A 115,343-nucleotide genomic window follows, 5' to 3' on the forward strand; every position below is an offset into this window, starting at 1 on the left:
TCATAAGCTCAATATCACTGTCTGTTACGAAAATACTATGGGCAGCGATCAGCCTGTCATTAAGTATTCCAACGGAATCCAGATACTCAACAGGCGTCATACCAAATTCTGATTGAAACCTGTCAAATTCTTCCTGAGTCTCCGCTACATGCATAGAGACTGGAACATCGTATTTCTCGGATAACTCGGCGATTTTCACCAAGTTGTCTTTTGTTACGGTATGTGGCGCGTGAGGGCCGTATCCCGGTGTGATCAGTTCGTCATCTTGGTACTTTTCTACAAGCACCGTTGCCAGCTCCAGCTTGGCGTTTCCATCCTCGCCGTCCGCGGTGGGATACTTGATAATATTCTGTGTCATTACGCCTCTAAGACCAATCTCCTTTACAGCGCGTGCGGCGCTGTCTTCGAATAAATACATATCCACCATCGTAGTAACGCCAGCCTTCGCCATCTCAATCGCAGCGTGAACGGCCCCGATATAGACCATTTCCTTGGTCACCATTTTGTTTTCCAGTGGGAATATGTACCTATTTAGCCGGTCAGGAACATCGTCTGCCAAACTTCTAAAGACACTCATGGATGCATGGGTATGTGTATTGATCATCCCTGGCATCACGATTCCGCCGTCGGCGTCGATTACATTGGCAGATGAATACTGGCCAAGGGTTTCGACGCCACCAACCTCTACGATTCTGTTTTCATCAACAACAACGACGCCATCGCTGAATACCTCTTTCTCAGCGTTCATCGTCAAGACCATTCCGTTCTTGATGATCAAATCGACTTCTTCAGCTTTGCTTGCCTGAACGTGCGTAAACACAAGAATCAGAGTGGCCATGCCCGTCAAGAACGTCCTATTCATCCTTTTTGCCATCCCTTTAATTTGATTTTGTTCCGACTTTCGAGTCTATCAGCTATTTTCCCATGCAATAACGAGGCGAGACTTAAACGGTCCGCCAAGGATTCCGTAACTAACCCCGCCCCACTAATTGAGGATGGGAGAGCATCCAATGAACACGCAACACAACCCCCCCGATATCTAAGGTATATCGGGCCGGAAAATTATTGAATAGCCTTTGTCAGTCAGCGGAGTTGCCGGGCACGTCGAAACAGAGACTAGCGATTGGTCTGATCAGCAACACGACGTCTGGTGTCCTGTATGGCTTGCTCAAGGGTGGGATGATTCTCTTTGTAATGCTCCTCCAGCCAGGCTTCCCCATAGTCGTTTGCAGGGTCGCGCATGATGCTGTGGTCGTGGTTCTCATCCTGACGATTGTATTCGATCAATAGTCGCGGACCGTGGACCCGGTAGTAAAACCTCCCTGCAACATCAACCGGGCCACGCCACGAAAACCACAGCTCGCCCCACCCTTCCCTTTCTATTAGCTCGAGTTGGGCGGTGGCGGCATCATAGTCGACGTTGCCCAAATATTCGCGGATGAGAAGACGCAGAAAATGCATTTGGCCATCAGTCATCTCGTCTGCCTTAAGCCCTTCGTATTTCGCCAGGCTCGCCCGCCGACCTGGGCCTTCAAATATGTCTCGGGCGACTCCCGGATCAATGGTGGCGGTTTGCAGTTGCGACTGGTTCAGCGACTGCATCAAATCGATTCCGCGTTGTCCTTCATGCGAAAGCACCATGCGGCCGGAGTAGCGACCGCTTTTGACAGCCATCGGGCTACTGCCAAGAAATGTCGGGGTGAAACCAATCTGATTACCGGAAATCGTGAAGTTCACGGCAAGGTGGTGCCCGGCGAGCTTCCAAGCCCAATCACCTTCGCCGGGATCACCGAATATGGCTATCGCATAGTTGCCGGAGTTCCTGGTGTCTGCCATCGCCTTGCGATACTGGTTGTTCGCTGCCCCCACGTCGTTGTCGATAGCGGTGTGTTCAATTTCCCCCAAGACGTCGTCGAGCCACATGACGCCGGCAACCTTGGCGTATCCCTGACTCGACATCGATGCGCGCAGGAGCGCGTGGGTAGCCTTGCGCTGTTCATCGTTCATATCTCGAATCAGCAAACCACTTGGTTCGAACATGAGCATAGGCAGATTAGACCAAGACGCACGTTCGTCAGTATCCAGGGGGAAGAGTGCAGAGCTCTTTTGCTTGTCACTAAGTGATTTAACAAACGTAACTGCCGCTTTCGCCATTTGATTGGCGCTATTGGATGTATGTGCATTCACACAGGGGATCGTGCCCCAATAAACCAGCAGTCCGAAAATAACGCCAAGCGACCGTCTGCTGATTGAACGTTGAAGATTCATGCTGCACCTGTTCAGGTTTATTTTCCTCATGCCATTGTTGTCGCAGATGTCCGCGGCGGGTCTTTGGCGAAATGCAATGATACCCCGAAAACAGCCGTTCGTGAGCGCCCAGTTAAGGGCGTAGCACGAATCTGGAACTCCGTACTCCTCTTCATTGGGCCGGATTAACGAACGCCTGTCCGGTAAATTTCGAGCTGACGTGTCACCCCGATCATGAGACCCTAGGATTGTGCACAATTGACGTCCGAGCCGAATTTTATTGAAGATCACTCTTGGTGATCGCTTACACGTGAACAACCTGAGACAAGAAGATATGCAACGTACTGACTCTTTCATTGAAGGGCTCCCAAAGGCCGAGCTGCATTTACACCTGGAGGGTAGCCTTGAGCCGGAGCAAATGTTCAATTTGGCCCGTCGAAACAAGATCAATATCCCTTTCCAAACGATCAATGAAGTTCGTGCCGCATACGACTTCGCAAACCTGCAGGATTTTCTCGACATCTATTACAAGGGGATGGACGTCCTCAGAACTGAGCAGGACTTCTACGACCTGACGATGGCCTATTGTCGCCGTGTGCAAGCTGATAATTGTCGACATGTTGAAGTGTTTTTTGATCCACAAGGCCATACCGAACGCGGCGTTCCTTTCCAGGTATTCATCACCGGTATTGCGGGTGCGCTTCGCGATGCAGAAAGCGAATTCGGAATGACGTCGAAATTGATTATGTGTTTTCTGCGCCATTTGTCGGAAGAATCAGCGACCGAAACGCTCGATCTTGCGGTACCGTATCTGGACCACATCGCAGGAGTGGGGCTTGATTCCAGCGAGATCGGGCACCCACCATCGAAATTCGCCAACGTTTTCAAACGCGCTGGAGACATGGGGCTCCTGCGCGTGGCTCATGCCGGAGAGGAAGGCCCACCGAGTTATGTTTGGGAAGCGATTGACCTGTTGAGAGTAGACAGGATTGATCACGGCAATCGGTCGTTGGAGGACTCGAAACTGGTTGCTCGGCTGGTAGCAGCAAACATGACACTGACTGTCTGCCCTCTCTCGAACACCAAGCTATGCGTTGTCAAAGACATGGCTGACCACCCGCTGAAGGAAATGCTAGACAGAGGCCTCCGCGCAACTATTAACTCGGATGATCCGGCGTATTTTGGCGGGTATTTGAATGACAACTACACAGCAGTCGCCGGCGCGTTGGCACTATCAAAGGAAGACCTGACAACTCTTGCGATCAATAGCTTTCTTGGCTCGTTTCTGAACCCAGACGAAAAGGCGGCACAAATAAAACGTGTAACAAACTATGCTGATGGTTTCACAGCCGCTGAATAAGTTTCGGCAGAAATTCTATAGTATAGAACTGTCTGCTGACAGGTCGTGGCAGGAAAGCCAATTGCCCAGGCCAATCACACGAAAAAGTGCCGGATAATCGACGGCCAATAACAAACATCGTAGCCCGACAAACTTACTGAGTTACAGCCCATGCCAGCACTGGAATCGTATTTTGAATTGAAAAAACACGGCTCGAATGTTCGAGTCGAGGCGCTCGGAGGGCTAACCACCTTTCTCGCGATGGCCTACATCACCGTAGTGAATCCTTCGATATTGTCGCAGGCCGGCATGGATTTTGGCGCCGTTTTTGTTGCCACCTGTATTGCTGCCGCCTTCGGTTCCATCCTGATGGGCTTGCTCGCCAATTTCCCCATTGCCCAAGCACCTGGCATGGGCCAGAACGCATTTTTCACTTTTAGTATTGTTCTCGGTATGGGCCACACTTGGCAGACCGCCCTTGGCGCCGTGTTTGTGTCCGGCGTGATATTTGTGGCGCTCAGCGTATTACCGGTGCGTGAATGGCTGGTCAACGCGATCCCCCGCAACCTGAAGTTGGGCATGGCCTCCGGAATCGGCTTGTTTCTTGGCTTCATCGCATTGAAAAACGCGGCCATCATTGTCGCTCATCCGGCGACGCTGCTTGCATTGGGCGATCTGTCCAGTTTTGAACCGGTTGCCTGCATACTCGGTTTTGTGACCATGGTGGCACTGTCAGCAAGAAAAGTTACCGGTGCTGTGCTCATCGGCATCCTGTTTGCCACCGTGCTGGGCTGGACCTTCGGTGGGACCGAATTCAAGGGTTTCGTTGCGCTACCCCCTTCGCCCGCACCTGTATTGCTGCAACTTGATATTGCCGGTGCATTGCAGCTCTCCATGATAACGCCAATTTTGTCGATGTTGATCGTCGACATATTCGATACGGCGGGCACTTTGGTAGGCGTCGCAACTCGCGCCAATCTCCTCAACGATGATGGCAAGCTGCCTCGATTGCGGCGTGCTCTGCTCTCGGATTCCGGAGCAACCGTGGTTGGCGCCCTGGCCGGCACGTCATCAACAACGAGCTATATCGAGAGTACAGCCGGTGTAGAGGCCGGTGGACGTACGGGTCTTACCGCCGTGGTTTGCGGCCTGCTGTTCCTCGCATGCCTTTTCTTTGCGCCGTTGGCACAGAGCGTTCCAGCATTCGCGACTGCGTCAGCGCTACTGTTCGTTGCCTGCCTGATGGCACGTAGTCTTGCCGATCTTGACTGGCAGGATGTGACGGAGAGTGCGCCAGCAATAGTCGCAGCAATCTCTATGCCATTGGCGTTCTCGATCGCAGAGGGTATCGGCCTGGGGTTCATCAGTTACGTGCTAATCAAGATTGTCAGCGGCAGAATTCGAGACTGCAGCGTCGCGTCATTCCTGATAGCGCTGATCTTCGGCCTCAAATATGCTTTCCTGTAAGAGTTCAGAGCTAGGCGCAATCAGTCCGGTTTTGCTGCATAGGGCACTTGCCACTTGATACTCAAGATATGCTTTTTTGCACAACGAGCACCCAGCTAACGCTCTAACCCACTTCTACGGGCTGTGCGATACGGTCGAGAATCTATCAGACCTTTGCTTCTTCGACTCTCGTCAGGCTGCTCTATTAACGTCAATAGCAGCAATTGACTTCAGTGACGCCGCCAGAGCTATCAAATCAAGTTCTGTTCGCCTATTGCACCTGTCACCAACGGCGCAGATGCAATAGGCGGTTGTCACAAAACGTTCAAGAAGATTAGTAATCTGGATTTCGACGTCTTTGTGTCGAATTACTCATGTCTCACACTACGAGCGAAATGTTTGCTCCATACTGCTAGTAGCGGTATATCGCGGAGAGCTGAATACGACTGAGTTTGCCATCGTCGCCGTTCTCATCTGTGCGTCGACCCCAAATGTACTCTGCGCCGAGACTCATGCGTTGGATTGGAGACCAGATCAAATTGGCATGCACACTCTCGATGGACTCCGGCAGGTCGAATCCGCTAAGCGCAGTATCATTGTCTGAATCAGAGAACGAGATACCTAGTGTCGAATGCATGTTGTCATCCCACACATGGCGGTAGGCTGCCAGCGCGCCGTATTGTGTGGTGAGATTGATCTTGCCGTTTACGTCCAACGCACCAACATTGTAGCTGTTCATGCCCATGTAACGACCCATCGCATCGCCGTAGTTGATCTGCCAACGGAAATCGTCCTGGTCACCAATCTTGAACCTCCCGGACAACGCGATTGCGCTACCAAATTCCGAGTCGTCGAATCCAGCGGTATCGATTCTGAGTTCACGCAACAGACCCGCCACGCTTAACGTGCCCCAGTTCCCAGCCCAGTTTCGCCGCACAATTACATCCGGAATTGCACTATCTTCGGCAACGATCCGGGAGCCGCCCCCGAACGGCGTGAGGGTCGTTACCGGGTTTTCCAGGGCGAAGACCCAACTGCCTTTATCTACGGGTAGCGTGTAGCGAATTTGGGCCTGACGAACATTCGCGACGCCGACCGGACCCAGATCATCCAAATAGTCGGGAACCGAGGCAGTATCTCCAAAGGTGCTCCAGGTCTGCCCAACGGTCCAGCGGCCTGTACTGATGTAGGCATGGCGCAAACGAGGTGAGTACGCATTTACTGTACGCTCATTCCCTTGCTCACTGGCCATAAAATCGATTTCAAAATAGGTATTGATGTCGCCGCGTTCGGTAGGGGTATTTGATTTCAACCAGAATCGGGTTTCCTTGGCGTGCAAATTGAGGTTCGGATCGCTAGGGACACCTGACGTGTTGATTGAGGCAGGAATAAAGAAGTCCTCACCAATTCCGCGTATCGGGGCTTTACTGTAATCACTGACTATTGCATCCAGTTTCGCAAAGCCGCCCACGCTGATGGTGGTTTTTTCGTAGATCGATAGCTGAGGCTGAGGATGTAGTACCGCATCGTCAACATTTTTGGCCTGCTCCACGCGTGAACACGTTGGGTCAGCTGCGCATGCCTGTTGCTCAAGCAACGCTTTGAGCTCCAACACCGTTTGCTCCAGCTCACGAATTCGAGCCTCATGCGTTGCCTCTTCAGCTGCAGCGTAAACAGAGCTTGCGGCGATAAGGTTCGCGCTAAGTACCGCCACTATCGCCACATGGTTTGTGAACTTCATGTTACTTCTCTCCATCTGTTACTTCTCTCCATCTGTTACTTCTCTCCATCTGTTACTTCTCTCCATTGTTCTATGCGCGTAGCGGTGTGATTACCGATATCTGTACTTCAACCATGCATTGAGAACCTTCGACACCCGTGAGTTGAGTGTCCTCGGTGGAGTGCAATGAGGTGGTCAACGTTGACTAGGTTGATCTCGCCGAGCAGGAATCAGCTGCTGTTTGCGCTGGCGCGTTGCGTAGTGGAAGCCCGCCGTTGCAGAACGCCGCATTCCACTCTTGGCCGACCAACGTTCCGTAGCTTGCGTACGCGACTTAGCTTTCGTTCAATTTTCCGCTCCAGAACTGCTGCCCGCTGCTGGTCAGCGAACTGCTTGCTTCGCAGGCGAAGAGATTCTCGCGGAAATGCGGCTCAATGGCTTGAGTAGCTCGCCGCCATTTGCAGCGACCGGATCATTCAGCCACCCAGTCCGACGCTGCCCCATGTTTCACTGAGTGCAATCCAGCTTCAATCAAGAGGGGCAAATCGCGTCTGGCGTAAGGCGCGACTTGCCCCCCGTTTTTCTCTTTGCTCTTTCCGCTTTTTCTGTTGCTGATGATCGATCAAGTTGTCGAGTACCAGCTCGATTCAGCTGAACACTCAGTGTTGACAGCCGTCGAAAATTTCTAACGGTTTAACTGGTTTCAGCTCTTACTGCTGTCCAAAGTTCTGAATGCGGACAGGCTGAGCTTTTTCCCATTCGTTCTGGTCGACGTTTCGAACCTTTTGAGTAAAGACAAAGGTCCCGTTCTTATTGCCGACCACTAAGTCGATCAGACCGTCGCCATTGATGTCGCCGCTTGCCAGTCGCCGTCCGATGCCAGCTTGGTCATCGATTTGATAAGGAACGAATTCTGCCTTGCCATCTTGGCGTGTCAGCCGGAAGTAATAGATCACCGGGGCGTCTCGGGAGCCTTCGTCGGCGAAGTCATGAGCCCGGTAGGTCTTGCCGGTCACTATGTCCTTCAGGCCATCGCCATCGACGTCGACAAGATCTACTGCGTGGAGCTGAGAAAACTGAACGCCGTAAGGGTTGTCTGTATTCGCCGCCTGCTTGCTCAGAATAACGTGCTCCTTGAAGTTGATCTTCTTGCCGGAGCGGCTCTGTTCAAACCATGACAAACCCCAACCATGAGCATCTAGGCTGGTGACGACATCGTTAAGACCGTCGCCATTCACGTCATAAGCGTACATCTGACCGCCGCCTGTTAGATCGGCGAATCGCTGGGCAGCCCCCCGATCAGCAAATGCGAAGGGGTGAAAAGTCCAATCTGGATCGTTTTGCAGAGAGCGGGGCTGTTGCAACCATCCGTCCCCGGTCAGTACGTCTGTGCGACCGTCGCCGTCAACATCGCCGTGGCCCATGCCGTGGGTGTAGTGATGAACTACCTTTTCGTGGGTCGAAATTTTGTGAAAGATCCAGGGAAGTGTCGGCGCTACAGGATTAGGCGCGGCATAGCCGTAATGGTTTCTGTACGCCATCAGTAGTTCAGGTACGCCGTCTCCGGTAATGTCTACAAAATTGGGGGATTCGTTGGCAACATGGTCTACGACAAAGTGCCGCTCCCAATGAACCGGCTGGTCGGTGGCCGGACCACTGAAAGACTTGCCCGGATTCTCATACCAATATGCTTCGGTATTGGGAAGTCCCACCGTCAGCACATCAGTCCAGCCGTCACCATTGAAGTCGTAGGCGAATGAAAAGAAATTGTCGTTAGAGTAGTACGAACGATCAGTTGGGTTCCGTCTGGTCGGGGCCACCGCCGGATAATATTCGTAAAAATCCTTGAATTCGGGTCCCAGGAAAATGTTCGGTCCACTGACGACATCCTGATGGCCATCTTTATTAAAATCGCCGAAATCGGCCCCTTCCGACCAATAGATCGGCGTCAGTTCCTGTTTTTCGAATTCATGAACAACGAGCTCGGCTGCCTGAGCCCCGACCGTCAAACATGAGTAAGTGCATATCAATGCTGCGACACGCTGAATTCTATTCATCTCAGTACCTCATTCCGGACTTCCCGGCTTTTAACTTTGGTGCCATCTTGCATGGACACCCCCCGGGTCTGCCTATGGTAGCGCTACCATCTTCACACGCAGGTAAGCACGACGCATCAATAAGGACCCCTTTAGACGTTCTATCACTATTCACCAATCAACGCCACCCTTGCCCACCCGGCCGCGGCTTATTAGACGCATCGATCAATTACGTCCTTTCAGTGAGAGGGCTGAATTCGGAAAACCCGCAACGAATTTCTGGGTATTGTTTGTCTGGCGTGAGCACAAATTTTTTTGCGCAAAGCTATTGTACAAGGATCCAAAAAGCAGACCGCCAAAGCAACCCGCTACACTTGAAGGACTCAAGGCACTTCGTCAACAAGCAACCGTAGCTTCCCGTCACCGAAGAAGCCGTCAGGTTCGACGTGGTTTCTACAATGGGAATGATCGCGTCGCTGGGTTGAACGTGTTCCGCACGCGTTACCTGCGCGTTGCATTCCAATCCGCCTGGCCGGTCGGCTCTGACGACATCGTTTGTTTTGGTGTCGCAGCACGGTCACTGTATAATCTGCCACCGGGCCTGGCGAGACGGACAAGGCGGTTGACAGTGAGCAAGAGCAGGCAGTCATCGGCTCGCCGCCATCACGCGCGGGTAACCATCATCGATGTTGCCGTCCGCGCCGGCGTTTCGCCGATGACTGTATCCCGCGTCATCAATAGCGAAGGCAATGTACGCGACAGCACTCGCGCGGCGGTTGATCTGGCCATCCACGAACTCGGCTATTCGCCCAACCGGGCTGCTCGCAGCCTGGCCAGTGGAAACCAGATTCAGGTCTGCCTGCTGTACGCCAACCCCAGTAGCACCTATTTGAGCGCGACGCTGCTTGGCGCGCTGGAGCAAGCTCGCGAGAACGATACGCAGTTAGTCGTCGCCGAGTGCGACGGCGAGGCGGATGCCGAGCAGATCATAAAGGAACAATTGAAAGGCGGAATCAGTGGTGTCCTGCTGGTACCGCCGCTCGCTGATTCGCTTGATCTGCTCAATCTACTCAAAAAGCGCGGCGTGCCGACGGTCACAATGGGCCCTCAGCTTGTTGGCGAACGTATTTCGTCAGTGATGATCGACGATAGAAGCGCGGCCCGCACTATGACCGAACACCTTATTAAACTCGGTCACCGACGCATTGGATTCATAACGGGCAACCCGAAGTACCTCGTTAGCGAAGTCCGCAAGAGCGGCTATCGCGACGCACTGGAAGCCGCGGGTATCGAATGGCGTCCGGAATTGGTTGCCACCGGCTACTTCTCGTATCGCTCCGGGTTGGACGCGGCAGACCGCTTGCTCGCGCTGCCTGAGATTCCGACGGCAATCGCTGCAAGCAACGACGAGATGGCCGCCGCAACGATTTCCGTCGCCCACCGCCACCACATCGATGTGCCCAATGAACTGACAGTGACCGGCTTTGACGACACGCTGCTGGCGACCACGGTTTGGCCGCAGATCACGACAATCCGCCAACCAATCAGCGACATGTCAAATGCCGCAATTGACCTGCTGACACGCAGTATTCGGGCCAGTCGCGCTGGAGGCGACACCGAATGCCAGCACTTGACTCTCGACTACAGCTTAATTGAACGTGAAAGCTCGGCACCACCGGCGCAGCGCAATCCCCGAAACCGTATCGCCTGATAATCAGCGCAGCGCAAATGTATCGATGTTGTAGTAGTCAGCTGCGAAAGGTCGGCTCTCTAGATTCCGTTCCGGTGTGCAATGGCGCTCAGTCGGCCGCTATGAACCGGAAGCGCGTCGTCTGCGAATAGCGCTCACCCGGTGCAAGACGCGTATCAGGAAACGCGGGTTGATTGGGTGTATCTGGGTAGTGCTGAGGCTCAAGGCACAGGCCGCGATTCGGCGAGAACGGCGGTCCAAGCATCTGCCCGCCGTATACCTGAAGCCCGGGACACGTTGTCGTCATCCGCATGCACAGGTCGCCGTTCGGGCTCTCAAGCTCTGCACGACCGCCGGATTCACCCAGAACATAATTGAAGTCCAATCCGCTGGCGCCAACGACGAGCGGATGTTGCGACGCGACGGCATCGCGCAGCGCCGTCGGCTGGCGCAAATCCAATCCGGAACCGGTCACATCGAGGTAGTCGCCGGTTGGCAGCAGTTCGTCGTTGACCTGCAAGATTTCGCGACTGGCAACTTGCAAACGATGTCCGAGCACATCGGCACCGCCAGCCGCGAGATTGAAGTAGGCGTGGTTGGTCATGTTTGCATGGGTCGGTCGATCGGTTTCCGCTTCCAGTTGGATCACGAGCTCACGGTCATCCGTCCAACGGTAGGTAACAGTCGCCTCAAGCGTTCCGGGGTAGCCCTGATCGCCGTCCGCTGACTGCAGCCGAAACCGCACGGTATCGTCCGGGACCGCCGTATCAATTGACCAATACCTCTGGTGAAAGCCACCTGCACCGCCGTGCAGGTGGTTCTCTCCTTCGTTTGCATCGAGCGGATAGTCAACACCATCGAGTTTAAAGTGCGCACCGGCTATCCGGTTACAAGTACGCCCGACGGTCGCGCCCATGAAGTAAGGGTCGGTCAGGTAATCCGCGCAATCTTCATAACCGACGATCACGTTGCGGATACCGTCCGGCAACTGCAATTCGATGCGTGTCAGTCGAGCGCCGAAATTTAGCAACGTGACACGGTCGCCGCGAGCATTTTGCAATACCCGCTCTGCCAAACTGTCCGGGCTTTGCCGCGTCATTGGAAGTACCTGTACAGACTGCTGCGCCCGCTCATAAGACGCTCAGGACTTAACGCGGAAGATATAGTCATTAATGACATTCTCGACCCATTCCTGCCGCCCGCTTAGCCTACGCGGCTCGCCCTGTTTCGCCGCATGATCGCGAAGATCCTCGAGGGATAACCGGCCTTCCGTGAATGCCTGACCCTGTCCGGTATCGAAACTCGCATAACGTTCGCGGCGAGAATCATTCAATGACGACTTCTCAAGGATCTCGTGGGCGATGAGCAGTCCGCGTGCATAGGAATCCATACCGCCAATATGCGCTATAAACAGGTCTTCCAGATCGGTCGACTCACGCCTCACTTTCGCGTCGAAATTCAGTCCGCCAGTCTTGAATCCACCGTCTTCGAGTACGATAAGCATCGCTTGTACAGTGTCGTAAAGGTCGGCCGGGAACTGGTCCGTATCCCATCCGTTCTGGGGATTGCCGCGATTAGCGTCGATCGATCCAAGCATGCCGGCATCCGTGCACATTCTTAGCTCGTGAGCGAATGAGTGGCCCGCCAGCGTGGCGTGATTAGCTTCGACGTTGACCTTGAAGTCATCGGCAAGTCCATATTGGCGAAGAAAGCCGATGACGGTCTGAGCATCAACGTCATACTGATGGTACATGGGTTCCATTGGCTTGGGCTCAATCAGGAACGCGCCTTTAAAGCCAATCGAGCGACCGTAGTCGCGCGCCATACCAAGGAACCGCGCCATGTTTTCGAGTTCGCGGCCGGTATCGGTGTTGAACAGCGTGGAGTATCCCTCTCGGCCACCCCAGAACACGTAATTCTGGCCGCCAAGTTCGACCGTCGCATCCAGCGCCGCTTTGACCTGGGCCCCTGCATGCGCAACGACATCGAAATTCGGGTTGGTTGACGCACCGTTCATGTAACGCGGATGCGAGAACATGTTTGCAGTGCCCCATAGCAACTTGATTCCGGTTGCCTTTTGTCGTGGTTTCACACGCTCGACCAAGTGCTGCAGATTTTTCTCACTTTCGGCAACGCTGTCGCCTTCTGGAGCCATGTCGCGATCATGAAAGCAAAAGTAAGGCACGGTCATCTTGCTGAAGAATTCGAACGCAGCGTCAAGCTTTTCTTCTGCCGCCGTGAGTCGGTCGGAACTTTCGCTCCATGGGTGCGGGCGTGTGCCGGGACCAAAGGGATCCGCGCCGTCAGCACAAAATGTGTGCCAGTAGCAAATAGCAAAACGCAGGTGCTCGGCCATGGTCTTGTTGCCCACCATGCGATCCGCATCGTAGGCTTTGAATGCCAGGGGGTTATCCGACTCCGGGCCTTCATACTCTATACGTGAAATGCCGGGGAAATACTCCCGGTTGCCAATCCAGGGTTGCGTACTCATGGTCTTGCTCCGTTTATTTCGAATAATGGTGCCACGCTCGCAACCGCGCGCCGGTAAGCCGCGTAGCCGTCAGCGTAACGATCGGATGTGGTTTCGTCGGGCGTACAGGTGAGATCCGGCCTGTGCTCGATGTGCTCGTTTGTTACGTCGCCGATACTGCGTTCGGAATCATGCTGGCGTTCCAGTACCCATAGTGCTTGCAGCGCCGCACCGAAAGAGGCCCCTTCATCCTGGGTGAGCCGAACGACGGGTAGCCGACAGATATCCGCCACAATCTGGCGCCAGACTTGGCTGTTGGCACCGCCTCCGGTCAGTACGATTTCCGATGACTCGATACCCAGTCGGCTCAGTTCATCGAGTCCAAAGCGCAGCCCGTAGGTTGCACCTTCAACTGTTGCGCGCAACAGGTGTCCCTTCTCGCAATTTTTAGAATTGAGCCCCAGCACGCTCGCACTCGCGCGCGGCAGGTTCGGTGTGCGTTCGCCAGTGAAAAACGGCAGCACAATCAGGCCGTCAGACGCAGCCGGTACCGCGCCGATGGCGGCGTCGAATCCCGCATTGTCGATGGCCAGCGGCTGCTTCATCAGCTCGGTGGCCAGCGTGCAGTTCATCGTGCAAAGAAGGGGCAGCCATCCGCCAGTCGAACTGCAAAACGACGCGATGTTGCCTTGAGTATCGACAATAGGTCGATCAGCGTAAGCAAACAGCGTTCCTGAAGTGCCAAGGCTCATGGTCAGCTTGCCCGGCACGACGTTGCCTGTGCCGATCGCTGCCATCATGTTGTCGCCGCCACCCGGTGCGACCGGGATATCGGCAGGCAGGCCGAACTCCTGTGAAAACCGAGCCGAGGTATTCCCTATGACTTCCCCGGCCTCAACCAGCTCTGGCAGGCAGTTAGTCAGGTCCCGCGACGAGTCGACCGCTCGCAGCAGCTCAGGGCTCCAGCGGCGATTTCGCACATCAAGCAACGCTGTTCCTGACGCGTCACCGTACTCCATCACCGCGCGGCCGGTAACGACAAAATTCAAGTAGTCGTGAGGCAGCAGTACCTGCGCCATATTCCGGTACTTACTCGGATGATGCTTCTGCAGCCAGCGAATCTTTGGCGCGGTGTAACCCGTCAGTACCGGGTTTCCGGCTAGTTCGATGCAACGCTCGAGACCGCCGCAAGCTTCCATGATCTCGTCCGCTTCCTGTTGCGTCGACGTATCGCACCAGAGTTTTACCGAGTGAAGGACTTCACCGCTGCCGTCTATGGGAACGAAACCATGCTGCTGCCCGGATACCGCAATCGCGCGCACCGACATACGCACGCTTGAGCTAACTTGCTGCAGTGCCTGCTTCAATGCTACCAGCCACCAGCTCGCTTCCTGTTCGGCCCGCCCGGTTGCATCGCGCATTACTTCGAGTGGAGCGGATGCCGATGCGACTATTTCTCGAGCTTTGTAGTCATAGAAAACAACTTTCAGGCTCTGTGTGCCTAAATCTATGCCTAGTGTCGTGTCCATCGTCGCCCTCTTGCTCCTGTTGCCGTACTAATACTGTGCGTTCGTTCGCTGATCATTGATCAGGCAACTGGCGAATCATCGGATTCCGAAATTCAACTCGGCTGTCTGAACCTACGGCCTCCAGACCGATCGTGCCACGGTATAGACGGGCGGGACCTTCAACACCCGCAGGTTCGGTGTACTCGTTGACTGTCTCGCCGTTCACTTTCACCGTCACTTTCTTGCCGTCAACCTTGATGTAATAGCTAAACCATTCGTTGTCCGCGTGCGGCGCAGTCTGTACCTCGGCTGCTCCAACTAAGCTGCCGGTCTTGCTCTCGCCCGATCGGCTGGCGTTAATCTGAGCTTCATAGCCAAACGTAGGAGTTCCTTCCTCTTTGTAACGAGTATGGAAATAGATGCCTGAAGCGGAACCAGGGTGGGTATAGACGTCAACTTTGAACTCGAAATTTTTGAAGTCACCACCGTCGACAGGCCCCGCATAGAACAGATTGCTCTGCGGCCCCTCGACAACAATGGTGTTTGAATCCACGTCGAGTAACTCCCCGTGTTTGGGCAAGCGCAACAAACGTGTTGCCTCATTGGGCATGAGTTTAAAAGACTGGGTACCCATGTTCTGTTTGGTGGGCCAGATATCCTCTCCTTCCCACCATTTCAATTCACCCCAGTTCGTTGTCTTGCTGGCACGCCAGCCGTTCAGGGTGCCTCCTTCCCAAAGGGCGTTCCAGCCTAACCCTCGCTTGCCTGAAAACCCTTCCGCCGGGCGCCCATCGTCGTCGAGCTTACCTGCAGCCCACAGAAGGCCGGCTGCGACCAAATTCAAATTAACGTCTGAGCCCATGGTCACATTGTGGTGACCCAGCGTGCTGCTGAAGACCCGAACCCCTTTGTATTCGTGAGTCCATGCTACGGGGAAAAATTCAGCGGCTTCCGCGGCGTAGGCACGTGCCAACGGGGTAGCGTTATCATTCAGCTCGATAGGCATATAAAGCTCACCTTCCGGAGTCCGCCAGGTCCCGGGGAAATTCGCCATAATCGGATGATTTGGTTCGAGCGCTTCTACAGTAAATGGAACTCGAACAACTTCATGCTGATGGGAGACCGCTCCGGTGAAGTCGTACCATTCCGGGGTGTTGGTCCGATGCAGGTGCATCGGGCAGTGGACCAGCACGGCAGGTACCTTGTATTCGGCATGGGCAGACATAATCCGTTTGACATGCTCAGAATCATTCACATCAAGATTGCAGTTGTTATACAAAACCAGATCAAACTTTCGCGCCCATTCATCGGATAGCTGGCTTTCAAATTTGAAATGCATGTCCTCTTTGGATTCACCTTCGTTATGATCAATGGTGAATTCAATGTTACCGATGCGATCCGTCAACCCCTTTTCGAGCTGAGTCTTTTGAGTGAAGTAGTCGTGAAAAGGGCCGCCACCGGTAATCATCAAGACTTTCAACGGATCAGTATTCGGCGAGGCAGCTATTGAGTAATCAGCCAAAAACCCCACAGAAATTAATGCCGCAAAAAATGCAAGCGATGACTTCCTACCTGTATGGGCGAACTTCTTCATAAACTGACCTTCTTTAGTTATTAATCCGACAATAGCCGAATCATCGGATTCCGAAAGTGCACACGGCTGTCAGAGCCTATGGACTCCAAGCCGATCGTGCCCATATCTAGGCGAGCCGGTCCATCGATGTCTGCAGGTTCGGTGAATTCGTTGACTGTCTTACCGTTCACTTTGACCGTTACTTTCTTGCCGTCAACTCTAATGTAGTAACTGAACCACTCGTTGTCAGCGTGCGCCGCAGTTGTCAGTTCGTTTGCGCCAACGAGACTGCCGGTCTTGCTTTCACCAACTCGGCTGGCGTTTATCTGAGCTTCATATCCAAAGGCAGGCGTTCCGTCCTCTTCGTAATGCGTATGAAAATAGATACCTGATGCAGACCCAGGATGTGTATAGACATCAACTTTGAATTCGAAGTTTTTGAAATAACCACCGGCGATTTCGCCGTCATAGAACAAAGTTCTTCGATCTCCCTCGACAACCAGCGTGTCGCCGTCAAGTCGGAAGGATTCTCCTGCCGTCGAATTATCCATAGTCGGCCAGATGAGCTTCGGTTTCCCCCGGGTACCCGACCAGGAAGCCGCCGACCAATCCGTAACGCCATCACTTTCAAGCCAACCATTCAGTGAATCACCCAAGAGTGAGATCCACCCAAGTCCACGTTCACCCTCATAACCCGCCGCTGGCGAACCATCGTCTTCAAGTTTTCCCGCCGCCCAGAGCAGGCCCGAAGCAACGAGATTCAAATTTACGTCCGAGCCCATCGAAACATTGTGGTGCCCGAGTGAACTGGTGAATACCCGAACGCCTTCGTATTCGTGCGTCCACGCAGTTTCGGTGTAGGCGCGTGTCTCGACCGAATAGGCGTGAGATAACGGCGTGGCATTATCGTGTAAATCAATGATCAGATATAACTCGCCTGCAGGCGTCCGCCAGGAACGAGGATAATTCTTCATGATCGGATGTTGCGGCCGCAGTACCTCGATCGTGTAGGGCGCGGTATTCGGGTGATTTTCTCTCTCGTGAACGACGGAAAACGCACCGGTAAAATCCCACCAGGCATCCGGGGCATCGCCTTCAGCATATTGATAGAGATGAATCGGGCAGTGAAGCATGACAGCAGGGACCTGATGCTTGACGTGCTCGGCGATTATTCCTTTTACATAGGCCGCATCTTTTACCCGCAGATTGCACTGGTTGTAGATTACTACGTCGAATTCTGCGGCCCAGTCATCTTTCAAATGACGGGAGAAAAAGAAATCTGTTGATTCAAAGGTACTCGTATCCGCACCTTCATAGTCAACTGTAATTTCAATGTTTGAAATACGCTCTAGCAGGCCGTCTTTAATCTGGTCCTTTTGCGTTGCGTAGTCGTGCCAAGGCCCTCCGCCTGTGATCATCAGGACCTTCAATGGGTCTGCACCTTGCGCTCCCACGTATAGCGGCAGGCTGCCAGAAAAAACAAGCACTAAAACGGAAATGGCTATTTTTCTGGAGATAATCATCAGTTGACCCTTCATTTTGATCTCTTAGATTGAGGCACGTTTGTGCTTCATTCAAAGGTTACAAATTACGCTGACCTGAACCGGAAATTTAGGAACAGGTCAACGTACATTTGATTCAGCGTGGCTCGAGACTCAGGATTCAAGCATCCCGCTGACTGCATTGAACGACCGCATTGGGCAGAGCAAGTACATCAAGCCGATTGCTACAGCCACAACAACGTATCGCAAGCTGTCAATCAGCCCGGGCATTCGGCAGCGTTCTACGAGCCCCCGTGTCGATGACTCAGGAATGCCCTCCGAGCGGAGCCGAGCACACACTGCTAATTCGGCAATAAACGAATCATTGGCTTGCGAAACTTGACAAGGCTGTCGGCGCCCGACGACTCAATACCGATCGTGCCGTGACGTAGCCTGGCTGGCCCTTCTACATTTGCCGGTTCGGTGTATTCATTGACCGTTTCACCATTCACTTTAACCGTGACTTTCTGGCCGTCGACTTTAATGTAGTAGGTGAACCACTCATTATCACCGTGTGCGGCGGTCTTCACCTCGTTTGCACCAACCAAGCTGCCGGTCTTGCTCTCTCCAGCCCGGCTGGCGTTAATCTGTGCTTCATAACCAAACGCGGGCGTTCCATCTTCTTCGTAGTGGGTATGAAAAAAGACGCCTGAAGCAGAGCCAGGAGTGGTATAGACATCAACCTTGAATTCGAAGTTCTTGAAGTAACCGCCGGCAATTGTGCCGTCATAGAACAGATTTCTTTGATCACCCTCGGCAATCAGAGTGTCGCCCTCAATTCGGAACGATTCTCTGGTCGTTGTATTATCGATGGTTGGAAAGGTCATCTTTCTTCCGTACCAGGAAGGAGCAGTCCAGTCCACGACACCGCCGCTTTCAATCCATCCGTTGAAGGTATCACCCAATAATGAGACCCACCCCAGTCCACGGTCGCCTTCAAAACCCGGAGCCGGCGAACCATCTTCCTGAAGCTTCCCTGCCGCCCAGAGCACGCCCGAGGCAACCAGATTCAAATTAACATCCGACCCCATAGAAACATTGTGATGACCTAATGAACTGGTAAAGACCCGAACACCTTCGTATTCGTGCGTCCAGGCTGTCTCTGTATAGGAGTTTGTCTCCACTGAATAGGCATGAGACAAAGGGGTGACGTTGTCGTGCAAATCCACAATCAGATACAACTCTCCCGCAGGCGTCCGCCAGGAGCGCGGATAGTTTTTCATGATCGGGTGTTGCGGCTCCAGAACCTCGATGGTGTACGGCGAGGTATTGGGATGATTCTCTTTCTCGTGAGCGTATGACACAGCGCCGGTAAAGTCCCACCATTCATCCGCCGCATCGCCTTCTGCATATTGATAGAGATGGATGGGGCAGTGAAGCATAACGGCAGGTACTTGATACTTGACGTGCTGAGCGATGATGCCTTTGACATAGGACTCATCTTTTACTTGCAGATTGCAGTGATTGTAGATTACGACATCGAAATCTTTCGCCCAGTCATCCTTCAAATGACGAGAGAAAAAGAAATCGGTCGACTCCATCGTATTCGTATCCCGACCTTCGAAATCAGTTGTAATCTCGATGTTCGAAAGTCGCTCAAGCAGTCCCTCACGAATCTGGTCTTTCTGCGTTGCATAGTCGTGCCAAGGGCCCCCACCGGTAGTTAACAAGATTTTCAATGGTTCTCCGTCTTGCGCTCCAGCGTATAGAGGCAGGCTGCCGGAGAGAATCAACACTAAAATGGAGAGGGAGATTTTTTTAAACGTATTCATCTATTGGACCCTTGAATTTAAGCTCGTAGATTGAGTCACATCTTCGTTTTGTTCAAAGTTTACAAAGTACGCTGAACTGGACCGGGAGACCCGGTGAACAGGTCAGCGTACTTTGTTTTGGCGCGGCCTAATATTTATTACTTAAGCATCGCGCTTACTTTCATTGAACCGTTGATTCTGGCAGAGCAAAGACATGAAGCCTCTTGCCAATAGGACCGGTTACAGGCGAACGATAACGACCGCCACCACCACCAGCTACGATCGCGACATACTGGCGTCCATCAATTTCATAGACCGTTGGACTCGAAAAGCCAGGTGCATCCATTTCGAACTCCCATAAGAGCTCGCCGTTGGTTTTGTTAAATGCTCTGAAGCGACTATCTTCTGTTGCACCTATGAAAATCAGTCCGCCTTTGGTCACTGCCATGCCACCGAAGTTCTCAGCGCCAGTATTTCGAATTCCCATTTTGACTAGTTCGGGATATTCACCGAGTGGGATTGACCACAAGATGTCACCTTTCGCTACGTCGACGGCAATGAGTTTGCCCCAGGGTGGTTGAATGGCGTGGTAGCCCATATGGTCTGTGAAATAATCCAATTGAGCAGCGTACTGCGGGGTAGAGGTGGACCAGGCAAGCTCGCCCTCTCCGCCGCTCCAAGTCAACGTCTCATCATTCAGATCAATGTCAGAGCTGGATCCGGTTTCGCCAGGCTTACTCTTAAGAAATGAGACCAAGTAATCCAACTCATCGTCTTCAAAGTACAGGAATGCAGGCATTGCATTTCTGCCTTTCGTGATGATTTCTTTCAGATCGGCATTGTTATACGCCAAGTTATCCAGCGGGAAGCCGATTCCACCTTGGCGTTCGGCACCGTGACAAACCGCACATTGCCCGTTATAGATTGTCTGGCCACGCTGCAGATCCGTCATAGCTGTAAATTGATCAGGTTGCATCGGGTCCAGCGTCAAAATAAACGGAAAGTCATTCACGTTTACGTAGGCGATGTTGGTGTCCGGATCAAAGGCCGGCCCGCCCCACTCGTTTCCGCCATGAATGCCCGGCTGTACGATGGTTCCTTCGATACTTGGAGGCGTGTACATCGGTCCAGCTTTGAGCTTTTTGAACTTCTCCAGGGCGGATGCACGTGACTCTGGTGTGATGTTCGTCAGATCTGACTCATAGAAAGACGTTCGTACAAGAGGATCCGGCTTTAACGGCCACGGCTGGGTTGGATATGGAACTTCACCCGGTGCTGCTTCAGTCGGAACAGGTTTCTCCACAATGGGGAACAGTGACTCGCCTGTATCCCTGTCAAATACGAAAAATGCTCCCTGCTTGCCTGTCTGAACAACCACATCTTGTTCTGTACCGTCTTCTAGCGTAATCGTCGCTAGCATCGGTGCTGGTGCGATGTCGTAGTCCCAAATATCGTGGTGAATGGTTTGAAAATGCCATTGCAACTCACCGGTCGTTGCATCAAGAGCAATTACAGAGTTTGAATAAAGATTCTTACCCGGTCTGGCTCCACCGTTGCCATGGATTCCGCCCGTAGCTGCGCCGGTCGCACCAAACACCCAGCCTCTCTTTTCATCTACAGTAAATCCGCCCCACGAGTTGGCGCCACCGTAGTTCATATTTTCTTCCCACTGCCATGTCTCGTAGCCGGGCTGGCCTCGCAGAGGAATGGTGTGAAATCTCCATCTAAATTCACCGGTTAAGGCGCTAAACGCGCGAACGTTACCCGGTGGCTCTTCTCGGTTCTCAAAGACATTGGAATCGACAATTAGGAAATCTTTGTAGGTTACTGGTGGCGAGTTGTTGGTCAGCTTGTTACGGACCAGTTCAGCAGGCCAAACATGGTTTTCCCATAAATCAAGACGCCCGTCTTTGCCAAACGATTTGATCAGCGTTCCGTCATCGGGGTTAACAGCCCATATCACGTCTTTTGCCAGATGAAAAATCCTGGCATTTTCGCCATTCTCATCTTCCCAATACACCTCTGCCCGTTGAATTCCTGCCGGCAGATCGTCGCCCCGGGCATCATGCTGAGACGGATCAAATATCCAAAGCTCTTTACCGGTTGCTGCATCCAGAGCCACCAGGTTTAACTCCGGGTCAGCAAAGTACATTACGCCTTTGATGACAATCGGATTCGATTCCATACCTGGACGGACAAGATTCTTTGCGTCATAGGTCCACACTTCTTCCAACGACTGAACATTTTCAACAGTAATTTGGTCTAAAGAAGAGTATGCAGAACCTTCCTGATCGCCACGGTAAGTAGCCCAATCGACAAAATTGTTCAGCCTGGTTTTCTTACCCGTTGCGTCTGGCTTGGCAGCGGTACTTTGCTGTGCGTTCGCACTTGCCTTAGCCTCGGTACTTGCTTGGCCCGATACGTCGTTGTTCCCGCCGCCACATGAAACCACGGCGACAAGGAATATCAGGGAAGAAAGCGTATTGAGTTGTTTTTTCATCGGTTCGTGGCCTCGATCCGTTTACATTTAAATAACAGATGATCTAATTTTTTTATGTTGTTGATAATGTGGTGTCCGGCAGGCATTTTAATAACTCCATTCATACTGAGTCTGGCCAGCACGAAGGAAGTAGGCGGCACCGCTCGTTAGCAATATTCGGCTCATGCTATTGTCCTCTGCCCTCGCCCACGAACTCATTCGGCTTGAATCCACCTTTCGATTGACAAAAAAGCGGAAGGCCGAGATAAGTCGAGAACATAGGAAATCCAATACCTTGTGCCGCAGCGCTACTTGCCGCAGCAGCAGCGACACACAGGCCCGAATCTCTATTTGCTTTTTTAGTAGCCGGTCGCACTGTCTTCTTTCCCAAGTTGAATGGCTTTGTAGCCTCCCTGCGCTCGGAAATAGAATATCAACAGCAAGAATCCGAACGACATGGCCAGCGGTACCAGAGCAGTCCACCTGAGAGCACTTTGGCCACCACGGACTGAGGCCTCCACAAGAATTGCGCGTTCTTCGGCTTCAGTAGCGGATAATTCGGCTGGGTTTCTTTCAAGAAGTGCGCCTACTTTGGCGCCGTCCAAGCCAGCGATTTCATTAAAGAAGAGAAACCCTTGCTTCCGCTCAGAAACATATTCTTGATGAAGAGCCGGATGTGTTTCATCTAAATATTCAGCCGCAAAATGGTCTTGTTTGTAGCCAATGCCAGGTCCGCCCAGAAGCCCGGCAGAGAGCATGCCAATGCCGCCAATAGCGCCGAGAGTCAGCGCGCCGCCGCTCGGGAAACGCTCAGATACCACAGCCAGCATTGTTGGCCAGAAGAACGTTTTTCCGATGCCGTATATTGTACCGGCTAGCATTATCGCCATACCCGTAGCAACGGAACCCAGCATGAACAGGCCAACTGTCGCCAATACGGCGCTGGTAAATAGCAGCCCGAGGGGATTGATACGGTGAACGATTGGACCGGCGAAGAATCTCAAGACAAACATGATTGACGAGGTATAAATAAACAGAAGGAATGCATCACCAGCGATGAGGTTTTGCATGATGTTGATGATCCAACTGTCAGTACCCAGTTCGACGTAGCCTATACAGGCATGTAGAAACAGGAGGAAGAGAAAAAGCGGTGCGGCAAATTCCTTCAACATACTCATATACGTGACGCCGGCTGCGCGTGCCTCAGAGAGAGGAAATTTCTGTCCGAATAGCATGTAGCCGTAAACGAATATTGGAATAAGGATCAAACCGACCAATATTTCCCAACTTACCTGAAATAGTTTCGCATCTGCACTGGCAAAAAAGTAAGCGATCAAGCCACCAAGGATAAGCCCCCCAGGCCAGCCGGCATGAAGAATATTCAAGTAGTGAGTTTTTTCGTCTGGATAAAGCGTCGCCGTCAAGGGATTGACAATGGCCTCGCACGTACCCCAGGCAAAGGCGAACATAAACATGCCAACGTACAACATCCAAAACACGGCTTCATTGCCAGCGGACCCATCACCGTATACAGCCGTTGCGGCGATCGTAATTAGTGCTGAAAGTATATGCAGTACAAAAGCTACCCATAGCAATATTGCATAGCCAACTTTCTCGGCTAAGGCACTCGCAATCAATACGACCACCCCAAAGCCAACAAAGCCACCACCTGTAATAGCTCCAAGCTCACTCTTGGTAAACCCAAATTGTGTGGCCCAGTCACCAAGAATACTGGCTCGCAAGCCGAAAAATAATCCGGCGACAAGTAAGGTTACAAAACTGGCGACGAATAACCGCTTTCTATTGTCGACCATCGTGATTTTTTCCTTGGGTAGGTGGTTGCTGTGAAAAGTAAATTTGTCGGCAGTGGTAACTCAAGATAAACAATCAGTATTTCTGAGCATCACTAGAACCCGTGACTGCGATTTGCGTACCGGTCATTTGTCACCACCAAGAGTGAATTCGGGCAACGCCATTTCTACGCCATTATTCATCGCCGACTCATGCGCCAGCACTCCGACACAAGTGATATTCGCTGACGCCCGTGGTCCGGGGTACGCTCGTGTGCCTGTTTCCAGCATGTTCACGAATTGGTGAGCCAGATGCGGGTGAGACCCGCCGTGCCCGCCGCCTTGCGTGAATGACAGATGCTCTTCTTCATCTTTGTTGTAAACACCGGCTTGAGTGAATGGTGCGATCGCATCAGGCAACAAGTGTGCGTAATCGGGACTGGCTACACGCTCAGGAATCTCTTCTTCTGACTTGCCCGCGGTATGCACCACAAGTTCTTCACCTTCAATTAACGGCCACTCAACCGACTTCTTGGAGCCGTAGACTTCAAATCCCTCACGATACTGCCGCGCAGTATCAAACAAAGATCGGTAAACATGGCCGACAACATTGGAATCGGCCCGCTTAATATGGCAAGACTCGATCGCAAATGGCGATCCGTAGTGCTCTTGCAATTCAGGTCTGATACGACCCGAACCCAAACAGGATACTGACAACGCATCTTTTTGATCGATCCCTAAGATCGGCCCGACGCAGTGCGTTGCATAGTGCATTGGCGGCAGACCCGGCCAGTAATCCGGCCAGCCTTCCATATCTTGCTGATGCGATGCTTTGAGAAATTGGATATCGCCAAGCTCACCTTTTTCGAAAAGCTCTTTCATGAAGAGAAATTCTCGGGAGTACACGACTGTCTCCATCATCATGTACTTGAGACCTGTCGACTCACAGAGACGCACAATCTCTTCGCACTCTTCAACTGTCGTTGCCATAGGCACGGTACAAGCAACGTGCTTCCCTGCCTTTAGGGCCTGAATCGACTGCTTACCGTGCATTGGAATAGGTGTGTTGATATGGACAGCATCAATGTCAGGGTCAGCCAACATTTGTTCATAACTGGTGTAGCGTTTTGGAATTGAGTATCGATTCGCACATTCATCAAGCGATGCCTGCGATCGTTGGCAAACAGCAACCAGCTCTGCAGACGGATGCGCTTGGTAAATAGGGATGAATTCCGCGCCGAAACCCAGGCCGACAATTCCGATTCTGATAGTCAATGTTTTTTTTCCTTCGGTCGGTGATTTTTTGCTCAGACCAATGTAGGCGCAACTCTCTCGGACGAGTAGTACCCACCGACATCGACATGTCGGTGGGTACTCAGATGCCCGCTTCTAGAATTGCCGATCTCGGCCTCTAGAATGTATACCGCGCACCCAACATCAGGCGTCGATCGCCTTCTATATAGGCCTGTACCATACCTTCTGTGCGGCCACGATAGATGATTGGCTCCTCCAGCATATTGATGCCTTCAAGAGTAACCGTCAGATTGTCGGTGGCCTGGAAGCCAACATTGAAGTCAAGCTGCTCGTACTCTTTAACATACCGAGGTATGCGGTCACCGACGTTAGTGTTCTCCAGGAACTCATCACGATGGTTGAACAGAATACGCGCACTCCACGTGTCGTTCTCGTAGAAGGCGATGAAATTCCACGAATCCGACAAACCCGTCAGCGCGAACTGATCCTCTGACTGAGGAAGCGAATTGTCGTATGAGACGTCGCCGTTGACAAAGGTCGCGTTAGCCTGGACACCGAAGCCGTTAAGACGACCGGTGAAGAAGTGCACCAAGGCGACTTCCCAGCCATCGATATTGGCATTTTCTGCGTTCGTGGGTTGTTGGACGAGAAAACTCATCAACGGATCGCCTGCCTGAGGGGGTATGTCATACGCCGTGGCTATATTCGATGACTGCGCGGCGCCTCCCGGCTGACTGGGGTCGATGAACTCAGCGGCACCACCTGGGAAATCCAGCGGATTAGCAAGGATAGCCGTCATCGTGAACAGGTTCGTCTCAGTCGCCTCCCAGCCTTGCGCCTGCAATGCCGCGAGAGCGTCACCCGAGACCGTGCCCGGCAGGCCGCTGGAGACGTCAGTCAGACCGAACAGGTTTGTAGTTACCTGCTCGTTGCCGATAAAGTTCGATATCGACTTGTCGAAGTAGGCGACAGTAACGGCACTACCTTCACCGAAGTAATACTCGAACGACAAATCGAGGTTATCGGACTCAAGCGGTACCAGCTGTGCGTTACCCCTGCTACCGCTGGCAACGCCACCCAGCGCCGTCGCCGTGGTCGGATTACCGGCACTGGTATCGACGAACATACTGGACAATTCCGGACGCGCTATGGTTTTGCTCATCGAGAAACGTAGTTTTATGTCGTCTGTGGGCTCCAACGAGATATCGAGACTCGGCAGAAGGTTGTCATAACTGAATTTCTGTGACACTGCCGATGCTTCAGAGCCAAATATCGTGACGAAGTCGTTGTCCGATGCCCAGGCCTTGGCAATCGGGATCGACTGAATCGATGTGGATTTGACGTTCGTGTCTTCATAGCGCAGCCCGGCCACAACCTGCAACGGCATGCCGCTGACTTCGCCATCGAGGACAATCTCGCCGTACAATGACGTAACATCTTCGTCGATCGTACGATTGTTTGAGCCTGTCACTTTGCGATTATTCATGTCGTAAACTGACCCGCCGCCGCTGGTGAAGCCGTCAAAGGCCTGGGCGAATGCTATCGGGTCGACATAGAACGCTTCCTGCCCCCCAACTCTGAGGCTGGCGCCCGGGGCTATTGTTCCGCCGGCGGCCGTGTAATCCGCGACCAGTTGCGCCTCCGACAGGATGAGATTGTCATTGTCGTTAAACTGGCAGGAGATGCAGATTGTTTCGATAGCATCCTCCCCCATTAACGCCACGACATCGCCAATGTAGCCCGTATTCCAGCCGCCAAGTTCCTCTGACGTATTACGAGTCTGCTGCTGAATCGAGTTATCGTAATAGCCCATACCGAAATTGGCTGTGACTGCGCCGCCATTGTCCCATGAGCCCTTTAATTGGAGCTGGTCGATGGTGCTTTTCTGGTCGCTGAAATTCTTAAAGATCCACTGAGAACCAAGATCTGACTTTTCCATGACGCCATTCGCATTGCCACCTGCAAAGTTAACCACCTGCCCATTGACCACCGTACTGGTCGGGCCGGAGCCGTCCGCGATGGCCTGGACGTATTGCGGGATGTCGGATCGGCCGTCAATAAATTGGAAGGCGACTGCCTGACCGCCAAGGGAATGCGAATCATAGATAGAGCCACCAGGGCCATTACCACCGGCCGTCGCTTCAGCATGTGACAAGTCAAGGTTCATCGACCACGAGTCATTGACCACAAAATCCATATTGGCGCCGATCGAAGACAACTCGTCTCTAATGTTGATGAGGCCGTTCCGGAACGGAAGCTCCTTACCCGCCTGGGTGAAGTCGCTGCCGCCACCCGCCACTAGCGGCTCGCCGAGCAAGTCAGGCATGCTGACAACAGGATCGTCGTCGAAACGGGCAAAATCAAACTGGCGAACAAAGAAAGCCATATCGCCAACCGTCTTTTCGCTCTTGTCGTTCCGCGCATACATCGCGTCCAGCGTGAAGGTCATGCGGTCATTGGGTGCGAATTGCGCGGTTATCGAAGTGTTTGTACGTTCGCGCTCACCTTCGGTGTACACCATAGCGGAATTTGGCCGAAAACCGGCCAGTTGATCGGGGTCCGGTGCATTGACGATGGTGGCGTTCGAAAAGGCGGGGGTAGTTGCATCGAAAGGCGTTTCCCAAACGAAGAAACCTTGCCCGATCGCCGTGCGATTCGAATATTCGCGCTCCTGGTAGGAAGCGAAGGCGCTCACTCCGAATGTACCTGCGTCATTCGTCCAGCTGCCCACACCACTAAGCTCTGGCGTAACGCTGTCGCCACCACCGTCGTCAACGGCTTTGGCGCCAAATGAAAGCTGATCACCCACTTCCAGCGGGCGGATGGTTTGAACATTGATTGTGCCGCCGATGCCACCGGACGGGACCCCGGCCCTGCCGGTTTTGTACACCTGCAAGCCCGATACGCCCTCGGACGCAATATTTGAAAAGTCAAATGAGCGCGAATCGCCGGAATTTGTGTTGACATTGGCGCCGAAGAACAGCGCCCGGGAATCGGCTGCGGGCATCTGCCGGCCGTTCAGGGTCACCAGGTTAAACTGGCCACCGAAACCGCGAATCGTGACCTCGGAACCCTCGCCCTCGACGCGGTTGACGGACACGCCGGTAATTCGTTGTAGCGATTCCGCCAAGTTGGTATCGGGAAACTTACCGATATCTTCCGCAGAAATGGCGTCCACCACGCCTGTAGATTCACGCTTGATATCCATGGCCGCCTGCAAACTGCCGCGGATACCGGTAACCACTACCTCTTCAATAGCATCGTCACTGCCCTGCTGAGCGCCCGCCGGGCTGGCGACAATAGACAGAGCAGCGGATATGGCCATAGCCAATTTCGTTCTTTTCATAGTTGTGTTGATCTCACCCATCTTCAGTACCTCATTCCGGTCATCCCGGCATTGCACTTTGGTGCCATCTCGCATGGACACCCCCCCGGGTCTGCCTATGGTAGCGCTACCATCCTGACCTGATGGAAAACGCGACGCATGAGTATGGAGCCCCTTTATTCGTTCTACCACTATTGGCCAAACGACGCCACTTTTTTTGGCCACCGATCAGTGGCGTTTAAGTCGCACCTTTCGTTACGACCTTCTCATAAAGGGGTTGGGCCTAGAAAACCCAAAAAGACTTTTTGATTCTGGTTCGATCACAGTGAGGATTCCTTCCTCATTTTTACGCAACGCTTTGGCTGCCTTCTCGAAGGGTCGAGAGCCAGCGAGACCCGGTTGGAACAGCGGCTCACGGCCCACTCGCCCCCCCCTCAAACTTCCGATCGTCGTCTGAGCCATTGCGCAGGCATCGTGCCTTACTTAAGTAACCTGCCTCTTGACGCTAGTTATTCCTAATTTCTCAGGAGGAATTAGTATGCCGCCATTGCTGACCATAATTCGCCATTCACAGCTCGTTGCCGCATCAACATATACCTCCCAATGTACAACGCCTACTTGTTAGTCCTACCAGTGGACGTACTTAAGACCGAAGATTCTCAGCTGAAAGCTGCACTTCATCCAGCAAGGCAAACGACGGAGAACGTCTTTTTCGAAAACTTCGGCAGAAAGCTCAGAGGGAACTGGCTCAAATTCAACTGGTTCGCCGTCATCAAGGGAGCCAGAGCCACTAACGAGGAATGGCGAACGTAATCCAACCAAGTTGGGCCGCGTCGATCACCGGGCAGACTTCCGCCCGCGGTTTTCGCCAAGGACGCCGACTGATATGTTCAAGCCCCGTATCGTGTGCGGTTAACTCTTTCAGGCAAAGTAAGGTCGACTATCAAATTTCGGTTTCGCCAAAAACGTAACAACGGATTGGCCTGAAGAATGTCTCGGATTTGCACGAATATAGGTAAATTGACGCCGCGCAAGCGGCGCGCAGTTGCAATATAACTTGAGTCGTTGACTCTCTGGAGAACCATTAATGCAGGAGAAAACTCGCGTAGTCGTCGCCGGTGGCGGAACAGCTGGTTGGTTGACAGCTTACAGTCTGGTCAAGCGGCTGGGTAACTTGCTCGACATCACCCTGATTGAATCCGATCAAATCGGAACCGTGGGTGTGGGCGAGACGACTATTCCCACCATGCGGAGATTTCACCAGTTTTTCGACATCGACGAACGTGAGTATATGCGCGCGACCCAGGCAATCTTCAAGCTTGGCATTGTCTTTGACAATTAGGGCGCGATTGGCGAGCGATACGTACACTCGTTCGGTGAGATCGGGCAAAGCAACTGGATGGTGGAATTCCACCAGTACTGGTTGGAGGCGCAAACCAATGGCTTTGGCGGCAACCTGGAGGACCATTGCCTCGAAGTGAAGGCGTTGCAGGCCGGTAAATTCGCTTTGAAAGTGGGTGAGACGCCGCTGACCTACGCCTTTCACCTGGACGCAACAGCTTATGCCGGATTTCTTCGGATAATAGGCGAATCTCTGGGTGTTCGGCGCATCGAAGGCATGATTAGCGAAGCAACCGTTGACCCGGTGACGGGTAAAATCCAAACGCTGGAGCTAGAGCGAGACAGACAGGTCACCGGTGATTTCATTATTGACTGCACCGGCTTCAGAGGCTTGCTGCTCGGCGACGCGTTGAATGTTGAATACGAGGACTGGAGCCATTGGCTAGCCGCCGACCGCGCTCTGGCAGTACAGTCGAAGAATATCAAACCGCCTTCCCCCTTTACACACGTCATTGCACATCCCTGCGGGTGGCAGTGGCGTGTCCCCCTGCAAACCCGTACCGGCAACGGCATTGTTTACAGCAGTCGGTTTTGTTCCGACGAAGAAGCCCGTACAACGTTGCTCGGCAATATCGATGAAGAGACCATCACTGAACCCCGCCTGCTCAGGTTTAAGACCGGTCGCCGAGTAAATCCATGGCACAAGAACTGTGTGGCCATCGGCTTGTCGAGCGGCTTTCTCGAGCCACTTGAATCAACCAGCATTCACTTGATTACCACTGCGCTGGTACGCCTGATGAAGCTCTTCCCGTTTGCGGGCGCCATGGCGCCGCTGGCCGAGCAGTTTAATCGTGAAAGCCAATTTGAATGGGAGGCGGTACGCGATTTCGTCATCCTTCACTACAAACAAACGCAACGGGATGACAGTGAACTCTGGAATTATTATCGCACCATGGATATTCCGGACAGCCTCGCTCACCGCATCGAAATATTTAAGGAAAACGGCTTTGTATCGCCTGACCTGGTGAACCTATTCCGCGGGCACTCCTGGGTTCAGGTGATGATTGGGCAAGGTTTTTTTCCAAAACATCGTCACGGTGCCGGTCGTATATTGCCACCGGAAGCATTGAAGCAGGAGCTTGAAAAGCTGAGTGCTTCTGTAAGGGCTAATCTTGCCAAGTTGCCAGATCACAATGACTTTGTAAGGCAGTATTGCCCGGCGCCGAACTGAGTAACGTTGAACGAAGATTACGAACTAAGGCAGATCGTACACAAGAAGCACAAGGTTAAGCGCGGGGCTGGCCTGGCACCTTCCCCCCGCGATTCCGGACACCCGGTCACGAATCGAATATAGATACTGATTCAAGACGAGGTGTCAGCTGACAAACGGAATTTGGAATCCACCGACGGGAGTTCAATTAACATGCGCCGGCTCAGGACCCGCCGGTGCAGGAGTTTCCACCGCCGAACCGAATGAGAAGCGGATAAGCGCAATCAGTTATATCTGCGCTGACGGGAGCTGACTGAATTTAGCTGTGGTGATGGACCTGTGCTTGGGCCCCATCGTCAGATTATGAATGGAACGCCGCACCTGATCCTGATTGGCCGACGAATCAAAAAATCTGTCGAAGAAAAAAGGGTTAACCGAGAAGATCGGTTAACCCTTTTCTTGTATGGCGCGCCCGGAGAGATTCGAACTCCCGACCGCCTGGTTCGTAGCCAGGTACTCTATCCAGCTGAGCTACGGGCGCGTTGTTTGCTTTTTGCAGTCCCGAGGACTGCTGCGGGACGGCGATTATAGGGACATGGGACCCCAATTACTACGTTTTGCCACCGCAAAATATGGCGGAGAGAGAGGGATTCGAACCCTCGAAGGGCTTTTAACCCTTACTCCCTTAGCAGGGGAGCGCTTTCGACCACTCAGCCATCTCTCCGAATTGGGTTTTTCTTGCAAGGCTTCTGACCCGAACTGACTTGACGCCAGAGCAGCGGGCCTGCCTGCCGGCAGCGGACCCGCATCTTACTGATCCGGGTACAGGAGGTAAAGGTACTCAGGGCCTAAATATCCGCCGATGGCGTGGTATCGCCGGTATCAGTATCCCCACTCTCTTTGTTGCTCTGCTCGTTTTTGATTCGCTCGAATATCTCTTCCCGGTGTACAGCGACGTCCCGTGGGGCATTAATGCCGATGCGGACCTGATTCCCTTTGACGCCCAAGACGGTAATCGTGACATCGCTCCCGATCATGACCGTCTCGCCGGCGCGCCGCGTTAGTATCAGCATGACTTCCTACTCCTGCCCGATGGGCTCCTGCCCTTTATTATTATCTGCGCTTAAACGCTTGAATTACCGAATAATAGACGAATTCCCCCCGTCGTGCGCAAGCATCGTGCCAGAGTAGCCCGCCGACGCAGCCCGGAACTACCCAAGCTCTGCTGCTACCCAGTCCGCGACCGATGCCAGAGCGGCGTCCAGTTCGTCGGGGTTGCTCCCCCCTGCCTGAGCGAAATCCGGGCGACCGCCACCGCGTCCACCAATCATCTCGGCGACTGGTTTAATCACGTCTCCGGCCTTGATTCGGTCAAGGTTGTTCTTTGTTACGCCTGCTGCCAGCCGGACTTTGCCATCGTCAACAGAGCCCAGCACGACCACCGCGCTTTGCAGCTTGTCTTTAAAGCGATCGACGGCATCACGCAGTGTTTTCGCGTCGGCACCGTCCATACGTTTGGACAGCACCTTAATACCGGAAACTTCAGTGATGCTGTCATCCATGCTGGCTGCGCCACCGGACAATAACTGCTGCTTCGCCTCCGCAAGTTGCTTCTCAAGCTCCCGACTACGGCGCACTAGCTGCTCAACCTTGACTGCTGCCTGATCGCGCGTGCTCTTCACCAGGCCCGCCACGTCGTCGAGTGCATGCTGATTGCGATCAATCCATTCCAGCGCACCCTTGCCGGTTACAGCCTCAATACGTCGCACACCGGACGCCACGCCACCCTCGGAGGTGATTTTGAACACGCCGATGTCACCGGAACGCGCGACGTGCGTACCGCCACAAAGCTCGACAGAAAAATCACCGAGCCGGAGAACGCGTACTACGTCATCGTACTTTTCGCCGAACAATGCCATGGCACCCGAGGCTACCGCTTCGTCGTAGCCCATCAGATTCACTTCCGCTGCTGTGTTGCGTCGAATCTCTTCATTGACCATGGCTTCGATACGCTCGAGCTGTTCTCGGGTCATCGGCTCGTAGTGCGAGAAATCGAACCGCAAACGATCCGGGGCAACCAGTGAACCTTTCTGCGTGACGTGTTCACCAAGCACTTTGCGTAACGCCGCATGCATCAAGTGCGTTGCCGAATGATTCAACACAATTGCGCGACGGCGCTCTTCGTCGACGTCTGCGTGCAACTCGTCGCCTACACTAAGCACACCGTTGGTCACGACGCCAACGTGCAGGTTGGCTTTACCACTCTTCTGAGTCCCACTTACAGCAAAACCGGCAGCATCGTTCTTCAATGTGCCTGTATCACCCACCTGACCACCGGACTCTGCGTAGAACGGCGTATTGTCCAGCACGACGATACCGGACTGCCCTTCGGTCAGCGTCTCAACCGGTTGTGAATCCAGAAACAGCGCACTGACTCTACCCTTGTCAGTTAAACCGTCGTAACCACTGAACGCACTTTCGACATCCGTGCGCACGTTGCCACCGTCACCTGCCGCAAACTTGCTCGCTGCACGAGCGCGGTCTCGCTGCTCACCCATTTCCGTTTCGAAACCCTCGGTATCAACGGTCAGGTCGCGCTCGCGCGCGATGTCTGCAGTGAGATCAACGGGAAAGCCGTAGGTATCGTAGAGCTTGAAAACCACATCGCCTGGGATTTCCTTGCCCTGCAGGTCAGCAATGGCAGTCTCAAGTATCTCCATGCCCTGATCGAGGGTTTCAGCGAAACGTTCTTCCTCTTTACGCAGCACTTTCTCAACGTGCGCCTGTGCCTTCGCCAATTCCGGGTAAGCTTCGCCCATTTCATCAATCAGCGGCTTTGCCAGCTTCCAGAAGAACGCACCGTCGGCACCCAGTTTTTTGCCATGACGAACCGCGCGGCGAATGATGCGCCGCAAGACGTAACCGCGCCCTTCATTGCCCGGTAACACTCCATCGACAATCAGGAACGAACAGGCACGAATGTGATCGGCGATGACATTCAGCGAGCTGGAGCCATCGTTCTTCACACCAACAATTTTCGCCGCAGCATTGATTAGATTGGCAAACAAATCGATCTGGTAGTTGCTGTGCACGCCTTGCATCACAGCTGCTATTCGTTCGAGCCCCATGCCGGTATCGACGGATGGCTTCGGCAACGGGGTCAGCGTGCCATCGGCGGCACGCTCGAACTGCATGAAAACGAGGTTCCAAATTTCAACGTAACGATCGCCGTCTTCATCGGGCGAACCTGGCGGACCGCCTGGCACATCGGCACCGTGATCGTAAAAAATTTCGCTGCACGGGCCACACGGCCCGGTGTCGCCCATCGCCCAGAAATTATCTTTAGCGCCCAGGCGAGAGAAGCGGTGCTTGTCGACACCCATTTTCGTCAACCAGATATCGGCCGCGTCATCATCGTCTTCGTAGACGGTTACCCACAGCTTTTCTGGCGGCAGGCCCATGGTCTCGGTAAGAAACTCCCAGGCGTACTGAATAGCCTGTTCTTTGAAGTAATCGCCGAAGCTGAAGTTGCCAAGCATTTCGAAGAACGTGTGGTGGCGCGCAGTGTAGCCAACGTTCTCGAGGTCGTTGTGCTTACCACCGGCGCGCACGCAACGCTGCGAAGTAACGGCTCGCTGGTAGCTGCGCTGGTCGTCGCCCAGGAACACATCCTTGAACTGCACCATGCCCGCATTGGTAAACAGCAGCGTCGGGTCGTTGCCAGGCACGAGCGGCGAGCTCGCTACCACCTCGTGATCGCGGGCACGGAAAAATTCCAGGAATGCCTGGCGCAGTTCTTTACTGGTCATCTTGGTCATCGGTTGAGTATGAGGCTGAAGGCCCGCATTGCAAGAAGGCATCAGGTCGAGCAAGGGCGCGATTATTCCATAGAAACAGGGCTTTGATACAGCTTGGGGCGGTGCGGGTCAGACCTGTGGAGTCCGGTACTCCACATACCGGACGTCGCCGGCAGGATCGATCCGGCATGCTGGGGCGCAGCATCGCCAAGCTTCATTGGGGGCGTTACTGGCAGCAGAGCATTAGTCGTCGCCGCGACCAACCGCTGCCTGTACCTGCTCGGGTTCGAACCCCCGGTATTGCAGAAAACGCATCTGCCGCGCCTTTTCGGCGAAGTCAGCAGGCAGGCCGGCGCCGAACCGCTTGTGCCGCACTGATTTTGCCAGAGCCCGCCAATCTTCATCAGCTTCGTCAAGTACCTTATTGATGATGCCGCTGTCGATTCCGCGCTGGCTCAATTCCAGTTGAATCCGCAGTGGACCCTTGCCTTTACTGATACGCGATTGCATGAAGCTCTCAGCAAAGCGGAGGTCATCCTGCAGATTATCGGCCGTGAGCTGGTCCACCGCGCGCTCGGTCGCATCGCGGCTAAAGCCCGCACCCGCCAGCTTCTTCTTGAGTTCTGCCTGACCGTATTCACGCCGCGCGAGGTAGTCCATCGCCTTCTTGCGGGCTTCCTGCGGGCTCGCAAAACGCTCCTGATCCGCAGCGGCCTGCAGTTCACGAATCTCGTCGTTAAGTGGGGAGTTTTCTGGCATCACATTAAAAAAGGGGCAGCTACCTCCGGCAACTGCCCCTCGCGATAGTACTCGCGGCCTTAGGCTTCTTTAGCGACCGGCTTGTCGTCGTCCGCCTCTTTTGCCGCATCTTTCGGATCTACCTTCGGCGGCATCATCGCTGCGCGAATTTTCTTTTCGATTTCCGCAGCAATCTCCGGGTTGGTCTTGAGGTACTCACGGACGTTTTCCTTGCCCTGGCCAATACGGTCGGAACCATAGCTGTACCAGGAGCCGGCTTTGTCGATGATGTTCTGCGCAACACCGTGATCGATGATCTCGCCCTCTCGCGAGATACCTTCGCCGTAAAGAATTTCAAATTCGGCCTGCTTGAACGGCGGCGAAACTTTGTTTTTCACCACCTTCACGCGCGTCTGGTTGCCGATGACCTCATCGCCTTTCTTGATCGCGCCAATCCGGCGAATGTCGAGGCGTACCGACGCGTAGAACTTCAGTGCGTTACCGCCGGTCGTCGTCTCCGGACTTCCGAACATCACGCCGATCTTCATACGAATCTGGTTAATAAAGATGACCATCGCGTTAGAACGCTTGATGTTGCCGGTCAGCTTCCTGAGCGCCTGCGACATCAGCCGGGCCTGCAAGCCCATGTGCGAATCACCCATCTCGCCTTCGATTTCCGCTTTTGGCGTCAATGCGGCCACGGAGTCGACAACAATCACGTCAATGGCGCCGGAACGCACCAACATGTCCGTGATTTCGAGCGCTTGCTCGCCGGTGTCCGGCTGCGAGACCAGCAGGTCGTCAACGTTGACGCCCAGCTTTTCCGCGTAGCTCGGGTCGAGCGCGTGCTCCGCGTCGACAAAAGCTGCGGTTCCACCCAGTTTCTGGGCCTCGGCGATCACCTGCAGTGTCAGCGTGGTTTTACCCGATGATTCCGGGCCGTAGATTTCAACAACCCGGCCTTTGGGCAGGCCGCCTATGCCGAGTGCGGTATCGAGCCCTATAGAGCCGCTGGAAATGGCCTCAATGTCACGTGACGGTCCGCCGTCGCCGAGACGCATAACCGAGCCTTTACCAAACTGCTTTTCAATCTGGCCGAGGGCCGCTGCGAGTGCCTTTTTGCGATTGTCATCCATAGTATCGATTGCCATGCCGCTGTGAGTGAGGCTGGCAATTATTTCATAGATTGAGGTCGCTCACAGCCGCCCGACGGATGCAAAATCGGGCAATGTGTAAGGAAAGGCGTCGAACTCATTGAATAGCCGAGTAGTACTGCACACCGTGCGCCGTCGAGACCGACTCCATCAATTCGAAACCGGACCACTCCAGCATAACGGGCTGCGCAAGCGGCTCGGGCGGGAAGGAACGCGCATGCCGGGCGATGGTGATGTGTGGGCGGTAAGTCGACTTCTGACGCGGTTGGCCCACGCCATCGGCAAGCGCATCCAATTCCTGCACAAGCCGGCTCAATGCCGGTGGTACGGAGGAAGCAAGCAGGCAGGCAATTTCTGGTCCCGGCCAAAATTCAACGCGGTCAAACCGCAGCCGAAACGGTTCCGTTCGTAATTCATGCGCCGCGCTCCGTAAGGACGGAATGTCCACATCAGGAACTGCACCGAGAAACAGCAACGTGACATGCCAATTGCCACGAAACACTGGCTTTCCTTCAATGCTGCTACTTGCGATTTTGATCGGGTCTCGCAACTGCTCTCGCTGTCGCTCATTGGGCCACAGCGCGAAGAACAGGCGCTTGTCAGGCATATTGTCGAAGTCGTTCCAGCACGCCCTGTTGAGCGACAGCAACGCTCTGCGCACGGACCTGCTGACGATCGCCGTCGAGCTGGCGACATTCAGCGAAAACATCGCAGCCGGACTTGCCGCGCCGGGCCCAGGCAAACCAGACCATGCCCACCGGCTTTTCGGCGCTGCCACCACCCGGACCTGCAACACCGCTCATCGCGACGCTGAAATCAGCACCGCTGAGTTGCAAAACACCTTCGGCCATTTCTTTGACCACCGCTTCGCTGACCGCACCGTGCTCAGCGAGCGTGCCATTGTGCACGCCCAGCACCGATTCCTTTGCACCGTTGGAATAACTGACGATGCCGTAAGCAAAGACCCGTGAACTGCCAGGAATATCGGTCAGTGCTTTTGCCACCCAGCCGCCGGTGCACGACTCTGCCGTAGCGACACTCTTGCCAGCCGCAGCCAGTTCATTAACCAGTGTTTCTGCCAGGTTTTGAAGTTCCGCATCAGTCATTCAATATTGATCGATACAGTTCGATGTGGCTCGCCACCATCGCCTCTATCGAAAACTCCTTTTGCATGCGCGCGCGACCGTTAGCACCAAATTGCCGCCTTCGTTCACTGTCGTCAAGCAACTCTGTGATTCCTGCGGTTAATGCAGCAACATCGCCTGGCGGCACCAACAACCCGGTCTCATTGTGCACGACCGCCTCGCACAATCCCCCGGCCGCAAACGCCACTACCGGCACCCCGGCGGCGGCGGCTTTGAGCGCTGCAACCCCCAGACCTTCGGCCAACGCCGGATGCACGAGCAAGTCGGCACAGGCGAGATAGTCATCGAGGTCCTCGCGAAAACCGGCGAACTGCACCGAGTCTGCTAAACCGAGGCTTGCGCTCAGCGAACGCAACTCAGCTTCCAGCGGCCCTTTTCCAAACAGAAGCAATTGCAACCGCGGATAGTGCGGCAACAATTTGCTCATCGCCTCCAGCAGGTGACGATGACCTTTGCGGTCAATAAGCTGCGCTACGCAAAACAGCACAGGATCACCTGACCGCAGGCCGAATTCCTGGCGAAACGAGAGGCTGTCCGGCGGCTCGTCGTAGTAGCTCGCATCCACCGCACTGCGGATGACTTCCAACCTGCCGCTCTTAACGCACGAGCCGCGCAGCACCTCGGCGATGGCATCTGAGATAGCAACAATTTTCCGGTACGGCCTGTACCGCAGGCGTGCCAGCCAGCCCGGCTCCCGGTTATCGACGCGCCGCGAAACCACTGCAGGAATGCCGTTCGCCCGTGCCGCTCGGCCACCGAGAAAATCAGCACCTCGGCGACTGTGGCAATGCACCAGGTCTGGTTTCTGTTCGCGAAATACCGTGCGGAGGCGGCCCACGAAAGCGAAATCCAGATCGCCGCGGCAGCTCAGGTTGACAATATCGATGCCGGCATCATCGGCAGCTTCCGCCAACGCGGAGTCACTGGCACAAACCAGCACGTTGTGAATGCCATTGCGATTCAGGCCGTCGATCAGCCACAACACCTGCTGCCCGCCACCGTAGAGATGACGTCCGGTTTCAACGTGCACGACTTTCATTGGCGCAGGCCCGCTCCGGGATCGACTTGCCGAAGATCAGAGGCTAGCATGGTCCGCCCGCGGCGGCGCCGTCGTGCCGCACTCGCTTGCCAAAAGTACCGATGAACGCAAAAGCCAGTACCGCCCATACGCCGATGATGCAACAGTACCTCGGCATCAAACGTGAATACCCCAACATGCTGGTGTTTTATCGCATGGGTGACTTTTACGAGTTGTTTTTCGACGACGCGAAACGCGCCGCGCAGTTGCTCGACATCACGCTGACTGCCCGCGGCAAGTCCGGAGGCAACCCGATTCCGATGGCCGGTGTGCCTTATCACGCCGCCGAAGGCTATCTCGCGAAACTGGTGCGCAAAGGCGAGTCCGTTGCTATCTGCGAACAGATCGGTGATCCGGCGCTGGCCAAGGGCCCCGTCGAACGTAAGGTTGTACGAGTCGTTACGCCCGGCACACTGACCGATGAAGCCTTGCTCTCGGCTCATCGCGACAACCTGGTGGCCGCCGTGTACGAAGATGCGTCCTCCGCCACTGGCAGGAAGAATGCCGCAACGATCGGACTGGCATGGCTGGACTTGTCGGGCGGCCGCTTCCGCCTGACCGAACTGGCCGACCGCGGCGCCTTATCCGCTGAGCTCGAGCGCTTGCGTCCGGCCGAGCTGATCGCCAGTGAAGACACATCGCTTACCGGCATGTTGCGAGACAGCCTGCGAATCAGTACCCGGCCCACCTGGCATTTCGACGTCGACAGCGCTACTCGTTTGCTCTGCGATCAGTTCGGCACCAAGGATCTCAGCGGTTTTGACGCCGCCGATACCCCGCTAGGTATCGCCGCCGCAGGCGCTTTGCTGCAATACGTCAGCGACATGCAGAAAACGGCGCTACCTCACCTGAATTCCTTGACTGTCGAACGTAGCGGTGACGCCCTGGTCATGGACGGTCCGACGCGACGCAACCTCGAACTCGAACAATCGCTCACCGGGCACCACGAGCACACACTTGCCGGCGTCATGGACCATTGCCAGAGTGCGATGGGTAGCCGCTTGCTGCGACGCTGGATACAGCGGCCGCTGTGCAATCCGTCAATTCTACGCTCCCGCTATCACGCCATTGGCGCGCTGATAGAACACAGCGCGATCGAAACCCTGAACGAACAACTCGATGGCATCGGCGATGTCGAACGCATTTTATCGCGAGTCGCATTGCGTTCCGCGCGCCCCCGAGATTTGTCGCAACTCTGTGCCACGTTGCAGCGTTTGCCTGCATTGCGACAGGCTCTTGAACCACTGGGCTCGCCGTTACTCCAATCACTGCGCGAGCAAATCAGCGAACATGGTAAACATCGACAGTTGCTCGAACGCGCACTGGTAGACAACCCGCCGATGCTAATCCGGGACGGTGGTGTCATAGCCGATGGCTACGACGACGAACTGGATGAGCTGCGCAACATCGCGACCAATGCCGATCAGTACCTTATTGACCTTGAGACCCGCGAGCGCGAACGCACAGGCATCAACACACTGAAACTCGGCTACAACCGGGTACACGGTTACTTCATCGAGATATCGAAAGGTCAGGCAAGCAAAGCGCCTGACGACTACACGCGCCGACAAACCCTGAAGGGCGCAGAACGTTACATCACACCGGAACTGAAAGAGTTTGAAGACAAGGTTCTGAGCGCGCGCGAACGCGCAATGAACCGCGAGAAGATACTTTACGAAGCGTTGCTGGATGAATTGATCGAAGTGCTTGGCACTTTGCAGGAGACGGCACACGCGCTCGCGGAGCTTGACGTATTGTGCTGTTTCGCGGAACGCGCACTCTCACTCAATCTCACACAACCGGAGATAGTCAGCGAACCGTGCATCGAGATAAGCGGCGGGCGCCATCTTGTTGTTGAGCAGGTTATTGATATCCCGTTCGTCGCCAACGATCTGACGTTCTCCGAACGAACGCGTTTGCAGGTGATCACCGGGCCGAACATGGGCGGCAAATCGACCTATATGCGGCAAACGGCTCTGATTGCGATACTCGCGCACGTCGGCAGCTACGTGCCAGCCGATGCACTGCGTGTAGGCCCACTGGATCGCATTTACACCCGCATCGGCGCGTCCGACGACCTTGCCGGCGGCCGCTCCACGTTCATGGTCGAAATGACCGAGACCGCCACGATCCTCAACAACGCAACCGAACGCAGTCTCGTGTTGATGGATGAGATCGGACGCGGCACCAGCACGTTCGACGGCCTGTCACTTGCCTGGGCTGCAGCGCATTACATGGGCGAAAAAGTCCGCGCGTTTACGATGTTCGCTACCCACTATTTTGAACTTACCGCACTGGCGGCAGAGATTCCCGGCTGCATAAACGTGCATCTCGACGCCACCGAACACAAAGGCCAGCTGGTCTTCCTGCACACCGTGAAGAACGGTCCGGCCAATCAGAGTTACGGATTGCAGGTTGCCGCTCTTGCAGGCGTACCCGGCTCAGTGATTAAACGCGCGCGCGGCTACCTGGCGGCACTTGAATCGCAACAATTTCGCGCCGATGACGGCCCGCAGGCACAGTTACCGCTGGCAATGTCATCCCCCGCTGACGACGCCGATGAACTACGTGTGACCCTCGCTGAAGTCGACCCTGACAGTCTCTCTCCCCGAGAAGCGCTGGACATTCTTTACCGGCTGAAAACCCTCGCCGACAACGACTGACCGTTCACTGTACGACCAACTATTGCCTGACTACCTTGGTTCAAGGCACAGGATCGTATTCGCCTGATCCTGCATAAAGACTTCGAAGCTCTCCACCTGCTATTTCGGACGAGTACCGGGGATAGCGAACGAGGTCCCACTGTATACCGTCAACTCACTGCGCAGTGCCGTCCCGGTGAATTCCTCGCGAACGAATGGAATGCCTGAAACGCGCTAGTCGTGGAGCCGCATGACGAATCGGCATTGGCAAAATGCCTGAAACCGGGCTAGCGGGAAGAACACTTACGTTGCACTTCGGACAGTGCTTCTTTATTGGTCCAGGACCAGACAGCCGCAACGGCTTCGGCTATCGGCATCCAGCAGTAGGCTGAGTGCTCCTCGTAGTCGAGGCAAATTTCGAGCGGCTGATCGACACAGAAATGCCATTCGTATTCCGTATTGTGGGTAACACCCGGCGCATAGCGGTGGCGCCAGCGCGGGTCGATCTCGAATTCACGCTGGCGACCCGAATACACTAGGCGCTCATCCGCGCGGATACCGGTTTCTTCGGCAAGCTCGCGAGCCGCTGCATCGGCGTGCGACTCATTGGGTTCGAGACTCCCGGTTACCGACTGCCAGAACAACAAGGGCTTGCAGCGCCGCAAGAGCAGCGCGTCGCCTGTGTAGGCGTACACGACGATCAACACGGATTCAGGACGGCGGTATTGTTCAGCCACATTCATGCGGCGTGAGACTTGCGTGTGGCGACGCAACTTTCTGAGCATCGTAAGCAGAACCGGCCGACAACAACTGAGTGGACTGCCAGCGTAGCAGGCCCATCATGTCAGACCGGTTACACCACACCGAACTTATTGTTCGACGTGGGTCTTGCGCAAGCGAATGCCGGTCTCTTTCAATTGCTCGGCCGACACCTCGCCAGGTGCGTTAGTTAGCGGACAATGCGCTGATTGAGTCTTCGGGAAGGCAATCACGTCGCGAATGCTGTCGGCACCGGCCATCAGCATGACCAGACGATCCAGACCAAACGCAATGCCGCCGTGTGGCGGACAGCCGTAAGACAATGCGCGCAGCAGGAAGCCGAATTTCTCTTCGGCCTCTTCCTCACTGATCGACAACAACTCGAATACGGCTGCCTGCATTTGTTGATCGTGGATACGAATGGAACCACCGCCCACTTCCGAACCGTTCAAGACCATGTCGTAAGCGCGTGACAGTACTTTGCCCGGATTTGCTTTCAGCTCTTCCGGATCCAACGTTGACGGAGCTGTAAACGGATGGTGCAGCGATGTCCAGCGGCCGGACGTCTTGTCCTTCTCGAACATCGGAAAGTCCACGACCCAGAGTGGCGCCCAGCCTTCTTTGACCATGCCACGGTCCGTGCCGACTTTGACGCGCAGCGCACCGAGCGCATCGTTCACAACATTGGCTTTATCAGCGCCAAAGAAAATCAGGTCGCCGTCTCTTGCAGCCGTTCGTTGCAAGATGCCCTCGACAGCGTCGTCAGGCAGGAACTTCAGAATCGGCGACTGCAATCCGTCACGACCTTTCGCGACCTCGTTAACCTTGATGTATGCCAGACCTTTCGCACCGTAACGGCCGACGTACGCCGTGTAGTCGTCGATCTCTTTACGGCTCAGTGCCGCACCACCCGGGACGCACAAGGCGGCCACGCGTCCATCTTCGTCTTTGGCAGGGCCTGCGAATACCTTGAACTCAACCGAGCCCATCAAATCGGACACTTCGATCAACTCCAGATCGATACGCAAGTCCGGCTTGTCCGACCCGAAACGCTGCATCGCTTCCGAGTACGGCATACGCGGGAACGGCGCAGGCAATTCGATATCCATCGCCTTGCGGAACAGTTCGCGCACCAGCTCTTCCATGATGCCGGTAACGGCCGCCTCGTCGACGAAGCTCAGCTCGATATCGAGCTGGGTGAATTCCGGTTGACGGTCAGCCCGCAGGTCTTCGTCGCGGAAGCAGCGCACGATCTGGTAATAACGATCCAGCCCCGACATCATCAGCAGCTGCTTGAATATCTGCGGTGATTGCGGCAAGGCGAAGAACTTGCCGGGATGGGTCCGGCTTGGAACGATGTAATCGCGTGCGCCTTCCGGCGTGGCGCGGGTCAGCATCGGCGTTTCGACATCGATAAAGCCGTTGTCGTCCAGGAAGTTGCGCATGGCGCGGGTTACTTTGTGACGCAGGCGCAGATTGTTCAGCATCGGTTCGCGGCGCAGATCGAGGTAGCGGTGCTTCAACCTCAGTTCTTCGTTGGCCTGCTCATCGTGGTGGAACGGCGGCGTCGCGGCATCATTCAACGTCGTCAGCTCACGCGACAACAGCTCGATTTTGCCGGTGCGCATGTTCGGGTTCACGGTGCCTTCCGGTCGCGCACGCACAAGGCCTTTGACCTCCAGCACGAACTCGCCGCGGATCCGCTCGGCCTCGGCAAACATTTCTGCCGTATCCGGATCAAAAACGACCTGCAGCAGACCCTCGCGGTCGCGCAGGTCGACGAAAATAACGCCACCGTGGTCCCGGCGGCGGTGTACCCAGCCGGCTACCGTGACTTCCTGTCCGATGAGCGATTCGTCTACCTGTCCGCAATAATGGCTACGCATGGTTAATTCCGGGAAATCGCGCGTCAAGCGCGTAAAAAAGAGGCGGAATGGTACGGCCTGCCGCCCTACTCTGCAAGGCAGGCCGCGGCCGGAAACGGTCGAAAATCAGTCTTTTGCGGACGGCTCGCCCGCCGCTTGAGCCGGCCTGCTCAAGGGCAGCTCGGCCGACTGACCCGCCTGCCAGGTCGGTACGACGACGCCCAGCGAGATGATCATTTTCAATGCCTCATCGACCTGCATGTCCAGTTCAATCACGTCTTCTCTTGGCACGATAATAATGAAACCGGAGGTCGGGTTCGGCGTGGTTGGCACGAAGCAGGAGATCACTTCCTTGCCAGTGCGCGCTTCAATCTCACCCAACTGGGTGCCGGTCTGGAACGCCAGACTGTAGATGCCCTTGCGTGGGTACTCGAGCATCAGGACCTTCTTGAACGACTGCCCAGAGTCGGACAACACCACCTCGGCGAAACTCTTCGACGACATGTAGATCGAGCGCACGATGGGAATTCGCTGCAACACGGACTCCCACAGCCCGACCATACTGCGGCCAACGATGTTCGCCGCCAGCACACCGGTCAGTAACACCAGGCCCAAGGTCAGTAGCAGACCCAGACCGGGCACAGCGAACGGCAACCACTCCTCTGGCCGATAGGTCGGAGGCAACCATTGCAGCGTCTTGTCCATCACGCCAACCACGAAACGCAGCAGCAGGAAGGTCACGGCAATAGGCAACCACACCAGAAGACCAGCAACGAAATAGCGGCGCAGGTTCTTCATTGGTGCGTACCTCCGTTATCGGTACGGTTCAGTCGCTTGACGACGCGCTGCTCGACTTGCTGTCCGCTTTCGCGACCGCAGGTTTGCTGTCTGTTTTCGGCGCGCTTGTGGTTCCGCTCTCCGCGGTACTCTTAGTGGAGGAACTTGCGGATGAATCGTTCTCACTCTTGTGCACGTTGCGCTGCTTGTCGGTCTTGAAATCCGTTTCGTACCAACCGCCGCCCTTCAGGCGAAAATTTGGCGCGGAAATCAATTTCTTCAGTTCAGGCTGCCCGCACTCCGGGCAATCAAGCAAAGGCTCGTCACTCATTTTCTGCAACGCATCAAATGTATGCGCGCATTTTTGGCAGGCATACTCGTAAATCGGCATGCAATCATCTCCGAACGGGGTAAGACCGGCGCGGAACTGCGCCAGCGGTTGTGATTATAGAGTCATTAGGCCGCATTCTGGAACTCCAGCATTTGCCCGCCCTCGCCGCCCACGCCGACTTCGATCGTATCGCCGGGGCAAAAGACACCTTCAAGTATCTTCTGTGCCAACGGATTCTCGACCTGCTGCTGGATTGCGCGCTTCAGGGGCCGGGCACCGTAAACCGGGTCGAAGCCGGCATCCGCGAGCCTGTCCAGTGCGGCATCACTGAGCGTAATGCGCATATCCCTGTCAGCCAGCCGCTGGTGCAGATAGCTCAACTGAATATCAACGATCTTGCGAATATGCTCGCGACCCAGCGGATGGAATACCACCACGTCATCCACGCGATTGATGAATTCTGGCCGGAAGTGCTGGCCGACAACCTCCATCACCGCGTTTTTCATCGTTTCGTAGTTATCGTCGCCCGCCAGCTCCTGAATCATCTGCGAACCGAGGTTCGAGGTCATTACGATGACCGTGTTGCGGAAATCAACCGTCCGGCCCTGGCCATCGGTCAGGCGTCCGTCATCCAACACCTGCAGCAATACGTTGAATACATCCGGGTGAGCTTTCTCAACTTCGTCCAGCAGAATGACGGAGTACGGACGCCGGCGTACAGCTTCGGTCAGGTAGCCCCCTTCTTCGTAGCCAACGTAGCCGGGCGGCGCACCGATAAGGCGCGCGACCGAATGCCGTTCCATGAACTCCGACATGTCGATGCGCACCATGGCATCGTCAGTATCGAACAGGAAGTTCGCAAGCGCTTTGGTCAGCTCGGTTTTGCCCACGCCGGTGGGACCAAGAAACATGAAGGAACCAATCGGTCGATTGGGATCAGACAGCCCGGCTCGTGAGCGACGGATAGCGTTCGCAACGGCAGTTACCGCTTCTGCCTGACCAACGACCCGTTGCTGCACGACGGATTCCATCGACAGCAGTTTTTCCTTTTCGCCTGTCAGCATTTTCGATACCGGGATACCAGTCCAGCGCGACACAATCTCCGCAACTTCCTCTTCCGTCACGTTGTTCCGTAGCAAGGTGGTTTCACGGTCCTCGGCCTGCATGGCAGTCTTGAGCTGTTTCTCCAGCTCGGGGATCCGCCCGTACTGCAGTTCCGACATGCGCGCGAGATCACCGGCACGGTGCGCCGTCTCGAGTTCCAGACGCGCGCGCTCAATTTCTTCCTTGATATGCGTCGCACCCTGCATGGCCGCTTTTTCAGCTTTCCACACTTCCTCGAGATCCGAGTACTGCTTTTCGAAATCGGATAGTTGTGTCTCGATGTCGTCCAGTCGTTTACGCGATGCATCGTCCGACTCTTTCTTCAGCGCTTCGCGCTCGATCTTGAGCTGGATGATGCGACGCTCGAGGCGATCCATTGATTCCGGTTTGGAGTCGATCTCGATACGAATGCGTGATGCAGCTTCATCGATCAGATCGATAGCCTTGTCAGGCAACTGCCGGTCACTGATATAACGATGCGACAGGGTTGCCGCCGCCACGATCGCCGGGTCGGTGATCTCGACACCATGATGCACTTCATAGCGTTCTTTAAGGCCGCGCAGAATCGCAATCGCGTCCTCAACGTTCGGCTCCTCAACCAGCACTTTCTGAAAGCGCCGTTCCAACGCCGCGTCTTTCTCAATGTACTGGCGGTATTCATCCAGCGTGGTGGCACCAACGCAATGCAGTTCGCCGCGCGCCAGCGCTGGCTTCAGCATATTGCCCGCATCCATCGAACCTTCGGCTTTGCCCGCACCGACCATCGTGTGCAGCTCGTCGATGAAGAGAATGATCTGGCCTTCCTGCTTGGCCAAGTCACTCAGCACCGCTTTCAAACGCTCTTCAAATTCACCACGAAATTTGGCGCCGGCGATCAACGAACCCATGTCCAGCGACAGTATGCGTTTGTTGCGCAGGCCTTCAGGAATTTCGTTATTGACGATGCGTTGTGCGAGCCCTTCGATAATGGCGGTCTTGCCAACGCCGGGTTCACCGATCAACACCGGGTTGTTCTTGGTGCGGCGCTGCAATATCTGGATAGTGCGACGTATCTCTTCGTCGCGACCAATAATCGGATCCAACTTGCCCTGCTCCGCACGCTCAGTCAGGTCGATGGTGTACTTCTCCAGCGCCTGCCGGGTCTCTTCGGCGTTCGGGTCATTCACCTGCTGACCACCCCGCAGCTCGTCAATAGCCTGCTCAACAGCACCGCGAATCGCGCCCGCCTGCACCAACACCTTCGCAAGTGGTGATTTATCTTCAAGTGCGGCAAGCACAAACAGTTCGCTCGAAATGAACTGGTCTTTGCGCTTCTGTGCCAGTTTGTCGGTGACGTTCAGCATCTTCGTCAGCTCGTTGCCGATATGCACGTCGCCACCGGTTCCTTCCACTTTTGGCAGGCGGTCGAGGGCATCGCCGAGTTGCGAGCGCAGCAAGTTGACGTTGGCACCTGATTTGGTCAGAAGGCCGCGCACCGAACCGCCCTGCTGGTCGAGCAGCGCGATCATCACGTGCACCGGCTCGATATACTGATGGTCCTGGCCAACGGCCAGCGACTGGGCATCGGACAGCGCCATCTGAAACTTGCTGGTCAGTTTGTCCATTCGCATATGAAATTCCTGCGTTAGTAAATCCGGGTTCGCTACTAAATTGCGGCAGACCGGCGCATTTCAAGCGGCCGTGCCTTGCGGTAACTACTTATTCCGCACGGTAAACGAAGCTCGCCATGCGTCCGCACTGGCCGTCCCGGCGGTAGGAAAAAAACGCATTGGTTTCGGTGTAGGTGCAATGTTCGCCGCCATACACCGCCGTAACACCAACGCTGGCAAGCCGAACACGGGCAAGTCCGTACAGATCCGCCTGCCAGCGACCGCGCTCATTACGCTCGAAGAATGGCGCTGAATTCGCGCCGCGGGCAACAAAGGCCTCGCGAACTTCTGCACCGACCTCAAAAGCTTGTTGTGAAATCGCTGGCCCCAGCCACGCCAGAATCCCGGATCGAGCCGGCAGTTTGGCCACCGTTGCCTCGAGCACACCGTCGAGCAGCCCCCTCCAGCCAGCGTGCGCGGCCGCGACCGCGCTACCGTCTTTGCAGACGAACAATACGGGCAGGCAGTCGGCAGTCAGCACCGCGCAGACCACGCCACTCTCGGTCGTGAGTGCGGCATCCGCTTCCGGGTTCTCGACGGGATTCGGTAGAACGGCCGCGGTCGTGCCGTGTACCTGACGCAGCCATTGCGGCTCGGCGGGCAGGCCAATGTCGTGCCGCATGCGTCGGCGGTTCTCGAGCACACACTGAAACTGATCGTTGACATGGTCGCCGAGGTTCAACGATGCATAAGGGCCGTCACTGGCCCCACCCGTGCGCAACGTCGTGCCGGCACGGATGCCGGCCGGTGCAGGCCAATTAGCAGCGATCCAGTTAGTCATCCCCGGCCATCGACCTGGCATGGCGCCGGAGCGCGGTCAGCAGTCCCTCGAAGTCGTCCGGCAGCGGCACCTGGAATTCGAGTGGTTCGCCACTCAGCGGGTGCTTCAGTTCTAGACGAGTTGCGCACAGTGCCTGGCGACGGAAAGCCCGCAGAACATCGGCCAGTGCTTCATCACCACCCCGCGGCAGGGCCAGCCGGCCGCCATAGACCTGGTCGCCGATCAGCGGGTGACGACGGTGCGCCATGTGCACACGAATCTGGTGAGTTCGGCCGGTTTCGAGTTTCACGTTAATGTGGGTATGCGCGGCAAATCGTTCTTTGACGCGGTAATGGGTAACAGCCGGTTTGCCATCGGACTGCACGCTCATGCGTACACGATCCACCGGGTGCCGCTTGATAGGCGCATCGACCGTGCCGCCAGCCGTCAGCACGCCGTTGCAGACCGCTTCGTAGTGACGATCTATCTCGCGATCAGCCAGCATACGGGTCAGTGCGGTGTGCGCCGATATGGTTTTGCCAACCAGCAGCAAGCCGCTCGTATCCTTGTCCAGGCGGTGCACGATACCGGCCCGCGGCAACTCAACGAGGCCTGCCGAGTGATGCAGCAAGCCGTTCATCAGGGTTCCACGCAAATTGCCCGCGCCGGGATGCACCACAAGCCCGGCGGGCTTGTTGATAACCAGCAGGTCATCGTCTTCAAACACGACTTCCAGCGTCAACGGTTCCGGCTTGCTGGTTACCGCGGGCTCCGGGAGGGACGCCAGCGATACCGCCTCGCCGCCATTGACCGGGTCGCGCGGCCGCCGCGCCTCGCCATCGACAGTGATCTGGCCCTTTTTCAGCCATTGCGCCAGACGACTGCGGGAATACTCCGGAAACATCTGCGCCAGTGCCTGGTCCAAGCGCTTTCCAGCCAGTTCCAGAGGGATAATTTGGTTTTGGTTCTCACTCATTACAACAATCGCTGCCTTGGGGCCGGAAACCGGAGAGTTTACGGTATACTCGCCCGCTTTGAGTGCCCGTCGGCAGATTTCACGGGCCCGGCAACACAGGTTTTCGCATAGATGAGTCTCCGCAATACTTTCGCCGCAAGCCGCATCACCACGATGCCCGCAAGACGCCTGACATTGGCGCTGGGTGCGCTGCTGGCCAGCCTGGCCCTGTCTGCCTGTGCCGGCAAAGACGAACGCGACGATACGCTGATCAATAATATTACCCGCGCGTACGAAACTGCCCAGACTTCAATGAGCAATCAGAATTACCGGCGTGCGATTCAGATTTTTGAAACTCTGCAGGCGCGATTCCCGTTCAGTGATCTCTCGAAACAAATCCAGCTCGAACTGATGTACGCGTATTACAAGAGCAATCAGCAAGATCAGGCGATCGACGCTGCTGATCAGTTCATGCGCGAAAACCCGACGCACGCACGTTACGACTACGCGCTGTACATTAAGGCGCTCGCGTACTTCGAACGAGACCCGGGCATGCTGGAACGAGTTTTCAAGCGCGATGTTTCCCGTCGCCCGCCGCGCGACGGTGCACTGGCGTTCTCGCTGCTAAAGCGACTCGTTGACCGTTATCCGGCCAGTCCGTATGCGCCCGACGCTGAGCAACGGATGGTGTACCTGAAGAATCGGCTGTCCGCCTACGAGAACGGCGTCGCACGCTTCTATCTGAGTCAGGAAGCCTACGTTGCCGCGCTGAATCGTGCCAAGAATGCACTCGAAGAATACAACGGCGCAGACAGCACCAAAGAAACGCTCGACATAATGATCGAAGCCTACGAAGGTCTCGGCATGAACGAGCTTGCAGCGGACACGCGACGAGTACGCAACGCGAATTTCCCAAGCGGCAGCTAAACCGAAGCCTATTCCGGGAACGTGTAACGCGACGTTATCGGGTAACGCCAGTCGCGACCAAAAGCGCGTGCACTGATACGTATGCCGGGCGGCGCCTGACGCCGCTTGTATTCGTTGCGCTTGACCATTTCCAGCACGCGAATCACGACCTTCCGGTCAAACCCTCGTTCGCAGATTTCGTCCACCGATAAATCGTCGACGATAAATGCCTCAAGGATTGGATCGAGCACACTGTAATCAGGCAGTGAATCACTGTCTTTCTGATTGGGTCGCAGTTCCGCTGACGGCGGCCGCGTGATCACACGTTCAGGTATCGCCGCGCTGACGGTATTGCGGTAACGCGCCAATTGATACACCAGCGTCTTGCTGCAATCCTTGATCGGCGCAAAACCGCCATTCATGTCGCCGTACAACGTGGCATAGCCGACGGCCATTTCGCTCTTGTTGCCGGTTGTCAGCAACATGCTGCCAGTCTTGTTGGAAATGGCCATTAACAACAGGCCACGGCTACGCGCCTGAATGTTTTCTTCGGTGACATCCGGCTCCCGATCACCGAAAATTTTCTTCAGCTGGCCAACAGTCGCACCGTAAATAGGCTCAATCGGCAGTACGTCGTAACGAACGCCCAACAGTTTGGCCTGCGCTGCAGCATCTTCCTGACTCATGGTACTCGTATAGCGAAACGGCATCATGACCGCGCGAACGCGGTCAGCACCGAGTGCATCGCAAGCGATGGTCAGGATCAGTGCAGAATCAATGCCACCGGACAAGCCGACGACAACGCCTGGAAAGCCGTGCTTTTCAACGTAATCGCGAGTGCCGGTCACCAGTGCTTCATAGACACTTTGTTCCGCGCCGAGCATCGGAGACACCTCTGCGGCCACCGGTACCACACCGCTGGCATTCGCCCGCAGATCAACGGTGTACAGACCCTCTTTGAAAGCCGGTGCGCGAAAACGCACGTCGCCATCGGGCATCATCGTGAATGAACCGCCATCGAATACCAGTTCATCCTGGCCGCCCACCATATTCAGATACACGCAAGGAATGCCGGTTTCACTCAGCCGCTGGCGAACGACATCTTCGCGTTTTTGCTGACTATTGACTTCATAGGGTGAACCGTTGATCGCCAGTATCACTTCCGCGCCAGCCGAACGACTGCGGGCGGCGGGCTGTTTGCGCCACAGGTCTTCGCAAATATTCAGGCCGATACGAATGCCATTGATCTTGAATACGGCCGCTTCGCTGCCCGCCTCAAAGTACCGGGCCTCGTCAAAGACCCGGTAGTTAGGCAGCATTTGTTTACGGTAGCGCGCGACCACTTTGCCATCGCGGAACACGGCGCAGGCGTTGAAGATCACGCCATCGCGGTACTCAGGGAAACCGACCAGCACGTGAATGTCGCGCACCGTAGTTCGGATGCGCTCCATGGCGCTTTCGACACGGCGCCGCAGCCCGTTATGAAACAGCAGGTCCTCGGGCGGATAGCCGCAAATGCTGAGCTCGGGAAACGCCACAATGTCGGCACCCAGCTCTTCACGCGAACGCTCCGCATATTCGAGTATGCGGTCGGTATTGCCCGCCACATCACCGACCACGAGATCGAGCTGGGCGAGCGCTACCTTGACAGAATTGTTCATCGTCGGGCGAGACTCAAGCGAACGGAGGTTGTCGGCAGGCCGACAGCAATCAGCTGTTAATCAATTCCAGCATCTTGCTGCCAAGTTCCGCCGGCGAACGAACGGTTGCAACACCGGCGTTATCAAGCGCACGGTACTTGTCATCCGCTGTGCCTTTGCCGCCAGCAATAATTGCGCCGGCATGCCCCATACGCTTGCCCGGAGGTGCCGTAACACCGGCAATGTAGGCTACGACAGGCTTGCTAACTTCAGACTGAATGAATTCAGCTGCCGCTTCTTCGTCCGTACCGCCAATTTCGCCAACCATCACAACGCCGTAAGTGTCCGGGTCGTCCTGGAACAAGCGCAGGCAGTCGATAAAATCCATGCCCCGAACCGGGTCGCCGCCAATACCTACACAGGTGCTTTGGCCCAAACCATTGTTGGTGGTCTGATAGACGGCTTCGTAGGTGAGTGTGCCGGAACGCGAGACAACGCCGATGCGGCCTTTCTTGTGAATGAAACCCGGCATGATGCCGATCTTGCACTCGTCAGGAGTGATGATGCCTGGGCAGTTCGGGCCAATCAGACGGCAATCGTAATTGCGCAGTGCAGACTTCACCTTGACCATGTCCAGCACTGGAATTCCTTCCGTAATGCAGACCACCAAACCGACGCCCGACTCCGCCGCTTCAAGAATTGCATCGGCAGCAAACGGTGCCGGCACATAGATCATGCTGACATCTGCACCGGTTTCACTTACGGCTTCACGCATCGTGTTGAACACTGGTACGCCCAGCGTTTCTTCGCCACCACGGCCTGGCGTGACACCGCCAACAACCTTGGTACCGTAGTCGATGCATTGCTCTGTATGGAACTGACCTTGTGTGCCGGTGATGCCCTGACAAATGATCTTGCTGTTCTTGTTTACCAAAATACTCATGACTTCACCGCCGCAGCTACTGCTTTCTTGGCCGCATCGGTAAGGTCGTCCGCGGCAATAATATCGAGACCACTCTCTTTCAGGAGAGCACGGCCTTTTTCAACGTTTGTGCCTTCAAGGCGCGCAATCACGGGCACTTTCACACCCACTTCTTTCACTGCGCTGATAATGCCCTCGGCAATCAGATCGCAACGCACTATGCCGCCAAAAATATTGACGAGAATCGCGGTTACATTCTGGTTGGACAAAATAAGCTTGAACGCTTCCGCTACGCGTGCACTTGTTGCGCCGCCGCCCACGTCCAGAAAGTTTGCGGGATCGCCACCGTGCAGTTTAATCAGGTCCATGGTGGCCATGGCCAAACCAGCGCCGTTCACCATGCAAGCGATGTTGCCGTCCAGCGAAACGTAGTTGAGGTCGTGGGCCGCTGCTTCACGCTCTTTCTCGTCTTCCTGACTCGGGTCACGCAGCGCCGTCAGTGCTTTCTGGCGGTACAGGGCGTTGTCTTCAATGTCGATCTTGGCATCAAGAGACAGGACATCGCCGGCTTTGGTAATGATCAGTGGGTTTACTTCGACAAGGCTGGCGTCGCACTCGACGAACAATTTGTACATGCGGCCGACCAAATCGCCGAACTGCTTTTGCTGTGCTTTGTTCAGGTTCAGGCCAAACGCAAGCTGGCGTGCCTGGTACGGCATCAGACCCGCATCCGGCGCCACAGCAACGTTAAAAATCAACTCCGGCGTATCTTCGGCAACCTGCTCGATGTCCATGCCGCCCGCTTCAGAGGCAATGAATGATACCTGCTTGGCTTCCCGATCCACGACCATGCTGAGGTACAGCTCACGTTCGATATCAGATCCGGACTCCACATAGACCGTATTGACTGGCAGTCCTTCCGGGCCTGTCTGGTGAGTCACCAACGTCATACCGAGCATTTCTTTCGCGTAGGCGCGAACTTCGTCTTTCGAACGCGCAAGCTTTACGCCGCCCGCTTTGCCGCGACCGCCAGCGTGTACCTGAGCCTTCACGACCCATAGGCTGCCACCCAGTTTGTCAGCAGCAGCTGCTGCATCATCGGGATTGTCCACGGCGTGACCGCTGGGCACCGGAATGCCGAAGTCGGCAAATAGTTTTTTGGATTGGTATTCGTGAAGGTTCATGGTTTTAGGTGTCTTTGTGTTGGTGAGCTTTTCGAAGAGCAACTGACCGCCGTCGAGGACCCTCGAATCCGGCCAGGGCAAAAAATTCCGGCGTATTTTGGAGCAAAGCGGCCGCATACGCAAAGGCGCGCCACTATCGCACACTGCGAAGCCAGCGCACACCGTTGCCGCAGGCACCGCTGCGCTGTTTTGGTGCGCGGCACTATCGAGCCAGTCTGGCCATATTGCACTACAATCGGCAGCCATCGGCCGGATGGCCAGTGGCGGTAACCCATGCAACCAACAGCAGCCGAGCAAAAAAGCACCGAAGATCGCGGCAGACAGCTGCGCGATATCGAGCAATCCGACCTTACATGGCGCGCACTCAGCACACTGAACATATTCCGCCTGCTGGTGGCTGTGACGTTACTGATTCTGTTCTTCGCCAGCGGCGAACCGCGCTTTTTTGGCGATCGTTACCCTGCTTTGTTCTCCGCTACCGCTGCCGGGTATTTCGTGTTTGCGGCGCTTTCGGGCATCACGATCCGGATGCGCTGGGTTTCGGCGGCATTGCAGGTATTGACCCAGGTTACGGTCGATATCGCTGCGATCGTAATCCTGATGCACGCCAGTGGCGGCATCTCAAGCGGCCTCGGTGGATTGCTGGTGGTCTTTGTCGGTGCGGGCAGTCTGGTCCTGCCGCTGCAGGTCCCGGCCTTTTTCGCCGCCCTGGCGACACTGGCCATATTGGGCGAACAGCTTTTCTCGCAGTTGTTTGGCGCCCCGGGCAATAACGCCAATTACTCCGCGGCGGGCGTTCTCGGTGCGATTGTCTTCGCCATCGCGCTGGCAGCGAGGCCGCTCGCCAAACGCATACAGGCCAGTGAAGAACTCGCTCACCAGCGCGGTATTGACCTTGCCAACCTGTCGGAGCTGAACGAGTACATCGTCCAGCACTTGCGGGAAAGCATCGTCGTGATCGACCGCAACGACGGCATACGGCTGATCAACAGCTCCGCCGCCGCCCTGCTTGGCATCGATGCCGAGAAGCACAGAACCATGGAGGCTGCAGCACCGGACCTGGACCGCTTCCTCAAGTCCTGGCGATCGGACGAAAGCATCTCCGGCCACACCGATTTCACGCTGGTCAATGCGGATCATTCGGCGCGCATTTCGGTGCATCTCGCACCCCTGGGTCGCGGCATCGGCCGCAACGGTCCCGTATTGATGTTCCTTGAAGATGCCAGCCTCATGAACGCCCGGGTACAACAATCCAAGCTTGCGTCGCTCGGTCGCTTAAGCGCCAGCATTGCGCATGAGATCCGCAATCCGGTAGGCGCCATGAGCCACGCCGGGCAACTGCTCGCTGAATCGAAAGGCCTGACCAAAGAGGACCTTCGGCTGACCAGCATCATCCAGACCCACGCGGAACGGGTCAGCCACATCATCGACAACGTACTGCAGTTGTCGCGTCGCGAATCCGGGCAGGCCGAGGAACTGGAACTACGCCCGTGGCTGGAAGATTTCGCGGCCGAATTCACCAACACCCTGGAATTGCAGGAAGGCGAGCTCAGCGTTGCCAGTGCGGAAGACGGGCTCATTGTGCACATGGACCCGAGCCATTTGCGCCAGGTGATGTGGAATTTATGCGATAACGCCGTGAAATACGGCAGCGAAACGGGCGGCATCATGGTTGAATTGCGTGCCGGACAAGTTGCACGCAGTCGCCGACCATTCCTTGAAGTTCTAGACCGGGGTCACGGTATCGACGCGGCTACGGCCGATAAGATATTCGAGCCGTTCTTCACCAATCGCCAAGGTGGCACCGGTCTCGGCTTGTACATATCGCGGGAGCTGTGCGAGCTGAACCACGCTACGCTGGTGCACCAGCCTCGCGATGACGGCGGCAGTATTTTTCGTATCGTCTTTGCCGACGGCGGCCGCTGGCAGCGTCTCGGCGATTAAACTTCACTGGATCCATTGAACAGCATGAACAGACCGTTCGCCCTGGTAATTGATGACGAGCCCGACATCCGCGAGTTGCTCGCGCTGACACTCGGCCGTATGAATATCGAGGCAGCGCTCGCGGGCGACGTGGCTGAGGCGCAGGCAAAGCTCAATGAACACAGTTTTGATCTGTGCCTGACCGACATGCGCTTACCGGATGGCGACGGGCTCGATCTCGTCAAGTGGATGCAAACCAACAGCCCGGGCGTTCCCGTAGCCGTCATTACCGCGCATGGTAACGTCGAAACGGCGGTACAGGCGCTGAAACTCGGTGCATTCGACTTCATTTCGAAGCCGCTCGATCTGGCCAATCTGCGCAATGTCATAGAAAGCGCTCTAAAGCTCAGCGAGCCGGCACCGGCAGACGACAATCGTTTGTTAGGCAATTCTGAGCCCATGCGCGAGTTACGGGAACTGATCGACCGGGTCGCCCGTAGTCAGGCTCCGGTGCACATTTGCGGCGAGTCCGGCACCGGCAAGGAACTCGTCGCACGTTTGATTCACGACTCCGGGCCGCGTGTCGATGGGCCGTTCGTACCCGTTAACTGTGGCGCGATTCCCGCTGATTTGATGGAAAGCGAGTTCTTTGGTCACCGCAAAGGCGCCTTCACGGGCGCGGTGACGGACAAGGAAGGACTGGTACAAAGCGCGAATGGCGGCACCCTGTTTCTTGATGAAATCGCTGACTTGCCGCTGTCCATGCAGGTCAAGCTGCTACGCGTCATTCAGGAACAGACGGTCCGGCCAGTTGGTGCGGCGGCTGAACAGCAAGTCAATATTCGCATCCTGTCGGCCACTCACAGAAATCTCGCCGACATGGTCGCGAACAGTGAGTTTCGTGAAGACCTGTTCTACCGAATCAACGTCATCGAACTGCGTGTCCCACCACTGCGCGAACGCGGTGACGATGTCCTGTTGCTTGCCGACTACGTCATGCGACGACTCGGCAGTTCAACCGACATCCTGGATGCGGGTGCCCGCAACTTGCTCTGCAACTACCGTTTTCCCGGCAATGTTCGCGAACTGGAAAACATGCTGGAGCGAGCGGTCACGCTGTGCGTCAATGGCAGTATTTCCAGCTCGGACCTGCACGTTCGGGAAACACCACGCGCGGACGACGCTTTGCCATCGGGCAACAATGCCACCTCCAACCTCGGCGGGCATATAGAAGACGTCGAACGTCAGGCTATTGTCGAAGCACTGGAAAAAACCCGCTACAACAAGACCGCGGCAGCCAAACTACTGGGACTGTCATTTCGCCAGTTACGTTATCGAATCAAGAAACTCGACATTGAATAGCCGAGAGCGTCGGCAGACGCCGACGCCTTGTGACAAATATTGTCAGTTCCTGACAGCCAGTGACCGAACTTGCCCAACGTGACGAACGCCGCAACTGCGAAATCGGTCACATTTTAGTTTTTTTCTCCTTTATTTTCATTAGCTTACTACCGCACCCATAAAGCTGGCACGGGCCTTGCTTTATACCCGTTACAGGCGATTACGCCGTACGCTTTTCTACACGCAAGTTTATAAATTCATGGAGACTCCAATGAAGAAAGTTCAACAAGGTTTTACGCTTATCGAACTGATGATCGTTGTCGCGATCATCGGCATCCTGGCTGCCATCGCTATCCCGGCTTACCAGGACTACACGATTCGTGCACAGGTTTCTGAAGGCTTGAGCCTGTCAGGCGCTGCTAAAGCGGCTGTCACCGAGTACTACCAGGACCAGGGCGCCTACCCGGCCGACAACACTGAAGCTGGTCTTGAGGATGCTGCCAACATCAGCGGCAAATACGTTTCTCAGGTCGCTGTTGCTGCAAACGTCATTACGATTTCTTACTCGAACACGGCTCCGCAGTCAGCTAACGCCAATATTAACGGCGCGACCCTGACACTGACCGCACTCGACAATGGCGGCAGCGTGTCATGGACCTGTGCCGGTGGCGCTACGCTCGGTGGTGAGCCGAAGTGGCTGCCTGCCGCTTGCCGTCCGTAATCGGAAGCCCGCTAGCGTCGGCTTACCGACGCAATGACGACGATCAAGGAGAAAGCCCCGCTAGCCGGGGCTTTTTTCTTCCAAGAACCAATAGGCAAAGCACAGCAGGCTGATCGTCACCGCCCGGTGCGTGACCTGGCATCGCGCTTGATCGTTCCAGCCGCCGCCGCAATTATTGCCTGACAGCAAGTCACAGGCTTACGGGAGTCGTTCGATGAACACGTCCACACGACAAACAGGCTTCACGCTGATCGAACTCATGATAGTTGTGGCTATCATTGGCATCCTCGCCTCGCTGGCAGTCTCGGCCTATCAGACCTACGTCGTTCGGGCCCAGGTCGCTGAAGCACTGAACTTTGCCGCAAGCGCCAAAGTGGCCATTGTGGATGCTTTCACCAATGACGGACGCCCGCCGAGTGGGCGCCAGGATATCGGTTACACCGCTGCGCCAACAGATACGCAGGGCAGCTACATCAGCGCCATGAACATCACCAATGGCCGTATCGACATTACCTTTGGCAACAACGCGCATCCGGCAATTTTTGGTGAAACACTCTCCGTGACGCCGTATGCCGCAGCCGGCAGAGTCGCTATCGCCTGGCGCTGCGGTTACTCCCAGGCATTAAACGGCGCCCCACTCACTGGTGGTGGCGTATCGGCTGCCTACCAATCGGGCTCCATCGAAGAACGCTACCTGCCAACCAATTGCCGTAGCTAAGCACCAGTTACAGTCAGAAAATCGGCCTCCACAGGCTGCTAAACTTCGAGCTTTGACTAAATATGTTGCAATTGTGAACAACAGCACAAAATGCAGTTGATCCGAATGGGCTGATCAGTGAGACTGTTAAGTCCGCAAAATCCTTGGCAATCAGGCATCTGACGCACTCATGGCAGTAACGGCTTCTCAATCGACGCTTTCGGGCCTTCCACGGCGCCTGGTCCAGGATGGGATCATTGCTGAACAGGCCATCCTTGAAGCCGCGGAAGCGGCCAAGAAAGCCCACTTGCCGTTAGTCGCATACCTGGTTTCCAATGACCTCGCTGATTCGCGTGCCATTGCCGTAGCGGCATCACACGAGTTCGGTGTGCCACTGCTCGATCTGGATGCGGTTGAGGTGGATCTCGAGTGCCTGCGGGCGGTCGATCAGAAGCTCCTCAACAAGCACCGTGTTCTGCCATTGGTCAAACGTGGCCAACGGCTGTTTCTGGGCATCTCTGACCCAACCAATTTACAGGCTATCGACGAGGTCAAGTTTCAGACCAGCTTGCGTGTTGATCCGGTTGTTGTCGAACAGGCCAAACTGGAAGAACGCATCAGCAAGGCGCTGGAAGCAGTCGATACCACGATGTCCGGCCTGGATGATGACGACTTCGATCTTGAGAACCTTGATGTCACGAGCGGCGAAGACGAACAAGAAGATGGCATCACCCGTGACGACATCGAAGACGCGCCGGTTGTTCGGTTCGTCAACAAGGTTCTGCTCGATGCGATCAAACGCGGCGCATCGGATATTCACTTCGAGCCTTACGAGAAAATTTTCCGCGTACGCACGCGTCTCGACGGTGTGCTTTCCGGAGTGGCGCGGACCCACCGGTCGCATTGGCGAACAAGGTATGCGCCCGACTTAAAGTCATGTCACGTATGGACATTGCGGAACGCCGCGTGCCGCAGGACGGCCGCATTAAGATGCGTCTGTCCAAGAACCGTGCAATCGATTTTCGTGTAAACACCTGCCCTACGCTATTCGGTGAAAAAATCGTGCTGCGTATTCTCAGACGCCAGCGGACGCCAAACTTGGCATTGACGCGCTGGGCTACGACGAAACGCAGAAAGCGATGTACCTCAAACATCTCAACAAGCCGTACGGAATGATTCTGGTTACCGGGCCAACAGGTTCAGGTAAGACCGTTTCGCTCTATACCGGCCTGAACATTCTGAATACGGAAGACCGCAATATCTCGACCGCGGAAGACCCGGCGGAAATTAACCTGCCGGGCATTAACCAGGTCAACGTCAACCCCAAAGTCGGGCTGACGTTTGCCTCCTCGCTGAAAGCATTTCTGCGCCAGGATCCGGACGTGATCATGGTCGGTGAGATTCGAGATCTGGAAACAGCCGAGATCGCGATCAAGGCAGCACAAACAGGTCACCTTGTACTCTCCACACTACACACCAATGACGCCCCGAAAACACTGACGCGACTCGTCGACATGGGGGTCAAGCCTTACGCTATTGCGACATCAGTCAGTTTGATCATTGCGCAACGGCTTGCACGCAAGCTGTGTGACAACTGCAAAGAAGTACGGGACATACCGCACGAAGCCTTGTTAAAGGAAGGCTTCATGGAAGCCGATATCAAGTCAGGCCTATCGGTGTTCGGGCCCAAAGGCTGCAAGTTGTGCAACGAAGGTTACAAAGGTCGACTCGGTTTGTTTCAGGTCATGGAAGTATCCGAGACCATGGGGCGAATCATTATGGAAGGTGGTAACGCCATACAGATTGCCGATCAAGCAACCAAGGAAGGCGTCATCGACCTTAGAACGGCCGGACTGAACAAAGTCAAGGACGGGATCACAAGTCTTGAAGAGATCAACCGGGTTACAATTGAGTAGCTTCGGTCGCGGCATAAAGAGTTAGGGAACTAAAATGGCGGATACAGCGGTTGCTAATAGTACGCCTTTCCTTTGGGAAGGGACGGATCGTAAAGGCAACAAGATCAAAGGCAAGGCTATGGCCGCCAACGAGGCGGCAGTTCGTGCTGACTTGCGTCGTCAGGGCGTTGTGCCCAGTCGTATCAAGAAACAGAGCAAAGGCCTGTTCAGCGGCTCCGCCAAGATCACCATGGGCGATATCGCGATATTCAGTCGCCAGCTCGCCACCATGCTCGGCGCAGGTATTCCTTTGGTGCAAGCCTTCGAGATCGTTGGCAGTGGGCACGAAAATGCGTCCATGCAAAAACTGATCATGACAATCAAGGCGGATGTAGAAGGCGGTAGTGCGCTTGCTGAGGCACTCGGTAAACATCCCCTGTACTTCGACGACTTGTTCGTGAATCTCGTTGAAGCCGGTGAGCAAGCAGGTGCACTCGAAACCCTGCTGGACAAGATTGCGACGTACAAAGAAAAAACAGAAGCCATTAAGAAAAAGATCAAGAAAGCGCTCACTTACCCGGCAGCTGTTCTCGTCGTGGCATTTGTCGTTACGATCATCCTGCTCATTTTCGTAATTCCCGCGTTTGAAGACCTGTTCCAGGGCTTTGGCGCCGATCTGCCTGCGTTCACGCAGGTCGTAATCGACCTTTCCAAATTTGTGCGCGATCAGGGCTGGATTCTGGCAGTCGCCGGGTTCGCAGCGGTATCAACGTTCCTGTACTTCAAGAAGCGTTCACGGGCGATGCGGGAATTTCTCGATCGCGCCGCTCTGAAGACACCAATCATTGGCCCCATCATCCAGAAAGCAGCCATTGCGCGTTACGCTCGTACGCTGTCTACGATGTTCAGTGCCGGTGTGCCACTGGTTGAAGCTCTGGAGTCGGTAGCGGGCGCAACCGGCAACATCGTCTATGAACTGGGCGTCCTGCAGATGAAAGACGAAGTCTCCACTGGCCAGCGACTGCAGCAGGCCATGGAGAACACGGACCTGTTCCCCAACATGGTTATCCAGATGATTGCCGTTGGTGAAGAATCCGGCTCTCTCGATGAAATGTCCGCTAAAGTTGCCGACTTTTATGAAGAAGATGTGGACAACGCCGTCGATAACCTCAGCAGCCTCCTCGAGCCCATGATCATGGCGATTCTGGGTGTGCTCGTTGGTGGACTGGTTATCGCTATGTACCTGCCGATTTTCAAAATGGGCGCGGTCGTATAATCGCCCCGGCTCGTATCAATATTTTTACCTCCAGCGGCGCCGAATGGCGCCGCTCTTGTATCTGCAGTCTGAACCGGGAATCATTTGCTGATGATTGAAATTCTCTCTGCCCACCCTGTTGTTTTCCTGCTGGTCAGCGTCCTCTTCGCGTTGTTGATTGGCAGCTTCCTTAATGTGGTCATATACCGCATCCCGGTCATGATGCAGCGAGAATGGCGCAGTCAGTGCCAGGAGCTGCTGGCCGAACCAGCAGGCGATTTGCCTGAGGGTCGATTCGATCTGGTAGTACCCCGCTCGCGTTGCCCGTCCTGCTCTACACAAATCACCGCGCTGCAGAATGTTCCGGTTATCAGCTACCTGCTGCTGCGTGGCAAGTGCGGATATTGCAGCGCGCCCATTTCAGCGCGCTACCCGGCGATTGAGCTTCTGACCGCCGTGCTCACCGGTCTCACCGCATGGCGCTTTGGTTTTGGCTGGGAGGCACTCGCCGCAATTGGCCTGACCTGGACCCTGATCGCCATCACCTTCATCGACTTTGATCACCAGATCATTCCGGACTCCTTGTCACTGCCGTTGCTCTGGGCCGGCCTCAGCCTGAGCCTGTTCAACCCGATGTCCGGCGCTGATGTCTTGTTTATTACACCGAACTCGGCGATTGTCGGGGCACTGGCGGGCTATCTCAGCCTGTGGAGTGTCTATCATCTGTTCAAACTGGTAACCGGCAAAGAAGGCATGGGTTATGGCGACTTCAAACTTCTTGCTGCCCTCGGCGCGTGGCTGGGCTGGCAGGAATTACCGGTCATCATTATTTTATCGGCGCTGGTCGGAGCAATACTCGGCATAGGCCTGATGGCCGTGCGCGGCAGAGATCGCAACGTGCCGATGCCCTTCGGCCCCTTCCTCGCAGCCGCCGGCTGGCTGGCGATGCTGTACGGGCCGCAGATCCGCAGCTGGTGGGTTAGTGTTGTCACCTGAACCGGATTGCCCCGAATGCGCAAGCTCAAGAAATCAAAACCATTCCGCATAGGTTTGACCGGCGGCATAGCCAGCGGCAAGTCCCTCATTGCAGACTATTTTCATGACCTTGGCGTACCGGTCATCGATACCGACGTCATCGCACGCGAACTGGTTGAGCCGGGCAAGCCCGCTCTCGACGAAATTCGCCGAGCATTCGGTGACCGTGTAATCGCCGAGAGCGGCGGACTGGACCGCGCAGCACTACGGGCCATTGTTTTCGCCGACGATAATGAACGGCGCAAACTCGAGGCGATACTTCATCCGCTGATACGCCGCGAAACCCTGCGCCAATCGGCCAGTGCCGGGGGACCGTACCAAATCATCGTTGTTCCGCTACTGGCTGAATCGCCGATGCGCGACAACATGGACCGGGTGCTGGTGGTCGATGTGCCAAGAGCCGTGCAACTTGAGCGATTGCTCGCGCGGGACGCGGGCAGCAAGGCACAGGCTGAGCGCATAATTGCCTCACAGGCGAGCCGCGCCGAGCGCCTTTCGATCGCCGATGACATTATCAACAACGACAGCACTCTGGAATTCGCCCGGCAACAGGTGGAGGCACTCCACCAACGCTACGAGCAACTCGTTCTGCACGGCTAACTAATCCAGCTGTCGCCGTTTGAAGTCATTTGCGCACAGCGCCGAACGTGGCGCAGAATAGCGGAATGGTACGAGCCGTAATGACAGCAGAACAACACAGCGCCGGTCGGACGATGTGCGAATACGAACAGCCGCTCAATGAGCGGATGCGCACGTTCATGCGCCTGGAATTCCTGTACCAACAGCTTCTGTACAACACCGAGCAGGAAGCCGACTGGGCCACCCGGGCCGCAACGACGAGTTTGCTGGAGATTCTGGCTATCCTCAGTCGCGGCGATGTGCGCAGCGACGTACACAAAGAACTGGACCGGCAACTCGACGTATTGGAGCGCTACAAGTCGCAACCCGCCGTCGACGTTAAACGACTCTCCGCACTGATCTCCAACCTTGCGCATACGCGGGAAGAACTGCGCAGTATCGGCGCGCACTTTCTCCAGCCTTTGAAGGATTGCGAGTTTCTGAGCTCGATCAAACACCGCAGCGCCATTCCCGGCGGAACCTGCGAGTTCGATTTACCGGAATACAGCCATTGGTTGCGGCAACCATTCGAACGTCGTCAACAGGACATGCAAGCCTGGTTGCGTATCCTGCAGCCTGTCTGCGACGCCGTGATTGAAGTGTTGTGGCTGATTCGGGAGAGTGCGCAACCGCAGGAGCGCCGTGCAATCAACGGTATGTATCAACACAATATGCAGCGCGATGCACACTGCCAGATGCTGCGGGTAACGCTGCCGTTGAACAGCCCCCTGTTTCCGGAAATCAGTGGCAGCCAGCACCGCTTTACGGTGCGCTTTCTCGAATGGTCAGCGATTGGCTCACGGGCCGTGCAGACCGGGCACGACGTTAACTTTCATATCAGCATTTGCTGAGCGGCCTACACGGCTGATTTTTGCCGTTACCGTTTCCGGGCAAGCAATGCTTCAAGTACTGGCCCGTCTGCGGGCAATAATTCCGCGGCGGAAATATCGGCTGGCAAGCGCCACTCCATAGCCTGGCCGTCGCAAGCCCGTGGCTCGCGCTGCCAGTCATGAACAAGAAAAAATTCGAGCTCTACGCTGCGATCAGCGTACTCGTGCAGCAAGTGCATGAAGTGTTCGGACTCCCCCACTTCAATATCAAGCTCTTCACGCAGCTCACGAACCATGGCGTCCGAGGGTGTTTCACCGCTATGAATCTTCCCACCCGGAAATTCCCATAAGCCGGCAAACGGCGAATCACCCATCCGCTCAGTGATCAGCACGCGACCAGCGTCATCAATCAGCACACCGGCCGCAACGTGCAAGCGTCGCGTTGCAGTCACCTCAATCGATCAGCTCAAGCGGCCGTGGCATTGCTTGAACTTCTTGCCTGAACCACAAGGACAAGGCTCGTTACGACCAACCTTACGATCTTCACGGACGAATGGGGCTGACGACTCGGCCATCGGGCGTTGTAGCGGACCATCACCCTGACGTGCAGCGGCCGGCGCTTGCGGCGCCGACTGGCCCAACGTCGGCGCTTCAGCATGCTTGAATTCCATCGCCTGCGCTGCCCGGCGTTGCTCTTCCATGCGCTGAATATCTTCTTCGCTCTGGATCCGCACACGCGACAAAATCGTCGTTGTGTCGTGTTTGATCTGATCCAGCATTGCGCCGAACATTTCGAACGCTTCGCGCTTGTATTCCTGCTTCGGGTTTTTCTGCGCATAACCACGCAGGTGTATACCCTGGCGCAGGTAATCCATTGCGGCGAGATGTTCTTTCCAATGGTAGTCAAGTTGTTTCAACATGACTTCTTTCTCGACGCTGCGCATCAACTCGGAGCCGATGCTGTTTTCTTTCTCGAGATAGGCTTTCTGCAATTCCTCAACGACACGCTCGCGAATAGCTTCTTCGTTGAGCTTAGGATCATCGCGAACCCACTGTGAGACATTCACGCGAGCCATAAAATCGTGCTCGATAGCCTGGGTCAGGCCATCGGTATCCCACTGATCTTCAAGGCTGCCCGGCGGAATGTACTGTGCCACGACGTCTTCGACGACTTCGTCACGAATTGCCTTGACCGAATCCCCGATCTCGTCGGCCGCCATAAGTTCGCTGCGCTGGTGGTAGACAACCTTGCGCTGATCATTGGCTACGTCATCGTACTCGAGCAAATTCTTACGGATATCGAAGTTGTGCGCTTCGACCTTGCGTTGCGCCTTTTCGATTTGACGCGACAGAATCTTACTTTCGATCGCTTCGCCTTCGCGCATGCCTGCTCGAGACAATAACGCTTTGGTTCGATTCGGATCACCGAAGATGCGCATCAGGTTGTCTTCCATCGACAAATAGAAGCGACTGGAACCTGGATCGCCCTGGCGACCGGAACGGCCGCGCAACTGGTTATCAATACGTCGGGACTCGTGGCGCTCTGTACCGATGATATGCAGGCCACCCGCGTCGAGTACGATTTTCTGGCGCGCATCCCATTCGACTTTTACCGCTTCTTTGTCCGCAGCCTCGCCCGCATCGGCGTATGCCGCTTCGAGATTGCCGCCGAGCACGATATCGGTACCGCGACCGGCCATGTTCGTCGCGATCGTAATCGCACCCGGCCGACCGGCCTGCTGTACAACCGTCGCTTCGCGCTCGTGCTGTTTCGCATTCAACACTTCGTGCTGGACGTTCTGCTTTTTCAATAACGACGACAAGTACTCGGACGTTTCAATCGAGGTAGTACCGACTAACACCGGCTGCTGACGTTCGCGGCAGTCGATAATGTCTTCGATGATCGCTTCAAATTTGTCTTTCTGGGTCAGGTAGACAAGGTCTGCGTGGTCCTTGCGTACCATTGGCCGGTGCGTCGGAATAACGATGACTTCGAGCCCATAAATTGTTTGAAATTCAAAGGCTTCCGTATCCGCCGTGCCGGTCATGCCGGACAGGCTGTTATACAGCCGGAAGTAATTCTGAAAGGTGATTGAGGCAACCGTCTGGTTCTCTTGCTTGACGGCAACGCCTTCCTTCGCTTCGATCGCCTGGTGCAAACCGTCCGACCAGCGTCGCCCCGGCATGGTGCGACCGGTGAACTCGTCAACAATAACTATCTCGCCGTCATTGACGATGTATTCGACGTCTTTATTGAACATGACGTGAGCGCGCAGCGCAGCATTCAGGTGGTGCAGGAGACGAATATTGCCCGCATCGTAAAGACTGGCGCCTTCTTCAAGAAGCCCGGCCTGGGACATCAGCTGTTCAACGTACTGATGTCCATCTTCTGTGACGTGCACCTGCTTGGCTTTCTCATCGGTCGTGTAGTGGCCGCGTATCGCCAAACGGCAAAGCGGAATCTTGCCACTTTCGACCAATACAACATCCGCATCCTTCGACTCGGCCAGATCAATTGCAGCTGAGAGCGACATGACTTCTTCACCATCTTCAGATTTCAGAAGCTTGCCGTGTTCGTCCTTCAGCTTGATGGACTTTGCGTCGATGTTGAAATTGTTTGAGTCCGCCGTGTCCTCGTGCAGCCGCAGTTTCGGAATCAGCTTGTTGATCTTCTGGTACAGGTCCGTGTTTTCTTCGGTCGGGCCGGAGATGATCAGCGGCGTTCGCGCTTCGTCAATCAGGATCGAGTCGACCTCATCGACAATCGCAAAATTGAGCGGCCGCTGGACCTTATCGTCTGCGGAGAACGCGAGATTGTCGCGCAGGTAGTCGAACCCTAGTTCATTATTCGTCGCGTAAGTGATGTCGGCGTTGTAAGACTCTGCTTTTTGTTGATGGGTCTGCCCGCTACGGGTGACGCCGACCGTCAATCCCAGGAATTCGTACACTGGACGCATCCAGTCCGCATCACGTTGCGCGAGGTACTCATTGACCGTGACGATGTGCACGCCTTTACCGCTCAGAGCGTTCAGGTAAGCCGGCAAAGTAGCGACCAACGTCTTGCCTTCGCCAGTTCGCATCTCCGCAATGTTGCCCTGATGCAGAACCATGCCGCCGATTAGTTGCACATCAAAAGGGCGCATGCCCAGCGTTCGCCAGGCCGCTTCCCGCGCTACCGCGAATGCTTCTGGCAGCAGCTGGTCGAGTGTTGCCCCGTCCGCAAGGCGTTTCTTGAATTCTTCTGTCTTCGCAGCCAAGGCACCGTCATCCAGCGCTTTGACCCCCTCTTCCAAGTCGTTAATGCGTTTTACGACCTTGTACATCTGCCGTAACAGACGTTGATTTCGGCTACCAAAAAATCGAGTAAGAAAATTTGCCACTGAGGGCTCCTGCAAGAGGGTATTCAGCCGGAGGCGCTGCCGCCACGGCCACACACAAAGACCGGTATTTTACGTACTGACTGGAAATTTGCACCACGGATTACTCTGACTCAGACAAATTGCCGAACCGGGGTTCCGGCAACTACCGTCCAGAGCATCTGTTGTTATTGATTCAAGAAGGGGTTATGAGGCCAGAGGAGAAAATTCCAAGGGCCGTAAGGCTCAGCTGTCACACTTGGCATCGAGGACCTGTAAATGCCCGGAATACGGTGACTTACTCGGCGGAGCCCTTGCGAATGAACGACACGGGATTAACCCGTTGGCCGCGGTGCAGAACCTCAAAGTGCAAATTCGGCCCCGTTGCCCGACCGGTCTCGCCCATTAGAGCTACGGTCTGGCCTTTGCGGACTTCTTCACCCACAGCGACGAGGTTTTCCAAATTGTGCGCGTAGCGGGTCGCGTAGCCATTGCCGTGATTAATTTCAACTAACTGCCCATAGCCGTATCGTTTTGACGACCAGGTCACGACGCCGTCCGCAACCGCGACAATTTCCGCGCCTTCCTTGCCGGCGAAATCAACGCCGCGATGATTCGCCGTCTTGCCCGTGAACGGATCAGTACGGCGACCAAAATAGGAAGACATCCAGCCGGACTTGACCGGCATGCCATGCGGATAGACGCGGTCGTTCAGGTTCTGATTAAGTATCACCGACTCCAGAACGCCAAGCTGCGCCTCCCGGTTGTCGAGCTGCATAGCCAGGCCCTGCATGGCGGTCAATACTTCAGGTACCGCGACAGACGAACCGATGGAATCAGGTTCTTCGGGGCCGCCGAGGGCGGGGATGGCATCAAAATCAAATTCACCGTCGTCCAGGTCCGCCATTTCGGTCAGGCGGCGGCCGAGCGCATCCAGCCGGATCACGCGCGCATTCATCTGCCCAATGCGCAGCGCCAAAGCGTTCAGCGTATCTTCGGTTTCCTGCCGGGTTGTCAGAATGGCATCGCGTTGCAATTCAAGCTCGGCATTCAGAACAGCGGTGGTTTCCAGACTTACGCCGGAACCGTTCTGTACTGAGTAAAAATAGCCGCCAAGAAAAGCCGCTCCACAAAAACCACCAATTATCAGCGCTGCAAACAGCCCCGCGGTTGGGCCGGACAGGCTGATCTGTCGAGGTTTGCCAAACCCCTTGCCAAATATCACTACATTCATTAACTACGCCCCGGATGCGTATAGTCATAGGTACTTGCACTAACGAAACCACCGCAATCATGGCCCGGCTGCCAGTCGTGGCGCCGCGTCGTTTTTGTCAGCCTATGGTCGATGGTCACTTCGGTAGCCCCGCTGTCCTAGGACGAAGCGTCCCTTAGATCGGTGGTTTTGCGTCCCCGGCTTTCGGCGGGTATGCCCTTATCAAGGCGGTCAATATGCATAATGACGCTTTTCATTACAAGATCGCACGGCCAGAATGTCGAACCCGGTCACTTCTGGTCCGTTGAAAACGCCTAGCGCGTCACACTTCATGACTATTATTCGCCTCGATAAGCTGCTGAACTCATCGTCCTCTGGACGCCTCGACAAAATTATCCGTCGTGCGCGCCAGAATCAGGACCTCACGGACCTCATTAAATCGAGCCTGGACAAAGACTTAGCTGAAGTCGTGATATCAACCACCGTCCAGAAGGACGAACTGGTCGTGGTTGCCGCCAGCTCTGCGTGGGCGGCACGGCTGCGTTTCGAGACGGATGCGCTGTTGCGGGCCGCGCGCGCGCACGTGCCGGAAGTTGCGCGCTGTCAGGTTCGGGTGGCCCGACAGGAGTCGGGCACCTGACTCAGGCGTAGGCCGGAGTCGCGTAGGAGATAGGCGCTTTGGCCGCATCCTCGTAAGTGACCTCTTCCCAGGCCGTCGTATCAGCGAGCATGGCCCGCATCAGCTTGTTGTTCAGGTCGTGGCCCGACTTGTGCGCGGAGAATTCACCGATGACCGTGCGACCGAGCAGATAAATATCGCCAATCGCGTCCAGAATTTTGTGAATAACGAACTCATTCGCGTAACGCAGGCCGTCCTCGTTCAGGATGCGGTAGTCATCGAGCACGATAGCGTTGTCCATGCTGCCGCCGAGCGTCAGGTTTCGTTCGCGCAATGTTTCAACATCGCGCAGAAAGCAAAACGTGCGGGCCCGGCTGACTTCTTTTAAAAACGACGACGAGGAAAAATCGATCGAAGCGTGCTGACTGAGTTTATTGAAGACGGGGTGATTGAAGTCGATACCAAAATTGACTTTGAAGCCATTGAACGGCGTCAATTGCGCCCACTTGTCGCCTTCTTCAATGCGAATCTTGCGCTTGATGCGAACAAAGCGCTTCGCCGCGTTTTGCTCTTCAATACCGGCGGATTGCAGCAGGAATACAAACGGCGCCGCACTGCCATCCATGATGGGAACTTCCGGTGCCGACAAATCCACGTACACATTGTCGATGCCCAGACCCGCCAGTGCCGACATCAGGTGCTCAACGGTCGCGACTTTGACATCGCCTTTGACCAGGGTTGTGCCGAGCATGGTCTCGCCAACCAGCTTGGGATCTGCGGGAATATCCACCGGTTCGTCGAGGTCGACACGTCGAAAGGTAATGCCCGTGTTTTCCGCGGCCGGGCGCAAGGTCATGTAAACCTTCTCACCGGTATGCAGGCCCACGCCGGTGGCCCGAATGGCCGTTTTCAAAGTTCGTTGTCGCAACATTGCCACAAATTCTCGCTAAGCTGTCCGCGGCCGGTCCGTATCCATGTCGATCTCGAACGTCCGCTGGTTGTATGGGCTGCGTTGCAACCGTGGCTGCGGGCAGCAGAACACCGACTGGGTCAATTAGCCGGAAATGTCGTTCCCGTGTGGTTCATGTTGTAGAAACACCACTTATATTTCAATGGCTTACAGCCATTCTCTCATTCAAATTGGGCGAAAGATTAGCACACCGTCCATCAAGTTCAAGCCATTCACTCCGGTCGGCTACTCACAATCCAGCAAACAGGCTGCATCCGACTCCGAATATTGAACGTTGTTCCCCGTCAAAAGTGGCCGGCCCGATCATTCGGGCCGGCCACAGCGGAGGCACTGGCTCGTGCAGAGTGAGTGACACGAGCTTTATTGCGGCGACAGCTCTAGTCTGCCTGACGCCGTAAAAATGCCGGAATATCCAGCAAGTCGTCTTGCAATCCAGGCTCTTCCAGGCCATCACCTACCGCACGCTTGCGCTGTACGGTCGGCTTGTCCAGCGTGTGGTAGTTCGGCTCCGAAGACGGCGCCGGTGCCGGTGCCGGGGTCGGCGCGTCGTAACTGCGACGCACAACCCGCATTGGCGTATTTGCTTGCGCCATCTGCTTGCCGAGCCCGGTAGCTACAACCGTTACCCGAATCCGATCTCCCATGTCCGGGTCGATAACCGTGCCTACCACGACCGTCGCATCGTCCGATGCGAATTCCTTGATCGTGTTGCCCACTTCCTGGAATTCACCGATAGACAAATCCATTCCAGCAGTGACGTTAACCAAAATGCCGTTCGCACCGGCCAGATTAATGTCCTCAAGCAGCGGACTGGAAACCGCCATCTCAGCGGCTTCCCGTGCACGATCTTCGCCTGATGACGAACCCGAACCCATCATGGCCATGCCCATCTCCGCCATGACTGTCCGAACATCGGCAAAGTCGACGTTGATCAGACCGGGTCGCGTTATCAATTCGGCGATACCCTGCACAGCACCTTGCAGCACTTCATTTGCAGACCGGAACGCATCCAGCAAGGTCGTCTCGCCACCCAGTACCGACAACAACTTCTCGTTCGGAATGGTGATCAATGAATCAACGTACTTGCCGAGTTCGGCGATACCGTGATCGGCAATCATCATGCGTTTGCCGCCTTCCATGATGAAAGGCTTGGTCACGACGGCCACCGTCAAAATGCCCAGCTCTTTTGCCACCTGCGCGACGATCGGTGCCGCGCCTGTTCCTGTACCACCGCCCATACCGGCAGTGATGAACAGCATGTCAGCACCTTCGATGACTTCGGTAATACGATCACGGTCTTCCATCGCCGCTTGCCTGCCAACGTCCGGGTCAGCACCAGCACCAAGACCCTTGGTGATGTTGCAGCCGATCTGTAAGGCTGTGCGTACACGTGCACTGTTGAGTGCCTGTGCGTCTGTGTTGGCGCAGATAAAATCCACGCCTTCGATACCGGAATTAACCATGTGCGCGACGGCATTGCCGCCGCCACCGCCAACTCCGATGACCTTTATCACTGCGCTCTGGCTATGCGCATCCATTAATTCGAACATGAATCATCCCTCCGCTTAAGGATTTCCTAAACTTTTCAACTCTCACTCTTGCCCATGTCGCGCGCTCATCTGCGCAACGTATTTTTTGTGGTGTATGCCTGAACACGACATCGCCACTAAATCTGTCCCTGGAACCAGGAACGCATGCGCTCCCAAATATCCGCGAGACCACTGCCGACCGGCGTACTGCGTTTGCCGCGTCGTTTCAGGTCTTCGTAGCCGTACAACAACAAGCCAACGCCGGTTGCGTGAATGGGGTTACGCACCACCTCCAGCAGGCCTTCGACATACTGTGGCGAACCCAACCGAACCGGCGTGTGGAACACTTCTTCCGCCAGTTCAACTGCGCCTTCCATCTTCGCGCTGCCGCCGGTAATGATGACGCCCGCTGCGATCAGTTCCTCAAAGCCACTGCGGCGCAACTCATCACGCACGAGCCCGAACAACTCCTCGAAGCGCGGCTCAACGATTTCCGCAAGCGTCTGGCGAGCTAAGCGCCGCGGCGGCCGGTCGCCGACACTGGGCACCTCGATCGTTTCATCCGAATTCGCCAGTTGCGACAGTGCGCAGGCGTACTTGATCTTGATCTCTTCCGCGTATTGCGTGGGCGTGCGCATCGATACAGCGATATCGTTGGTAACCTGGTCACCGGCAATCGGGATCACTGCCGTGTGCTGGATTGCACCGCCAAGAAACACCGCGATATCAGTGGTTCCGCCGCCGATATCGACAAGGCACGCACCCAGTTCTTTCTCATCGTCGGTCAGCACCGCATAACTCGATGCGAGCTGCTCCAGGACGATATCGTCAACCTCCAGCCCACAACGTTGCACACATTTGACGATGTTTTGAGCAGCGCTTTCGGCACCCGTCACCATGTGTACTTTGGCTTCGAGCCGGACGCCCGACATCCCGATCGGTTCGCGTATACCTTCCTGATTATCGATCAGGAATTCCTGCGGCAGGATATGGAGAATTTTCTGATCTGCCGGGATTGCAACAGCGCGGGCCGCGTCGATAACACGATCAACATCGCCGGCACTCACTTCCTTGTCGCGTATCGCGACTATGCCGTGTGAGTTCAGGCTGCGGACATGACTGCCAGCAATGCCTGCGTACACGGAATGAATATCGCAACCCGCCATAAGCTCCGCTTCCTCGACAGCGCGCTGAATGGAGTGCACGGTCGATTCAATATTCACGACCACGCCTTTTTTCAGCCCACGGGAAGGATGCGAACCTATGCCGACCACTTCGATATTGCCGTCCTCCGTCACTTCGCCAACGATGGCGACAACTTTGGACGTACCTATATCGAGTCCTACAATCAGGTTTTTGTCTGCGCGCTTGCTCACTTAATACTGTCCTGTTTCAGAAGTGAGAATTTCATAGCGGTCATTCGCTACGCCCCGCCAGCATTTCCGGCGCCGATTCATTCGGCGCTGATATAGAGTCTGGCGCTTCACCATTCCAACCAATCGTAAAGCCGTTGCTGTACCGCAAATCCACGAAATCGATTTCTTTTGCACGACGTGTAATGACGTCAGCGACGACATCGAGGAACAATTGTGTACGCGTATCCACATCACGTCGGCCCAGCCGAATTTCAATACCGTTCTGCAAAGTCATGTCCCACGCGCCACGCGGATCCAGATGCAGGCGCCGAACGTCAAGCCCCCTGGGTATCAACTGCTCACGTATCTGCAGATAGCGTCTCGCCACGTCGTCCGAACGGCCTTCGGGACCGCTCAATCGCGGCAGCTCTGCCGGAATGTGCCGCGCATCTTCGACGAACAATTCTCCGCGGATATTCAGCAACCCACGTTCACCCCAGCAAGCTGCAGGAACCTGCTCACTGACACTGATCTCCAGCTGCCCAGGCCAGCGACGCACAACGTTCGCGCGATCTATCCAAGGCATGGCCATCAACTGCCCCTGTATGTCGTCGAGATCCGCTGACAAGAACCCGCGACGAAGTTCGGCGCTGATTGTTTCTTCAATCTGCAGTGCACTTACTCGCTGAAACGGGCCATCAATCGTGATTGCCGTGATCGGTCGGTCCAGCAAGTTTGCGCTGAGGCGATAACTCACGGTAATCACCAGCGCTGCCAATACCATTGCGCCGATGCGGGCGAATGGAATGCGCGGCAACTTGAACGCCGGACGTTCAGACTGTTTGCGTCGCTTGGCCTGTTTACGAGCCATGAGTTGCAACCTCCGCACCCTGATTTACTGCATCAACGCTCGTTTCCAGCACTCGCCAGCACAACTCCGCGAAGTCCATGCCAGCTTCTTTGGCAGCCATCGGTACCAGGCTGTGTGAGGTCATGCCGGGGACTGTGTTGACCTCCAGCACTAACGGAACACCGTCTTTTCCGGTCATAAAATCAACCCGACCCCAGCCGCTGCAGCCAAGCTCATTGAAAGCCGCCAATGCCAGGTCCAGGTACTCTTGTTCCTCGGCGACGTCACCGCTGCCCGGACAGGTGTAGCGGGTACGTTCCGATTCGTATTTGGCGCGATAGTCATAAAACACGCGCGGTGTTTCGATACGGATGCTTGGCAGTGCGACACCCTGTAACACAGCAACTGTAATTTCCTGACCGACGATGCAAGTCTCAACTAACGCGTTGGCATCAAAGCTCAGCGCGAGTTTGACTGCTGCTTCCAGCTCGCTCTTTTCAAACACTTTGCTCATGCCGACGCTCGAGCCTTCGCGCGACGGTTTCAGCACCAGGGGATAACCAAATTCATCGGCGGCCAGTCGTGCGTCTTCGACACTTGCGATCACGCGATAGTCCGGCGTTGCTATTCCTGCAGCCCGGAAAATGTGCTTGCTGCGTATCTTGTCCATCGCTATGGCCGATGCCATCACGCCGCTGCCGGTGTACGGCATATCCAGCCATTGCAAAGCACCCTGCAATGCGCCGTCTTCACCGCCTGGGCCGTGCAGAGCAATCCAGACCCGGTCGAAACCAGCCGCCGCAAACTGGCGGAAATCTTTTTTCGCCGGGTCCCAGGCGTGCGCGTCAACACCGCGTGACTGCAATGCTTTGAGCACCGCCCCACCGCTGGCGAGTGATACTTCGCGTTCGCTGGAGAACCCCCCGAGCATCACGGCTACCCGGCCAAAATCGGCCGCGTCACCAATCGCATGACGTTGCTCATGGCAGCTCATGACAGTGCCTCGCCAACGATTCGAACTTCGCAAATCAGCTCGATACCGTGTTGCTCGCGTACGGTATTTCGCACGTGCGTTATAACGGCTTCGATATCCGCGGCCGTTGCGTCATCACGGTTGATAATGAAGTTTGCGTGCTTGTCGGATACTTCGGCCCCGCCCACCCGATAGCCCTTCAACCCGCAGGCTTCGATCAGCCGTGCGGAATGGTCACCGGTCGGATTGCGAAACACTGAGCCACAACTGGGCAAACCAAGAGGCTGTGTTTCTTTGCGCTTGTCCAGCATGGCTTTCATCGCTTCCATGCTCGGCACGACACTGCTATCGAATACGAACGTGCCTTCGATGAACCACTCGTCGGCGGGGCCCTGAACACTCCGATAGCCGATTGAATAGTCATCGCCAGTACGCACGCGCACCGTTCCGGCACGGTCGATCGTGCGCACCGAGCGCACTCGTTCCCAGGTCTCTCCGCCGTGGGCACCGGCATTCATCGCCAGCGCGCCGCCGACGGTACCGGGAATACCGGCGAAAAACTCTGAAGGGCCAAGTCCCCAACGGATGCACTGGCGTGCGAGCAAGGTGCACGGGAGGCTGGCACCGGCTACGACGCTGTCGTCGTCTTGGCGCTCGATGTCCTTGAATATCCCGGCCGTCGCGACAACCGCACCGCGCAAACCGCCGTCACGAACCAGCAAGTTGCTGCCGAGGCCAAACCAGAAAACCGGCGTGTCCGTATCCAGACTCTGCAAGAACACAGCAAGGTCTTCTACGCTCGCGGGCTTGTAGAACAAATCAGCAGGTCCGCCAACACGCAGCGACGTGTGCTTGCTCATGGGCTCGTTGCGCCGCAGTTCGCCGGCGAGTGCAGCGCTGGAGTTCATCGTTGCCATCACGACGCTGCTCCTGCTGCAGGCATGGCTGCCAGCAGGGTCGGCAATCGAGCAGCGTAAGCGCCGACATCGCCTGCGCCCATGGTCAGGACCAGATCGTTATCAAGCAGCAACCCACCGAGCACGGACACCGCTTCGTCGAACGTTTCGACGAATACAGGCTCAACGCCGCCACGCCCGCGAACAGCCCGCGCCATGGCACGGCCATCAGCACCGGCAATCGGGTCCTCACCAGCAGCATAGACCTCGAGCAAAATCAGCACGTCGACGTCGGCCAGCACGCTGGCAAAATCATCAAGCAGGTCGCGGGTACGGCTGTAGCGGTGCGGTTGAAAAACCAGCACAACGCGCCGCTCAGGCCAGCCAGCACGCGCCGCCGCCACGGTTGCGGCGATTTCTGTTGGGTGGTGACCGTAGTCATCCACCAGCATGACGCGACCACGCGGCGTCTGCACTTCACCGTTATTCTGAAAACGCCGGTCTATGCCTTCGAACTGTTGCAACGCTGCGACCAGCGCGTCGTCTTCGATGTCCAGTTCACCCGCTACAGCTACTGCTGCCAACGCGTTCAATACATTGTGCAGGCCGGGCAATTTCAGGCGAATGGCCAGTGCGCCTGCAGTATCACGGCGCACTACTTCAAATTCTGTGTAACCTTCGTTGTAGCGTATGTTCTGCGCACGAATATCCGCTTCGTCGTTGATACCGTAGGTAACAACGGAGCGGCCAACGTTGGCAATGATATTCTGCACGCCCGCATCGTCAGAACACATAACCGCCAGCCCATAGAACGGCAGGTTATGCAGGAAATCTATGAAGCCCTGGTGCAGTCGATCGAGGTCACCTTTGTAGGTCGACATGTGATCGGCATCGATATTGGTTACCACCGCCAGCATCGGTTTCAGGTGAACGAACGATGCGTCGCTTTCATCCGCTTCCGCAACCAAGTATTCGCCCTGCCCCAGTTTCGCATTGGCGTCCGCACTCTTGAGCCTGCCGCCAATGACGAACGTCGGGTCCAGCCCGCCTTGCGCGAGGACGCTGGTCACCAGACTGGTCGTCGTCGTTTTGCCATGCGTTCCGGCGACCGCAATTGCGTAGCGAAAGCGCATCAGTTCCGCGAGCATCTCGGCGCGCGGCACCACTGGCAACAACAGTTCGCGGGCTGCCGATACTTCCGGGTTGCTTTCGTCGACCGCGCTGGAGACGACCACCGCGTCGGCATCCGCCACGTGTTGGCGGTCATGGCCGATAAAGACCGTCGCACCCAAACCTTCGAGTCGCTCTACGGCAGCGTTACGGCGCAAGTCCGAACCCTGAATCTTATAGCCAAGATTGAGCATGACCTCAGCGATGCCTGACATGCCGGAGCCGCCGATGCCGACGAAGTGCACACGATTGATGCGGCGCATGCGTTCGATCATGCCGCACCTCCCGCGAGTTCCAGGCAAACACCGGTGATGGTGCTCAGCGCATCCGGCGCGGCCAGCTTGCGGGCGCGTTCAGCTCGGTCGCGAAGTGCATCACGATCAGTCAGCCACTCGCGCAACGTTGCCGCGAGTCTCGATGCATCCAGGTCGCGCTCCTGCAAAATGCACGCCGCGCCGGCAACAACGAGGCCACTGGCATTGACCGTCTGGTGATCGTCAACGGCTGCCGGGTACGGTACGAAAACGGCAGCCAGACCGGCAGCGGCAACTTCGGCGACCGTCAGCGCTCCGGAGCGACAGACCACGAGGTCGGCCCAACCGTATGCAGCCGCCATGTCCTCTATGAACTCATCAAGCTGAACCTCGACGCCCGCATCGCGGTACGCCGTCGCAGCCATCTCCGCAGTTCGGCTACCCGTTTGATGGCGCACCACTGGTCGGGTTTCTGCCGGCAACAGGCCCAACGCGGCAGGCACAAGCCGGTTGAGGGCCAGCGCACCCTGACTGCCGCCAAGAACCAGCACGCGCAAAGCGCCATCGCGTTCGGCAAACCGTTCTGCGGGCGCCGGCAACGCGGCAATTTCCGCGCGCACCGGATTGCCCACGGTGCGTGCACCAATCGACGCGGAAAAACTGCCCGGGAAGGCTTGCAGCACAACCCGGGCAAGACGCGCCAGAAGTCGGTTGGTAAAGCCGGAAACAGCATTTTGTTCGTGGATCACCAGCGGTCGGCGTAGCAACCAGGCCGCAAGGCCCCCTGGACCGCTGACAAAACCACCCATGCCCAATACAGCCGCCGGTCGATGTCGGGCCACGATCCGCAAAGACTGGGCGAGTGCTCGCAATAAGCGGAACGGCGCTATAAGCATGGCCAGCCGTCCTTTGCCACGCAGTCCCTGCACGCTGACCCACTCGATAGGAATGCCCGCGGCTGGGACGACCCGTGCTTCGATGCCACGGCGAGTCCCCAGCCAGATCACATCGCGCGACTGTTCACGCAATGCGTTGGCAACAGCCAGCGCCGGATAGACATGCCCGCCGGTGCCGCCCGCCATTACCAGTATTGGCCGGAGGTTCATTGACTGCTCCGGGGCGCGCGGCGGCGACGGTTGTTGCTGCTGACACCGGTGTCAGTCGCCAATTCGTGGTGGATACGTAACAGAATCGCAATGCTCGCCATCGTCACGATCAAACTGCTGCGGCCATAGCTGATCAGAGGCAACGTGAGCCCCTTGGTCGGCAGCAAGCCCATGTTGACACCCAGATTGATGAAGGCCTGCAAACCGAGCCACGTGCCAATGCCGATGGCAATGTAAGCCTCGAAGAAGCGTTCCGCATCGGACGCACGCATGGCCAGGCGGCCAACCCGCCACAGAAAGGCTAGGAACACACCGATCAACAGCAACGAACCGAGCAAACCGAATTCTTCAGCGAACACGGCAAATACAAAGTCGGTATGCGCTTCGGGCAAGTAGAAGAGCTTTTGCACGCCGTCACCGAGCCCTACACCGAACCATTCGCCGCGGCCTATCGCGATCAATGACTGGGTCAGCTGGAAACCTGAATTGAACGGGTCGGACCAGGGGTCCATAAAGCCGGTTAAGCGCTTGAGGCGGTACGGTGAAGTCACCGCCAACACAGCCATTGCCGCCACAGCGGCGCCGAAGAACACCAGAAAGTCGCGAATGCGTGCGCCGGCGACGAACAACATCGCAAGCGATGTCGCGAGCAGGACGATAGCCGCGCCAAAGTCAGGTTCCGACAGCAACAAGGCGCAGGCCACACTGAGCAACAACATGGGACGCAGAAAACCAACGAACCCTTCGCGCAGTGATTTGTTCCGACGCACCAGGTAACCGGCGAGGTACAAGATCAGGCATAGCCGCGCTGGCTCGGATACCTGCAGGTTCATGAAACCCACGCGTACCCAGCGGGTACTGCCGTTGACGGTATAACCAACCCCGGGCACCAGCACAAGAATCAGCAACACGAAGGCAAGCAACAACAGCAACGGACCGAGGTTGCGCCACGCTACCAGAGGAATGAACAAACATACGACCGCCGCAACGCCGCCGATAGCAGCAGCAAGCGCCTGTCGCTGCAAATAGTAAAACGGGTTACCCGCCGTCGCGTCCGAAACCGAGACCGACGCAGAAGCAAGGATCACCATGCCACCCAACAACAAGGTCAACGCCAGCGCTAACAACACCGGGTCAATTGTCAGTGGCGTTCGCAACCGGGCGGGGAACGGCATTGATGCGTGCGTAACACTCACGATTGCAACGCCTCCACCGCTACGCAGAACGCCACACCGCGCTGCAGATAATTTGGAAATTGATCGAAGCTCGCGCATGCGGGCGCAAGCAGTACGGTGTCGCCCGCGCGTGCGAGTTCAGCGCAATAGTCCACAGCAGCCGACAACGACTTCGCGTGCGTCACCGGAACCCGACCCGCAAAAGCGCGCTCGATCGGCACAGCGTCTTCACCAATCAACACAAGGGCACGTAAGCGCTCATGAACGGCATCCGCGAGCGCGGCGAAATCGCCACCTTTTCCCTGGCCACCGGCAATGAGCACAACCTTGCCTTCGATCGAATTCACCGATGCGATGGCAGCGGCAACATTGGTCGCTTTAGAGTCATTGATGTAATTGACGTTGTTGCGACAAGCCACAAACTGCATGCGGTGCGGCAGGCCGGTGAAGGTATGCAGGACGTCGAGCATTGCCGGCATGCCAAGCCCCAGAAGATCTCCGGCAGCCAGCGCCGCCAATGCGTTTTCCTGATTGTGACGTCCGACGAGTTTCATACTCGTGACCGGCAACAACGCTTCATCGCCACGTGCCAGCCAGGTTTCGCCGTCAACTTGACGCGTGCCGAAATTTTGCCGGCGCGGTTCATTGAGCGCGAATGAGCGGCAATCCCGGCCACTCACCATGCGTTGACGAGCCTCGTCATCCATCCTGTTGATGACGACGGCATCGGCTTCGCGAAGAATGCGGTACTTCGCTTCGCGGTACTCGTTCTCGTCACGGTGCCAATCAAGATGGTCCGCCGAAATATTAAGCAGCACAGCGACTTTTGCCGGGAGCGACCGGGTGCGCTGCAAATGAAAGCTCGACAACTCCAGCACGTAAATATCGGGCACGTCATGACTCAGCAGGTCGAGTGCAGGTTCGCCAAGGTTGGCACCCGCTAGTACAGCCTTGCCATCGGCTTCGCACATTAGTGCGAGCAACGTTGTGACCGTGCTCTTGCCGTTCGACCCTGTCACCGCTACGAACGGTGCACGAGCAAACTCGACGAACAGCTCGATATCCGAGACAACATCAACCCCGGCCGAACGGGCCGCTTCCAGCAAAGGATCTTTGTCGCTAATACCCGGCGAGACGATGACGCGCTGCACGGTCTGCAGCAGTTCGGTTGGCCGTTCGCCAACGATCACTTCCGCATCCGGCTGCACAGCCGCAAGCTCGTCCAGCCCTGGCGGCGTCGCCCGGGAATCGACATACACAGCCTGACGCTCCTGACGCCGCAGGAACCGCGCAATCGACAGTCCGGTATTTCCCATGCCATAGACAAGGTCCCGTTCCTGAACTGCGGCGTGTGACTGCATTGTGCTCATCGGATTTTCAAACTCGCCAGGCCGATCAACACCAGGATCACCGTAATTATCCAGAAGCGAACGATCACTTTAGGCTCTGCCCAACCCTTCAGCTCGAAGTGGTGGTGCAGCGGTGCCATGCGGAATACGCGTTTACCAGTAAGCTTGAACGAGGCCACCTGAATGATGACCGAGGCGGTTTCGACGACGAAGACGCCGCCCATGATAGCGAGCACAATTTCCTGCCGAACAACGACCGCAACGACACCGAGCGCAGCACCCAGCGACAGTGCACCTATGTCACCCATAAAGACCTGAGCCGGGTACGTGTTGAACCAGAGGAAACCCAGCCCTGCGCCGGCAAGGGCTGTGCAGAACACCAGAATTTCACCGGTGCCGGCAACGTAGGGAATGCCAAGGTACCCGGAGAAATTCACGTTGCCCGTGACATACGCAAAAATACCAAGCGCGCCACCGACCAGCACAGTCGGCATAACTGCCAGACCATCAAGGCCATCAGTGAGGTTCACCGCGTTGCTGAAGCCGACGATGAACACAAACGTTACGCCGATCTGAAGAATTCCCAGCGGAATCCACAGGTCCTTGAAATAGGGGATCAACAACGACGTCGCGATTTCATCCGTCGCCATCATGTAAAGCACGACCGCTGCTATGCCGGCAGCAGCCGATTGCCAGAATAATTTCTTGCCCGCCGACAATCCGGCAGGGTCTTGCAAAATCAGTTTCTTGTAGTCATCGACGTAGCCGATCACACCAAATGCCAGGGTGACGAGCAGCACAACCCAGATGAACGGGTTTTCAAGGTCCGCCCACAACAAGGTACTGACAACGATGGCGGTCAGGATCATCGCCCCACCCATGGTCGGCGTTCCTGCTTTGGGCAAGTGCGTCGCCGGACCGTCGCTGCGTATCGGTTGACCCACCTGATTGCTGCTGAGCTTTGCAATCATGCGCGGACCGATGATGAACGACAGCACGAGTGCGGTGAGCGCGCCCAGAATCGCGCGCAGGGTGAGGTAATTGAAGACCGTGAAGCTGGGTTCAAACTGCGCCAGGTACTTGGTCAGATAGAGCAACATTGTCAGTGTCTCCCCGCTGCTTCTGAATCTGAACGCAGCGCTGCGACCACTCGCTCCATACGCATCGTTCGCGACCCTTTGACAAGTACGTTGGCCACGCCCTTGGTTGACGTCTGCAATTCGGCAATCAGATTCTCGACAGAGTTAAACCAGGCACCGTCGTTGCCGAATGCATCGACCGCGTGCTGCGACAACTCACCGGTTGCGAGCAGGCGCGCAACGCCAGCTTTGCGAATCTCTTCGCCAACGGCGCGATGCATCGCAATTGCATCTGCACCAAGCTCACCCATGTCCCCAAGCACCATCCAACTGACGCCCTCTTGTGCCGCAACGTACTTCGCCGCTGCAACGACACTGGCTGGATTCGCATTGTAGGTATCGTCAAACAGGCGCAGACCGTGCACTCCGGCGACAGGCCGAAGCCGGCCTTCGACCGGTTGCGCCGACTGCAGACCAAGACGAATCTGCTCGGGCGTAAGGCCGGCAGCGTGCGCGACGGCCGCAGCCGCACAGGCGTTCAGGACATTGTGCGCACCGGGCAGCGGCAACTTGATCGCAATGCTGTCGTCCGGCAGCTGCAGGTCAAACGTGGAACCGTTAGCGCCAGACTGCACATTCAGCACCCGGACTGTCGCCGTATCGCTGTAGCCAAAGCTGACAATGGCAAGGTCATCAGCCATCGTTGACCACAGGTCGAAATACGGGTCGTCCGCATTCAGGACAGCCGTAGCCGGTCGCGGATTACCCTGCAAAATTTCGCCTTTTGCGTGCGCAACACCGTCTATCGACCCAAAACCCTCCAGGTGTGCCGGGCCCGCATTGCTGATTACAACAATCGATGGCATCGCAAGAGAGGTGAGGTAAGCAATCTCACCGGCGTGATTAGCGCCCATTTCCAGCACTGCGAAATGGTGCTCCCCGGACAGTCGCAGCAACATCAAAGGTAAACCGATGTCGTTGTTCAAATTACCCTGCGTAGCCAGAGTGCTGGCAACCGGATTCAGGCAACTCGCGATGAGCTCTTTAAGTGTCGTTTTTCCATTGCTGCCGGTAACGCCAATGACCGTTGCCGGCAGTTGAGCCCGCCAGTCGGTGGCAAGTCGGCCCAACGCCATTCGGGCGTTGTCGACTTTGATGCTCGGCAAGGATGTAGCAACATCCGTCTGGACGACAATCCCGGCAGCGCCCGCCTCTTCAGCCTTTGATGCAAATGCCGCGCCGTCAAAATTCGGCCCCTGCAATGCGACAAACAATTCGCCCGACGACAAGCTGCGCGTATCAGTGCTAACGCCGCGGAATACCGCGTCAGCACCGCGCAGGCCTGCCTGAAGTGTGTTTGCGGCCTGCATCAAAGTGCCCTCGATCATGCCGGGCACCTCTGCAGTAAATTTTTGCGCGCGACCTGAAAGTCGGAGAACGGCAAGCGTCGTTCGCCAATAACCTGATAGTTCTCGTGACCTTTGCCAGCGATCAGAATCACGTCTGTCGTCGCCGCATTCGAAATCGCGAATGCAATCGCGGACGCTCGATCTTCGATCGCAACTTCCGCGCCCGACATGCCTTGCTGCGCGTCGCGCATGATTGCAAGCGGGTCTTCTGAACGCGGATTGTCACTGGTCAGAATCGCCTTGTCCGCACAGCGTTCCGCTACTGCACCCATTTGCGGGCGTTTGCCCTTGTCCCTGTCGCCGCCGCATCCGAAAACGCACCACAACTTACCCTGACAATGTGGCGCAAGCGCAGTTAGCGCGGCCTCGAGTGCCGCCGGTGTATGTGCGTAGTCCACGAAGACCGTAGGTAATTCGTTCAATTGTGGCGTGGTGACCAGTTGCAAGCGGCCAGGCGGTGCTTGTACTGCCTGTAAGACATCCAGCGCCTCTGCGAACGGGATACCAGAATTCAGTAACAGCGCGATAGCCTGCAGTGCATTGGCGACATTGAACTGGCCGTAAAGCGGCAACACAAGTTGACCTTCACCCCATGAGCTCGCCACCTGCACGCACGTTCCGTCAGCTTGCGGCAATATTGATTTGGCGAAAACGTATCGGTTCTTACCAGCTTGCGCGGCCACTGAACTCGCAACGACGATTGCATCAGCACCGCAGCGTGCAGCCAGCGTCAGGCCGAATTCACTGTCAATGCAGATAATCTGATGCTGCGGAGAAAACTCGGTAAACAACCGCGCTTTGGTGTCACCGTATGTAGCCATGTCGCCGTGATAATCAATGTGGTCACGACTCAGGTTAGTGAACAGTGCAGCATCAACATGCACACCATTGAGGCGGCCCTGACTCAGGGCATGCGAAGAGACTTCCAGCGCGGCACGCGTTGCACCAGCGTCGCGAAAGTGGGCGAACTGTCGGTGCAACTCAACACAATCCGGTGTTGTCAGTCCGTAGACATCATTAATCTCATCGATGCCCGTCCCCAGCGTGCCTATGTAGGCACAACGTTCGCCGAGCAACTGCCAGCTCTGCGCCAATAACCAGGCTACCGTCGTCTTGCCGTTGGTTCCGGTTATGCCACAAATCTTCATTGCCGCGGACGGTGCTGCGAACCAGCGGTTGGCAAGCTCGCCAACTTTGTCAGCAAGATCCGGTACAACGATTGCCACCACACCCGCCGGTGGTGAAACGGATTCGTCCCCATCCCACACTATCGCAGCGAGATTGGCGGCGAGCTTTTTATCGAGATGGTCCAGCGCATGCGAACGCATACCGCGCACGGCGAGAAACACATCCCCTTTCTGCAAACGACGACTATCGCTGGCGATACCTGTTACCGGTATCGCGGGTGCATCTGCATAGCCCTCGAGAATATCAGCGAGGGTGGGTGCCAATGTGATCGACTGTGCCGGCATGCTCATTGACTCATCGCCTGCATGATGTCGTCGCCCTCTGCGCGTTCCGGCATCGCGTCGGGTGGCACAGCAAGCAAGCGTAGTGATTCGGTCATGACATCAGCGAACACGGGTGCAGCGACGTCGCTGCCGTAGTACAGCTCGCCCTTCGGCTCATCAATAATGACGACTGCCGCAAGCCGCGGGTCACTGGCAGGTGCCAGCCCGGCAAAAATGGAAAGGTAACGATCCTGCGAGTAGCCGCCGGCTGTGAATTTCCAAGCCGTGCCGGTCTTGCCGGCAATGCGGTAGCCGGTAACACTTGCCTTGGTACCTGTACCACCCGGCCGTACAACCTCTTCCATCATGCGGCGCACAGCCAATGCCGTGTCTTCGCTCAGAATGCGCTCACCCGCTGGCGGTTCACTAACCGCAACGAGCGAGACCGGGCGTAAAATACCGCCATTGCCGATCGCAGCGTAGGCGTGAGCAAGCTGCAGCGGCGTCACGGAAAGTCCGTAGCCGTATGCCAGCGTTGCCTGACTGATCGGTCGCCAGTGGTTGAAGTGAGTCAGCAACCCGGCCGACTCGCCGGGAAAGCCGCTGGTCGTCAGCGAACCGAGCCCAAAACGCGTCATGGTCTGCCACAACTGATCCGGTTCCAGTGACATCGCGACCTTGGTAACGCCAACGTTACTGGAGCGCGCCAGCACCGTGGTCAAACTTACCCGACCAAGATTGCGCCGATCCTCAATGCGCTTGGCGCCGACAACTACGTAGCCCGGCGACGTGTCGATAAGGCTGTTCGCGCGGTATTCGCCACTTTCCAGCGCCGCAGAAATAATCAGCGGTTTGATACTGGAACCCGGCTCAAAAATATCGGTGATCGCACGATTGCGGTAGCGTTCCGCAGAGTACTGTGAGCGGTCATTGGGGTTGTACGACGGCTGATTTGCCATCGCCAGTACTTCGCCGGTTTGCACGTCCAGAATAACGATCGAACCGGAATTTGCCTTGAACTCACGAATCGCGCTCTTCAGCGAACGGTAGGCAAGATACTGCAAACGCAGGTCAATACTCGTACGCAGGTCTTTACCGGGGCTCGGCGGCCGAATGCTTTCGACGTTTTCAACAGAACGACCCAGGCGATCTTTCAGTACGCGCTTCGAACCAGACTCACCACCTAACCAGTGATTGAACTCCAGCTCCAGTCCTTCCTGACCGTCGTCATCGACACTCGTGAAGCCGAGCAAGTGCCCTGCGACTTCACCCGCCGGGTAATAGCGACGATATTCACGAATGACGTTGACACCGGGCAGTTTCAGCGCGAGCACACGGTGCGCCTGCTCCGGGCTCAGGTGCCGTTTCAGGTACAAGAATTCCTTGTTCATGCTGCGCGTGATGCGGCGCATCAACAACTGCGAATCCATGTCCAGCGCGCTCGCCAGTTGTGGCACCTGATCTACAGCAACCGCCAGTTCCTGAGGATTCGCCCAAATGCTGTCCACCGGCGTGCTGATAGCCAGCGCTTCACCATTGCGATCCATGATGGCGCCGCGGTGTGCCGTGATTCGTTCGGTCCGCAGATGCCGCGAGTCCGCCTGTTCGTTCAGGAATTCCTTATTGAACACCTGCAAATGGACAGCGCGCGCAACCAGCGAACCGGCCGCCAGCATAAAAAACGAGCCAACCAGTATCGTCCTGCCAACGAAACGTCGGGCAGTTTGTTGTTTGGTTTCTGCGCCGCGACTCATTGGCGTTCGATAACGTAAATTTCAGCGGTCTTCGGTCTCAGCAACGACAACTCGTCAGCTGCAACCTGCTCTATGCGCGCGTGCGTAGCCCAGGTGCTCTGTTCGATTTGTAGCTGCCCCCATTCGATATTGAGCTCATCACGTTCCGTCGTCAGCTTCTCGAGCTCCACGAATTCACTGCGCGCTTCGTGCTTCGTATAGACGAGCGCCACCGCAGACATCACGCAAATAATGGCGAATACCAGCGTTAGCAAAATGGGTGGGCGTGAAGGCGTACCGGCCATCAGATGCGCTCCGCAATCCTTAAGCGCGCGCTGCGAGCCCGCACGTTTGCCGCTATCTCTGCATCGGTAGCTTTGATGGCTTTGCCGATAGTGCACATTGGCGGTCGAAACTCTTCAGGTATTGTCGGCATTCCCCGGTACTGCTCAGGCTCGCGCGACATGTCACGAAAGAAACGCTTGACCCGGCGATCTTCCAGCGAATGAAAACTGATAATGCAGGCGCGACCACCGGTGTTCAGAACCCCGGGTATCGCTGACAGCGCGCTATCGAGCTGCCCGAGCTCGTTATTAACCGCTATGCGCAGTGCCTGAAACGTCTTGGTCGCAGGATGTCTGCGCTGGCCGCGCTGCGGCACGCAAGCTTCAACCACGGCAGCCAACTCGCTCGTTCGGGTCATTGGCGTCGCCTTGTTCACGCGCAGCACTTCGCTCGCAATACGCGGCGCGAAACGCTCTTCACCAAATTCCCACAGAACTGCTCTCAAGGTTTTTTCATCCACTTTTGCCAGCCACTCTGCTGCACTTTTTCCACTGGTCGGGTCCATGCGCATATCCAGTGGTCCGTCGTTGCGAAAACTGAAGCCGCGCTCCGCGTCATCCAGTTGCGGGGACGAGACACCGAGATCGAGTAGCAACCCGTCCACCTGGCCCAGGATTCCGTTTTCGCGTGCGATTTTTTCAAGGTCTGCAAGGTCGCCCTTCACCATTGTGAAACGCGGATCGGTGGCAAACGCTTTCGCGGCGCTAACTGCCTGCGGATCACGATCGATTGCCAGCAGTCGTCCATCCGGTCCGAGTTGTTGCAAAATTTCGCGGCTATGACCGCCGCGTCCAAACGTGCCATCGACATAACTGCCATTGCGCTGAATGTTCAGCCCGTCAAGAACCGGGACCAGCAACACTGGTACGTGCGCAGCCTGACCGTCAGTCACGGCACTAAGCTCCGTTACAACGACAGAGATTCGAGTTCGGCAGGCAGCACACCATCGTCATCCTCGCGCAGCCATTCATCCCGCTTCTCGTTCCAGGTTGCTTCATCCCACAGTTCGAATTTATTGCCCTGGCCAATCAACATTGCGGTTCGCTCAAGACTCGCGAAGTCCCGCAACTCTCGCGACACCAGGATGCGGCCACTGCCGTCCAACTCCAGCTCGGTCGCGTAGCCGACCATCAGGCGCTGCAATCGCCGCGCTTTTTCGTTCAGACTAGGCAAGCGCATGAGCTTGCGCTCGATGTCTTCCCAGTCCTGCAAGGGGTAAATGAGCACGCAATGATCCCGGTCTACAGTGGCAACCAACTGTCCATCGCAACGCGCAGCAATCCGTTCCCGGTACCGGGTCGGAATGGCGAGACGCCCTTTGGCGTCGAGCGTTACTTTGGTTGCTCCACGAAACACGGTGATATTTTTGGCGACCAGGCCGACCCAAATACGGGCCGGTGACCCACCTTCTCCCACTTTTCTCCACTTTTCGACACTATATTGAGGGCTCTCATCAGCGTCAACAAAGCTTGGAATTAATTCTTGTTCTACAGGGACTTAGCGGCTATTCGGTGGCCTTGGCGGGGCAAATTGTGGCAGGTAATAAGGGCTGTAAATCAAGCGCTTAAGGCTCGTTCCTCGATAATACTTAAGCAGAATGTCGGCGACAGGAGACATAACATTGTTTCACGGGTTTGCAGGCGAGCCCGCGCATGGCGCCCCGGACTTACCGTAGAATACACCATAACTTAATGTTTTATAAGGATTTTATACAGAAGTGCAGCAAAGCAGGAGTCGGCCGTAAGCCGGGTTCTGTCGAGGGCAACCATTCATCTGGGACAGCCGTCACCGACTGCCTCAAGCAACCTACCCGGGAGTCCGCTCGGAACCGGCGGCGCCGGCACGAAGCCGGCCTACTCCCCTATTTGGTCTTGCTCCCGACGGGGTTTACCTAGCCGCGGCGTGTTGCCACCCGCGCGGTGCGCTCTTACCGCACCTTTTCACCCTTACCGGCACCGAAGTGCTTAGGCGGTTGTTTTCTGTGGCACTTTCCATGGGCTCGCGCCCTCCAGGCGTTACCTGGCGTCGTGTCCGAAGGAGCCCGGACTTTCCTCGACGAGCTGGGCTCGCCGCGATTGCCTGGCCGGCTCCTGCCTTGCTGCGCCGCGAATCATACTGTATTTCGCGCACCTCAGGACGGCTCTTTGGGGGCCTCGTTGCGGGTCAGTTCCAGGAGCCGCTGGTAGACCGCATTGCGCCGCTGGCCGCTCGCCCCAGCGACAATTTCGGCCGCCTGGCGAGGCGGCATCAAAGGCGCCAACCGCCGTAACAGCATGTCTGTATCAAGCCGGCTGGGTTCAGCGGACTCCGGCGCGCCGGCAACGACGATAACAAACTCCCCCTTGGCGGGAATCGTGCCCTCGGCAAGCTGCTGCACAAGATCGCCCAGTGGCGCCAATACGCACTGCTCGTGCATTTTGCTAAGTTCGCGACCTATAAATGCGTCGCGGCCCGGACCCAGAATTTCGAGCATATCCGCGATCGTCGCTGAAATCCGGTGCACGGCCTCGTAGAACACCAGCGTCCGCTCTTCAGTCTGCAGGGCGGTCAGGCGCGCCTTGCGCCCGCTGCTCTTGGCCGGCAAAAAGCCCTCGAAACAAAACCGGTCGGTTGCCAGTCCGGCGACCGACAAGGCAGCAATCAATGCACTGGGGCCCGGTATCGGGCAAACCGTCTTGCCGGCGTCGTGCGCCGCACGGAGCAAACGGTAGCCGGGGTCACTGATAAGTGGCGTCCCGGCATCGCTGACCAAAGCAACCGAGCGGCCTTCGCCGAGCGCCTCAATTATGCGTTCGCTGGCAACGGCTTCGTTGTGTTCATGCAATGCGACCTGGGTCGCCTGGATGCCGAAATGCGATAGCAATCGACCAGTTCGGCGGGTATCCTCAGACGCGACGAGTTCGACCTCGCGCAAAATCTGGCGCGCGCGGGGCGACAGGTCTTCAAGGTTGCCGATGGGCGTCGCAACCACAAACAAGGTACCGTCAGTCAATCTTAAAATTCCTGCTGATGTGCGGCTTTCGCCGGTATTATTGGCCGATTGCAAATTCCATACTGCGGGCTGTCATTCCTCCCGCGCTTAAGCAAGCTACCGACGTTATGAGTAACAGAGTACACAAATCCAGTCGCTTGCTGCTGTTGTTGCTAACCAGCGCCTTTGTTCTTGGTGCTTGCGCAACCGGCGGCCTGCCCGGCAATACCGCCGAAGGTCGTGCCGAGCGCATGGCCGAGAACGGCAATCACGAAGACGCAGCGGGGCAATACATTGGCCTTGCGGCGTCGGCGGCAGGCGACGAACGGCAACGCCTGACCCTGCTTGCTGTCGAGCAATGGCTGGAAGCCGGCGACGGACGCCGCGCCCGCAATGCGCTGCGGCGCATTGAAGCACCGGCCGGTGGCGAACTGCTATGGCTCTGGAGCAGCGACGCGGCCGCGTTGGCCTTGTGGGAAGGTCGCCCGGATGACGCACTCGCGCTGCTTGAACCGCTGTCGCGCCAACCCCTGCCTGAAGCACGGCGCTTGCGCGTTGAAGCATTGCACGCCGATGCCTGGTTCCAGAAAGGCGACCCGATCAGGGCGATTAATCTGTACCAGCAACGCGAGACCTGGCTCAGAGACTCAGCCGCCATCCAGCGCAACCGCGAACGCCTCTGGGCGGGACTGCTGGTTAGTCGACCGCGCAATTTGCGTGCAGCAATAGAGCTCACTAACGACCCGGAAATGCGTGGTTGGCTGACGCTCGGTGCACTGGCCACGTCCACCGGCCAACAAGGTGTGGGCTGGGGCAACGGGGTGCGCCGCTGGCAAGAAGACTATGCCAGTCACCCGGCCATGAAACTGCTCGAAACCCTGGATCTGCCGGCCATGGACCAGCTCGGCTATCCCGCTCAGATCGCCCTGCTATTGCCTTTGAGCGGCGATAACGCGAGCGCCGGACGTGCTGTGCAAAATGGCTTTCTGGGCGCCTACTTCGCAGCGATAGGCGAGCTGGGCAATGACCAGCAAGTCCGGGTTTACGACTCCGCTGGCGGCCCGCTAGCCGCCTATCAACGCGCCGTAGCGGATGGCGCCGAGTTCGTGGTCGGCCCCTTACTGCGCAACGGAGTAACCGCGGTTGCAACGGGGGGACTACTGCCCGTTCCCGTTCTGACCCTGAATTACCTGCCCGACAATTTGCTGGCGCCACCTAGTCTCTATCAATTCGCACTGGACCCTGAAGACGAAGCAGTCTCTGCTGCGGAACGAGCCTTAAGCGACGGCCATCGGCGCGCACTTGCACTGGTGCCGCGCAACGACTGGGGTCGGCGGCTGCTGGAAAGTTTTGGTTCGGCGTTCGAGTCCGGCGGCGGTGTATTACTGCAGGGCCGTGATTACGAACCGGACAAACAGGACTTCGCTTACGAAATCGAAAACCTGATGCTGTTGTCGCAAAGCCATCAGCGCTACGAACGCTTGCGAGCAAACATTGGCGGGCCACTGCAGTATGACCCGCGACGCCGACAAGACGCCGAGTTTATTTTCCTGGCGGCAACGGCGCCGGCTGGCCGCTTGCTCAAGTCGCAGCTCAAATTTCACTACGCCGGCGATCTTCCAATCTATTCCACCTCGCGCATCTTCGCCATGGACGGCCGTTCAAATGCCGACCTCAACGGCTTGATGTTTGCCGATACGCCCTGGTTAATATCGCCGCAACCGTGGATAGCGGAACTGCCCGCTTTGTATAACGAATACTTGCCAAACGAACGCCGTATGGGTCGACTGCACGCACTCGGCTACGACGCGTGGCAACTGGTAGGCGCACTGTTCAATGCGCGTCTTGACGGCATGCCGGAAATCGACGGTGCCAGCGGACGCCTGTACCTGGACGAAAACGGTCGCGTGCACAGGCGCCTGGCCTGGGCCCGCTTTGAACGGGGCGAGCCGGTCGCTATTCCGCTCTACGGTGGACTGGATCGCGGCCTTGATCAGTCCGACGAGCTGCCACGGCTGACAGACCCTGAGGACGAGGAAAGCCGAATCGATCGTGGACCCGGTAGCTAACGCTACCTGTGCCACTGCCCGCACACCTCAAGCGCGGCGCAGAAGCGGAAAATTACGCACTGCGTTGGTTGCAGAAGCGCAAACTTCGGTGCCTCGCACGCAACGTTCGCAGTCGGTTTGGCGAAATTGATCTGGTGATGGAAGATTCCCAGACTGTTGTTTTTGTCGAGGTTCGCTACCGTAGTGCAAATAACCGGTTGAGCGCTGCAGAAAGCGTCGATTACCGCAAACAGCACAAACTGGCGCTCACGGCGTCGTGGTACCTTGCCCGCAACCCGCCGCTGCAGCATCGTCCGGTTCGTTTTGACGTAGTGGCGATTGACGGTCGGTCTGCTGACCGTTCCGCGTTACAATGGGTTAAAGACGCCTTCAGACCCGGAGCATAGACTAGGTATGGACCTGCAAGCACGCGTTCGCGAACACTTCGCAGAAAGCATTCGAACCAAACAAGTGGCTGAAAGCGAGCTGATAGAACCCGTCACTCGCGCCGGCCAGCTCATGAGTCAATCCCTGCTGAACGAGGGCAAGATTCTGAGTTGCGGCAACGGCGGCTCTGCTGGTGATGCTCAGCACTTTTCTTCCGAACTATTGAACCGCTTTGAAATGGAGCGGCCGGGTTTGCCGGCGATGGCGTTAACGACAGATTCGTCCACATTGACATCAATCGCCAACGACTATAGTTACACCGATATTTTTTCCAAGCAGGTGCGCGCGCTCGGCAGACCGGCGGACGTACTGCTGGCTATCTCCACCTCGGGGAACTCCGAGAACGTCTGCCGCGCAATTGATGCTGCCCACGAACGCGGCATGAGCGTTGTTGCCTTAAGTGGACGCGATGGTGGGCGTATGGCGGCGCTAATTGGCACTCAGGATGTTGAAATTCGAGTACCGGCCGAACGCACTGCGCGTATTCAGGAAGTCCACCTGCTGATTATCCATTGCCTGTGCGATGTTATTGACACTACTTTGCTCGGTAGTGGCTGAACACTCAGGGAAAAGCCCAGCAGGCTCGAACGGTCGGGCTTATTTGACCACCGTCAGGTGTGAACGACTGCCCTTCGGAACTTCTTTTTGTTCCGGATCGGGATCCGGCTCCGGTGGTTCGGGCTGATCAGCACCGTGTGAGAAAATCATGCCCTGACCGGTTTCTTTCGCGTAAATCCCCAATACCGCCCCAACCGGGACCCAAACATCGAAAGGCACCCCTGAAAAGCGCGCCCGGAAACTGACGGCATCGTTGGATAGCTTGAGATTGTGGGCAGCCGAATGACTGATATTGAGGATGATCTTGCCATCCTTGATGTGCTCGGTCGGCACCATCACGCCTTCGACACCAGCGTCGACAACAATATGGGGCGTATTGCCGTTATCCCCCATCCATTCGTGCATTGCACGGATGAGGTACGGTCTCTTCGAGCGGCTCGGGTGGCTCAATCTCTGCACTCCTGACCCGGCGCAAATGGCAGCATCGTCTCGCAGCCAGACGACGCCCGGACCGGCCAGGTCAACGAATCAATTCCAATTGTGGCACCGGACAACAATACCATTCAGGTAAGGCGCACGTCAGTCGCAGACGCGACACGCCAGGAGGCGCGTCGTTACATCCGCATTTCCTGTTCCAGCTCTGTCAGGCTGTCCTGAAAGGAGGGCCGCTCAAACACGCGCTTCATGTATTCCTCAATCGGCGCAGCCTGTGACCCAAGATCGATGCCATAGATCGGGAGCCGCCACAAGACTGGCGCAATGCTGCAGTCAACCAGCGAAAAATCTTCGCTCAGGAAATAGGTTCCGGCGGCAAATAAGTCAACACTGGCCAGTATGCTTTCGCGCAGCAGTTTCTTTGACTTGGCGCCAAGCTTGCGCTCGCCGTCGGCTTCAAATTGCTCAGCCAACTGGTACCAGTCTGTCTCGATGCGAAACAGCGCCAACCGAAATTGAGCGCGCGTCACCGGGTCCACGGGCATCAAGGGCGGATGCGGAAATCGCTCGTCCAGATACTCGATAATCACCCGCGAGTCGTACAGCACCAGGTCGCGATCAACCAGAGTCGGTACGGTGTGATACGGGTTCAGGTCCATAAGATCTTCTGGAAGATCCGGGCCGTCTACATTGGCGATATCAATGTTGATGTTTTTTTCCGCAAGCACGAGGCGCGTGCGATGGCTGTGAATGCACGTTGGCTTTGAAAACAGCGTCATCACGGATCGTCGATTGGCAATTACTGCCATAGCGTAGTCCCCTTGGACCTTAGAATAGAGAAAATTGAAGCTGGCGCGACGCCAGAAGGCGTCGCGCCAATGGTAAATGTCAGGAGACGTCCTTCCAGATCTGCTTCTTCAGCATCGATGCGATGATAAAAAACACAATCAGGAACATCAGTACCCAGGTACCCATAACCCGACGAGTGCTTCGCACAGGCTCACTGATGTATTCAAGAAAGTTGACGGTATCGCGAACGAAGTCATCAAACGCTTCAACCGGCAATGCACCGGCCGTCACGGGCTCGAAATGTTCGAAGTGCGGCGCACCGCCAGAGGCATCCTCAGAGAACACGGCCTTCTGCAATCCCTGTAGCTCCCAAAATACGTTGGGCATGCTGGTCCCGCCCAGGTACAGGTTATCAACACCCGTAGGGCTGGCTGCATCCAGGTAAAAGCCGCGCAGGAAATTATAGATGTAGTCCGTCCCTTTGGACCGGGCCATCAAAGACAAATCCGGTGGCACTTGCCCGAACCAGCGTTTCGCATCATCCGCAGGCATGTTGACTTCAATCGTCTCGAACATCTTTTCTGCGTTGAACATCAGGTTGTTTACGACCTGCTCTTCTGACAGCTCAAGGTCCTTGGCGATCGTCTTGTAGCGCACGTATTTGGCGGAATGACAGCCCGAGCAATAGTTCATGAAATTGCGAGCGCCGCGCTGCAAAGACGCAATGTTATCCACGTCATTTCCAGCCTTCTCCAGTGCCATCTCGGCACCGGCAGCCAGTCCCGCGCTGCTCCACAGTAGCAGTGACAGCGCAACAAGAATCCCTTTCTTATTTAGCATGGTAAACCACCCTGTCAGGCACCGGTTTGGTCTTGTCTATAGTTGAGTAATACGGCATCAGCAGGAAGAAGCCGAAGTAAATAACGGAGAACACTCGCGCCATTACAACGTAAAGATCTTCAGCTGGCTTGAGACCCAACCATCCGAGCATGACGAAGCTGATTGCGAACAGCGTCAAAGCGACGCGGTAAATCCAGCCACGGTAGCGTATGGACTTAACCCGCGAACGATCGAGCCACGGCAGGAACAACGGCAACAATACAGCCGCGCCCATGAGTATGGCGCCCCAAAGCTTGTTCGGTACGGCACGCAAAATTGCGTAGAACGGCGTGAAATACCAGACAGGCGCAATGTGCTCCGGCGTAGCCATGGTATTGGCCGGCTCGAAGTTGGCGTGCTCAAGGAAATAGCCCCCCATGTCCGGCGCAAAAAACACGACGAACGAGAAAATCATCAGGAACACGATGATGGCGACGAGATCCTTACTGGTGTGATAAGGGTGAAACGCAACACCGTCCAGCGGTATGCCATCAGGACCTTTGCGTTCCTTGATTTCTATACCGTCCGGGTTGTTTGAGCCGACTTCATGCAACGCCATGATATGCACAACCACCAGCCCGATCAGCGCCAGTGGCAAGGCAATAACGTGCAATGCGAAGAACCGGTTGAGCGTGATATCGGATATCGAGTAGTCGCCCCGAATCAGCTCCACTATCGAATCACCAACAACAGGAATAGCGCCGAACAAGGAGATGATGACCTGCGCGCCCCAATAGGACATTTGTCCCCATGGCAACAGATAACCGGCAAAAGCCTCCGCCATCAGCACAAAGAAGATCAGCATGCCGATAATCCAGATCAGCTCACGCGGCTTCTTGTAGGAACCGTAGAGCATGGCCCGGAACATGTGCAGGTAAACAATTATGAAAAAGAACGACGCGCCAGTGGAGTGCATGTAGCGTATCAGCCAGCCGAACTCGACATCGCGCATGATGTATTCGACCGACGCAAACGCATCCGCGGCAGCGGGTTTGTAATTCATGGTCAGGAATATGCCGGTCAGCAACTGAATGACCAGCACCACCATCGCCAGTACGCCGAACACGTACCAGATATTGAAATTCTTCGATGCGTAGTATTCGGTGACGTGCTCCTTCATCAACTTGGTGAAAGGGAACCGATCGTCGATCCATTTCATCAAGCCACCGGTCGGAGTGCCGATTTCAGATTCGATACGCGCCATTTATGCTACTCCTGTGTCGGCGCCAATCATGATGACGTCATCGCGGATAAAGCGATACGGCGGCACTCGTAAGTTGGTCGGCGCCGGTACGCCTTTATAGACGCGTCCAGCCAAATCAAAGCGCGAGCCGTGGCAAGGGCAGAAAAAACCACCAAACCAGTCATCGGTGGGGCCTACCTGAAATTGCGGCAACGGTGCACAACCCAGGTGCGTGCAAGAACCCTCAATAACGAGGTATTCAGGACGAACCGAGCGGTACTCATTGACTGCGTATTCTGGCTGCTGCTCCACCACTGTTGAATCCGGGTCCCGTAGCAGGTCCGTCGTCTTCGATAGCCGCGCCAGCATTTCTTTATCGCGGCGCACGACGTAAACCAGCTTGCCTCGCCAGATCACTCGCACCATGGCGCCGGGCTCCAGCGCACTGACTGGAACCTCCACCGGAGCTCCCAACGCCTGAGCGCGTGCGCTCGGCTTGAGGGAGGACAAGAACGGAATGGAGGCGAGGACTAAGCCCGCACCTCCGGTCACGGCGGTGGCAACAGTTAAAAAATGACGCCTGTTGCGATCAACGTCGTCGGTCATCGGGCACTCCCATACACCGGCCTAAGGCCGCAATTTTTGCTGTGTTCGAAAACTGGTAGATTTGCAGCAGACCCGATTTGTCGTCAGGATGACGGCTGATCCGGGACTGGGTGCGGAACCAAGGCGGCATTATATACATTTAGCCGCGAACGTGGCTACACGCTAGGCCATCAAGTTCAATCCCACGCGTTGCTAACACTAATTAATTTCGACTATTCGTCAGGAGGCCTGGTGGCCCGCATCAAGCCGGCACTGCTGTTTTTGCTGCAATCTGTTTGCATTGGACTGGCTGCAGCCTTTGTCGTCGTACTGTTTCGGCCGGATTTATTGCCGCAGGCCGCCAACGGCCGGGTCATCACCGTGCCTCCGGCCAGTTACGCCGACGCTGTGGATATTGGCGCTCCGTCAGTCGCCAACATCTACACCCGCCGGCTCGTACAGGCCGAGCCGGAAAATAACAACACCGACCGGCTGCGCCTGAATACCAGCCTCGGATCAGCCGTCGTCATTGACGCCGATGGCTATCTAGTCACCAATTACCATGTCATCGCTGACGCGGCAGAAATCCGCGTGCAAATGGCGGATGGCCGTATCGCCGACCCGCAGGTGGTCGGCTTTGATGCCGAAACCGACCTCGCACTCCTGAAAGTGGAGCTCGGCACTCTGCCCGCTATCCCTCTGGGCCGATCAAGCAGCCTGCGCATAGGCGACGTCGTCCTCGCTATCGGCAATCCCTACGGCCTGACCAAGACCGTGACCCAGGGCATAGTCAGCGCGACCGGCCGCGGCCAGTTGAACCTGATGACGTTTGAAAACTTCATTCAGACCGATGCCGCGATCAATGAAGGCAATTCCGGCGGTGCACTTATTAACAGCCTGGGTGAGCTGGTCGGCATCAATACCGCCGTACTAGCGCAGGACGCAGGTACAGAGGGCATCAGTTTCGCCATCCCGGTTGATCTCGTGCGTGGCGTGGTCGACGCGCTGAAACGCGACGGGCGTGTCATTCGCGGCTACATAGGACTGGACTCGGACGAGCTGACACCCGCTGAAGCTGAATCGCTCGGACTCCCTGCTGAAATCGGCATTCTGCTGAACGCCGTTCGCGCCGGTGGGCCAGCTGATATCGCCGGACTGGCCGCTGGTGATGTGGTGCTGGCGATAAACGGCGAGCCCATACGCACCCGCCAGCAAGCTTTGCTGCTGGTTGCCGGACTGGAGCCCGGCGACAAGGTCGAGATGGACGGCTGGCGGGACGGTCAACGGTTTCGCGCCGAACTAATCGTCGTGGAACGCCCGCCCGAATTCTGAGCCTGCACAGCAGACCCAAGGCATCTTAGCCAGGATCGGCCGCTTGCAGTGACTGCCATTCTTCCGGCGTGTGCGCGCGAATGGACATGGCGTGAATTTCGTTGCCCATCAGTGCGCCAAGGCAGCGGTAGACCAGCTGATGCCGGGCGATTGGCCGTTTGCCGGTGAACGCCTCGGCAACCACCAGCGTCTCGAAATGCGTGTTGTCAGGACTCATCACCCGAACTTCCGCGTCTGGCATTCCGGCTTTGATGAGTTTCTCTACTTCTGTTGGTTCCATGGGCGTACGCTCGATCGGCGGGCCCGCCACATTGGCGGGCCGGACTACTATTGGCCGCGCAGTGTAGCAAATGCGGCGGCGCAAATTTGCCCGCTTTCAAGCGGGTCCCATGTCAGGATTGATTGTGTATGATGAGCCTCCCGGACCGCGCGCAGCAAGCGCTGGGCGACACGCGGCCGGTCCCCGAGTCTTTTTGTAGTACTAAATATATGCTTGGCAATATTGTTGAAATTATTGCCGGACTGTCACTCCTGATCTGGGGCGCAGACCGGTTCGTGTATGGCGGTGCAGCTATTGCGCGAAACCTTGGCGTCGCGCCGCTGCTCATCGGCTTGACCATCGTTGCAATCGCCACTTCGGCGCCGGAAATTCTGGTTTCCGTTGTCGCCTCTCTGCGTGGCGAACCTGAACTGGCCATCGGCAACGCGATTGGCTCCAACTCCGCAAACATCGGCCTGGTTCTTGGCGCCATCGCGTTATTCCGGCCGATAGAACTGACCTCTGAAACTCTGCGCCGGGAGATGCCAGCACTGTTGGCTGTTTCACTGTTAACGGTGTCCCTGTTTCTGGACTCTTACCTCAGCCGAATCGACGGCTTTGTACTCCTAACCGCATTGATCATCGTCATGGTGTGGCTCACCCGGGTCGGTATCCGCTCGTCCGCCAACGACCCCATGCGCAACGACTACGAAGCCGAAATCCCCAGCAACGTCTCGATGCGGAAGGCTGCGATCTGGCTCGCCATAGGGCTGGGAACCTTGCTATTCGGCGCTGATTTGCTGGTTGACGGTGCCATCGAAATTGCCCGCCATTTCGGCGTATCTGAAGTAGTCATTGGCATAACGCTGGTAGCGATAGCGACCAGCCTGCCGGAACTGGCGGTGTCGCTGGTCAGTGCCTACAAAGGCGAGTACGGCCTGGCGATTGGCAACATCGTCGGCTCGAACATATTCAACTTGCTGGCGGTTATTGGCGTCGCCGCGAGCATTCAACCACTGGGCCTGCCGCCATCGGTTTTGTCGCTGCATATATTTGTCATGGTTGCCTTTACCCTGGTTCTGTTCGCCATGACCTACGAGTACGAAGGTGAAGGTCGTGTAAGCCGCTTCGAAGGTTTGTGCCTGATCTGCGCGTACTTCGCATATACCGGCTACGTCGTGGTGCAGAACGTATAAACTGACAGCTCGTTAGATACAGGACATCAATTGATCTCCAAACTCACAGCGGCGGAACAAAAAGCACTGGCAGAACGGGTGCTGGACATCGAATCTCGGGCCGTGAGCACACTGGCCGAGCGACTCGATGAGTCTTTTTCTGCTGCCTGCCAACTGTGCCTCGACCTGACAGGTCGGGTCGTTGTGACCGGCATGGGTAAAATCCGGCCACATTGCCCGCAAGATCGCCTCCACCCTCGCCAGCACGGGTACACCTGCTTTTTATATGCACCCGGCCGAAGCCAGCCACGGCGACCTCGGCATGATCACCAGCCAGGACCTGATGCTGGCCGTCTCAAATTCCGGCGAAACACAGGAAATCATCACTATCCTGCCGCTGGTCAAGCGTATGGGTGCAAAGTTGATTTCGATGACGGGCAAACCGCGCTCGACACTCGCGAGAGCAGCGGACGTGCATTTTGATGTCAGCGTTACAGAAGAGGCCTGCCCTTTGAATCTGGCCCCTACCGCCAGCACCACGGCAACGCTCGCGATGGGCGATGCGCTCGCTGTTGCGCTGCTCGAGAGCCGTGGCTTTACAGCCGAAGACTTCGCACTTTCGCATCCGAGCGGATCATTGGGGAAACGCCTGTTGCTGCGTGTCGTCGATATCATGCACAGCGGCCCAGCCATTCCGAAAGTTACTGCAGAGGTCAGTCTCAGTGCCGGGCTGGTAGAAATGTCACAGAAAGGCCTTGGCATGACCGCCGTTGTCGACCTGCAACAGCGTATTCTCGGCATTTTCACGGACGGTGATTTGCGGCGAACTTTGGACAGTGGCGTCGATGTACACAAGGTGCCAATGGCTGAAGTCATGCACCGTAGCTGCAAAACGATATCAGCAGACTCGCTGGCCGCCGAGGCAATACACGTTATGGAAGAACACAAGATCAACGGCCTGTTAGTTACTGACAAAGACGGCGTACTGGTCGGCGCACTGAATATCCACGACCTGTTTCGGGCGGGGATCGTATGAGTACTGACAAGCTGACACCGCGACTGGCCGCTATTCAGCTCGCTGCGTTCGATATCGACGGTGTATTTACCGATGGCCGCTTTTACCTGTCCGATGACGGCGTTGAAAGCAAAGCGTTTTGCACGCTCGATGGCTACGGAGTTAGACGCCTCCTGGAGGCCGGTATAGCGGTTGCGGTAATCAGCGGCCGGCGTTCCCCCGCAGTCGAGAAGCGCATGGCAGAACTCGGTGTGCAGCACGTGCACCTCGGCTGCAAAGACAAGGTTGCCGTGTTCGATACTTTGCTGACGCAACTCAAATTGCAGGCTTCGCAATGCTCCTATACCGGTGACGATGTGCCCGACCTGCCCTTGCTGCGCCGTGCCGGTGTCGCTATCGCCGTTGCGAATGCCCATCCGCAGGTAGTGGCTGAGTGCGACTTTGTCACCCAGTGGCGTGGCGGCTACGGCGCCGTCCGCGACGTCTGTGACCGATTGCTTGCAGCCCGCGACCAGCACGCACCGGAATGATGATGCTGCGTGCGACAACCCTGCCAGCGCCGACCAGTCTTAGTACCCGGGCAAGCCCGTTATGACCGGCCGGCATGTCGCCGGTTTCATTGCCCTGCTCGGAACGGCAGCCGCCACCTGGTACCTCGCGAGTTCACTGGATACCGAACCACCACCGGTGTCGGGCAACGGCGATATTCAGCAAGGCTACTATCTTCGTTCTGCCCGCATCCTGGGCACCGGCGACTCCGGCCAGTTGCTTTACGAAATCGAAGCAGAATATGCCGAGCAGCGCGGTAGTGACGAGATCGCATTCGATAACGTCAGAATAAAATATGCTGCTGATTCAGATATACCGTGGTCCGTCAGCGCGGACCAGGCCGTTATCGCCGGGGAACAACAACGCCTGACCCTGTCCGGCCATGTAGTGGCGGTCAGCAACCGGGGCTCTTCCGGGGCAGTAACGGAGATTCGAACGGACTGGCTGGAGCTCGAGCCGGAAAAGTACCGCGCCGCGACCGACCAACGCGTCCAGATACGTATCGGCGAGCGCAGTCTGACCGCAACGGGCATGGAAGCCCTGTTTGACCAGAACCGATTGCAGCTAAAGTCAAATGTCAGCGGCAAGTTTGCGCCCTGATAACGTAGAATGACCGTCTCTCTGAACCCTGAAGCGCGTTGTTGGTCCTCACTTTGATGTTAAATCGATCTCACTTGCTGTTCGTCATCTATGCGCTATCTGCTCTTGCCGGTTTACCAGCGACTGTGCACGCGCAGGCTAGCGACCTGCGACTGCCCATCTCACTGGATGCAGACTCGACGGACTACGACGGCAAGAATTCGATGCTGATGTTCCGGGGGCTGCGTCTGACACAGGGCGTCATAGGTGTCGAAGCCGATACTGGCCGCGCCAGCAAGCTCGACTTCGAAGACAGTGTTTGGCAATTTTCCGGCAACGTGCGTATCGACACCGGCAACGGCCAGATCCGCTGCGAGGATGCCAACCTGCATTTCGCAGGTCACGAGCTACGCCTCGCCAGCATCACCGGTTCGCCTGCCACGTTCGAGCTGCGCCGGCCAGACAGTGATCAGGTGACCTACGCGGAAGCCGGGAAACTTGAGTACAACTTTAGCGACGGCGTTATTGAGTTTTCAGATAAAGCCATGATCACTGAAGGCGGCAACCAGATATCCAGTAATTTTCTCGTCTACAACATACGTGAGCGCCGTATCAATGCCGACTCAAGTGGCAACGGCGGCGAAAAGGTCAAGATCACCTACACCCCGGACAGCCGGAGCGATGGCGAGCCTGCGCAAGAAGACGCACCCGATGCCGCAGCACCGGACGACAACGGGGATGGCGTGCAATGAGCATATTGAGCGTCCAGGAGATCGCGAAACGCTACAAATTCAGGGAAGTCGTCAAGAACATTTCCCTCGAAATATCCAGCGGCGAAGTCGTCGGGCTGCTCGGCCCCAATGGCGCGGGCAAAACCACCGCCTTTTATATGATTGTCGGCCTGATCGCGGCGGATCGCGGGCGCATCTTGCTGGACGGTAAAGACCTTACTGCGCTGCCCATGCATCGCCGGGCGTCAATGGGACTGGGCTACCTGCCGCAGGAAGCGTCAATATTTCGCAAACTTACCGTCGAACAGAACGTACTCGCGATTCTTGAGAACCGCGATGATCTGGACAGGGCTGGCCGTGAACAGGAGCTTGACCAGTTGCTCGACGAACTGCACGTCGGCCATGTCCGTACCAGCCTCGGGATCAGCCTGTCGGGCGGCGAACGGCGGCGCGTCGAAATTGCCAGAGCCCTCGCCGCTAACCCCCGCTTTGTCTTGCTGGACGAACCGTTCGCCGGCGTCGACCCGATCTCCGTGCTCTGATATTCAACGCATTATCAAACATTTATGCGATCGCGACATCGGCGTGCTGATTACCGACCACAATGTCCGGGAAACACTCGGAATCTGCGAACGAGCCTATATACTGAATGATGGCAGCCTGATCGCATCGGGCCCGCCCGATGAAATTTTGAGCAATCAGCACGTTCGAGAAGTGTATCTCGGACAGGAGTTCAAACTCTGAACAGAATGTGTACCCAGAATCCCGCCGCTAACGCCTGCAGTTATTCCTGATGCTAAAACCGTCGCTTCAACTCAAACTCGGTCAATCGTTGACGATGACCCCGCAGTTGCAACAAGCCATACGGCTGCTGCAACTGCCGGTGCTGGACCTCAGCGCTCAAATTCAGGAAGCGCTCGAAGAAAACATCATGTTGGAGATGGAGGACCTGCCCGAGGTTCCCGCCAACAGTGCCGATTCCACCGCCGAAGTCGAAACCATCAAGGCGGAAGAAAACTGGCAATCGAGCTCCATGGAACGTATGCAGGACGGAGGCTGGAACGGCGAAGGCCGCACCAGTGACGATTATGCCGATCAAAGCGGCGAATCTCTGCGCGATCACCTGCTCTGGCAACTCGAACTCGATAGTTTCGACGAACGTGAAACATTGATCGGCGAAGCATTGATCGACGCGATCAATGACGACGGATACCTGACGGCTGAGTTCGATGATGTACGCGCCTGTGTCGACATCGGCAATGCTCCCAGCGATGATGAGATCGAATTTACGTTGCAGAAGATACAGCGCCTGGATCCCGTCGGAGTTGGCGCGCGCACTCTTTCTGAATGCATCGTGTTGCAGTTATCGCAACTCGACGAACAAACCCCTGGCCTGAAACTCGCCATCGATCTCGCGGCAGAACACCTCGACCTGATCGCCAGTCAGGAATACGCCGAGCTGCGGCGCAGCCAGCGTGCCTCGGAAGAAGAACTGGACGGAGCACTGGCCCTGATAAAAGGCTGCCACCCGAAGCCTGGCCTCGCGGTCAGCCCGGCGGCGCCCGAGTACGTCATCCCCGACGTTTTTGTCAGAAAGATCGATAATCAATGGCACGTCGAAGTCAGCTCGTCCGGCATTCCACGACTGTCCGTAAACCAACAGTACGCACAATTACTGCGTGGCAGCGGCGATCATTCCGTTTTGCGCTCGCAGCTGCAGGAAGCCAGGTGGCTGGTCAGGAGCCTCGAAATCCGCAACGAGACATTGATGAAGGTCGCCACTTGCATAGTGGCCAGACAACACGAGTTTCTGGACTTCGGCGACGAGTCCATGAAGCCATTGGTTCTGCGCGACGTAGCCGAATCAATTGGCATGCACGAATCAACGATTTCTCGTGTTACAACCAACAAATATATGCACACACCGCGCGGCGTGTTTGAGTTCAAGTACTTCTTCTCAAGCCACCTTTCGACAACGGACGGTGATGACCAGTCGTCAACAGCCGTTCGCGCGAAAATACGCAAGCTGATTGGCGCGGAAGACCCGAGTAAACCGCTGAGTGACAGCAAAATAGCCACAGTACTCGAGCAGGAAGGCATAAACGTTGCGAGACGCACGGTTGCGAAGTACCGTGAAGCTATGAAAATTTTATCGTCCAGCGAGCGGCGGGTCCGCAAACCCAAATAGGCAAAACTGACAGTTCCCAAAGCAACAGGAGGATTTTAAAGCGCTATTTACTTTGTCGACGCCAGTGGAAACACCAGAGACAGGGGGAGCGAAGGTGAGTCCACTTTTAGCAACACGGGAGAACACCATGCAACTAAGCGTAACAGGCCATCACGTAGACGTAACCACGGCAATGAGGAATTACGTTGCCACCAAGATCGAAAAAGTCGAACGGCATTTTGATCTTGTTTCTGATGTGCATTGCGTACTGACTGTCGAAAAACTCCGCCACAAAGCAGAAGCGACAGTCAACGTAAACGGTGGCAGAATACACGCTGACGCAACAGAAGATGACATGTACGCGGCAATAGACAGCCTCGTAGATAAACTTGATCGTCAAGTCAGAAAGCACAAGGAAAAGCTAGCTGACCATCACGCCAGAGAAGCGGACAAACGATCTTACGGCTAACTACCTTGGCCCCGCGCTTGCATCGTCAACGCAGCGCGGGGCCAAACCCCTCCACTCCGGGCGACGGCGCTCCAGCCCCCAGAATCACGCGATGATCCTCGAAGAACTTATCAATCCCGACAACGTCCTGTGCAATGCACACGCTCGTAGCAAGAAACATTGTCTCGAGATTCTCAGCGAGTTACTTGCGCGCTCGGCGGGCGAAATCTCCAATGAAGAAATCTTTTCACGGCTGATTGAACGCGAACGTCTGGGCTGCACCAGCCTTGATGCCGGCATTGCGTTTCCGCATTGTCGGGTAGAGGGTGTTACTGCCAGTTCCGGCGCGCTGATGAAGCTGTCCAGCCCGGTCGACTTCGATGCCAGTGACGGCGAAGATGTGGATATAGTATTTGGTCTGATGGTTCCTGTAGAACTCGGCGACAGCCACCGCGCGGACATCAGCATGATCGCCAGCACTCTGATGAGTAAGGACTTGCGTGCGGCTATCAGGGCGGCGAAGACCAGCAAAGAACTGTATCAGGCGTTGCTAAGCGAGCACCGACCTGCTAATGATGCGGACGAAGAAGCAGAAGCGGCCACAATCCCAGAATAAAATCAGCCAGCTCATAACCAAGGCCAGCAATACGATGTCAGAAGAAACCCGGCTCATAATGGTCAGCGGGCTTTCCGGTTCCGGAAAGAGCGTCGCTCTCCATGTGCTAGAAGATTTGGGCTACTACTGCATTGACAACATGCCAGCCGCGCTCATCCGGTCGGTAATTGACGAAGTCACCCGATTCGAAGAACGGGCCGTTGCGCGTATCGCCGTAGGCATTGATGCCCGCAACCGACAGCGGGATATCGAGGCACTGCCGGATACCATTAAAGAGCTGCGCGACAACAACATTCAAACTGATGTCCTGTTTCTCCAGGCCGACGACGACATACTGCTAAAGCGTTACAGCGAGACCAGGCGCCGGCACCCTCTGTCCGGTGACGGCACAGCACTGCGCGCAGCGATACTGCACGAACGGGAGCTATTAGGCCCTATTATCAATCTCGCTGATCTCATCATCGATACTTCGACGAGCAGTGTTTACGAACTCGCTGACGCCATTCGCGACCGGGTTGATCGGCGTGGCAAGAAAATGCTGTCCGTCCTGATCGAATCGTTTGGTTTCAAACACGGCATACCGGCGGACGCTGATTTTGTTTTCGACCTGCGCAGTCTGCCCAACCCCTATTGGCAACCGAACTTGCGCAGCCTGACCGGCCAGGACGAAGCCGTCGCCGAATTCCTGGATAAACAACCGCCGTTCATTCGCATGCACGACGACGTACTGGGCTTTTTACAGCACTGGATACCGGAATACGTCAAATTTGACCGCAGCTACCTGACCGTTGCGTTGGGCTGTACGGGCGGCCAGCATCGCTCGGTTTACATGGCCGAAAAACTGGCCAAAGCGCTGCAGCTGACGCACGACCCCGTCCTTGCCCGCCACAACGAATTGCGCAAGCGCGACAGTCACTAAGCCCGCCCCGCCGCCAACAAAGGCGGCACAAGTCACGTCGCGTACGTGCTACGCCCCGCGATCCTCGCTACACTGCTCAACATCCCCGCCAGTACGCCGCTGCGGCAGGCGCCTCGCGGTGCAAGCAACACACAGGACGCCCCCATGGACAGCAACGACGCAAAACAGACCACTCTGTCGATGCTCCGGGAACGCCTTAATGCCGGTCGTATGCGAGCGGCGCGGCGTCTCGTAGGCAATCTGCACCCCGCCGAACTGGCACGCTTGCTTGAGTCATTGCCGCTGCGCGGACGCGGCGTTATCTGGGAGATGATCGGCCCCGACATTGAGGGCGATGTACTGGTAGAACTTGCCGACGAAGTCCGTAACGGACTGATCGAAGGCATGGCAACTGACGAACTGATCGCCGCCGTCGAAGGCATGGAGATCGACGATCTCGCGGACTTGCTGGCCGAACTTCCTGACGCGCTGACCCGCGAGGTACTCAAGTCACTGGATCACCAGGATCACGAACGGCTAACCCAGATTCTGGCCTACGACGAGGACAGTGCCGGCGGCCTGATGAACGTCGACATAGTGACGGTGCGGCCTGACGTCACTCTGGACGTTGTGCAACGTTACCTGCGAGCACGTGGCGAAATTCCTGACGGAACCGACACTATCTTTGTCGTGGACCGGGACAACAAGTATATGGGTGCGCTGTTCCTGTCGCGAATACTGACAGCCGACCAGGACAAATCGGTGGGTGAAGTCATGTCCACTGACATCGTTCCAATCCCCGCTTCTGCACGTTCGCAGGATGTTGTCTGGGAGTTCGAACACCGCGACCTGTTGTCCGCTCCGGTAGCCGATGAACACAATCGCGTCGTCGGTCGTATCACAGTGGACGATGTCGTTGACGTCATCCGGGAAGAAGCAGAACACTCGTTGATGGGTGCTGCCGGTCTTGACGAGGAAGACGACATGTTCGCGCCGGTTGCGAAGAGTGCCCGGCGCCGGGCTTTGTGGCTCGGCATCAATCTCGCCACCGCATTTCTGGCCGCGTCAGTGGTTGACTTGTTCCAGACAACGATCGACAAGATCGTGCTTTTGGCCGTGCTAATGCCGGTTGTTCCCAGCATGGGTGGAATCGCAGGCACGCAGTCGTTAACGATCATGACCCGGGCAATTGCACTCGGTCAGATAGACAAGACCAACGCACGGCGTATTTTTCGCAAGGAAGTGCTCGTTGGTGTTCTCAACGGTTTCGGCTGGGCCGCGGTCGTTGCTTTGTTCACACTGCTTTGGTTTAAGGACTGGCGAATCGGCGCGGTCATCGCGGGCGCGATGTGCATCAATCTGATCATCGCAGCGGCGGCAGGTTTCGCCATACCGATGACGATGAAACGAATGAATATAGACCCGGCGCTGGCTGGCGGAGTCGTACTAACCACGATCACCGACGTGGTCGGATACATGGCGTTTCTTGGCCTCGGCGCTATGTTCCTGATCTAGCCGGCGACCCGTTCAAAGCCCGTTAAACTTCAACACCGGGTGACGACCGGTTAAATCATTCGATACCCACTGAGGCGCGTAGAGCCGTGGTACGGGTTCGCCGCGGACAAATGCTTCCAGCTGATCGCGCACATTCATGGCGTCGCGGTACCCCAATTCAATCAGGTCCCGGGTGTATTCACTCTCGAACAACAAGAAACTCAGTAAGCGACTGCTCCCACCACGTCCGCCTATGCCGCGTAGCAGGGCTCGCACAGGGACTGGCATCGACTTACGGTGTTCATAGGCAATCTCGCGCAAATCACAGCTCGGCAATACAATCATCGTATCGATTGCCCGCATGCCCTCCAGCGCGCCCTTGCGGTGCTCGACCGGCACAGAGTCGATAAGCTCATTGATGCGAGTCAATCGCTCCAGGTCCGAGTACAGACCATCCATGAACAGCGTGTCCAGCATGTAGCCGGCAATCGTCGCCATACTCGGAAACGGTTGCTCAGTTCCCGGCGCGATCCCCGGATCGGCTGTTTCGTCGCGCACGCCAATAACCAGTATACGGTCCGCCCCAAGGTGTACAGCCGGGCTCAAGGGTGTTGCCTGACGCATCGCGCCGTCGCCGAAATATTCACCGCCGATCATGACCGGTGGAAATATCATCGGAACAGCAATACTTGCCATCAAGTGATCAAGGTTCAGCTCACCGCCCACACCAACCCGCCGGGTCCTTGCCCAGTTCTCCTGATCTTCTCTTCCCTGGAAGAACGAGGTTGAGCGCGCGGTTGCGTAACCCGCCGCTGTTATGGCCACGGACTGCAAGCAACCTTCCTCGATAACTTTTTCGAGGCGCGGAAAGCGCACTTTGCGACTGAGCAGCGTCCGTAACGGCGAGTTGTCGAGCAACGAGTTCGGTGTACCCGCAGAAATTGCCGCCCAAGATGATAGCCGCCATCCAGTGCAGACTGCTCTTCAACATGGTCCAGGCGTCGGAACGGTAGACCTGTTCGCAATGAAAATTGCCCCATACGTGTTCCAGCGCCTGCACAGCGATCGAGAAGTGCCGCGCGCGTGTCGCCAACACCACAGAATTGATAGCGCCTGCCGACGTACCGCTGATGATAGGGAACGGATTCGCACACCCGGGCGGAGTTAGCTCAGCGATGGCCTTGAGTACGCCTACCTGGAACGCACCGCGCGCACCGCCGCCAGGAAGAACCAGGGCTGTATTGTGTTTGTTAGGCTGTCTATTCATGCGTGGCAGGCATTATAGTGCGCTCAGCACTGCATCAATACCATGCAGTCCACAAAATACCGATTGACTGCAATCGACGTTAGCTAAGAGGAGCATCACCATGTTGCGTTTAATCGTCGCGATAGCAACTGCCAGTACACTGCTGCTGGCCCTGCCGGCTACGGCCGGCGATCTTGAGCCCGGCAACAAAGCCCCGGATTTCAGCCTGACCGACCAGAATGGCAAAACCCATACACTTCAGGACTACCGCAACCAATGGGTTGCCCTGTACTTCTACCCGAAAGACGACACACCCGGATGCACAACGGAAGCCTGTGAGTTTCGCGATGACATTTTCGAGTTCCGACGCAAAGATTGCGCTGTTATCGGTGTCAGCCTTGATAGCGAAGAATCGCATAAAGCCTTCGCCGAGAAGCACGGCCTGCCGTTTCCGTTACTGGCGGGCACCGCTGGCGAGGCGGCGTGATGCTTACGGCGTCAAAGTCAGCCGATTTGGCTTCGATATGGCCAAACGGCAAACCTTCCTGATCGACCCTGAAGGAAACATCGCCAGGCACTACGGCCGATGTCGATCCAGACTCGCATTCCCGGGGAAGTGCTCGCCGACCTCGACGAATTACAGGCACATTAGCCAGCGCGCCGGACTGACACTGCCTTTGGTCGAGGGCGGTGTCAGTGCGAGCCCCGCGGATTCCAGCGTCCAGCCCTGCGACGGCGAGCGGAAGCATCCGATCGTCCATCAGGTCACGCGCCAGTTTGATCGACGGTGTAAAATCCCAACGGTCGCGCGGCTCAGGATTCAGCCTATATCGCCTTCGGAAAGGTCGTTAACAGGCGCTTGATCCACACAGCGCCGGGCTCTTCGTTCCAGTGCTCGAACCGCTACCGCCGGGATACACGATCTCGTAAGGACTCATCGTCGCATCGCCGACGAAAATCAGTTTGTAGTCCGCGCGGCAGCTTGCGAGTGACATCGCCGATCGACATACGTTCATCGTGACGACGACGATTGTCTTTCCACAACCCTTCGTAAATGAAATTGTGGAAATAGAAATATTCGAGATGTTTGAATTCGGACCGCGCTGCCGAAAACATTTCTTCGCAGACCCTGACGTGGTCATCCGAGTAGATCCACCGAACATCGAGACACAACAGGACTTTCACGGCGTTGTGCCGTTCGGGAGCCATACGAATATCCAGCACAACCGGCGTTACTGAGCCGTCTTGTCTATCGTATCGTTCGAGGTCAAGCCGATCCGCCGCACGCGTCGCGAACTTCCGCAGCTTGCGAAGCTGCCACCTTGATATTCGCGCGTCCCCAGTTCGACCGAACCATGAAGATTCCGGTACTCGCGGCGGGCGCATCACGTTCAGTCGCCTTGCGATGTCGGGAGCCGTCCTGACCGATCCGCACGCCCCTCCGGGGTCCGTAACCGTAGGCACGAAACGGCGAGGTACCGGCAGGGCCCTATCCACTTGCTGCCACCTTCATGCCGTTCGTCCTGTTCTTCAAGCCGCTGCTTGAGCGCTTCCATCAGCTCATCCGAAAACCGGCTATCGCTTCTATCCGCGCCCGCTCCTCAGCGGATAACATGAGCTCGGGCCTGTTTCAGTAACCAGTCGTCCGGGAGCTCTGTGCCGTAAGTCCTGCAGCGCGTCTTCAATTCCCTTGAAACGCGCGGCAAATATCCGATCAAAGCGATCAAACAACGACTCGTCTTTAACCAACGTCGCCCGCGCCAGGCAGTAAAAGTTATCGACATGCATAAACTTGCGCCCAACCCTTCCTCCTGGCGGTCAGCAAGGTCAATAGCTCCGTCAACGACGGCTTCAGGCCACCGTCGCGAAGCATGTAGAAAAACCGGATTAACATGAGTGCCGACTACTTTGAACGGGAGCGTCGATCCAGAAAGACAAGCTGTTCGAACAAATGCACGTCCTGCTCGTTCTTCAGCAAAGCACCATACAGGGGGGGAATTGCTCGTCCCGCATCATTGTTCCTGAGCACTTCCGGCGATATATCTTCTGCCAGCAACAGTTTGATCCAGTCAAGCAGTTCAGACGTCGACGGCTTTTTCTTCAGACCCGGCACGTCGCGCAATTTGTAGAATGCTTCCAGCGCTTCCTTAAGGAGTTCTTTTTTCAATCCCGGAAAATGCACATCGACAATTTTCGCCATTGTGCTCTTGTCCGGAAACTGGATGTAGTGGAAGAAGCAACGACGCAGGAAAGCGTCGGGCAATTCTTTCTCGTTATTACTGGTGATCATGATGATCGGTCGATGTTCCGCCTTGACCAGTTTCTGCGTTTCGTAGACATAGAATTCCATACGATCGAGTTCCTGTAACAGGTCGTTCGGAAATTCAATATCAGCTTTGTCAATTTCATCGATCAGCAATACCGGCTGCTTCGCGGAATCGAAGGCCTCCCAGATTTTGCCGCGCACGATGTAATTCGCAATATCGTGCACGCGGTTGTCGCCGAGCTGTGAGTCACGCAGGCGAGCTACCGCGTCATATTCGTACAGTCCCTGTTGCGCTTTGGTCGTCGATTTGATGTGCCACTCATACAGAGGTCGATCCAGGGCAGCCGCGACTTCGATAGCCAGCTGGGTCTTGCCGGTGCCGGGCTCACCCTTGATCAGCATCGGGCGCTCAAGCGTGACAGCGGCATTGACCGCCATCATCAGATCATCTGTAGCAATATAGGAATCCGTTCCGGTAAATTTTTTCTGACTCATCGATCATCCAATGGAAAAGGCCTGATCGCGAACAGTACCACCGGCGAGCGACTGGCGTACAGGCCACCACCCAGGGCTATTGAGGTACCAGGCGAAGCAAATGTTCGTAGCCCCGGGCAGAAAAGACGACGCCTTGCCTTCCACCCAATCGGCGTGCCCACGCCGGTAATACGGCGACAATGGGTGACCGCTTTGCCCGCCTGGCAGGTGCAAGTACCCGTCAGCCTCGGCACCAGGAGCTACTGCAAACCGCTCTGATGCACCAAAGGCCGGCCCCTGAACCCGCGGCATGTCGCGCCCGCCAGGCAGTGGATCGCGCGGCATATCCAGCCAACGAGCAGCCCACGGCAAAGCGCGCTTAGCGGGTGTCTGATGGCCGCCGTATTGCGCTCTCCCCAGGTGCGATTTGCCAGCCCTCCAGGCAGGACTTCCAATTTGTCGATGACACTGTCCAGCGTGGTTAGCAGCAGGTCATCCCAGCTCTCGAAGTTGGCTGTCAACATGTGTGGCGGTTGCTCACTCACCAGCGCCCACAGTGGCGCTTCAAATTGCCGGCTGGGCCGGAGCGGAACCTCGTGCGGATAGCGCGCCCGCACAGGCGTCATCAACATCTCGAACACCTGGCCATGCACTTCATCGCGAAAGGCCCGAACCAGCCGGTAGCCAACCGACTCTGCAGACGCACGCGGGATCCAGTCGGCAACCAGTTGGCGGTACTGAGCACGCAATGGCTTGCCGCTTACCGCACTATCGTCGAGCAAGGTCAACAGAAGGTCGCGCCAGTGTTGAAGAAACAGCGCTCGATCATCCAGATGTATAGCCAGCATGTCCGACGCAGTGAACCGGTCAATCGAATGCAATCCGTCGCGAATCTGTCGCGTACGGGCACCCAATGCGTAGCCGCCGTCACCGAGTTTGGCCAGCGCTTCGCCGTCCACAACCCGCGAGTTGGCGGTCCACAAGCGACCGTCAGCCGGATTGACCACACGCGGGTATTCATCGGCCGGTAGCCAGTTGACGATGCCGGAAAACGTTCTGCCCTCCACTGGCAGGCGCCCATCGCGACCGTCTCGTATCGGCACCTGCCCTGCGATTGTCCAGCCGATATTGCCCTCGGCGTCGCCGGTCATGAAGTTTTGCGGGGGAATGCCCACACGATTGGCGATAGACAGTGCTTCGTCCACGCTGCCGGCAGTTTCGAGCTGCAGCTGCTCTATATTCACCGCCTGTGGCGCGTGTGCGATCCAGCTGACAGCAATTTCTCCGTCGGGCAAAACAAGATCGTCACGTACCGGTCCCCAGATGGTTTCGCGAACGATGATTTCTTCGCTGTGCCCGCCCAGAACGTTGATGCGCTCACGGTAAACCTGGAAAGGAAGCTCGCCTTCCGGCGCCAAATACACCTTCGCGGTTCTACCCGGCCGAACAATAACCCGCATCCGACCAATCGCCATTGCTGTTGGTGAAACCCCAGGCGACTTTGCCATTGCTGCCTGCGACCATGACCGGAGTGCCCGGCAACGTCACACCGGTAACGTCAATAGCCTCCGGCCCGTCCATCAGGAAACGGGCCCGATAGAAAATGCTTGGCGCGCGCAATCCCAGGTGCATGTCATTGGCAACTATCGCCCGACCGTCATGCGTCAGCGAACCTGCCACCGCCCAGTTATTGCTGCCCAGGCAACATCTCCGGAATCGGCGAACGGGAAGCGCTGAGGAGAGTCCGGTATTCGCGCAGATCGAACTGCTCCGGACCGGGAACAGGCGCCTCGTTCCTGGCGGTTCCGACCAATGGCGCATCCCAACGGCTGCCCGTTGGGTATAGCCAGGCGAAAACCTCGGCCGGTACGGCGCGGGCAACCAGCGACATCTCCACATCACGGTCTGCGCGCGAGTCGTTCAGATCGAGGAACATCGCATAGAGGACCAGCAGACAATCTTCGGCTTGCCAGGGTTGCGGCTTGCTGCGCAAGACGATGTATTCAAAAGGCCTGACCGACATCGCCGCTAACGCCGAGTTGACCCCTCCTGCATACGCGTCAAGCAACGCGCGCTGATCGTCATTAATGGTGGCCAGCACTTGCTGCGCACGTGCGCGAAACCGATGCAAACGCATGCGCTTGTCCCTGGGAAGCGCAACGCCCCCCACGAGCTCGGCCAATTCACCTGCCGCACTGCGGCGGGACAAATCCATCTGAAAGAAGCGGTCCTGCCCGTGCACGTAACCCGTGGCAAACGCGAGGTCACGACGGTTACTGGTACGGAGGGTTGGAATACCGGCCGCATCGCGCTCGATACTCGCCGCTTGACTGATGACCGGAACTGCAAGCTCACCATCGAGATCGGGGAGGCTGCCGCGCAGCATCTGCCAGCCTGCGAACAGGCCGATGATTCCCAGTCCGGCAACGGCACCAGCCAGACGCAACAGCCAGCGCGTTGCCGGCCGCACGTTTAACCGATGGTCGTCATGACGACGACGTAACCCGAATGATCTTCATTGAATTGGTGCTGCCCGTAACGCCACTGAGGTCGCCTTTGGTGAACAAAACGAGATCATTTTCAACGACCAACTCGTTTGACAACAAGGTTGCGAATATATCGCGGTACAGTTCGAGTATTTCCGTATGTTCTATATTGAACTCAACCGGATAAACCCCGCGGTACATGGTTACGCGGCGACGCGTTGCGATATGCGGCGTAAAGGCATAGATAGGGATATCTGAACGGATACGAGACATCCACAACGTAGTCGAGCCGGATTCCGTCAAGGCAATGATGGCCTTAACGGCCATGTGATTCGCCGTGTACATGACGGCCATTGCGATAGCTTCGTCTACAGCCTGGAACTGGTCATCAAGGCGGTGGGTTGTTCGCCCCCGTGCCAGAGTGTGTTTCTCTGCGCCGA

Annotated in this window: 91 protein-coding genes, 2 tRNA genes, 1 other RNA gene, 7 pseudogenes and 1 riboswitch (2 of these 102 cut by a window edge); of the genes and pseudogenes, 32 read left to right on the forward strand and 69 right to left on the reverse strand. The window is 56.3% G+C overall.

What is annotated here, in order from left to right; translation table 11 throughout:
- On the reverse strand, positions 1–862 hold the 5' portion of the coding sequence (locus tag AC0L8N_RS04685; RefSeq protein ID WP_473666414.1) for an amidohydrolase. Its footprint begins 527 nt before the window's first position; 862 of the gene's 1,389 nt are visible here — the first part of the coding sequence; the start codon lies at positions 860–862; its stop codon lies beyond the left edge, outside the window.
- A 254-nt stretch (positions 863–1,116) separates the two neighbouring features.
- The gene (locus AC0L8N_RS04690) at positions 1,117–2,604 is read right to left on the reverse strand and encodes a DUF3500 domain-containing protein (protein WP_473666415.1); all 1,488 of its coding nucleotides are present in this window, start codon (positions 2,602–2,604) and stop codon (positions 1,117–1,119) included.
- On the opposite strand from AC0L8N_RS04690, the gene AC0L8N_RS04695 reads away from it, so the two are divergent.
- A complete protein-coding gene (locus tag AC0L8N_RS04695; protein WP_473666416.1) occupies positions 2,582–3,607 on the forward strand; it encodes an adenosine deaminase in 1,026 nt (341 codons plus the stop codon). The two genes, AC0L8N_RS04690 and AC0L8N_RS04695, sit on opposite strands and share 23 nt — an antisense overlap.
- Positions 3,608–3,757: 150 nt before the next feature.
- Positions 3,758–5,053 (forward strand): NCS2 family permease, encoded by a 1,296-nt coding sequence (locus AC0L8N_RS04700; RefSeq protein ID WP_473666417.1) that lies wholly within the window; start codon positions 3,758–3,760, stop codon positions 5,051–5,053.
- Between the two features lie 391 nt (positions 5,054–5,444).
- On the opposite strand, the gene AC0L8N_RS04705 is transcribed toward AC0L8N_RS04700, so the two are convergent.
- Both AC0L8N_RS04705 and AC0L8N_RS04710 read right to left on the reverse strand, forming a co-directional pair.
- Positions 5,445–6,773 carry a DcaP family trimeric outer membrane transporter gene (locus tag AC0L8N_RS04705; protein ID WP_473666418.1) on the reverse strand — a complete coding sequence of 443 codons (1,329 nt, stop codon included), beginning with the start codon at positions 6,771–6,773 and terminating at the stop codon, positions 5,445–5,447.
- A 689-nt stretch (positions 6,774–7,462) separates the two neighbouring features.
- Positions 7,463–8,809: an FG-GAP repeat domain-containing protein gene (locus AC0L8N_RS04710; RefSeq protein ID WP_473666419.1), complete on the reverse strand. Its 1,347-nt coding sequence runs from the start codon at positions 8,807–8,809 to the stop codon at positions 7,463–7,465.
- 607 nt (positions 8,810–9,416) lie between these two features.
- On the opposite strand from AC0L8N_RS04710, the gene AC0L8N_RS04715 reads away from it, so the two are divergent.
- Complete coding sequence (locus AC0L8N_RS04715) at positions 9,417–10,499, forward strand: LacI family DNA-binding transcriptional regulator (RefSeq protein ID WP_473666420.1); 1,083 nt, start codon at positions 9,417–9,419, stop codon at positions 10,497–10,499.
- An 88-nt stretch (positions 10,500–10,587) separates the two neighbouring features.
- On the opposite strand, the gene AC0L8N_RS04720 is transcribed toward AC0L8N_RS04715, so the two are convergent.
- The 10 genes from AC0L8N_RS04720 to AC0L8N_RS04765 all read right to left on the reverse strand — a co-directional run bounded on the left by AC0L8N_RS04720 (position 10,588) and on the right by AC0L8N_RS04765 (position 28,190).
- Positions 10,588–11,577, reverse strand: coding sequence for an aldose epimerase family protein (locus AC0L8N_RS04720; RefSeq protein ID WP_473666421.1), 990 nt, complete (start codon positions 11,575–11,577; stop codon positions 10,588–10,590).
- A gap of 42 nt (positions 11,578–11,619) precedes the next feature.
- A complete protein-coding gene (xylA, locus tag AC0L8N_RS04725; protein WP_473666422.1) occupies positions 11,620–12,969 on the reverse strand; it encodes a xylose isomerase in 1,350 nt (449 codons plus the stop codon).
- Positions 12,966–14,477: a xylulokinase gene (gene xylB, locus AC0L8N_RS04730; RefSeq protein WP_473666423.1), complete on the reverse strand. Its 1,512-nt coding sequence runs from the start codon at positions 14,475–14,477 to the stop codon at positions 12,966–12,968. The genes xylA and xylB overlap by 4 nt, the downstream gene beginning before the upstream one ends.
- 52 nt (positions 14,478–14,529) lie before the next feature.
- A complete protein-coding gene (locus AC0L8N_RS04735) occupies positions 14,530–16,050 on the reverse strand; it encodes a 3-keto-alpha-glucoside-1,2-lyase-like domain-containing protein (RefSeq protein WP_473666424.1) in 1,521 nt (506 codons plus the stop codon).
- Positions 16,051–16,070: 20 nt separating this feature from the next.
- Positions 16,071–17,567 (reverse strand): 3-keto-alpha-glucoside-1,2-lyase-like domain-containing protein, encoded by a 1,497-nt coding sequence (locus AC0L8N_RS04740; protein WP_473666425.1) that lies wholly within the window; start codon positions 17,565–17,567, stop codon positions 16,071–16,073.
- Between the two features lie 305 nt (positions 17,568–17,872).
- Positions 17,873–19,342 carry a 3-keto-alpha-glucoside-1,2-lyase-like domain-containing protein gene (locus AC0L8N_RS04745; RefSeq protein ID WP_473666426.1) on the reverse strand — a complete coding sequence of 490 codons (1,470 nt, stop codon included), beginning with the start codon at positions 19,340–19,342 and terminating at the stop codon, positions 17,873–17,875.
- Positions 19,343–19,502: 160 nt separating this feature from the next.
- The gene (locus AC0L8N_RS04750; protein WP_473666427.1) at positions 19,503–21,821 is read right to left on the reverse strand and encodes an outer membrane protein assembly factor BamB family protein; all 2,319 of its coding nucleotides are present in this window, start codon (positions 21,819–21,821) and stop codon (positions 19,503–19,505) included.
- 338 nt (positions 21,822–22,159) lie between these two features.
- Positions 22,160–23,614 carry an MFS transporter gene (locus tag AC0L8N_RS04755; protein WP_473666428.1) on the reverse strand — a complete coding sequence of 485 codons (1,455 nt, stop codon included), beginning with the start codon at positions 23,612–23,614 and terminating at the stop codon, positions 22,160–22,162.
- 123 nt (positions 23,615–23,737) lie between these two features.
- Positions 23,738–24,865, reverse strand: coding sequence for a Gfo/Idh/MocA family protein (locus tag AC0L8N_RS04760; RefSeq protein WP_473666429.1), 1,128 nt, complete (start codon positions 24,863–24,865; stop codon positions 23,738–23,740).
- 136 nt (positions 24,866–25,001) lie between these two features.
- Positions 25,002–28,190 (reverse strand): TonB-dependent receptor, encoded by a 3,189-nt coding sequence (locus AC0L8N_RS04765; protein ID WP_473666430.1) that lies wholly within the window; start codon positions 28,188–28,190, stop codon positions 25,002–25,004.
- 1,066 nt (positions 28,191–29,256) lie between these two features.
- Between AC0L8N_RS04765 and AC0L8N_RS04770 the strand changes: the two are divergent.
- Positions 29,257–30,741, forward strand: a pseudogene (locus AC0L8N_RS04770) (tryptophan halogenase family protein).
- Between the two features lie 443 nt (positions 30,742–31,184).
- Here the strand turns inward: AC0L8N_RS04770 and AC0L8N_RS04775 are convergent.
- The 9 genes from AC0L8N_RS04775 to AC0L8N_RS04815 form a co-directional block, all read right to left on the reverse strand.
- Positions 31,185–31,261, reverse strand: a tRNA-Arg gene (locus AC0L8N_RS04775).
- Positions 31,262–31,353: 92 nt separating this feature from the next.
- Positions 31,354–31,444 (reverse strand) — tRNA-Ser (locus AC0L8N_RS04780).
- 124 nt (positions 31,445–31,568) lie between these two features.
- On the reverse strand, positions 31,569–31,793 hold the full coding sequence (gene csrA / locus AC0L8N_RS04785) for a carbon storage regulator CsrA (RefSeq protein ID WP_473666431.1): 225 nt from the start codon (positions 31,791–31,793) through the stop codon (positions 31,569–31,571).
- A gap of 138 nt (positions 31,794–31,931) precedes the next feature.
- Complete coding sequence (gene alaS, locus AC0L8N_RS04790; protein WP_473670039.1) at positions 31,932–34,529, reverse strand: alanine--tRNA ligase; 2,598 nt, start codon at positions 34,527–34,529, stop codon at positions 31,932–31,934.
- Between the two features lie 231 nt (positions 34,530–34,760).
- On the reverse strand, positions 34,761–35,276 hold the full coding sequence (locus AC0L8N_RS04795) for a regulatory protein RecX (RefSeq protein ID WP_473666432.1): 516 nt from the start codon (positions 35,274–35,276) through the stop codon (positions 34,761–34,763).
- A 59-nt stretch (positions 35,277–35,335) separates the two neighbouring features.
- Positions 35,336–36,391, reverse strand: coding sequence for a recombinase RecA (gene recA / locus AC0L8N_RS04800; RefSeq protein WP_473666433.1), 1,056 nt, complete (start codon positions 36,389–36,391; stop codon positions 35,336–35,338).
- Between the two features lie 115 nt (positions 36,392–36,506).
- Positions 36,507–37,016, reverse strand: coding sequence for an RNA 2',3'-cyclic phosphodiesterase (gene thpR, locus AC0L8N_RS04805; RefSeq protein WP_473666434.1), 510 nt, complete (start codon positions 37,014–37,016; stop codon positions 36,507–36,509).
- Positions 37,009–37,515: a CinA family protein gene (locus AC0L8N_RS04810; RefSeq protein WP_473666436.1), complete on the reverse strand. Its 507-nt coding sequence runs from the start codon at positions 37,513–37,515 to the stop codon at positions 37,009–37,011. The genes thpR and AC0L8N_RS04810 overlap by 8 nt, the downstream gene beginning before the upstream one ends.
- A complete protein-coding gene (locus tag AC0L8N_RS04815; protein WP_473666437.1) occupies positions 37,508–38,593 on the reverse strand; it encodes a glycosyltransferase in 1,086 nt (361 codons plus the stop codon). Before AC0L8N_RS04815 ends, AC0L8N_RS04810 begins: the two co-directional genes overlap by 8 nt.
- A 101-nt stretch (positions 38,594–38,694) precedes the next feature.
- Between AC0L8N_RS04815 and mutS the strand changes: the two genes are divergently transcribed.
- On the forward strand, positions 38,695–41,295 hold the full coding sequence (mutS, locus tag AC0L8N_RS04820) for a DNA mismatch repair protein MutS (protein ID WP_473666438.1): 2,601 nt from the start codon (positions 38,695–38,697) through the stop codon (positions 41,293–41,295).
- A 266-nt stretch (positions 41,296–41,561) separates the two neighbouring features.
- Here mutS and nudB read toward each other — a convergent pair whose 3' ends face one another.
- The 7 genes from nudB to rluD all read right to left on the reverse strand — a co-directional run bounded on the left by nudB (position 41,562) and on the right by rluD (position 49,495).
- Positions 41,562–42,059: a dihydroneopterin triphosphate diphosphatase gene (gene nudB, locus AC0L8N_RS04825; protein ID WP_473666439.1), complete on the reverse strand. Its 498-nt coding sequence runs from the start codon at positions 42,057–42,059 to the stop codon at positions 41,562–41,564.
- An 84-nt stretch (positions 42,060–42,143) separates the two neighbouring features.
- The gene (aspS, locus tag AC0L8N_RS04830) at positions 42,144–43,919 is read right to left on the reverse strand and encodes an aspartate--tRNA ligase (RefSeq protein ID WP_473666440.1); all 1,776 of its coding nucleotides are present in this window, start codon (positions 43,917–43,919) and stop codon (positions 42,144–42,146) included.
- 105 nt (positions 43,920–44,024) lie between these two features.
- Complete coding sequence (locus tag AC0L8N_RS04835) at positions 44,025–44,696, reverse strand: DUF502 domain-containing protein (protein ID WP_473666441.1); 672 nt, start codon at positions 44,694–44,696, stop codon at positions 44,025–44,027.
- Positions 44,697–44,724: 28 nt separating this feature from the next.
- Positions 44,725–45,066, reverse strand: coding sequence for an FmdB family zinc ribbon protein (locus AC0L8N_RS04840; RefSeq protein WP_473666442.1), 342 nt, complete (start codon positions 45,064–45,066; stop codon positions 44,725–44,727).
- Positions 45,067–45,131: 65 nt separating this feature from the next.
- Positions 45,132–47,720: an ATP-dependent chaperone ClpB gene (gene clpB, locus AC0L8N_RS04845; protein ID WP_473666443.1), complete on the reverse strand. Its 2,589-nt coding sequence runs from the start codon at positions 47,718–47,720 to the stop codon at positions 45,132–45,134.
- 88 nt (positions 47,721–47,808) lie between these two features.
- Positions 47,809–48,540, reverse strand: a complete 732-nt coding sequence (pgeF, locus tag AC0L8N_RS04850) for a peptidoglycan editing factor PgeF (protein ID WP_473666444.1) — start codon at positions 48,538–48,540, stop codon at positions 47,809–47,811.
- A complete protein-coding gene (gene rluD / locus AC0L8N_RS04855) occupies positions 48,533–49,495 on the reverse strand; it encodes a 23S rRNA pseudouridine(1911/1915/1917) synthase RluD (RefSeq protein WP_473666445.1) in 963 nt (320 codons plus the stop codon). The genes pgeF and rluD overlap by 8 nt, the downstream gene beginning before the upstream one ends.
- Before the next feature lie 111 nt (positions 49,496–49,606).
- On the opposite strand from rluD, the gene AC0L8N_RS04860 reads away from it, so the two are divergent.
- Positions 49,607–50,401, forward strand: coding sequence for an outer membrane protein assembly factor BamD (locus tag AC0L8N_RS04860; RefSeq protein ID WP_473666446.1), 795 nt, complete (start codon positions 49,607–49,609; stop codon positions 50,399–50,401).
- A gap of 8 nt (positions 50,402–50,409) precedes the next feature.
- Here AC0L8N_RS04860 and AC0L8N_RS04865 read toward each other — a convergent pair whose 3' ends face one another.
- Genes AC0L8N_RS04865 through sucC form a run of 3 tightly spaced genes read right to left on the reverse strand, consistent with a single transcriptional unit; the run spans position 50,410 to position 54,126 of the window.
- Positions 50,410–52,041 carry an NAD+ synthase gene (locus AC0L8N_RS04865; protein ID WP_473666447.1) on the reverse strand — a complete coding sequence of 544 codons (1,632 nt, stop codon included), beginning with the start codon at positions 52,039–52,041 and terminating at the stop codon, positions 50,410–50,412.
- Positions 52,042–52,090: 49 nt separating this feature from the next.
- Positions 52,091–52,963 (reverse strand): succinate--CoA ligase subunit alpha, encoded by an 873-nt coding sequence (sucD, locus tag AC0L8N_RS04870; protein ID WP_473666448.1) that lies wholly within the window; start codon positions 52,961–52,963, stop codon positions 52,091–52,093.
- Positions 52,960–54,126: an ADP-forming succinate--CoA ligase subunit beta gene (gene sucC / locus AC0L8N_RS04875; protein ID WP_473666449.1), complete on the reverse strand. Its 1,167-nt coding sequence runs from the start codon at positions 54,124–54,126 to the stop codon at positions 52,960–52,962. The genes sucD and sucC overlap by 4 nt, the downstream gene beginning before the upstream one ends.
- 273 nt (positions 54,127–54,399) lie before the next feature.
- Here sucC and AC0L8N_RS04880 point away from each other — a divergent pair, with 273 nt between their 5' ends.
- From AC0L8N_RS04880 to zapD, 9 genes and pseudogenes are all read left to right on the forward strand, one after another.
- Entirely contained in the window at positions 54,400–56,070 is a 1,671-nt protein-coding gene (locus tag AC0L8N_RS04880) for a sensor histidine kinase (protein WP_473666450.1), read from the forward strand.
- A 24-nt stretch (positions 56,071–56,094) separates the two neighbouring features.
- Positions 56,095–57,411 carry a sigma-54-dependent transcriptional regulator gene (locus AC0L8N_RS04885; RefSeq protein ID WP_473666451.1) on the forward strand — a complete coding sequence of 439 codons (1,317 nt, stop codon included), beginning with the start codon at positions 56,095–56,097 and terminating at the stop codon, positions 57,409–57,411.
- Between the two features lie 250 nt (positions 57,412–57,661).
- A complete protein-coding gene (locus AC0L8N_RS04890) occupies positions 57,662–58,111 on the forward strand; it encodes a pilin (RefSeq protein WP_473666452.1) in 450 nt (149 codons plus the stop codon).
- Positions 58,112–58,325: 214 nt separating this feature from the next.
- Positions 58,326–58,829, forward strand: coding sequence for a pilin (locus AC0L8N_RS04895; protein WP_473666453.1), 504 nt, complete (start codon positions 58,326–58,328; stop codon positions 58,827–58,829).
- Between the two features lie 169 nt (positions 58,830–58,998).
- Positions 58,999–60,724: pseudogene (gene pilB, locus AC0L8N_RS04900) on the forward strand (type IV-A pilus assembly ATPase PilB).
- Between the two features lie 34 nt (positions 60,725–60,758).
- Positions 60,759–61,979: a type II secretion system F family protein gene (locus AC0L8N_RS04905; RefSeq protein ID WP_473666454.1), complete on the forward strand. Its 1,221-nt coding sequence runs from the start codon at positions 60,759–60,761 to the stop codon at positions 61,977–61,979.
- Between the two features lie 90 nt (positions 61,980–62,069).
- Positions 62,070–62,954 carry a prepilin peptidase gene (locus AC0L8N_RS04910; RefSeq protein ID WP_473666455.1) on the forward strand — a complete coding sequence of 295 codons (885 nt, stop codon included), beginning with the start codon at positions 62,070–62,072 and terminating at the stop codon, positions 62,952–62,954.
- 15 nt (positions 62,955–62,969) lie between these two features.
- On the forward strand, positions 62,970–63,593 hold the full coding sequence (gene coaE / locus AC0L8N_RS04915; protein ID WP_473666456.1) for a dephospho-CoA kinase: 624 nt from the start codon (positions 62,970–62,972) through the stop codon (positions 63,591–63,593).
- Between the two features lie 80 nt (positions 63,594–63,673).
- A complete protein-coding gene (gene zapD, locus AC0L8N_RS04920; protein WP_473666457.1) occupies positions 63,674–64,462 on the forward strand; it encodes a cell division protein ZapD in 789 nt (262 codons plus the stop codon).
- A gap of 26 nt (positions 64,463–64,488) precedes the next feature.
- On the opposite strand, the gene mutT is transcribed toward zapD, so the two are convergent.
- The 3 genes from mutT to AC0L8N_RS04935 all read right to left on the reverse strand — a co-directional run bounded on the left by mutT (position 64,489) and on the right by AC0L8N_RS04935 (position 69,031).
- Positions 64,489–64,893 (reverse strand): 8-oxo-dGTP diphosphatase MutT, encoded by a 405-nt coding sequence (gene mutT / locus AC0L8N_RS04925; RefSeq protein WP_473666458.1) that lies wholly within the window; start codon positions 64,891–64,893, stop codon positions 64,489–64,491.
- 9 nt (positions 64,894–64,902) lie between these two features.
- Positions 64,903–67,821 (reverse strand): preprotein translocase subunit SecA, encoded by a 2,919-nt coding sequence (gene secA, locus AC0L8N_RS04930; protein WP_473666459.1) that lies wholly within the window; start codon positions 67,819–67,821, stop codon positions 64,903–64,905.
- A 274-nt stretch (positions 67,822–68,095) separates the two neighbouring features.
- Complete coding sequence (locus tag AC0L8N_RS04935; RefSeq protein WP_473666460.1) at positions 68,096–69,031, reverse strand: M23 family metallopeptidase; 936 nt, start codon at positions 69,029–69,031, stop codon at positions 68,096–68,098.
- 119 nt (positions 69,032–69,150) lie between these two features.
- Positions 69,151–69,238, reverse strand: a riboswitch (cyclic di-GMP riboswitch).
- Positions 69,239–69,341: 103 nt separating this feature from the next.
- Here AC0L8N_RS04935 and AC0L8N_RS04940 point away from each other — a divergent pair.
- The gene (locus AC0L8N_RS04940) at positions 69,342–69,650 is read left to right on the forward strand and encodes a DciA family protein (RefSeq protein WP_473666461.1); all 309 of its coding nucleotides are present in this window, start codon (positions 69,342–69,344) and stop codon (positions 69,648–69,650) included.
- 1 nt (position 69,651) lies between these two features.
- On the opposite strand, the gene lpxC is transcribed toward AC0L8N_RS04940, so the two are convergent.
- From lpxC to rsmI, 19 genes are all read right to left on the reverse strand, one after another.
- On the reverse strand, positions 69,652–70,560 hold the full coding sequence (gene lpxC / locus AC0L8N_RS04945; RefSeq protein WP_473666462.1) for a UDP-3-O-acyl-N-acetylglucosamine deacetylase: 909 nt from the start codon (positions 70,558–70,560) through the stop codon (positions 69,652–69,654).
- A gap of 416 nt (positions 70,561–70,976) precedes the next feature.
- A complete protein-coding gene (gene ftsZ, locus AC0L8N_RS04950) occupies positions 70,977–72,149 on the reverse strand; it encodes a cell division protein FtsZ (protein WP_473666463.1) in 1,173 nt (390 codons plus the stop codon).
- A 116-nt stretch (positions 72,150–72,265) separates the two neighbouring features.
- A complete protein-coding gene (ftsA, locus tag AC0L8N_RS04955; protein WP_473666464.1) occupies positions 72,266–73,504 on the reverse strand; it encodes a cell division protein FtsA in 1,239 nt (412 codons plus the stop codon).
- 40 nt (positions 73,505–73,544) lie between these two features.
- On the reverse strand, positions 73,545–74,354 hold the full coding sequence (locus tag AC0L8N_RS04960) for a cell division protein FtsQ/DivIB (RefSeq protein ID WP_473666465.1): 810 nt from the start codon (positions 74,352–74,354) through the stop codon (positions 73,545–73,547).
- Entirely contained in the window at positions 74,344–75,327 is a 984-nt protein-coding gene (locus AC0L8N_RS04965; RefSeq protein ID WP_473666466.1) for a D-alanine--D-alanine ligase, read from the reverse strand. The genes AC0L8N_RS04960 and AC0L8N_RS04965 overlap by 11 nt, the downstream gene beginning before the upstream one ends.
- Entirely contained in the window at positions 75,324–76,223 is a 900-nt protein-coding gene (murB, locus tag AC0L8N_RS04970; RefSeq protein ID WP_473666467.1) for a UDP-N-acetylmuramate dehydrogenase, read from the reverse strand. Before murB ends, AC0L8N_RS04965 begins: the two co-directional genes overlap by 4 nt.
- Positions 76,223–77,647, reverse strand: a complete 1,425-nt coding sequence (gene murC / locus AC0L8N_RS04975) for a UDP-N-acetylmuramate--L-alanine ligase (RefSeq protein ID WP_473666468.1) — start codon at positions 77,645–77,647, stop codon at positions 76,223–76,225. Before murC ends, murB begins: the two co-directional genes overlap by 1 nt.
- Positions 77,644–78,732, reverse strand: a complete 1,089-nt coding sequence (gene murG / locus AC0L8N_RS04980) for an undecaprenyldiphospho-muramoylpentapeptide beta-N-acetylglucosaminyltransferase (RefSeq protein WP_473666469.1) — start codon at positions 78,730–78,732, stop codon at positions 77,644–77,646. Before murG ends, murC begins: the two co-directional genes overlap by 4 nt.
- Positions 78,729–79,907 (reverse strand): putative lipid II flippase FtsW, encoded by a 1,179-nt coding sequence (gene ftsW / locus AC0L8N_RS04985; RefSeq protein WP_473670041.1) that lies wholly within the window; start codon positions 79,905–79,907, stop codon positions 78,729–78,731. The genes murG and ftsW overlap by 4 nt, the downstream gene beginning before the upstream one ends.
- 17 nt (positions 79,908–79,924) lie before the next feature.
- On the reverse strand, positions 79,925–81,268 hold the full coding sequence (gene murD, locus AC0L8N_RS04990; RefSeq protein WP_473666470.1) for a UDP-N-acetylmuramoyl-L-alanine--D-glutamate ligase: 1,344 nt from the start codon (positions 81,266–81,268) through the stop codon (positions 79,925–79,927).
- A 5-nt stretch (positions 81,269–81,273) separates the two neighbouring features.
- Positions 81,274–82,356, reverse strand: a complete 1,083-nt coding sequence (gene mraY / locus AC0L8N_RS04995; RefSeq protein WP_473666472.1) for a phospho-N-acetylmuramoyl-pentapeptide-transferase — start codon at positions 82,354–82,356, stop codon at positions 81,274–81,276.
- A 2-nt stretch (positions 82,357–82,358) separates the two neighbouring features.
- Complete coding sequence (locus AC0L8N_RS05000) at positions 82,359–83,723, reverse strand: UDP-N-acetylmuramoyl-tripeptide--D-alanyl-D-alanine ligase (RefSeq protein WP_473666473.1); 1,365 nt, start codon at positions 83,721–83,723, stop codon at positions 82,359–82,361.
- The gene (locus AC0L8N_RS05005; RefSeq protein ID WP_473666474.1) at positions 83,720–85,222 is read right to left on the reverse strand and encodes a UDP-N-acetylmuramoyl-L-alanyl-D-glutamate--2,6-diaminopimelate ligase; all 1,503 of its coding nucleotides are present in this window, start codon (positions 85,220–85,222) and stop codon (positions 83,720–83,722) included. Before AC0L8N_RS05005 ends, AC0L8N_RS05000 begins: the two co-directional genes overlap by 4 nt.
- The gene (locus AC0L8N_RS05010; RefSeq protein WP_473666475.1) at positions 85,219–86,949 is read right to left on the reverse strand and encodes a peptidoglycan D,D-transpeptidase FtsI family protein; all 1,731 of its coding nucleotides are present in this window, start codon (positions 86,947–86,949) and stop codon (positions 85,219–85,221) included. Before AC0L8N_RS05010 ends, AC0L8N_RS05005 begins: the two co-directional genes overlap by 4 nt.
- On the reverse strand, positions 86,946–87,233 hold the full coding sequence (gene ftsL / locus AC0L8N_RS05015; protein WP_473666476.1) for a cell division protein FtsL: 288 nt from the start codon (positions 87,231–87,233) through the stop codon (positions 86,946–86,948). Before ftsL ends, AC0L8N_RS05010 begins: the two co-directional genes overlap by 4 nt.
- Positions 87,233–88,165 (reverse strand): 16S rRNA (cytosine(1402)-N(4))-methyltransferase RsmH, encoded by a 933-nt coding sequence (gene rsmH, locus AC0L8N_RS05020; RefSeq protein ID WP_473666477.1) that lies wholly within the window; start codon positions 88,163–88,165, stop codon positions 87,233–87,235. Before rsmH ends, ftsL begins: the two co-directional genes overlap by 1 nt.
- 14 nt (positions 88,166–88,179) lie before the next feature.
- The gene (mraZ, locus tag AC0L8N_RS05025) at positions 88,180–88,629 is read right to left on the reverse strand and encodes a division/cell wall cluster transcriptional repressor MraZ (RefSeq protein WP_068619422.1); all 450 of its coding nucleotides are present in this window, start codon (positions 88,627–88,629) and stop codon (positions 88,180–88,182) included.
- A 370-nt stretch (positions 88,630–88,999) separates the two neighbouring features.
- Positions 89,000–89,364: RNase P RNA component class A (gene rnpB, locus AC0L8N_RS05030), an RNA gene on the reverse strand.
- A gap of 40 nt (positions 89,365–89,404) precedes the next feature.
- Positions 89,405–90,265 carry a 16S rRNA (cytidine(1402)-2'-O)-methyltransferase gene (rsmI, locus tag AC0L8N_RS05035; RefSeq protein ID WP_473666478.1) on the reverse strand — a complete coding sequence of 287 codons (861 nt, stop codon included), beginning with the start codon at positions 90,263–90,265 and terminating at the stop codon, positions 89,405–89,407.
- A 107-nt stretch (positions 90,266–90,372) separates the two neighbouring features.
- On the opposite strand from rsmI, the gene AC0L8N_RS05040 reads away from it, so the two are divergent.
- Genes AC0L8N_RS05040 through AC0L8N_RS05050 form a run of 3 tightly spaced genes read left to right on the forward strand, consistent with a single transcriptional unit; the run spans position 90,373 to position 93,297 of the window.
- Complete coding sequence (locus AC0L8N_RS05040; RefSeq protein ID WP_473666479.1) at positions 90,373–92,313, forward strand: penicillin-binding protein activator; 1,941 nt, start codon at positions 90,373–90,375, stop codon at positions 92,311–92,313.
- Positions 92,314–92,321: 8 nt separating this feature from the next.
- Positions 92,322–92,699 carry a YraN family protein gene (locus tag AC0L8N_RS05045; RefSeq protein ID WP_473666480.1) on the forward strand — a complete coding sequence of 126 codons (378 nt, stop codon included), beginning with the start codon at positions 92,322–92,324 and terminating at the stop codon, positions 92,697–92,699.
- Positions 92,700–92,706: 7 nt separating this feature from the next.
- A complete protein-coding gene (locus tag AC0L8N_RS05050) occupies positions 92,707–93,297 on the forward strand; it encodes a phosphoheptose isomerase (RefSeq protein WP_473666481.1) in 591 nt (196 codons plus the stop codon).
- Between the two features lie 39 nt (positions 93,298–93,336).
- Here AC0L8N_RS05050 and AC0L8N_RS05055 read toward each other — a convergent pair whose 3' ends face one another.
- The 5 genes from AC0L8N_RS05055 to petA all read right to left on the reverse strand — a co-directional run bounded on the left by AC0L8N_RS05055 (position 93,337) and on the right by petA (position 97,189).
- Complete coding sequence (locus AC0L8N_RS05055; RefSeq protein WP_473666482.1) at positions 93,337–93,747, reverse strand: ClpXP protease specificity-enhancing factor; 411 nt, start codon at positions 93,745–93,747, stop codon at positions 93,337–93,339.
- A gap of 164 nt (positions 93,748–93,911) precedes the next feature.
- On the reverse strand, positions 93,912–94,541 hold the full coding sequence (locus tag AC0L8N_RS05060; protein ID WP_473666483.1) for a glutathione S-transferase N-terminal domain-containing protein: 630 nt from the start codon (positions 94,539–94,541) through the stop codon (positions 93,912–93,914).
- Between the two features lie 79 nt (positions 94,542–94,620).
- A complete protein-coding gene (locus AC0L8N_RS05065) occupies positions 94,621–95,361 on the reverse strand; it encodes a cytochrome c1 (protein ID WP_473666484.1) in 741 nt (246 codons plus the stop codon).
- Positions 95,351–96,604, reverse strand: a complete 1,254-nt coding sequence (locus tag AC0L8N_RS05070) for a cytochrome b (protein WP_473666485.1) — start codon at positions 96,602–96,604, stop codon at positions 95,351–95,353. The genes AC0L8N_RS05065 and AC0L8N_RS05070 overlap by 11 nt, the downstream gene beginning before the upstream one ends.
- Positions 96,605–97,189 carry a ubiquinol-cytochrome c reductase iron-sulfur subunit gene (petA, locus tag AC0L8N_RS05075; protein ID WP_473666486.1) on the reverse strand — a complete coding sequence of 195 codons (585 nt, stop codon included), beginning with the start codon at positions 97,187–97,189 and terminating at the stop codon, positions 96,605–96,607.
- 231 nt (positions 97,190–97,420) lie between these two features.
- On the opposite strand from petA, the gene AC0L8N_RS05080 reads away from it, so the two are divergent.
- The gene (locus tag AC0L8N_RS05080) at positions 97,421–98,500 is read left to right on the forward strand and encodes a S1C family serine protease (protein ID WP_473666487.1); all 1,080 of its coding nucleotides are present in this window, start codon (positions 97,421–97,423) and stop codon (positions 98,498–98,500) included.
- A gap of 25 nt (positions 98,501–98,525) precedes the next feature.
- Here the strand turns inward: AC0L8N_RS05080 and AC0L8N_RS05085 are convergent, their stop codons facing one another.
- Positions 98,526–98,780 (reverse strand): BolA family protein, encoded by a 255-nt coding sequence (locus AC0L8N_RS05085; RefSeq protein ID WP_473666488.1) that lies wholly within the window; start codon positions 98,778–98,780, stop codon positions 98,526–98,528.
- Positions 98,781–98,908: 128 nt separating this feature from the next.
- Here AC0L8N_RS05085 and AC0L8N_RS05090 point away from each other — a divergent pair, with 128 nt between their 5' ends.
- The 11 genes and pseudogenes from AC0L8N_RS05090 to mgtE all read left to right on the forward strand — a co-directional run bounded on the left by AC0L8N_RS05090 (position 98,909) and on the right by mgtE (position 108,452).
- The gene (locus AC0L8N_RS05090; RefSeq protein ID WP_473666489.1) at positions 98,909–99,955 is read left to right on the forward strand and encodes a calcium/sodium antiporter; all 1,047 of its coding nucleotides are present in this window, start codon (positions 98,909–98,911) and stop codon (positions 99,953–99,955) included.
- A gap of 33 nt (positions 99,956–99,988) precedes the next feature.
- A pseudogene (locus AC0L8N_RS05095) lies at positions 99,989–100,970 on the forward strand (KpsF/GutQ family sugar-phosphate isomerase).
- Positions 100,967–101,479: a KdsC family phosphatase gene (locus AC0L8N_RS05100; RefSeq protein WP_473666490.1), complete on the forward strand. Its 513-nt coding sequence runs from the start codon at positions 100,967–100,969 to the stop codon at positions 101,477–101,479. The pseudogene AC0L8N_RS05095 and the gene AC0L8N_RS05100 overlap by 4 nt, the downstream one beginning before the upstream one ends.
- 61 nt (positions 101,480–101,540) lie before the next feature.
- Positions 101,541–102,098, forward strand: a complete 558-nt coding sequence (gene lptC, locus AC0L8N_RS05105; protein ID WP_473666491.1) for an LPS export ABC transporter periplasmic protein LptC — start codon at positions 101,541–101,543, stop codon at positions 102,096–102,098.
- Positions 102,099–102,154: 56 nt separating this feature from the next.
- Positions 102,155–102,829: an LptA/OstA family protein gene (locus AC0L8N_RS05110; RefSeq protein WP_473666492.1), complete on the forward strand. Its 675-nt coding sequence runs from the start codon at positions 102,155–102,157 to the stop codon at positions 102,827–102,829.
- Positions 102,826–103,552: pseudogene (lptB, locus tag AC0L8N_RS05115) on the forward strand (LPS export ABC transporter ATP-binding protein). The gene AC0L8N_RS05110 and the pseudogene lptB overlap by 4 nt, the downstream one beginning before the upstream one ends.
- Before the next feature lie 49 nt (positions 103,553–103,601).
- Positions 103,602–104,996, forward strand: a complete 1,395-nt coding sequence (locus tag AC0L8N_RS05120) for an RNA polymerase factor sigma-54 (protein WP_473666493.1) — start codon at positions 103,602–103,604, stop codon at positions 104,994–104,996.
- 127 nt (positions 104,997–105,123) lie between these two features.
- On the forward strand, positions 105,124–105,444 hold the full coding sequence (gene hpf / locus AC0L8N_RS05125; protein ID WP_068617307.1) for a ribosome hibernation-promoting factor, HPF/YfiA family: 321 nt from the start codon (positions 105,124–105,126) through the stop codon (positions 105,442–105,444).
- Between the two features lie 91 nt (positions 105,445–105,535).
- The gene (locus AC0L8N_RS05130; protein WP_473666494.1) at positions 105,536–106,039 is read left to right on the forward strand and encodes a PTS sugar transporter subunit IIA; all 504 of its coding nucleotides are present in this window, start codon (positions 105,536–105,538) and stop codon (positions 106,037–106,039) included.
- Positions 106,040–106,073: 34 nt separating this feature from the next.
- The gene (gene rapZ, locus AC0L8N_RS05135; RefSeq protein WP_473666495.1) at positions 106,074–106,958 is read left to right on the forward strand and encodes an RNase adapter RapZ; all 885 of its coding nucleotides are present in this window, start codon (positions 106,074–106,076) and stop codon (positions 106,956–106,958) included.
- A gap of 144 nt (positions 106,959–107,102) precedes the next feature.
- Positions 107,103–108,452: a magnesium transporter gene (mgtE, locus tag AC0L8N_RS05140; protein WP_473666496.1), complete on the forward strand. Its 1,350-nt coding sequence runs from the start codon at positions 107,103–107,105 to the stop codon at positions 108,450–108,452.
- Between the two features lie 12 nt (positions 108,453–108,464).
- Here the strand turns inward: mgtE and AC0L8N_RS05145 are convergent, their stop codons facing one another.
- The gene (locus AC0L8N_RS05145) at positions 108,465–109,307 is read right to left on the reverse strand and encodes a patatin-like phospholipase family protein (RefSeq protein ID WP_473666497.1); all 843 of its coding nucleotides are present in this window, start codon (positions 109,305–109,307) and stop codon (positions 108,465–108,467) included.
- Between the two features lie 151 nt (positions 109,308–109,458).
- Positions 109,459–109,698, reverse strand: a pseudogene (locus AC0L8N_RS05150) (patatin-like phospholipase family protein); the annotation flags it as partial.
- A gap of 100 nt (positions 109,699–109,798) precedes the next feature.
- Here AC0L8N_RS05150 and AC0L8N_RS05155 point away from each other — a divergent pair.
- A complete protein-coding gene (locus AC0L8N_RS05155; RefSeq protein ID WP_473666498.1) occupies positions 109,799–110,164 on the forward strand; it encodes a peroxiredoxin in 366 nt (121 codons plus the stop codon).
- 220 nt (positions 110,165–110,384) lie between these two features.
- On the opposite strand, the pseudogene AC0L8N_RS05160 reads toward AC0L8N_RS05155, so the two are convergent.
- The 6 genes and pseudogenes from AC0L8N_RS05160 to pyk form a co-directional block, all read right to left on the reverse strand.
- Positions 110,385–111,571: pseudogene (locus tag AC0L8N_RS05160) on the reverse strand (vWA domain-containing protein); the annotation flags it as partial.
- Between the two features lie 9 nt (positions 111,572–111,580).
- Entirely contained in the window at positions 111,581–112,438 is an 858-nt protein-coding gene (locus tag AC0L8N_RS05165; RefSeq protein ID WP_473666499.1) for an AAA family ATPase, read from the reverse strand.
- 3 nt (positions 112,439–112,441) lie between these two features.
- Positions 112,442–113,925 (reverse strand): annotated as a pseudogene (locus AC0L8N_RS05170) (penicillin acylase family protein).
- Positions 113,852–114,202, reverse strand: a complete 351-nt coding sequence (locus AC0L8N_RS05175; RefSeq protein ID WP_473670043.1) for a penicillin acylase family protein — start codon at positions 114,200–114,202, stop codon at positions 113,852–113,854. Before AC0L8N_RS05175 ends, AC0L8N_RS05170 begins: the two are co-directional and overlap by 74 nt.
- Entirely contained in the window at positions 114,105–114,887 is a 783-nt protein-coding gene (locus AC0L8N_RS05180; RefSeq protein ID WP_473666500.1) for a penicillin acylase family protein, read from the reverse strand. Before AC0L8N_RS05180 ends, AC0L8N_RS05175 begins: the two co-directional genes overlap by 98 nt.
- Positions 114,888–114,903: 16 nt before the next feature.
- Positions 114,904–115,343, reverse strand: partial view of a pyruvate kinase gene (gene pyk, locus AC0L8N_RS05185; RefSeq protein WP_473670045.1) — the 3' portion only. It continues 994 nt past the right edge of the window; only the last 440 of its 1,434 coding nucleotides appear in the window; the start codon falls outside the window, past its right edge — the gene reads right to left on this strand; it ends in the stop codon at positions 114,904–114,906.

Source organism: Woeseia sp. D3-10, assembly GCF_055809415.1.

Bases quoted from the DNA above. Each gene is read 5' to 3' on its own strand.
- AC0L8N_RS04710 (WP_473666419.1), bottom strand. From the start codon at position 8,809: ATGAATAGAATTCAGCGTGTCGCAGCATTGATATGCACTTACTCATGT.
- petA (WP_473666486.1), bottom strand. From the start codon at position 97,189: ATGACCGACGACGTTGATCGCAACAGGCGTCATTTTTTAACTGTTGCC.
- AC0L8N_RS04960 (WP_473666465.1), bottom strand. From the start codon at position 74,354: ATGGCTCGTAAACAGGCCAAGCGACGCAAACAGTCTGAACGTCCGGCG.
- mutS (WP_473666438.1), top strand. From the start codon at position 38,695: ATGAACGCAAAAGCCAGTACCGCCCATACGCCGATGATGCAACAGTAC.
- AC0L8N_RS05130 (WP_473666494.1), top strand. From the start codon at position 105,536: ATGATCCTCGAAGAACTTATCAATCCCGACAACGTCCTGTGCAATGCA.
- AC0L8N_RS04745 (WP_473666426.1), bottom strand. From the start codon at position 19,342: ATGAATACGTTTAAAAAAATCTCCCTCTCCATTTTAGTGTTGATTCTC.
- AC0L8N_RS04860 (WP_473666446.1), top strand. From the start codon at position 49,607: ATGAGTCTCCGCAATACTTTCGCCGCAAGCCGCATCACCACGATGCCC.
- AC0L8N_RS04835 (WP_473666441.1), bottom strand. From the start codon at position 44,696: ATGAAGAACCTGCGCCGCTATTTCGTTGCTGGTCTTCTGGTGTGGTTG.
- thpR (WP_473666434.1), bottom strand. From the start codon at position 37,016: ATGCCTGACAAGCGCCTGTTCTTCGCGCTGTGGCCCAATGAGCGACAG.
- AC0L8N_RS05165 (WP_473666499.1), bottom strand. From the start codon at position 112,438: ATGAGTCAGAAAAAATTTACCGGAACGGATTCCTATATTGCTACAGAT.
- mraY (WP_473666472.1), bottom strand. From the start codon at position 82,356: ATGTTGCTCTATCTGACCAAGTACCTGGCGCAGTTTGAACCCAGCTTC.
- lpxC (WP_473666462.1), bottom strand. From the start codon at position 70,560: ATGTTGCGACAACGAACTTTGAAAACGGCCATTCGGGCCACCGGCGTG.
- AC0L8N_RS04965 (WP_473666466.1), bottom strand. From the start codon at position 75,327: ATGAGCTGCCATGAGCAACGTCATGCGATTGGTGACGCGGCCGATTTT.
- AC0L8N_RS04750 (WP_473666427.1), bottom strand. From the start codon at position 21,821: ATGAAAAAACAACTCAATACGCTTTCTTCCCTGATATTCCTTGTCGCC.
- ftsL (WP_473666476.1), bottom strand. From the start codon at position 87,233: ATGGCCGGTACGCCTTCACGCCCACCCATTTTGCTAACGCTGGTATTC.
- AC0L8N_RS05070 (WP_473666485.1), bottom strand. From the start codon at position 96,604: ATGGCGCGTATCGAATCTGAAATCGGCACTCCGACCGGTGGCTTGATG.
- murB (WP_473666467.1), bottom strand. From the start codon at position 76,223: ATGGCAACGATGAACTCCAGCGCTGCACTCGCCGGCGAACTGCGGCGC.
- AC0L8N_RS05040 (WP_473666479.1), top strand. From the start codon at position 90,373: ATGAGTAACAGAGTACACAAATCCAGTCGCTTGCTGCTGTTGTTGCTA.
- csrA (WP_473666431.1), bottom strand. From the start codon at position 31,793: ATGCTGATACTAACGCGGCGCGCCGGCGAGACGGTCATGATCGGGAGC.
- nudB (WP_473666439.1), bottom strand. From the start codon at position 42,059: ATGCTCAGAAAGTTGCGTCGCCACACGCAAGTCTCACGCCGCATGAAT.
- pgeF (WP_473666444.1), bottom strand. From the start codon at position 48,540: ATGACTAACTGGATCGCTGCTAATTGGCCTGCACCGGCCGGCATCCGT.
- rluD (WP_473666445.1), bottom strand. From the start codon at position 49,495: ATGAGTGAGAACCAAAACCAAATTATCCCTCTGGAACTGGCTGGAAAG.
- AC0L8N_RS04795 (WP_473666432.1), bottom strand. From the start codon at position 35,276: ATGCCAGAAAACTCCCCACTTAACGACGAGATTCGTGAACTGCAGGCC.
- AC0L8N_RS04755 (WP_473666428.1), bottom strand. From the start codon at position 23,614: ATGGTCGACAATAGAAAGCGGTTATTCGTCGCCAGTTTTGTAACCTTA.
- AC0L8N_RS04815 (WP_473666437.1), bottom strand. From the start codon at position 38,593: ATGAAAGTCGTGCACGTTGAAACCGGACGTCATCTCTACGGTGGCGGG.
- AC0L8N_RS04690 (WP_473666415.1), bottom strand. From the start codon at position 2,604: ATGAAAGAGTCAGTACGTTGCATATCTTCTTGTCTCAGGTTGTTCACG.
- alaS (WP_473670039.1), bottom strand. From the start codon at position 34,529: ATGACCAGTAAAGAACTGCGCCAGGCATTCCTGGAATTTTTCCGTGCC.
- recA (WP_473666433.1), bottom strand. From the start codon at position 36,391: ATGGATGACAATCGCAAAAAGGCACTCGCAGCGGCCCTCGGCCAGATT.
- ftsZ (WP_473666463.1), bottom strand. From the start codon at position 72,149: ATGTTCGAATTAATGGATGCGCATAGCCAGAGCGCAGTGATAAAGGTC.
- xylB (WP_473666423.1), bottom strand. From the start codon at position 14,477: ATGGACACGACACTAGGCATAGATTTAGGCACACAGAGCCTGAAAGTT.
- sucC (WP_473666449.1), bottom strand. From the start codon at position 54,126: ATGAACCTTCACGAATACCAATCCAAAAAACTATTTGCCGACTTCGGC.
- AC0L8N_RS04740 (WP_473666425.1), bottom strand. From the start codon at position 17,567: ATGAAGGGTCAACTGATGATTATCTCCAGAAAAATAGCCATTTCCGTT.
- murC (WP_473666468.1), bottom strand. From the start codon at position 77,647: ATGATCGAACGCATGCGCCGCATCAATCGTGTGCACTTCGTCGGCATC.
- AC0L8N_RS04890 (WP_473666452.1), top strand. From the start codon at position 57,662: ATGAAGAAAGTTCAACAAGGTTTTACGCTTATCGAACTGATGATCGTT.
- AC0L8N_RS05060 (WP_473666483.1), bottom strand. From the start codon at position 94,541: ATGGCAGTAATTGCCAATCGACGATCCGTGATGACGCTGTTTTCAAAG.
- AC0L8N_RS04720 (WP_473666421.1), bottom strand. From the start codon at position 11,577: ATGACGCGGCAAAGCCCGGACAGTTTGGCAGAGCGGGTATTGCAAAAT.
- AC0L8N_RS05120 (WP_473666493.1), top strand. From the start codon at position 103,602: ATGCTAAAACCGTCGCTTCAACTCAAACTCGGTCAATCGTTGACGATG.
- AC0L8N_RS04935 (WP_473666460.1), bottom strand. From the start codon at position 69,031: ATGAATGTAGTGATATTTGGCAAGGGGTTTGGCAAACCTCGACAGATC.
- AC0L8N_RS05050 (WP_473666481.1), top strand. From the start codon at position 92,707: ATGGACCTGCAAGCACGCGTTCGCGAACACTTCGCAGAAAGCATTCGA.
- AC0L8N_RS04810 (WP_473666436.1), bottom strand. From the start codon at position 37,515: ATGACTGATGCGGAACTTCAAAACCTGGCAGAAACACTGGTTAATGAA.
- xylA (WP_473666422.1), bottom strand. From the start codon at position 12,969: ATGAGTACGCAACCCTGGATTGGCAACCGGGAGTATTTCCCCGGCATT.
- hpf (WP_068617307.1), top strand. From the start codon at position 105,124: ATGCAACTAAGCGTAACAGGCCATCACGTAGACGTAACCACGGCAATG.
- AC0L8N_RS04885 (WP_473666451.1), top strand. From the start codon at position 56,095: ATGAACAGACCGTTCGCCCTGGTAATTGATGACGAGCCCGACATCCGC.
- AC0L8N_RS04940 (WP_473666461.1), top strand. From the start codon at position 69,342: ATGACTATTATTCGCCTCGATAAGCTGCTGAACTCATCGTCCTCTGGA.
- AC0L8N_RS04895 (WP_473666453.1), top strand. From the start codon at position 58,326: ATGAACACGTCCACACGACAAACAGGCTTCACGCTGATCGAACTCATG.
- AC0L8N_RS05100 (WP_473666490.1), top strand. From the start codon at position 100,967: ATGAGTACTGACAAGCTGACACCGCGACTGGCCGCTATTCAGCTCGCT.
- AC0L8N_RS04840 (WP_473666442.1), bottom strand. From the start codon at position 45,066: ATGCCGATTTACGAGTATGCCTGCCAAAAATGCGCGCATACATTTGAT.
- aspS (WP_473666440.1), bottom strand. From the start codon at position 43,919: ATGCGTAGCCATTATTGCGGACAGGTAGACGAATCGCTCATCGGACAG.
- sucD (WP_473666448.1), bottom strand. From the start codon at position 52,963: ATGAGTATTTTGGTAAACAAGAACAGCAAGATCATTTGTCAGGGCATC.
- AC0L8N_RS04735 (WP_473666424.1), bottom strand. From the start codon at position 16,050: ATGAAGAAGTTCGCCCATACAGGTAGGAAGTCATCGCTTGCATTTTTT.
- AC0L8N_RS05010 (WP_473666475.1), bottom strand. From the start codon at position 86,949: ATGAGTCGCGGCGCAGAAACCAAACAACAAACTGCCCGACGTTTCGTT.
- AC0L8N_RS04910 (WP_473666455.1), top strand. From the start codon at position 62,070: ATGATTGAAATTCTCTCTGCCCACCCTGTTGTTTTCCTGCTGGTCAGC.
- AC0L8N_RS04905 (WP_473666454.1), top strand. From the start codon at position 60,759: ATGGCGGATACAGCGGTTGCTAATAGTACGCCTTTCCTTTGGGAAGGG.
- AC0L8N_RS05005 (WP_473666474.1), bottom strand. From the start codon at position 85,222: ATGAGCATGCCGGCACAGTCGATCACATTGGCACCCACCCTCGCTGAT.
- AC0L8N_RS04880 (WP_473666450.1), top strand. From the start codon at position 54,400: ATGCAACCAACAGCAGCCGAGCAAAAAAGCACCGAAGATCGCGGCAGA.
- clpB (WP_473666443.1), bottom strand. From the start codon at position 47,720: ATGCGAATGGACAAACTGACCAGCAAGTTTCAGATGGCGCTGTCCGAT.
- AC0L8N_RS05065 (WP_473666484.1), bottom strand. From the start codon at position 95,361: ATGCTAAATAAGAAAGGGATTCTTGTTGCGCTGTCACTGCTACTGTGG.
- AC0L8N_RS05155 (WP_473666498.1), top strand. From the start codon at position 109,799: ATGTTGCGTTTAATCGTCGCGATAGCAACTGCCAGTACACTGCTGCTG.
- lptC (WP_473666491.1), top strand. From the start codon at position 101,541: ATGACCGGCCGGCATGTCGCCGGTTTCATTGCCCTGCTCGGAACGGCA.
- AC0L8N_RS04705 (WP_473666418.1), bottom strand. From the start codon at position 6,773: ATGAAGTTCACAAACCATGTGGCGATAGTGGCGGTACTTAGCGCGAAC.
- AC0L8N_RS05000 (WP_473666473.1), bottom strand. From the start codon at position 83,723: ATGATCGAGGGCACTTTGATGCAGGCCGCAAACACACTTCAGGCAGGC.
- AC0L8N_RS05090 (WP_473666489.1), top strand. From the start codon at position 98,909: ATGATGAGCCTCCCGGACCGCGCGCAGCAAGCGCTGGGCGACACGCGG.
- AC0L8N_RS05085 (WP_473666488.1), bottom strand. From the start codon at position 98,780: ATGGAACCAACAGAAGTAGAGAAACTCATCAAAGCCGGAATGCCAGAC.
- murG (WP_473666469.1), bottom strand. From the start codon at position 78,732: ATGAACCTCCGGCCAATACTGGTAATGGCGGGCGGCACCGGCGGGCAT.
- rapZ (WP_473666495.1), top strand. From the start codon at position 106,074: ATGTCAGAAGAAACCCGGCTCATAATGGTCAGCGGGCTTTCCGGTTCC.
- murD (WP_473666470.1), bottom strand. From the start codon at position 81,268: ATGCAGTCACACGCCGCAGTTCAGGAACGGGACCTTGTCTATGGCATG.
- AC0L8N_RS04865 (WP_473666447.1), bottom strand. From the start codon at position 52,041: ATGAACAATTCTGTCAAGGTAGCGCTCGCCCAGCTCGATCTCGTGGTC.
- mgtE (WP_473666496.1), top strand. From the start codon at position 107,103: ATGGACAGCAACGACGCAAAACAGACCACTCTGTCGATGCTCCGGGAA.
- AC0L8N_RS04695 (WP_473666416.1), top strand. From the start codon at position 2,582: ATGCAACGTACTGACTCTTTCATTGAAGGGCTCCCAAAGGCCGAGCTG.
- AC0L8N_RS04700 (WP_473666417.1), top strand. From the start codon at position 3,758: ATGCCAGCACTGGAATCGTATTTTGAATTGAAAAAACACGGCTCGAAT.
- AC0L8N_RS05110 (WP_473666492.1), top strand. From the start codon at position 102,155: ATGTTAAATCGATCTCACTTGCTGTTCGTCATCTATGCGCTATCTGCT.
- AC0L8N_RS04765 (WP_473666430.1), bottom strand. From the start codon at position 28,190: ATGAAAAGAACGAAATTGGCTATGGCCATATCCGCTGCTCTGTCTATT.
- ftsW (WP_473670041.1), bottom strand. From the start codon at position 79,907: ATGCCGTTCCCCGCCCGGTTGCGAACGCCACTGACAATTGACCCGGTG.
- zapD (WP_473666457.1), top strand. From the start codon at position 63,674: ATGACAGCAGAACAACACAGCGCCGGTCGGACGATGTGCGAATACGAA.
- coaE (WP_473666456.1), top strand. From the start codon at position 62,970: ATGCGCAAGCTCAAGAAATCAAAACCATTCCGCATAGGTTTGACCGGC.